The following is a 115343-nucleotide window of genomic DNA, read 5'->3' on the forward strand; positions in this document are numbered from 1 at the left end:
TGGCATTGGCCTGGGGTAACACCAGCACATTACCCGCACGGGCCGCCTGCAGGGCACAGGGCAATACTCCGGGTACCGGCTGTAAATCTCCGCCCAGACTCAGCTCACCGATAAACTCATGGCCATCCAGAGCGGTGGCCGGAATCTGGCCGGAAGCCGCCAGAATGCCCAGCGCAATGGCCAGATCATAGCGACCACCTTCTTTGGGCAAATCAGCAGGAGACAGATTGATGGTGATGCGCTTGGCGGGGAATTCAAACTGCGCGTTCATCAGGGCAGAACGCACGCGGTCTTTGCTTTCTTTAACGGCGGTTTCCGGCAACCCCACCAGACTGAGCGACGGCAGGCCACTGGACAGGTGCACCTCAACAATGACCGGCGGAGCATCAATACCCAGCTGCGCGCGGGTAAATACGCGGGCTAACGACATAAGCAATCCTTTGCTGTACGGCTGAAACCTCAGGGTAATGCAAAGTGCTGCAATTGCCTATGTGCAGACAAAAGACAACCGGGTCACGCACAGAGCTGCGATTAGCCGCTAAAATACCTGCATCGTTATCTGCCGCCTTCCGGAAATCCCATGATCAGCTTCGCACGTCAATCCAGCTTGTTACCCCTGAGTCTGCTGCTGAGTCTTACTCTCAGTGCCTGCGGAGGCAGTAGTGGCAGCAGCAACCCGACAGCCACGTACTCGTTATCGGGCCAGCTGAGCATTGCCACCGGTATTGTTACCGATTCCGATATCAATGATATCTACGCGCCTTATGCCAGTAATGATGATCCCACCAATCCACAACTGTTAAGTAACCTGACGACTGTTCAGGGTTTTGCTTCCGCCAGACCAACAGATGCAGCCGTATCTGAAGACAGTGAATCAGAACGCTATGCCAACAGCGCAGACCGCGACGATTACTTTAAGGCCAGCCTGCAAGCGGGACAGATCATCCGCCTGCAGGTTGTCGACCTCACCTATTTTTACAGCGGCGAAGGCTATCACGGCGACCTTGATTTGTTTCTCGCCGAAGCAACCCCGAATGCTGAGGGCGATTATCTGCTGGCAGACGCATCTCAGCTGGGCCCGGTGGATGGTGCTGCCGGAGCTTTTGAAGAAGTCACCGTTCCGGCCGACGGTGACTACCTGATTAACGTTTATGCTTATTCCGGTATATCCAAATACGTACTGCAGATTCTGCCCGCCAGTGCATCGGCATCCGCAAACAGAATGGATGATTTTGTCGCCGACGAAATCATTGTTAAAGCCAAAGCCGGCAGCAGCATCAGCGCCCAGGCACGTAATGCTGGCTTAAACACCGTGCTCAGTCCTGTGGCTCTGAACCAGCTGAATGCAGCATCGGCAAACGATCCGGACAAACCACAGCTGATCAGCCTTAACCGCAGCAGCGCGCGGTTAAGCGCCGGCAGTGCCGAGCCCAATCTGCTGCGTGCGTTCAGCGAGGCTCTGTATAACAAACGCCAGACCCTGATCGACAGCAAACGTCTGCGCCAGCAGGAAGGAATCGAATACGCCGAACCCAATTACATCCGTAAGGTACAGGCTACGGCCAACGATCCTTACTACCGTTACCAGTGGCATTATCCGGCTATCAATCTGCCGCAGGCCTGGAATCTGAACAAAGGTGATGGCGTCATCGTGGCGGTCATCGATACCGGTGTGTATCTGGCCCATCCGGATCTGAGTAGTCAGCTGATTGCGGGCTATGACTTTATTGCCAATAGAGACAGCGCCCGCGATGGCAATGGCATCGATAACAATCCTGATGATCCCGGCGACAGCGATATTCCCGGCGCCAGTTCCTGGCATGGTACCCATGTTGCCGGCACCATTGCTGCCGCAAGCAATAACGGCATTGGCGGCGCGGGCGTCGCCTGGAACGCGAAAATCATGCCGCTGCGGGCACTGGGTAAAAATGACGGCACGTCCTACGACATCATTCAGGCCGTACGTTATGCCGCCCGGTTAAGCAATGACAGCAACACACTGCCTGCCCAAAAGGCCGATGTGATAAACCTCAGCCTGGGGGGAAGCAGTTCATCGGCGGCGGAGCAGGCGGTGTACGCCGCGGCGCGCAATGCCGGAGTGATTATTGTTGCCGCTGCCGGTAACGAGGCCACTTCTTCACCATCTTATCCGGCGGCCTATCCGGAAGTGATTTCCGTCAGCGCCACCCGTTACACCGGCACACTGGCCTCGTATTCCAATTATGGCAGCACCATCAGCGTTGCTGCCCCCGGTGGAGAGCTGAGCAATGACGATAACAGCGATGGTCAGAAGGATGGTGTGCTCAGTACCGTTGCTGATGACAGCAGCGGCTCACGCCAACCCAGCTATCGCCTGTTTGAAGGTACGTCCATGGCCAGTCCGCATGTCGCCGGGGTGATTGCGTTGATGAAATCGGCCTATCCGGCGCTGTCTGCCAGCGATGTCGATCAGTTATTGCAGAGCTGTGCCATCACCAATAAGGCCACCAGCTGTAACCGTGACAACCAGTTGGGTTATGGTCAGATTGATGCCTATCGCGCAGTCAGCGAAGCGCTGAAACTGGCTGGCGGCGGCACCCTGCCTCCACGTCCGGTGGCGCTGCAGTCTTCTCCGGCGGAGCTGGTATTTGGCAGCGACAACAGCCTCAGTTTTACCCTGAGCAATGCCGGTGATCTGCAACCGGGGCAACTTACGATCAGTGATGATGCTGACTGGCTGAGCATTACAGTGGTCAGCGTCGACGACAAAAACCTCGGCGCATACAGTGCCAACGTTAGCCGCAGCGGCCTGAGTGATGGCTACTACAACGCCACCATCAGCGTCAGCGACGGCAGCAACAGCCTGAGTATTCCGGTGTATATGCAAAATGGCGTTATCAGCAGCAACAACGCCATGACCCAGCAGTATGTATTACTCGAAGATGCCGATTGCATTGCCGCCGGGCGCGACGAGAAAGAATGTACAACCAGCATCTTTGCTCAGGCGAATGGCCGCTACAGCTTCCCGGCCGTTCCTGCTGGCCGCTACTCCCTGCTGGCCGGCTCTGATATTGATGTGGATAACGTGATCTGTCAGGCCGGAGAAACCTGTGGCGCTTATCCCAGCCTGGGGGCACAACAGATTATTGAGATAAGCGCGAGCCGCAGCGGAGTGAACTTTCTGATAAACCTGAACAGCAATCTGGGCAGCAACAGCCAAAGCACAGCCCATACGCTGCAGCGGCAACAACCCGTTGTCTCCGGCGAAGCGGGCAAAAGTTCTGCTCCATGATGCCGGTAAAGGCGATGCCGCATCATTCAGCTGCGGTTTAGCCGCCGTTCAGCATACTGACGGTTCTGTGCCCGATGGATGTCATGGATGAAACTACCGGATAACGGCCTGCAGCTTGCTGCACTGACGCTGGTACTGCTGCTCAGCGGCTGCACCGTTTACCCCAGCAAAGTGCCGCTGGATCAGGGCTATGCCCGCTGCGAACTGGTATCACGCCAGCTGGCGCTGAACTATGAGTGGCTGGAGGCTAACACACATGCCAACCTGCTGCGGGGGCTGGGGGATTGTCAGCAAAGCACCGAAGTCTGCCTCGCAGCCTATGTGGTGATTATCTGTGGCTGGACCGCCGGCAGCGCCATCGTCTCCGGCTCGGTATTTCTCGCCGGTAACACCATTCACTGGCTGGAATATCAGGGGCGCTGCGACGACAGCGGATTGCGGCAACTGATTAAACGGGCCATGCCGCCATTACAAGCGGCGCCCATGCAGATCAGCCGTTACTGACAGCGGGTTATTGAAGGCGGGTACTCAGCGCCTGCAGCAGCGGCACCAGACGTTGTGGATAATGCGGCGGGGCGATATAGCCACGGTAAGCGCCCTGTTTATCCAGAATAACCAGATTGGCACTGTGATCCATCAGATAAGCCACGCCTTCGCCACGCTCCACCTTGCCATACACCGCATTGAGTTCTGCCGCCAGCACGCCCAGACCATTGGCATTACCGGTTAAACCCAGAAAACTCTTATTGAAGTACGCCATATAAGGCTGCAGAGACTGTGGGCTGTCACGCTCAGGATCGACCGAAACCAGCACCACCTGCCATTGCTCGCGGATATCCGCCGGCAACTGTTTCCAGCTGCGGCTGAGGTCGGCCAGTGTGGTCGGGCAGATATCCGGGCAAAAGGTGTAACCAAAAAACAGCAGCACATTGCGCCCCTGCAGTTCTCGCAATGCCATCCGCTGCCCATGCTGATTAATAAAGGTCTGATCGCTCACGGCCAGCGCACGCGGAAACAGCATCAGACCATCCTGTTGCAGCAGCTGTGCCTGCTGCCATTGCGGTGCATAAGCAACACCTGCACCGGTCAGCCATGCCGCAAGTAACAGTAAAAACAGTACAATCGCTTTTTTCATCGTGACCAACACCTGCTCAAAGCCTTAACCCCAAATATGTAATCGCAAAACTGAGACGCGGAGTATATCAGCCATGACGGCCAGCCACGCAGTAACAGCCCCTTCTCTGGCTGCGACACAACGCCGCATCTGGATGCTGGCCTGGCCAATTATGCTCAGCAACATCACGGTGCCGTTGCTGGGGCTGGCCGACAGCGCGGTACTGGCACACCTGCCCGACCCGCAACACCTTGGTGCGGTAGCGATAGGCGCGCAGTTATTTACCCTGCTGCTGTGGAGCTTTGGTTTTCTGCGCATGGGTACCACCGCCGTTACCGCCCGCGCCGCCGGAGCACAGCAGCAGGCGCAGGTCATTGAAAGCCTGCAACATTCGTTATGGCTGGTGCTGCCAATCTGCCTGCTGGTGATGGCTGCAGCTTTTATCGCGCTGCCGTGGCTGCTGCCGTTAATGGGGGGCAGCGATAATGTGCAGAGCGGAGCGGCAGAATATCTCAGCATCCGCCTGTTATCGGCACCGGCGGTGTTGGCGCAGTATGTACTCACCGGCTGGTTTATCGGTTTGGGGAAAACCCGCATTCCGCTGCTGATTCTGACCCTGGTGAACAGCCTCAATGCCGTGCTGGATTATCTGCTGGTCTTTCACGCCGGGATGACCAGTGACGGCGTGGCGCTGGGCAGCGTGCTGGCGGACTACAGCGGCTTAATCGCAGCGCTGTATTTTGCCCGCCGCCATGGTTTGCAATCACTGGGAGTCCGCCCGCCGCTGATAACACTGCGGCCGCTGTTACGCATCAACCGGCACTTATTTGTGCGCACCCTGTGCCTGCTGCTGGTATTTGCCTTTTTTACCGCTCAGGGAGCCCGTATGGGTGAGCTGACACTGGCCACTAATGCATTACTGATTACTGCGCTGTTGCTGATATCCAATGCGCTGGATGGCTTTGCCCATGCCGCCGAAAGCCTGACCGGGCACAGTCTGGGCCAGGCCGACAGCGGGCAATTACGCCAGACGCTGCTGCTTACAGGACTGAATATGCTGGGGCTGGCAGCCACCCTGACGCTGGCCTTATGGCTGGCGGGGCCTTATCTGCTCAGCCTGATGACCAGTCAGCCCGAGCTGTTGCCACAGCTGCAGCGCTATCAGCACTACCTGTTCTGGCTGCCTTTAGTGGGGGTGGCCAGCTACTGGCTGGATGGGGTATTTATCGGAGCACAGGCCAGTGCCGCCATGCGCAACGCCATGCTGGCGGCTGCTTTGCTGGTATTTCTACCAGTCTGGTGGCTGAGCAGAGAGTGGGGGAACGACGGGCTGTGGTGGTCTTTTTACGCCTTCCTCACGACCCGGGCCCTGTTCGCAATTAACACTTTTTTGACACTGTGGAGGCGTCCACAAAATTTTATGTAAATCGACTGGTTGCGGCGTCAAACTTTACTATACTTTCCAAAGTCGACAGAAATTAGATTCGTAAACCATTGATTTTAAAAGATTTTTTAACAAATTAATTTTTAGATCAATTCCGTCTAAGTTGTGCCGTGATTTTCCATTGCGTGTGTAAACCTGAGCTTATAGCTTTACCACACCCTAATCACGGCAGATTGGAAACGAGGCAAACGCATGACCATGGAAGTTATCAACCAGCAAATCCGCAACGCCCTCAGTGATGAAGCCATTACCCTGCAACTGCAGAATGCCCTGAGCTCCCGCGCCGATCAGGTTGCCCGCATCGTCGATCTGCCTGAAGGTGAAGCGGCAGAAAAACTGCTGGAGTTTGTTGTCCGCTATATCGAAGACGTGCCACAAATGCTGCTCGATCTGCAGGCCGCCGCGCTGGAAGCGGGCTTAAGCCACTATGTACAGCCGGTTATCCAGATGGCGACCGAGTTTTTCGTGACGCCTCCGGCCGCGCTCAGCCATGAGGCTGGTCTGGCGGCTCTGATGGACAAAGCCTACCTGGCTCACCGTCTGCTGGAAGAGGTGAACGAAACCTATATCCACCGTGTTGGCCAGCCGCTGATTCCGATGGATATGACGTTGTCGAATGTGATTATCCACACCCTGATTGGCGAGCCATTCGCCAATGATCTGGACCAGCTGGTCGATATTGCCGTGAAGCGTCTGTTCGGCCCGCAGATGGCCTACCAGAGCCCGGAATTCAAAGCCTTTATGAACCGTCAGGAAGCCAGCAATCTGGTGCATATCTGGCGCCAGTGGCCATCTATGTCAAATGAGATGGGCTTAACCAGCACCCTGTTGTAACAGCCGCACATCAGGCCAGCCGGCGTTGCATCTCCGGCAGGCGTTGCAGGATAAACTCCTGCAACGCCTGTACGCGCGCACTGCGGCGCATATCTTTGTGATACACAAACCACATTAATGACGGCTCAGCGCTGAGTCCGAACTCTACCTGCTTCAGACCTGACATACTGTCAGCCAGACGCTGCAAAGCCCCCACCGGGCCAATGCCCATGCCTTCTTTTACCGCCGACAAAATGTCGTTAAAGCTGTTGCTCTGAAAGGCGATCTGGTCCGGATCAAGCTTTTCCAGCAATTGCCGGATGCCGGAAATCCGTTGCTTTTCTCCGGTCGGCAACGCCCACCAATGACGGTTAATGTCGGCCATTGAGTGTGGCAGGCCATGGCGTTCGATATAACTGTCCGCTGCACAGTAATGCATTTGTACCGGCAACAGCGCCCGGGCAATCAGATCAGGTTCCCGCGGTTCGGCGCCCATACGGATGGCCACATGCACATCACCACGCGCCAGGGATAACACATCGTCGGTAGCGACAATCTGCACCCGGATCTGTGGAAATTCCTGACGGAAAGCATGCAGCAACGGCGTAAAAAACGGTGAAAAATCGGACACCGTGGAAATACGCAAAGTGCCGGAAGGTGAAGCATCCAGCGTCGATAATGTCCCCTGCAAACGGCGCATATCGGCCACAATCGGATGCATTTTCTCCAGCAGCAGTTGCCCGGCATCGGTCAGCCGGTAGCCGCGCTGATGGCGGATAAAGAGCTTATGCCCCAGCTGTTGCTCCAGCCGGTTAATGTGGCGCAACACCGTGCTGTGATTCATTCCCAGACGCTCTCCGGCGCGACTGAGACTGCCGGATTCGGCGACCTGATAGGCTATGCGGATATCGTCCCAACTGGTTTCCATGATCAGTTCTCTGAAAATTGTGTGTCGCTACACTCAGGTTGTGCATATTTGCACAACAGTTGTCCGATTATGCGTGTTTTTTTGCTGAACTAAAGTCGCTATGGTGAGTTCTTATCGAGATCAATTCTCAAGGGCACTTCAGGGTCAGGTTTTATGATACGCAACACCACCTCTGCTTACGGCTGGGTCAGCATTGCCTTCCACTGGCTGATGGCGCTGGCCGTTTTCGGGTTGTTTGGCCTGGGGCTGTATATGGTAGAGCTGACCTATTACGACGCCTGGTACCGCGGCTCGCTGGATCTGCACAAAAGTGCCGGCGTCATGCTGGCACTGGCGTGGCTGTTACGTCTTATCTGGAAGTTGCGTAACCCGCAACCGCAGCCACTGGGCAATAAAGTCTGGGAACATAAAGTCGCGCATCTGACGCACATTCTGCTGTACCTGCTGATGCTGGCACTGTTCGCCAGCGGCTATCTGATTTCCACCGCCGATGGCCGTGCCATCGAGGTGTTTGGCTTGTTTGAGCTACCCGCCACCCTGACACACGCCAATCAGGAAGATGTCGCCGGTGTCATTCACTGGGCGCTGGCCTGGAGCATAATGATGCTGGCCGGATTGCATGCCGTAGCTGCTATCAAACACCACTGGCTGGATAAAGACAAAACACTGGTGCGGATGCTTAAACCCGGTGCTTAAGCTCCCCCGCAGAACAACTTATTAATGACAAACCGCTTTAAAAACCCAAGGAGCGAACGATGAAAAAACTGATGCTTGCTGCCGGCCTGAGCGCCGCATTGCTGATGCCGTCACTGTCCCAGGCAGCGACCTATAAAATTGATACTCAGGGCGCCCACGCCTTTATCCAGTTCAAGATCCAGCATCTGGGTTACAGCTGGCTGCTGGGTCGTTTCAATACCTTTGATGGCCAGTTTGAATACGATGCCAAGGCACCGGAGAAGTCAGCCATTGAAGTAACAATTGATACCACCAGCCTGGATTCCAATCATGCTGAACGTGACAAGCACCTGAAAGGTTCTGACTTCCTCGACGTCAGCAAATTTCCACAGTCCACATTCAAGAGCACCGGCTTTAAATCCACCGGCGCTGGCGAAGGCGTTCTGACCGGCGATTTCACTCTGCACGGCGTAACCAAGTCGATCAGTTTTCCGGTGAAAATGATTGGTGAAGGTAAAGACCCATGGGGCGGCTACCGCGCTGGTTTTGAAGGTAAAACCACGCTGAAGCTGTCTGACTACGGTATCGATTACAACCTGGGGCCAGCCTCCACAACGGTTGAAATCGGTCTGTTTATCGAAGGTATCCGCCAGTAATCACTGGCACCTGAAATAAAGCAGGCGGAAAAACAACAGGCAGAAAGCGTTATCCGCTTTCTGCCTGTTTTGTTTCAGGCGTCCCCTGTTTTTCAGGCATCTCTGTTTTTCAGGCGTCTGTTGGGCGACGACGCTTAAAGATTCCCGGCAAATTAATGACCTGTACAAAGCGGAATACCAACACGGCGTGGATCAGTGCAACAATGCTGCCTACCGCATACTGCCCCGTTCCCATCATTTCCCACACCATCATCGGCAGTACCAGAATCGGAAACCAGGCCAGATAGCGATAGAACACTTTTTCAAAACGCGAACCGGCATCATTGGCCACCGGAGCATCTGTTTTTACCTTCGCATTGCTGCTCTTGTTGTTATTTTTGGACATACCCTGCACCTGTTTCAGCTGAACCTTCAGGGGAGCATATTTCAGCACTCCGGACTATTAGCCCATGGTCGGAATGTCACCACACCAAAGCCACACATTCAGCAGCAGAAAAACCGTAAACTGCTAGGCTTAACAAAGTGTTAGCGAATAGCCGGAGTTACTGTGCGGGGTTGGATTTTAAGGTTGCTGCTCTGCCTGCCATTGGTAGCTACCAGTGGCTGTGACTCGCCGGGATCGCTGCTGCGTGTAGGCACCAACGTCTGGCCCGGCTATGAACCACTTTATCTGGCGCGGGAGCAGGGTCTCTACAGTCATCACATCAAACTGGTGGAGCTGCCTTCAGCATCGGATGTTATCGATGCCCTGCGCCTCGGTCATCTGGAAGGCGGCGCACTGACACTGGATGAAGTGCTGGCACTGGTACAGGAGGGGCAGGATCTGGTCGTGGTGCTGGTGTTTAATATTTCTGCCGGTGCCGACATGCTGATGGTTCGTCCTGATATTCACACCCTGAGCGATCTGCGTGGCAAAACCATCGCGCTGGAAACCACTGCCGTGGGGGCACTGATGCTGAAAAGTGCCATGGATTTTGCTGAACTGCCGGACAACTCACTGCGTATCCGCCATATGAACCTGAGTGATCAGCTGAAGGCTTATCAGAACGGCAGCATCGATGCCATGATCACCTACGAACCCTTCAGCAGCGAACTGGCCCGCGCCGGAGCCCGGGTATTATTCGACAGCAGCGCAATCAAGGGTCAGATCGTCGATGTGCTGGCAATTCGCCGGGAGGTGATGGAACAGCAAACACAGCATATACAGGAGCTGATTGATGGCTATCTGCAGGCCCGCCAGCTGATACAAACCTCTCCGCAGGCTTCATTTGCCATTATGAACCAGCGTCTGCGTTTACCGGACGAGCAGATCAGTGCCATGTTTGATGGGCTGGAATTACCGGATACAGAAGAAAACCGGCGCCTGCTCAGCGGCGCCCCCTCTCCTTTAAGCCGCAATGCGGACGGCCTTGCTCAGCTGATGGTGAAACAGAAACTGATGCCGGCCCCGCCGCAGCTTAAGCAGTTTACCGACCCCCGTTTTCTGCCGGTGTCACCATGACAGAGAGCCGCAAGCCACATCATAAGCGTCGCCGGAAATACGGCTCTCTGCGCAAAATTCTGCTCAGCTGGTCAGCCCTGGCACTGGGCGTTGCGGCCTTATTGCTCAGCTATTTCCTCTATCAGGCATTAACCCAACAGTTCAGCAGTACCTGGTCAAACAAGCTGGAAGCCGAATTGGGCGGACTGCGTTTAACCCTGCAGCACCAACTGGCGGATGGAGAATGGACGCTCGGCGATCAGACCCTCAGCCGGATGGCAACCCGCCCACACGTCGGCCATCTGTTGCTGCTGGTCGATGGTCAGGTTCTGCTATCAACCCGCAGGGCAGACATTCGCCGGCCTCTGGAAGTTGATCTGGCCAGCAGGCATTTATCTCTGGACCGGCAACAGTTTCAGTTTTTTCAGGATGGCGGACATTTCTATGGCCTGCAGCCTATTCAGTTCCGCACCCTCGAGCTGCGGGGAGAGCAGCAGGGCTGGCTGTTTGCTCATTACGACGCCAGCGACCAGCGCCAGCAGATGCTGCAAAGCACCGGGCTGCGTATTGCTCTGCTGATCCTGCTGCTGGTGCTTTATACACTGGGTCTGCAGCGCATCGTGCAGCGTCAGGTACTGCGCCCACTGTACCGGCTGGTGCAGTTCACCCGTACCCTGCAGGCCGGACAGCTGGGCCAGACCATTCATTCCGGCTCATCATCCGAATTTGCTCATCTGGAAGGCGCGTTCAACAATCTCAGCCTGCACCTGCAACACTCCATGCAGCAGATCCGTGAGCAGCATATGCGTGATCAGGCCTTTACCCGGGCCTTCCCGGATGTGGCTTTTCTGCTCGATAACGACGGCATTATCCGTGGCCGCTATGGCAGCCTCGAAAGTCAGCTGCCAGCCCTGCATGCCGACCTTACCGGAAAGCCTTTCACCTGCTGGTTACAGCCACAGGTAGCAGAGCGCGTTACCGAGAGCCGCGATCAGGCACTGATATCGCAGGATATAGAAATAACCGAGTTCCGCCACGAAGACTTTTATATCGAGTCGCGCATGACGCCACTACTGAGTCAGGGGGAGGAAGGGCAACCACTGGTCAACGGCCTGCTGTGGTTAATCCGTGACATCTCGGAGGTTAAACGCAAGCAGCAGCAGATTGAGTATCAGGCCAATTTCGATTCCCTCACCCGCCTCGCCAACCGCCGCTTTGCCCTGCTGCATATTGAGAAAAAAATGGCCCATGCCCGCCGGGTGGGCAAATTCGGCACGGTGCTTTTTATCGACCTTGATCATTTCAAGAACATCAACGACTCGCTGGGCCACCCGGTTGGCGACAAATTATTGGTGAAAATGGGTGAGCGTCTGAATCAACTGGTACGCGATGAAGACCTGACCGCGCGTCTGGGCGGCGATGAATTCCTGGTGCTGCTTGATGAACTGGCTGACACGCCGGAAGCTGCCGCGCAGTATGGAAGCGACTGTGCCGAACGGCTGCTGGCGGCGATCCGCCAACCGTTCAATATCGATATTCATTGTTTCCATCTGTCGGCCAGTATCGGTATTGCTGTATTTCCTGCGGATCAGGATGAAGCAACCGATCTGGTCCGCCAGTCCGATACCGCGATGTACCATGCCAAGGCGCAGGGGCGCAGCGGCATCAGTATCTACACCCAGAATATGCAGCAGGAAACGCAGGATAAGCTGAATCTGTATAACGACCTGCATCAGGCCATCCAGCAGCAGGCGTTTACCCTGGTATTCCAGCCACAACTCAACGACCACGGTGAAATTACCGGAGCCGAAGTTCTGTGCCGCTGGAATAACCGCGGCACCCCGGTCAGCCCCGATGTGTTTATCCGTGCCGCCGAAGAAACCCGCCTGATTCTGCCGCTGGGGCAGTGGATTCTGACGGAAAGCTGCCGTGTTCTGAAACGCTGGCGACAGGAAAACCGGTTACCCGACAGCTTTCGCCGCCTCGCGGTGAATATCAGCCCGGCGCAGTTTATGGACGAGAACTTCGAGCATTACGTTACTGCTCAGGTCAACAGCCACTCTCTCTGCTCAGCACAACTGGAGCTGGAAATTACCGAGAGTATTTTCCTCGGCGATAAAGAGATTATCCGCAGTAAAATGGAGCGCCTGAGCAGCCTTGGCTTTACCTTTGCGCTGGACGATTTCGGCACCGGTTATTCATCCCTCAGCTACCTGCAGCACCTGCCGCTGCACAAACTGAAAATCGACCGCTCATTTGTGATGGATATCGAGGACAGTCAGCGCCCTGCCCGGATTGTCGACTCCATCATCCAGATGGGACAAAACCTCGGCATGGAGATCATTGCGGAAGGGGTCGAGCATGAAGCCCAGCGCGAATATCTGCAGAACCGGGGCTGCTGTGAATATCAGGGCTATCTGTTCAGCCGGCCACTGGCGGAAGATGAGTTCATTGAGTTTGTGCGGCACAATAGGGCATCTTCCGGTCATTAACTGAACGCTGTGCTGCCACTGGTATACCACCCCAACTACTCCTGCCCCTTTCCCGAACAGCACCGTTTTGTGATGTCGAAGTTTGTGCGCCTGCACGATTATTGCCGGCAACAGGGACTGATCGGCCGCAATAACCTGTTCCGCCCTGAAGCTGCAACACTCAGCGACCTCAGCATCGCCCATACCCCGGAGTATCTGGCCATGCTCTGTGATCAGTCACTGGACCCGAAGGCCTGGCGCCGTATCGGCCTGCCCTGGAGCCAGGGCTTAATCGACCGCACCCTGACCGCGCCCAACGGCACCCTGCTGACCGCCCGGCTGGCGCTGCAGCACGGCATGGCCTGTCATCTGGCTGGCGGGACACACCATGCTCACCGCGATTTTGGCTCCGGTTTCTGTCTGCTCAATGATCTGGCCTACAGTGCTATGACGCTGCTGGCACAGGGTGAAGTCAGCAAAATACTGATCTTCGATCTGGATGTGCATCAGGGCGATGGCAGCGCCGCCATACTGGCCAGTGAACCACGGGCTTTTACCTGCTCGATTCACTGCGAGAAGAACTTCCCGTTCCGCAAATCCGCCAGCGATCTGGACATCGGTCTGGATCAGCATCTGAGCGATCAGCCCTATCTGGAAGTGGTGGAAAACACCCTGCTGCGGTTACTGGACGAGCAGCAGCCTGACCTGGTGCTGTACGATGCCGGCGCCGATGTCTGGCAGGGAGACGAGCTGGGTCATCTGGATATCAGCTGGGCCGGCGTACAACAGCGCGATGAGCTGGTGCTCAGCCACTGCCTGCGCCGCCATATTCCGGTGGCGACCGTGATTGGCGGTGGCTATGACCGCGACCATGAACGCCTCGCCCGCCGCCACGCCATCGTGGCCGAAACGGCCGCTCACCTCTATCCGCAGTATCTGGGCTGAATGGCACCCGCCTTGCTAACTCCCTGCTGACCATCCTCTGCCGGTGTCTGAAGACAGAAAACGCACCCAGGCAGAGCATTTATGCGCTCAGGCGCCTTAATCAGAAGCAGGAGTTATTTATGGATAAAGTCACCATGACGGAAACCATCATCGCCGCCAAACTCAGCAAGGGTCTGAGCTGGGAGCAGATGGGCAAAGATCTGGGCATGTCGCCGGTCTGGCTGACCTCAGCCTGTTTGGGTATGAACAGTGCCCCTGCCGATAAAGCCGCCGCGATCAGCGACTACCTGGGGCTGGGCAGCGAAATCAGCAATGCCCTCGCAGCTTATCCCACCAAAATCTGGGATCAGGCCGTTCCCACCGATCCGCTGATTTACCGGCTGTACGAAATTGTCGGCGTCTACGGCGAAACACTGAAAGAGGTGATTCAGGAGAAATTCGGCGACGGCATCATGAGCGCCATCGATTTTTCTATGGAAGTCGACAAAATCGAAGATCCGAAAGGCGACCGCGTTCTGCTGACCCTGAATGGTAAATTCCTGCCGTATAAAAGCTGGTAAGCCGACCGCCATAGTGCGCGCAGGCTGCTCCGGCGCGTAAACAACAGGCAAAGCATCCTGATCTGCATTTACAGAACCAGCGTACAACATTAGGCTCTGTACAAAATAATGATAAGGACAATGCTTTGCGCCATTTACTCGCCTTCTCCCTGATGCTGTTGCTGGCCGCCTGCGGTGGCGACGGCAACTCCGGCCACAGCTCTGCTCCCGACAACAACAATCCCGGCGGCGACGGCGGTGATCCGGGCGACGGCGGTGATCCGGGCGACGGCGGTGATCCGGGCGACGGCGGTGATCCGGGCGACGGTGGTGATCCCGGTGACGGTGGTGATCCGACCGACCCCGATTGCGGTTATCAGCCGCCAACAGAGGTCAATGCGACTCAGACACTGGGCAACACTGCAGCAGCGGCTACCTATGACCTGTCCGCCTACAGCGAACGTACCGAGCTGAATACCGACCTGACCGGCACCTGGGTGATGGTCAGTGACTATGTACGCACGCAGATACCACGCATCCCTACCGAGCAGGAAACCAGGCATATCCGCCGCAAAAGTGTCTTTGTAATCCGCGACAATGCCGGCACACTGGAAGTTGCCAACTGCGCCGCAGGCAGCAGCACGTTCCAAACCTTGCCAGATACAACGGCCGCCTTCTCTTTACCTCTGTACAGCAACTCTAACAACAATGAGTCGCAATTTTTTACGCTGACCAGTAACAGCAAAATGGCAGGACAGGCTTTAGCGGGTTACACAACCGGTTTTGGCGAGACCCGTTTCAGTGGTCAGAGTACTGCGGCCATTAAAATATCAGACAGCACCGCTCCCCTTGGCCAGCACTCCCTCACCATCCAATACAATGGCGTCAACATTGATGAGCCGAATCAGCCGGTGTACTGCCTGGTACAGACGCTGGAGCTGAGCGGAACACAGGAATGCGGCGAGGCACCGGCAGCCAGCGAGCTGATTCAGCAACTTCAGACCCGAAGCAGCAGCGGCCTTGGCCTGCTTTTTCTGACAGAGCAGAACGGCAACCTGAAAAGTGCACTGGCACGGGATAACGGCAGCGTGAAGTTGATTTCCCAGTCCGAAGCTCTCGGCAACCTGACAACAACCGCCGATAATCTCCAGCTGATTCTGAGTGCAGATCTGGACTCAGCTTCCGCGTATGTCAGTGGCAGCAACAGCTCTCCTGCCGCCACCGGCAGCTACAGCACAACACTGACCCTGCCCTAACCCGATACTGCGCCGGGCATCAGCCCGGCCATCTGCTCCTTCAGCCACATAACCGCCGGATCACGGCTGGCCTTACGGTGCCAGTACAGATGCATCTCTAACGGTGCCAGAGGCAGTGGTAATGGCAACACGGTGAAATCGGGCTGCCGGGTGGCCATGCTTCTGGCAAAACTGCCGGGCAATGTCAGCAGCAGGTCGGTCTGCTGCATCACCTGAATCGCGGCGTAATAATTCTGGCAGCGCAAAGCGACCTGCCGCACCTTACCCAAACGCGTCAGAGCAAAATCTTCCACCCCCGGGCCTTCGGCACGACTGGAAACCAGCACATGACGGGCACTCAGGTAGCTATCCAGATTCCACGTATTTCCCTGTAGCGGATGCCCATTGCGCATTGCCACAACCAGCTGCTCTTCGCCAATCGCCTGATGCTCAATATCATCACCAACGGGCAGCAACACATCGGCGGCAAAATCGATCTGGCCGGATGATAACGCGCTTTCCATATCACGCCGTGCCAGCCGCACACTGCGCAGCTGAATACCCGGCGCCTGCTGTTGCAGCCGGGCCATTAACAGCGGCAGTGCCGTCGCCTCCATCACATCACGCGAGGCCAGGGTAAATACCCGGCTGGCCTGCGCCGGGTCAAAGGCCAGCCCCTCGGTTAACGTGGATTCCAGATCCTGCAGGGCCGCCCGCACGCGACCGATAATGGCTTTCGCCAAAGGCGTCGGGCTCATCCCCTTGCCCGCCCGCTCAAACAACGGATCGTCAAAGCGCTCCCGCAAACGTCCCAGAGCATGACTGACCGCCGGTTGCGACAGATTCAGCTGCTCGCTGGCGCGGGTCAGATTGCCCTCACGGTAAATCACATCCAAGACCACAAAGAGATTCAGGTCGACGCGGGATAAATTCATTTTCTGCATACACAGACCCAGCAGTATTCATAAGAACAATAAGATTACCATGCGAGTCCACACCCGGGTCAGCCGCTTATTTGACCTGCCACACAGCCTCCCCCTATATTGACGGCGTCAACATAATCAATAACAACTGCCATCAGACAACCATAAGGATCTGCCATGAGTGCCCTGCCTGAATTCCAGAGCTTTAACGTCAGTGTCGAAAATCATATTGCCCACGTACAGCTGTGCCGCCCCGACGCCCTGAACTCCATGAACCAGGCTTTCTGGCTGGAGCTGCCGCAATGCATGCGCGCTATTGAAGCCCAGACCGATGCGCGGGTGATTGTGATTTCTTCGACCGGCAAGCACTTCTCGGCCGGCATGGACCTGGGGGTATTCACCAATCCGAAAGCGGTGCCAATGAGTGGCGATGCGGGGCGTATGGCCGAAAATCTGCGCCGTGTCGTGCTGCAGCTGCAGGACACCTTAAGCTCACTGGAGCAGATCCGTTTGCCGGTACTGGCCGCCATTCAGGGTGGTTGTATTGGTGGTGCGCTGGATATGGTCTGCGCCGCCGATTCCCGCTATTGCAGCGCCGATGCCTACTTCACCATCAAAGAAACCGAACTGGGTATGACCGCCGACGTTGGTACCCTGCAGCGTCTGCCAAAACTGATGCCGCAGGGTGTGGTACGCGAACTGGCCTACACCGGGCGTAAATTCAGTGCGCAGGAAGCCAAGGCTCTGGGCTTCGTGAATGAGGTGTATGAATCCCAGCAGGCCATGCTGGATGGCGTAATGACCATTGCCGCCCAGATTGCCCAGAATTCTCCACTGGCCGTCACCGGTTGCAAAGAAATGCTGAATTACAGCCGCGACCACAGTGTCGAAGACAGCCTGCGCTATATGGCAACCTGGCAGGCCGGTATGTTCCGCCCGACCGATATGATGAAAACCTTCCAGGCGAAAGCACAGAAGCAACAGGCAGAATACGATGATCTGTTTGCCGTGAAGGGATTGTTTGAAGAGTAAGAGCGATAAGCGGCGGAGTACATACTCCGCCCCACTCACTAAAACCAATCAGAAAATAATGCGCAATCCGGTATTGAAGTAATTCATACGAGTCGACAAATTTAAGCGCGCATCGTTAGTAACCGAATCCATTTCCTGCCATTCAATGCGTTTTTCCTGATAGCCAATTTCCAGCTCAACATGCTCAGCCAGAGGAGCAAAGATACCAACGCCAATATTGACGGCGGTGCCGCTCAGGTCATCATCTCCTTTCACCAGAGATGCAGTATCGTCGTAATCATAGGAACCCAGACCAATCATCAGGTAAGGCCGCACAGTTTTACTACCGATGCTGAAAAACAGATTCAGATCCATACCGCTCAGATCATTCCGTGATCTGCCGACATCCATATCAACCCGGGTTTTGGCAAGCTCCAGCCGCACTGCCGGGGAGAACAGAACTCCCAACTTAAAATCTTTTATATCCTGATCGTAATGTGTGGTGCTGATTTTCTGGTTACTGTAATCCCAGTCGTGCGAGCCATCACCAGTCCCCCAACCGGCACCAACATAAAGATGTAATGGCCCCGGATTTTCAGAAGCCTGTAATGGCAGAGCGAATACAGCAAACAGCAGCAGGGATCTGCAAAGGTGGGTCAGCATTGCCTTTCCTTAGCGACGAATAAAAGGCGGTGATTATAACGCTGATAAATTTATTTTTTATGACAGATGGATCGGAAAAACGGAAATTCCGGCCACAGGGAAATTAAAAATTAAATGAATATAAAACACAGGGCATTTTTCAGAAAACAGGGAAAGCCTAACATTTGCCCGGTTTTTCGCGGATCTGCTGGACTTGTTATGGCCGCAGCTAAGCTGCGTTCCGGCAGAAATCCAGACATAAAAAAACCCGCACTGTTTGCACAGAGCGGGCTTCTTTTGCAGAAAACTGAGAGCTTAACGCTTGCCCAGTTTTGCGCGGATCTGCTGGCCATAGTTATGCACGCAGAACGCTGCGTATTCCAGCAGACATAAAAAAACCCGCGCTGCTTGCACAGAGCGGGCTTCTTTTGCAGAAAACTGAGAGCTTAACGCTTGCCCGGTTTTGCGCGGATCTGCTGGCCATAGTTATGCACGCAGCACGCTGCGTATTCCAGCAGACATAAAAAAACCCACGCTGCATATCCGCAGAGTGGGCTTCTTTTGCAGAAAACAGGGGAAGCTTAACGCTTGCCCAGTTTTTCGCGGATCTGCTGGATAGTACGCAGCTGAGCCGCAGCTTCTGCCAACTGAGTCAGTGCACGTGAGTAATCAAAGTCTGCACCCTGATTCTCAATCGCCTGCTCAGCGTGTTTCTTAGCTTCCAGAGCAGCTGCTTCGTCGATGTCGCTTGCGCGCACCGCCGTATCAGCCAGTACGGTTACTGTATTGGGCTGAACTTCCAGATAACCGCCAGAGACGTAAACAATCTCTTCTTCGCCGTTTTGCTTAACAATACGGACCGGACCTGGTTTCAGTGGGGTCAGCAGCGCTGCGTGGCCGGGTTCAATACCCAGATCACCCAGTACACCGGACGCCACAACACGCTCTACCAGGCCAGAGAACAGATTCTCTTCGGCGCTGACGATATCGCAGTGGACGGTAATCGCCATAATCTTTCCCTCAGACTGAGGAGGCCGGGGAGCGGACTACACTACTCGCTCCCTGACCCGCCCAAGTTACATTTTCTTGGCTTTCTCGATAGCTTCGTCGATGGTACCAACCATGTAGAACGCTTGTTCTGGCAGGTCATCGAATTCACCATTGAGGATGCCCTGGAAACCACGGATGGTTTCTTTCAGAGACACGTACTTACCAGGCGCACCAGTAAAGATCTCGGCCACGTGGAATGGCTGAGACAGGAAACGCTCGATCTTACGTGCACGGGCTACCAGCTGCTTATCTTCGTCGGACAGTTCGTCCATACCCAGAATCGCGATGATGTCTTTCAGCTCTTTGTAGCGCTGCAGAACACCCTGAACGCCACGAGCTACGTCGTAGTGTTCGTTACCGATTACCAGTGGATCCAGCTGACGGGAGGTGGAATCCAGTGGGTCGATCGCAGGGTAGATACCTTTAGAAGCGATATCACGAGACAGTACTACGGTTGAGTCCAGGTGGGCGAAGGTGGTCGCCGGGCTTGGGTCAGTCAAGTCATCCGCAGGTACGTATACGGCCTGTACCGAAGTAATGGAACCAGTCTTGGTAGAAGTAATACGTTCCTGCAGAACGCCCATCTCTTCTGCCAGAGTTGGCTGGTAACCTACCGCTGAAGGCATACGACCCAGCAGTGCAGATACCTCGGTTCCCGCGAGGGTGTAACGGTAGATGTTGTCTACGAACAACAGTACGTCTTTACCTTCGTCACGGAATTTTTCGGCCATGGTCAGACCAGTCAGAGCTACACGCAGACGGTTACCCGGTGGCTCGTTCATCTGACCGTAAACCATTGCTACTTTGGATTTGACTTTGTCGTCCAGGTTTACAACACCGGATTCAGCCATTTCGTAGTAGAAGTCGTTACCTTCACGGGTACGCTCACCAACACCAGCGAATACAGACAGACCGGAGTGTGCCTTGGCGATGTTGTTGATCAGTTCCATCATGTTAACGGTCTTACCAACACCGGCACCACCGAACAGACCAACTTTACCACCCTTAGCGAATGGACAAACCAGGTCGATTACTTTGATACCAGTTTCCAGCAAGTCGGTGCTTGCTGCTTGTTCGTCGAAGCTTGGTGCTGCACGGTGAATAGAAGCAACTTCTTTCTCACCGATAGGACCACATTCGTCGATTGGACGGCCGAGCACGTCCATGATGCGACCCAGAGTCTCGATACCAACAGGTACAGAGATTGGAGCGCCAGAGTTTGTTACAGGAAGGCCACGTTTCAGACCTTCTGTCGAGCCCATCGCAATAGTACGAACTACGCCGTCGCCCAGCTGTTGCTGAACTTCGAGGGTTGTCTCAGTACCATCTACGGTCAGGGCGTCGTAGACCTTAGGCACCACGTCGCGTGGGAATTCCACGTCGATAACGGCGCCGATGATCTGTACGATACGTCCGCTCATATTCGGTTCCTCTTAACCTTAAAACCTGTGTTCCCGGGCCTTAAACGGCCGCGGCACCGCTAACGATTTCTGAAATTTCCTGGGTGATTGCTGCCTGACGAGCTTTGTTATACAGCAAGTTCAGCTCTTTGATCATGCCGCCAGCGTTATCGGTGGCGTTTTTCATCGCCAGCATACGCGCGGCCTGCTCACAGGCGTTGTTTTCAATCACACCCTGATACACCTGAGATTCTACGTAGCGTACCAGCAGACCTTCGAGGATCTCTTTGGCATCAGGCTCGTAGATGTAGTCCCAATGGTGTTTCAGTGAATCGTCTTGTTGTGCCTTCAGGGGCAATAACTGCACCGCTTCTGGCGATTGGGTCATGGTGTTCACAAAACGGTTATGCATGATGTACAGACGATCGATCTGACCATTGTCAAATGCGTCCAGCATCACTTTTACCGCTCCGATCAGGCTCGCCAACTCAGGAGCATCTCCCAGATGAGACTGGGAGGCTACTACGTTGCCGCCAAAGCTGTTGAAGAACAGACCGGCTTTGGAGCCGATAGCGCAGAAGTCAACTTCCACACCTTTGTTCTTCCACTCTTTGGACTGCTGTGCAACACGCTTGAACAGGTTGTTGTTCAAGCCGCCACACAAGCCACGGTCGGAAGACACCACGATATAACCAACACGCTTGATTTCGCGGTCTTGCAGATAACGGTGACGATATTCAGATGTCGCATTTGCCAGATGACCAATCACATCACGGATTTTATCCGCGTATGGACGGCTCTCCTGCATGCGCAGCTGAGCGCGACGCATCTTACTTACAGCAACTTTTTCCATTGCTGAAGTAATTTTCTGCGTGCTTTTTACACTCGTAATCTGCTCTTTAATCTCTTTTCCGACTGCCATTTAGCTGCCCTACGTTGAGTGAATCCAGCTGGCGGCTACCGTTGCCGGGCCGCCAGCACCGGACTTACCAGGTCTGAGTGCTCTTGAATTTCTCAATACACTCTTTCAGACCGGCGGCGATTTCATCGTTGTAGTCGCCCTTCACATTGATCTTCGCCATCAGTTCAGCGTAAACGCTGTTGGCGTAGCTCAGCAGAGCAGCTTCAAACGCTTGAATCTTGTTCACGTCAACGTCTTTCAGGAAGCCTTCAGTCGCAGCGTAGATCACCAGACCCATCTCAGCGGTGGACATTGGCGCGTACTGCTTCTGCTTCATCAGTTCGGTAACGGCACGGCCGTGTTCCAACTGTTCGCGAGTCGCTTCGTCCAGGTCCGATGCAAACTGAGCGAAAGCCGCCAGTTCACGGTACTGAGCCAGAGCCAGACGGATACCACCGCCCAGTTTCTTGATGATCTTGGTCTGTGCAGCACCACCTACACGGGATACAGAGATACCCGCGTTCATCGCCGGACGGATACCGGAGTTGAACAGGTTGGTTTCCAGGAAGATCTGACCGTCAGTAATAGAGATCACGTTGGTCGGTACGAACGCCGAAACGTCACCGCCCTGAGTCTCAATGATTGGCAGAGCGGTCAAAGAACCGGTTTTGCCTGTCACTTCACCGTTAGTCATGCGCTCAACGTAAGTTGGGTTAACGCGACATGCGCGCTCCAGCAGACGGGAGTGCAGGTAGAATACGTCACCTGGGTAAGCTTCACGGCCTGGTGGGCGCTTCAGCAGCAGGGAGATCTGACGATATGCCCATGCTTGCTTGGTCAGATCGTCATAAACGATCAGAGCGTCTTCACCACGATCCAGGAAGTATTCACCCATCGCACAACCGGCGTAAGGAGCCAGGAACAGCATTGCTGCCGGGTCTGACGCGCCTGCCGCGACGATGATGGTGTGTTCCATCGCGCCGTGTTCTTCCAGTTTGCGTACTACGTTAGCGATAGAAGATTGCTTCTGACCGATAGCAACGTAGATACACTTAATACCAGAGCCTTTCTGGTTGATGATGGCGTCGATAGCCATCGCAGTTTTACCAGTCTGACGGTCACCAATGATCAGCTCACGCTGGCCACGGCCTACCGGCACCATGGAGTCAACCGCTTTGTAACCAGTTTCAACTGGCTGATCAACGGATTGACGTGCAATTACGCCAGGCGCAACACGTTCAATCGGAGCAGTCAGGTTGGTTTCGATCGGACCTTTACCGTCGATCGGGTTACCCAGAGTGTCGACTACGCGACCCAGCAGGGCTTCACCAACTGGTACTTCCAGAATACGGCCAGTACATTTGGCAGTCTGACCTTCAGCCAGACCTTTGTATTCGCCCAGAACAACGGCACCAACGGAGTCACGCTCCAGGTTCATTGCCAGGCCGTATACGCCGCCTTCAAATTCAATCATTTCACCGTACATGGCGTCAGCCAGACCGTGAATACGAACGATACCGTCAGATACAGATACGACGGTGCCCTCGTTCTGGGCTTGTGAAGTCACATCGAGATTTTCGATGCGTTTTTTGATGACTTCACTGATCTCAGATGGATTCAGTTGCTGCATGCATCGTCCCTCAAACTAGGATTTCATCGCTTCGGCTAATTTTGACAGCTTACCGGTTACGGAGCCGTCGATTACCAAGTCCCCGGCACGAATGATGGCGCCACCGATGAGAGACTCATCGACTTCGCTGGTCAAACGTACATCACACTGCAGTTTGGCTTTAAGGGCCTGTGCCAGTTTATCGGCCTGCTCATTGCTCAGCTCGAACGCGGAGGTGACGACTACGTCAACCGTGTTCTGCAACTGGGCTTTCAGCTCTTCATACAGAGCTGCGATTTCAGGCACCAGCATCAGGCGCTTGTTTTCCGCCAGAACGGCTACCAGGTTTTTGGCTGCTTCATTCAGCTTGTCGCCACATACGTCGGTTAAAGCCTGTGCCTGCTGTTGCGCAGTCAGAGACGGATGCACCAGTACTTTTGCCATATCGGCATCGGCAACACAGGCTGCCAGTAATGCCAGGTCCGCAGACCAGGCGTCCAATGCACCTTTCTCACTTGCTTCAGCAAACACCGCTTTGGCGTATGGCCGAGCGAGAGTTGTTAATTCAGCCATGGAAACCTCGCTTACAGCTCGTCAGCTAATTGGTTCAGCAGCTCAGAGTGAGCGGCTGCATCAACTGACTTACCAAGAATTTTGGCTGCACCGGCCACGGCCAGCTCAGACACCTGCTTGCGCAGAACTTCTTTAGCGCGGTTCACCTCTTGCTCAACTTCAGCTTGAGCAGCAGCTACCAGACGCTCACCTTCGGCGCGAGCAGCTTCTTTAGCTTCGTCGACGATTTGGTTAGCGCGTTTGTTAGCCTGTTCGATGATTTCAGCAGCTTTTTCTTTACTTTCACGCAGCTGGGAAGCGGCTTTTTCTTGAGCCAGTTCCAGGTCACGTTCGGCACGGTTAGCTGCGTCCAGACCATCGGCAATTTTCTTTTCGCGTTCTTGCATAGCACCCAGCAGGTGAGGCCATACAAACTTCATGCAGAACCACACGAAGATAGCGAAAGTGATGATCTGGCCGATCAGAGTCGCGTTAATGTTCACGCCAGAGCCCTCATGTTCATTGATTAAGGAAGTTCGTTGTTACATGAACCCTTAGGCAGCGAACATCAGGTACAGACCCAGACCAACACCGATCATTGGCACGGCGTCCAACAGACCAGCGATCAGGAACATTTTACCTTGCAGCATTGGACCCAGTTCAGGCTGACGAGCAGTACCTTCCAGCAGACGACCACCCAGCAGACCAAAACCGATTGCTGTGCCCAGAGCACCCAGACCGATCATCAGAGCCGCAGCCAGGAATACCAGACCTTGTTCCATAGTTATCTCCAAATATAGAAGTTAAGTTAGTGAGTTAAGGGTTAAAAAAATTAATGATCTTCGTGCGCCATGCTCAGATACACGATGGTCAACATCATGAAAATGAACGCTTGCAGTGTGATCACCAAAATGTGGAAAACAGCCCAGGCCCACTGCAGGACACCGCCCAGCAGACCGAGGAAAGCACCAGCAGAGAACATCAGCGCGATCAAGATGAAGATCATCTCACCGGCATACATGTTACCGAACAAACGCAGTGCCAGAGAGATCGGCTTAGCGATCAGTGCGATCGATTCCAGGAAGAAGTTAACCGGAATGAACAGCGCCTGGACAACAGGGTTTTTCGCATTGAATGGGTGCAGCGTCAGCTCGCCCACAAAACCGCCGATACCTTTAACCTTGATGGAGTAGAAAATCATCATGGCAAAAACAGTCAGAGCCATACCCAGGGTGATATTCACGTCAGTAGAAGGAACAACCTTCATGTAGTGAACGCCCAAAGCACCAAAAATGGTTGGCAGCACGTCAACCGGGATCAAATCCATGAAGTTCATCATGAAGACCCAGGTAAAAATAGTCAGGGAAAGAGGCGCAACCAGTGCATTTTTGCCATGGAATGCTTCTTTAACGGTGTTGTCGATAAACTCGACGATCATTTCCACGAAGTTCTGGAAGCCGGTAGGCACCGCAGTGGTGGCCTTTTTGGCAGCACGCCAGAACAAAAACATCAGCATGGCGCCGAGACCGAAAGACCAGCCAAGGGAATCCACGTGTACCGCAGAAAAGCCCATATCTGCTGCTTCCTGGCCGCTGTGAGCCATAGTCCAGGTCGCTTCAGTCAGTTCAGTTTCAGTACCATCCGCATTATGACGAACATAACCAGCAGGCAGTTTGCCGTAGGTCAGATTGGTTAAATGGTGCGAGATATACTCTTGGGAGTTACCAGCCATTGTTCACTCTCAATTCCAAAGGTTTATAAATTAGCTATCTTTGCTGCGGCCAGATGGCCCAGCTGCACTGTTATGAACGCAGCAAACAGTGCCAGAACATTCAGAGGCTCGACGCGCTGAAAAATCACAGCAAAACTCAGCGCCGTCAGCACAAATTTCCAGGATTCCCCCTGGTAAAACGACTGTACGATCTGTACAGAAGACCGGGCTCCGCTATAACGGAACGCACGCCAGACAAAGTACGCATTAGGCAGGGCGCAGGTTAAGCCCCCCAACAATGCCGACTTGGCGGCTACATCGCTATGCAACCAGGCAACCAATGCGGCCAGAACCGTCAGGATCAGTTGTAAAATCACGATCCGGTAGGCCGGAGGACGCGGTATGCCTGTCATCCTTAGCCCCACAATTGGTCAAAAATCTGCAACAGCCTATTTTAAGGCGCGGTGATTATATTGGCTCGACCCTTCAGCTTCAACCGAAACCGGGGGGCAAAACGAGAATAATTCGACCAATAGGTATGATGCAGGTCAGGCAAAGGCTGAATCCCGCGCCAGTTTGAGCTGCGCGAGTCCCAACGTCAGGATTTGTCAGGCTTACGTAAGAAAGTGATGACTTACTTAATGCTGCCTGAGCGCCACTCTCAGACGCCCCGTGGCATCCTGACGTTTATGCCTCCGAAGGGTACACAGAGTTCTATCAATAGCCATTTGCATTCGCCCTTCACACGCATAGGCTGCCCCTTTTGCTTTTGTCCGGAACAACCAATGAAGAAGGGAATCCTCTTACTGCTGCTATCGCTGCTCAGTGCCTGCGGCGGCGACAATAACTCATCCCAGAGCCCTACGCCACAGCCAGAAAACCCCGACACGCCTGTCGCCGGCCTGACCATCCCGGTGGTGGTTCATGTCATGGAGCATCCCGCGTCTGATGACAGCCGTATCAGCGTCGCTAAAGTTCACTCGCAGATAGCCGCACTGAACCGTGCATTCAACCGCCAGAATGATGACCTGAGCCAGGTGCCGGCAGAGTTTCAGCCATTTATCGCCGATATGCAGATCCGCTTTGAACTGGCCACGACCGACCCGCAGGGGCAACCAACCACCGGCATTACCCGCACCACGCAGAATATTGAGCTGGCACCGGAGGAATACCGCTGGGGTTATCGCTATCTGCATTACAGCGCTTTAGGTGGTAAAGACCCCTGGCCACGGGAGCGCTATCTCAATATCTGGGTCAGTGATATGCGCGACCACCATGGCAAAGTTGGGCTGGCCGGACGCGCCAGCCTGCCCGGCGACCCGGCGGAAGAAGATGGTGTGCTTATCGCCACCTTGGCTTTTGGCACAGAACCGCCACTGGAGCAGGGGCTGCATCTGGGCAAAACCACCGCCCACGAAGTCGGCCACTGGCTGGGGCTGAAACACATCGCCGGTGAGCAGGAGAGCTGTAACGTTGATGACGGCATCAGTGATACACCACTGAGCAGCAGTAATTACGGCGGCCTGAACCCCTCCCACCCGAGTTCAACCTGCGGCAGCGCCGATATGTTTATGAACTATATGTCACTGGCCCGTGACGAGAGCCTGCTGATGTTCAGTCAGGGTCAGAAAGCTGCGATCTGGTCGGTATTAGAAGAAGGGGGAGTGAGGCATTCACTGCTGCTGAACAGCCGCAATGCCTCCGCGCAGTAACTTACTTGATATGCGCCAGAATGCCGTCCAGCTCATCCAGATTGGTGTAGTTAATCACCAGCTGGCCTTTGCCTTTGGCACTGTGCTTGATGGCGACTTTGGCGCCCAGACGATCGCCCAGTAAACGCTCCAGACGCTGAATATCCGGGTTGGGTTTGCTGGCGGTTTTATCTGCGCTTTTGCCTTCCTGCAGATGACGCACCAGCGCTTCGGTCTGGCGTACAGTCAGCGTACGGCTGACAACCTGCGCCGCGGCTTCGCTCTGTTGGCCACCACTTAAGCCGAGCAAGGCGCGGGCATGGCCCATTTCGATATCGCCGTGTTCGAGCAGGCGCTTTACGTCTTCGTTCAGGTTCATCAGACGCAGCAGGTTGGCAACGGTGGCGCGGTTTTTACCTACGGCTTCAGCGACTTCCATCTGCGTCAGTTCAAACTCGTGCTGCAGGCGGTGCAGAGCCGCCGCTTCTTCCATCGGATTCAGGTTTTCACGCTGAATATTCTCAATCAGCGCCATGGCAATGGCAGCATCGTCGGCTACGTCACGAATCAAAGCCGGAACGGTATCGAGCTGCGCCAGCTGGCAGGCGCGCCAGCGGCGCTCACCGGCAATGATTTCAAAACGATCGTCGGCACTGGTCAGCGGACGCACCACAATCGGCTGCATCAGACCCTGCGCCTTAATAGAGGCCGCCAGTTCTTCCAGTGCTTCCGGCTGAATGTCTTTGCGCGGCTGATACTGGCCCGGCTGAATCCACTCGACCGGCAGGTGACGCAATTCACCGGCTTCTGCCGGCAGGTTGCTTTCAATGTTCTCTGCGTTGTCCGGCTGAGTGGCGACGGCAGCCGCCCGCGAGCTGGTCAGCAGGGCGTCGAGGCCACGGCCAAGGCCGCGTTTTTTCTTTGTCATGCGTTCAGATAACCTTATTCAGCTTTCAGGCCGTCGCGGCCTGACGGGTGCGGCGGTTCATTTCTCCGGCCAGGGCCAGATAAGCAACCGCACCACGCGAGGATTTGTCATAACTCAGCACCGGCACGCCGTGGCTTGGCGCTTCGGCCAGACGCACATTGCGCGGAATCACAGTGCCATACACCCGGTCGCCGAAATGGCTGATCAACTGGGTCGAAACATCAACGGTGAGGCTGTTACGCGGATCGTACATGGTGCGCAGCAGACCTTCGATTTCCAGTTTCGGATTAGAAGTCGCCTTGATCGACTCAATGGTCTGCATCAGAGCACTCAGACCTTCCAGCGCGTAGTACTCGCACTGCATCGGGATAAGTACTCCCTGAGCCGCCACCAGCGCGTTGACCGTCAGCATATTCAATGACGGCGGGCAGTCGATCAGGATGTAGTCGTAATCCGGGCGTATTTCAGCCAGCGACTCACGCAGGCGGCTTTCGCGCCGTGGCAGATCCATCAGCTCCACTTCGGCAGCGGTTAAATCGCCATTGGCCGGCAGCAGATCAAAGCCGGCCGTCGCTTCGGTTTTCTGAATCGCGGCGGCGGTGCGGCATTTGCCGGTCAGCACATCGTATAAAGAGACATCCAGATCGTGCTTGTCGATACCACTGCCCATGGTGGCGTTACCCTGCGGATCGAGGTCCACCAGCAGCACGCGGCGTTTGGTCGCCACCAGCGAGGCGGCCAGATTCACCGCGGTCGTGGTTTTGCCGACACCACCTTTCTGATTCGCAATTGCCAGAACTTTGCTCACAACTCAGCTTCCTTCAGTGCCTGACGGCGATCCGCCTTCAATCGTTGGTATTAACCGGCAGCAGGCGCAGCAGATGCCGTTCGCCTTCCACACCGGGAACGCTGATGGCATCGGAAGCCACCACGCGGAATTTGTCGGCGATGGCGGCAATTTCATCCTGTGGATATTGCCCTTTCATCGCCAGAAAGCAGCCCTGCTCAGCGCGCAGATGCTGACACCAGTGGGTCATATCGGCGAGCGAGGCAAAAGCGCGGCTGACAATCATATCGAAAGGCCGGGGGGGATGATATGCCTCGACCCGATCGTTCACTATGGTCACGTTATCCAGCCCGAGTGCGGTGCGCGCCTGAAACAGAAAACGGGTTTTCTTGCCGTTACTGTCGAGCAGGGTGAAGGTTTTATGCGGGTTCATAATCGCCAGCACAATGCCCGGCAACCCCGGCCCGGTGCCGACGTCGGCAATATTGTCCGCTTCCTGCACAAAGGGATGCACCGCCAGACTGTCGAGCAGATGCAGTGCAACCATACGCTCCGGTTCGCGGATGGCGGTCAGGTTGTAGGCTTTGTTCCACTTCTGCAGCAGATCCAGATAGGCACGTAACGCACCCAGCTGCTCTGCCGTCAGGGCAATCTGCATCTGTTCAGCGCCGTACGCCAGCTGGCGGGTTAAGGAATCTGTTTCAGCATTCATGGTGCATCAAACCGGCTAGATAGAAGGCCGCGGATATTAGCATATGCCCGCAACAGACGGGAAACGCGCACCCGCAGGCTTAACCTACATTCACCAGACTTGTTCCGGACATAACCTAAGTCGGATTGGGCTTATCAGTGGTTAGCCCTATCATGCACATACTCATTAACGGAGCCAGCGTATGAATTCCACTGCCAGTCATCAGCCATCCTCCCACTGGTGGCCTATTATCGCCGCTGCGGTATCGCTGATTGTTGTGCATGGCTTCGGCCGCTTTGTGTACACGCCGCTGCTGCCACTGTTGGTTGATGACGGCCTGATCACACTGTCTCAGGCCGCATCCCTCGCCACCTGGAACTACGTCGGCTATTTAAGCGGCGCCATGCTGGCGCTGTTTCTCTATCAGCGTGGCCATGGCCGTATTACGCTGGCGCTGATGCTGACCAGCAATGCACTGATTACTTTGCTGCAGGTATTCGTCAGCCAGTACGAAATCCTCGCCACCCTGCGCCTGCTGAACGGCATAGGTAACGGTGTGGTCTTTGTGCTGGCACCAGCACTGGTGCTGGAGTGGCTAGTTACGCAACAGAAGGCGCAACTCAGTGGTCTGATGTATCTGGGGGTGGGCATTGGCCTGCTCAGCTCCAGCGCACTGGTTGAACTCAGTGCCACCTGGCTGGCCGGCCCGCAACGCTGGCTGCCAGCGGCCATCGCCGCCATTCCGCTGGCGTTGTGGAGCAGCTGGTATCTGCATCGTTTACCCGGCCATGCACCGGCCGGGCAGGGTGACGATCATTCCGCACTCTGGGATCGCGCCAGCACGCCATTATTTCTGGCCTATGCTGGTGCCGGGTTAGGCTACATTCTGCCGATGACCTTTTTGCCGGCGGTCGCCTCCGACTGGCAACTGACGCTGGTGCCCAGCGCCTGGCTGTTGGTTGCCATCACCTCGCTGCCATCGACCTGGCTGTGGAACCATCTGGGTGCCGCTATCGGTGATAAAACCGCACTGCTGTGGAACTACGCCATTCAGGCGGCGGGGGTCGGAGCGCTGTTGCTATTACCGCAGCAGTCGGCGGGATTGTGGCTCTGTGCGATTCTGGTCGGTGGTACGTTTTTAGGCGCGGTGCTGCTGACACAGCGTCTGGCGCGCAGCCTGCACCCGCATCAGGGACCAAGGTTAAGCGCTGCGCTTATTGCACTCTATGGCTTCACCCAGTTGCTCGGCCCCTGGCTGGCAAAACTCGGCATTGAAGGTGGGGCCAGTTTGTCATCCACCTTTATCTGGGGATTTGCAGCATTGGTATGGGCGTTTGTATTAATGTTGTGGGTACCCGCACGCCGCGATCACTGAGGGCACTGATATGTCAGCCAACCAACGCCAGCCGAGTCTCTATATTCCCCACGGCGGCGGCCCATGCTTTTTTATGGAATGGCCGGGCAACCCGCAGCTGTGGGATAACATGGCCGCCATGCTGCGTTCAATTCCTGCGCGTCTGCCGCAACCGCCCAGCGCCATTCTGCTGATTTCGGCCCACTGGGAAGCGCCGGTATTTACCTTTTGCGGTGGCTCACACCCGAAACTGGAATACGACTATTACGGTTTCCCGCCGCATACCTATGAGATCCGCTATCAGGCTTCGGGCGCTCCGGCACTGGCGGAGCGGGCAGCGCAATTACTGCAGGATGCCGGTATCGGAGCGGCGGTAGATAACAACGCACTCTGGGATCACGGTGTGTTTATTCCGCTGAAGGTCGCCTATCCGCAGGAAGAGATTCCGGTATTGGCGATGTCACTGAAAAAAGGGCTGAACCCGGCCGAGCATCAGGCTGCCGGAAAAGTACTGGCGCAACTGCGCGATGAAAACGTGCTGATCATCGGCAGTGGTCTGAGCTACCACAACCTGCGTGCATTCTTTGCCGACTCAGCCGCCGATGCTGCTGCCGCCAAAGCCTTTGATGACTGGCTGATTGATGCCGCAGCACAGGACGAAACCCAGCGCACCGCAGCGCTCAATCACTGGAGCGATGCCCCCGGCGCACGTCAGGTGCATCCGCGCGAGGAGCACCTGCTGCCGATGATGATGGTGGCCGGAGCCGCGGGCGCGGATCAGGGCAGCACTTTTTATCGCGAAGAAATCATGGGCAAAGCCGTCTCGGCGATTGGTTTCGGGCTCAAAGCTTAAACCCCGGTGCATGATGCAGCTGTCCCTGAATCTGCGCAGCATCATCCAGCGCCTGTTCTAAGGTCTGGCTGCGGGCGGCATTAAACAGGCGCTTGGTTTCCCGCAGGCAGCGGGCGTCGTTAATGGCCATCTGCCGCGCCAGACCAAGGGCACTGCCCAGCAACTGAGCCTGTGGCACCACACGGCTGACCAGTCCCATGCGCAGTGCTTCGTCGGCCGAAAATGTGCGCCCGGTGAGCGCCATTTCCAGCGCGTGCTGCATACCGATACGGCGCGGTAATAACCAGGCGCCGCCATCGCCGGGAATAATCCCCAGTTTGATAAAGCTTTCGGCAAAGGTCGCCTGCTCGCTGGCAATGGCAACATCGCACATGCACACCATATCGTTACCGGCACCCACCGCCGGGCCATTGACCGCGGCGATAATGGGAATTTCCAGCTGCGCAAACGCCAGCGGAATACGCTGAATAAAGGCTTTGTAATTGGCGGTCAGCTGTTGTGCATCGCCGGCAAACATACCACTGCGCTGCTGCATCGCTTTGATATTGCCACCGCCGCTGAATACTTTACCGGCACCGGTAAATACCGCGACTTTAATATCATGACGGTCATTAACCTGGGCCAGCGTCTGTTCGATGGCGTCGATCACTTCGCCATCGGAAATGGCGTTTTTAATATCCGGCCGGTTCAGCGTCAGCAGGGCGATGCTTTCGGCACCGCTGTCGTCTTTGCATAATTCCAGAGTCAGGTGTGCGCTGTGGTCAGTCATGTTGCAGTTCCTCCAGATCGCGGAAGTGTTGCAGCGCTTCCGGGTTTTTCAGGGCGTCGGTATTTTTAACAGGCAAACCCTGCACCACATTGCGCACCGCCAGCTCCACCAGCTTGCCACTAATGGTACGCGGCAGTTCTGCCACCTGAATAATCTTCGCCGGCACATGGCGCGGCGTGCAGTGACTGCGGATCTGGCTGCGGATTTTATCGCGCAGCGCATCATCCAGTGTCTGGCCATTATTCAGCACCACAAACAGCACCACGCGCACATCACCGGCCCAGGGCTGACCAATGGCCAGACTTTCCAGCACCTCGTCCAGCTGCTCTACCTGACGGTAAATTTCGGCGGTGCCTATGCGCACACCACCGGGGTTGAGTACCGCGTCGGAGCGGCCGTGAATAACCAGCCCGGCGGTTTCACCGCTGTCTTTGCCATGGTGCGCGACACGTTCGGCGTAATCGCCATGAGCCCAGACGCCATCAGGCTTTTGTGCGCTATAGCGGCTGAAATAAGCATCGTGATATTTCTGCCCGTCGGGGTCATTCCAGAAGCCAACCGGCATCGACGGAAAGGCCCTGGTACACACCAGTTCGCCTTTTTCTCCCGGAGCCAGCGCGCGGCCTTCGTCATCCCAGATTTCGACTGCCATACCTAAACCAGCGCACTGTAACTCACCGCGATAAATCGGCAGCAAGGGGTTACCCAGCGCAAAGCAGGAGATGATGTCGGTACCACCGGAGATTGAGCACAGCGCGATATCGGCGCCGATATCGCGGTACACATAATCAAAGCTTTCATGCGCCAGCGGCGAACCGGTGGAGAGCAGGGTGCGCACTTTATGCGGCTTTCCTTGCTGATGTTGCTGCAGATGTTGTTGCTGATGTAGGTGCGCCGGTTTTATGCCGGCTTTCTCCAGCGCCGACAGGTATTTGGCGCTGGTGCCGAAAATGGTGATGCCTTCTTCAGCGGCCATATTCCACAAGACATCGGGCACCGGGTGAAAAGGCGAGCCGTCGAACAGCACCAGCGTGGCACCGGTGGCCAGGCCGGAAACCAGCCAGTTCCACATCATCCAGCCGCAGGTCGTAAAGTAAAACAGCACGTCATCGGCGCGTACGTCGGTATGCAGACGCAGCTCTTTCTGATGCTGCAAAAGCGTACCGCCCGCACCATGCACGATGCACTTGGGTACGCCGGTGGTACCGGAGCTGTAGAGGATATACAGCGGCTGATCGAACGGCAGCTGGGCGAATTCAATATCATCCTCTGACCACTGCTGCTGCGACGAGGTAATAAAATCCTGCCAGCTGACCGAGCCCTGAGGTTTGCTCAGCGCCAGCCCCGGATAAGGTACCGAAATCAGCTGCTGCGGCGGTAATTGCAGCGCATCGCGGATCGCAGCCACGCGCTCACCACAGTCGATGGTTTTACCGGCGTATAAATAACCCTGAGTCGCGATCAGCAGCTTGGGCTGAATCTGGCCAAAACGATCAAGCACGCCCTGCAGGCCAAAGTCCGGCGAACAGGAGGAGAACAACACGCCAATCGACGCTGCCGCCAGCATGGTAATCACGGTTTCCGGCACATTGGGCATAAAGGCCGCCACCCGGTCACCGGCTTCAACACCCGCTGCGCGCATGGCTTGTGCCAGCTGCGCCACCTGAGCATAGAGTTCGGCGTAGGTAAGGCTGCGGCGCTGGGCCGGATCTTCGTTGCGGAATACCAGTGCGGCTTTATGGCGGAACGCGGGGTTCTGCGCCGGTGCCAGCAGGTTTTCAGCGAAGTTCAGCCGCGCGCCCTCAAACCAGCGCGCGCCAGGCATTTTGTCGCCATCGCTCAGCACAGCCGTGGCCTCATGGCTGGCAATCACATCGCAGTAATCCCAGATCGCCTGCCAGAAATCTTCGCGTTCGTGGGTACTCCATAAATGCAGGTCATCGTAGTCGCTGAACCCGTGACCACTGGTGCGCTCCAGCCAGTTAATAAAGCCCTGCATCTGCGAGGCAGTACGGCGTCCGGCGCAGGGCGTCCAGAGGGGTTGTTGGCTATCAGTCACTGACTACTCCTTGTTGTTCTGACGGGCATCATTATTATTTTTCCCGGCTTTTGCCACCAGCGCGCGGCCGCTTTTACTGCCATTCGGGCGCTGCAGCTGGTCGCTGATCCACTGCCCGGTTTCTGCCAGCAGCTGCGCGTCGATACCGGTATGCAGGCCGAGGCCTTCGACCAGACGCAGCACATCTTCGCTGGCAACATTGCCCGACGCCCCGGCGGCATAAGGGCAGCCACCCAGTCCGGCAAGCGAGCTGTCGACGGTGCGGATACCCAGCTCCAGCGCGGCGTAAATATTGGCCAGCGCCTGACCATAGGTATCGTGAAAATGCACCGCCAGCTGCGACACCGGCATATGCAGTGCCAGCGCGCGGATCAGATTCTGCGTCTGCGGCACACTGCCGGTGCCGATGGTGTCGCCCAGAGAGATTTCGTAGCAGCCCATATCCAGCAGCGCCTGCGCCACATCGACCACCGCCTGCACCGGCACCTCGCCCTGATAAGGACAACCCATCACGGTGGAGACATAACCGCGCACCGGCAGACCAACCGTGCGCGCATGCTCCAGCACCGGGCGGATACGTTCCAGGCTCTGCGCCACGCTGCAGTTAATGTTCTTCCGGGTGAAGGCATCGGAGGCGGCGGTAAACACCGCAACCTCCGAGGCGTTGGCCGCCAGCGCCGCTTCCAGCCCCTGCAGATTGGGGGTGAGGGCGGCATAGCGCACGCCGGGCTGACGTTTAAGCTGCAGCAGTACGCGGTCGCTGTGCTGCATCTGCGGCACCCATTTGGGCGAGACAAAACTACCAGCCTCGATATGACGCAGGCCGGCGGCGGCCAGCCGTTCAATCAGCTCGCAGCGCAGCTCAACACTGAGCGCCTGCGCTTCATTCTGTAAACCATCGCGCGCGCCGACTTCGACAATGCGCACGCTGTCCGGATGTGCCCGCTGCATCATGCGTCGGCCTCCGCTGCTGCCTCTTCAGTTATCTCCAGCTGCAACAGCTCAGTGCCTTCGGCTACCTGATCACCGGCCTGATACAGCACCGCCTGCACCAGCGCGGCCTGCGGCGCGCGGATGCTGTGCTCCATTTTCATTGCTTCCATAATCATCAGCACCTGACCGGCTTCAACCTGTTCGCCCGGCTGCACTTTAACCTCCAGCACCTGACCGGCCATGGGTGCGGTCAGACCGCCATGATCATCCTGTGCCTGCTCGCCCAGCCAGCGGTTACGCACAAAGCGCTGACTGCCCTGCGGCAGAAACAGCAGCAGTTCATGCTCGCTCAGTGCCAGCGGCAGCGATTGCTGCTGACCGTTTACCCGGGCCTCCAGCTGCAGCAGGCGGATATCACCGGCCTGACCCTTAAGCTCCAGGCGCCCCTGAATCTGCACACTGTGATCGGCCAGCTGCAGGTTCCAGCTCTGATTTCTGTCCAGACCGTGCGCCTGCTCATTCGCCCGCGCCCGTGCCCGCAACACATCACCGACGGCACTTTCCAGCCGCAGCACGCGCTGCGCAGGCAGTGCCGACAGAAAACCATCGGCGTGCCACGGGTCATGCGCTTGCGGCTGAGATTGAGAGGCAAGCGTCGGCAACAGCAGCTCGGTTAACGCCGCCAGTTCCCAGTGGGTCGGCAAGGGCTGCGTCAGTTCGTGCTGGTTACGCTCAATAAAATCGGTGCTCAGTTCGGCATTGGCAAAAGCCTCCAGACTGAGCAGGCGCAGCAGAAAATCGCGGTTGGTTTTTACCCCGTCGACCTGCAGTGCGGCCAGTGCAGTACGCAGGTTATGCAGCGCTTCGGTACGATCACGACCGTGGGCAATCAGCTTGGCCAGCATCGGGTCGTAGTAAGGGCTGACTTCATCACCCTGCTGCACACCACTGTCGAGGCGAACAGACGAGTTCAGCTCTGGCGCCTGCCACAGTTTCAGACGGCCAATAGCCGGCAAGAAATGGTTATCCGGATCTTCGGCGTACAGCCGCACCTCTATGGCGTGACCATTAATCGGCAGGTTCTGCTGGCTGACCTCCTGCGGCAGGCCTTTACCCGCCGCCACGCGTAACTGCCAGTACACCAGATCGACGCCGGTAATCATCTCGGTGACCGGGTGCTCGACCTGCAGGCGGGTGTTCATCTCCATAAAAAAGAATTCATGGTTGGCATCCAGCAGAAACTCCACCGTGCCCGCACCGCGATACTGAATACGCTGCGCCACCGCCAGCGCGGCTTCGCCCATACGCTGGCGCAACGCGGCCGTCATACCCGGCGCCGGCGCTTCCTCGATCACTTTCTGATGGCGGCGCTGCACCGAGCAATCGCGCTCGAACAGGTAAACGCCGTTGCCGAAACTGTCCATAAACACCTGCACTTCCACATGGCGCGGGCGGATCAGGTATTTCTCTATCAGCAGGCGGTCATCACCAAAGGCCGAGCGTGCTTCGCGCCGGGCAGCGGCGATATCGTCGTGCAGTGTGGCGGCGGAGAGCACGATACGCATGCCCTTACCGCCACCGCCGGCACTGGCTTTCAGCAGCAGCGGATAACCGATGCGTTCGGCCTCGGCGCTCAGGCGTTGGTCGCTCTGCTCATCGCCATGATAGCCGGGCACCAGCGGCACACCGCTGTCGGCCAGCAGGGCTTTGGCGCTGGCCTTATCGCCCATGGCTTCAATCGCTGCAGCCGACGGGCCGATAAAGGCGATGCCGGCCTCTTCGCAGGCGCGGGCAAAGGCGGCGTTTTCGCTTAAAAAGCCGTAGCCCGGGTGAATGGCTTCGGCGCCGGTGGCGCGCGCGGCGTCCAGCACTTTGTGCATATCCAGATAGCTTTCGGCAGCAGTCACACCACCGAGAGCGATGGCTTCGTCGGCCTGCTGTACATGCAGCGCGCTGGCGTCGGCGTCGGAATAAATGGCGACGGTGCGGATGCCCAGCGCTTGTGCGGTACGCATCACACGCACGGCAATTTCGCCACGGTTGGCGATCAGAATCTTGTTAAACAGGTGCTCAGTCATGGGCTGCTTCCTGTGCATAAGTGGGGGCGCGTTTCTGCAGAAACGCACTTAATCCTTCCTGGCCTTCGGCGCTGACGCGCAGGCGAGCAATCAGTGCCGATGTTTCTTCTTTCAGCTGATCATTGACCGGGCTGCTCTGGCCGGCGATCAGGGCTTTGGTCGCCGCCAGCGCCTGCGGGCCGTTGGCCAGCAACGCCTGACACCAGCGCTGCACCTGCTCATCCAGCTGTTCGACCGGCACCACTTCATGCACCAGCTGCAGTGCCTGCGCCGTTGGCGCGTCGATCAGTTCCGCGCTTAAAAAGTAACGCCGCGCCTGACGTGCGCCCATCGCCGCCAGCACATAAGGGCTGATGGTGGCCGGGCTTAAACCGAGTTTCACTTCGCTCAGGCAGAAGCGCGCGTTGTCCGCCGCCACCGCCATATCGCAACAGCAGATCAGCCCCAGCGCACCGCCAAAGGCTGCGCCCTGCACACGGGCGATGGTCGGTTTGGGAAAGTCGTTCAGATCCTGCAGCAGACCGGCCAGCTGCAGGGCATCGGCGTGATTCTCTGCCTCGGAGGCGTCTTTCTGGGCTTTCATCCAGTTGAGGTCAGCGCCGGTGCAGAAGTGTTTGCCCTGACCGGCGAGCACCAGCACCCGCACCGCAGGTTCGGTGGCCAGTACCGACAACTGCGCCCGCAGCTCGGCAATCAGTTCGGCATTAAAGGCATTACCCAGTTCAGGACGGTCGAGGCTCAGCGTGGCTACGCCCTGATGAATTGCGAGTTCTAACATGGTCGATTCCTTACCTGATTCGAACAGGCTCTACATGCGGAACACGCCAAAGCGTGTGTCTTCGATGGGTTTATTCAGGCAGGCCGACAACGCCAGCCCCAGCACGCGCCGGCTATCGGCCGGGTCGATAATGCCGTCGTCCCACAGCCGCGCCGAGCTGTAGTACGGATGGCCCTGCTGCTCGTATAACTCGCGGATTGGCTGTTTAAAGGCGTTCTCGTCGGCGTCGCTCCAGGGCTCGCCTTTCTTCGCCAGCTGCTTGCGCTTCACCTGCGCCAGCACGCCGGCCGCCTGTTCGCCGCCCATCACCGAGATGCGCGCGTTGGGCCACATAAAGAGGAAGTTCGGATCGTAGGCGCGGCCACACATGCCGTAGTTACCGGCGCCAAAGCTGCCGCCGATTACCAGTGTCAGCTTCGGCACTTTGGCACAGGCCACTGCCATCACCATCTTGGCGCCGTGGCGGGCGATGCCTTCGGCTTCGTATTTGGGGCCGACCATAAAGCCGGTGATATTCTGCAGAAACAGCAGCGGAATTTTGCGTTGCGCGCACAGCTCAATGAAGTGCGTGCCTTTCTGTGCCGACTCAGAAAACAGGATGCCGTTATTGGCAACGATGCCGACCGGCATGCCGTACAGCCGGGCAAAACCGCACACCAGCGTGGTGCCGAAGCGCGCTTTGAATTCATCAAACTCCGAGCCGTCCACCAGCCGCGCAATCACCTCGCGCACATCGTAGGGCTGGCGGGTATCGGTCGGAATCAGGCCGTACAGTTCATGGCCCGGATAGGCCGGTTCTTTCACCTCTGCCGCCGTGTTTTGCGGCTTGTGGCGGTTCAGATTGGCGACGGCGTTACGCGCCAGTTGCAGCGCATGCTCATCGTTCTCGGCCAGATGATCGGCCACCCCGGACTGACCGGTATGCAGCTCGCCACCGCCCAGTTCTTCGGCACCGATTTCTTCGCCGGTGGCCATCTTCACCAGCGGCGGGCCGGCAAGAAAAATGGTGGCCTGATTACGCACGATGATGGATTCATCGGCCATCGCCGGCACATAGGCGCCACCGGCGGTGCAGGAACCCATCACCACCGCAATCTGGGCGATACCGGCAGCCGACATATTGGCCTGATTAAAGAAAATACGGCCGAAGTGTTCGCGGTCGGGGAAGACTTCATCCTGGCGCGGCAGGTTAGCGCCGCCGGAATCCACCAGATAAACACAGGGCAGGTTGCACTGCTGGGCGATGGTCTGCGCGCGCAGGTGTTTTTTCACCGTCAGCGGGTAGTAACTGCCGCCTTTTACCGTGGCATCGTTGCCCACCACCATGCATTCCTGGCCGTTGATACGGCCGATACCGGCAACCACACCGGCGGCGGGTACGTCTTCGCCGTACACCTCATGGGCCGCCAACTGACCGATTTCGAGAAAGGGGCTGCCGGCATCAAGCAGCAGCTGAATGCGCTCGCGCACCGGTAATTTGCCACGTGCGGTATGGCGCTGCATCGCCACCTCGCCACCGCCTTCGGCAATGCGGGCGACTTTGGCTTTCAGGTCGGCCACCAGCGCCTGCATCTGTGCGCGGTTGGCAGCAAACTGCGGGCTGCGGCTGTCGAGCCGGGACTGGATAAGCGGCATCAGCTCAGCTCCTGAAACAGTTCGCGACCAATCAGCATGCGGCGGATTTCCGAGGTGCCGGCGCCAATTTCATACAGCTTGGCGTCGCGCAGCAGACGGCCGGTGGGGAAGTCGTTGATATAGCCGTTGCCGCCCAGCAGCTGGATCGCATCCAGCGCCATCTGTGTGGCTTTTTCGGCACAGTAGAGAATCACACCAGCGGCATCTTTACGCGTGGTTTCGCCACGGTCACAAGCGGCCGCCACGGCGTACAGATAGGCGCGGCTGGCGTTCATGCTGGTGTACATATCGGCCAGCTTGCCCTGCACCAGCTGGAACTCACCGATACTCTGGCCAAACTGTTTACGGTCGACGATATAGGGCTGCACCACATCCATACAGGCCAGCATGATGCCGGTCGGGCCGCCGGACAGCACCACGCGCTCGTAGTCGAGGCCGCTCATCAGCACTTTCACGCCCATGTTCTCGCCGCCGAGAATGTTTTCTGCCGGTACTTCGACGTTATCGAACACCAGCTCACAGGTGTTGGAGCCACGCATGCCGAGCTTGTCGAGTTTCGGGCTGCGTGAGAAACCGGCCCAGTCGCGTTCGACGATAAAGGCGGTCATGCCGTGCGGGCCTTTGCTCAGATCGGTTTTGGCGTAGATCACATAAACGTTGGCATCCGGGCCGTTGGTGATCCACATCTTGGTGCCGTTGAGCACATAGTGATCGCCTTTTTTATCGGCGCGCAGCTTCATCGACACCACATCGGAACCGGCATTGGGCTCGCTCATCGCCAGCGCGCCGATATGCTCGCCGGAGATCAGCTTCGGCAGGTATTTCGCCTTCTGCTCCGCCGTGCCGTTGCGGTAAATCTGGTTTACACAGAGGTTGGAGTGGGCGCCGTAAGACAACCCGACCGAGGCCGAGGCGCGGCTGATTTCTTCCATGGCGATCACATGCGCCAGATAGCCCATATCGGCACCGCCGTATTCTTCGCTGACGGTAATGCCGAGCAATCCCTGCTCACCGAACTTGCGCCACATGGGCATGGGGAACTGGTTGTCGCGGTCAACGTCCGCGGCCAGCGGCGCCAGCTCGCGCTGGGCAAAACCGCGCACCTGATCGCGCAGCATATCGAGCGTTTCGCCCAGGCCAAAATTGAATCCGGTCATCGTATGGCTCCTTCCTGTTGTATTTTTATTCTTGGTAGCAGGGCCGGAAATAACGGGCGGTGGCTAAGCGCCTGTCAGTGCCGCCAGTGCCTCGCTGGCTTTCAGCTCGGCGTTGTCCAGGTCCTGCATCATGCGTTCAATATCGTGCAGTTGCTGGCGCAGGTGACTGCGCCGCTGTTCTATCACCGCCAGCAGTTTTTCCAGCTGCGGACGATTAGCCTCCGGCTCCAGTCCGGGGCGGTACATATCAATCAGCTCGCGGCTTTCGGCCAGCGATAAGCCCAGGCGCTTACCGCGCAGAATCAGCTTCAGTGTGACCCTATCCTGTGGCGTATAGATACGGGTCTGACCTTCACGCTGCGGGTTGAGCATGCCCTCCGCCTCATAAAAGCGGATGGTGCGGGTGGTGATATCAAACTCGTCGGCGAGGTCACGGATGCTGTAAGTACGGCTCATGCGGGTTGGGCTGTCGGGCTGCTAAGTTACCTTTACGTTAACGTAAACCAATATCGCAAAACAAAGGGCAATTCGGGCCAGAAGAAGATGGATAATAAAAAGCCCGCATCGAGCGGGCGGCGTGCATTTGAACAACCGGCGTGTCAGTGCAGGTACTTATCCACAATAGTCTGATATTCCCCACTGGCCTTCAGTTCTGCCAGCGCCTGATCAAAGGCTGCAACAAACTCCGGAGAGGTGGAGGCTTTGCTGATAAGGAAATAGATGTCGTCCGAATAGACGGTCATATGGCTGATAAAGCGGCCGCCGAGACCTTCCTTTTTAAGCCCTGCCGCGGCGGAGAACGGGTCGGCCAAAAAGCCATCCAGCCGTTTTGCCGCCAGTTTTTTGTAGTTGGTAGCGTCATCACCGGCATCGGCCAGGCGGGCTTTGAAACCCGCATCATTTTCCAGTGCCGCATAGTCTTCGCCGTAGTAATAACCGCGGGTAACGCCAAGCGTAAAGTTTTTACCGATCAGATCCTTCAGCGAACTGATGCCGCCATAGCCTGACGCATCTTCTTTGCGCACCATCATCACCGCCGATTCCGTACGGTATGGCGTGCTGAAATAGCCAAATTCTTCACGCTCAGCGGTACGTGAGGCACCCCCGGTAAGGTGCAGATTACCGGAAGAAATTTCCGCCAGCAGGCGCTTCCAGGGCCGGTTTACAAAGGTAAAAGGGCAGCCCATGCGGGTCAGGATGGCGGTAGCCATATCCAGATCCAGGCCGGTAAATTTTCCCTGCTCTTCGTAGGCGTAGGGCAGCCAGGGCTCCCAGCCTACCTTTACACCACCAGCCGGACAGGCCGGTGCGGAATGGGCCGGAAACGTCAGCAAAACGCTGATCAGTAAGGCCAGTATCATCGGAAATTTCAGTGTCATGGTGCCGTCCCTCTGCCTGTGCGGATATTGACCAGTGTAGGTAGTTTTCAACGCAGGGCCGTGCCAATTCAGGCCGCAGGCAGGTATGTCAGCTTTGCCGCATTCCGGCCCGCCGCTGAATAACTTTAAGGTTGGTTTAAGCATGGCCGCTCTACGCTGGGTGCAAATCCTGAGGAGAGGTCGTTATGACACACACAATCAAAGTCTGGGACCCGCTGGTGCGTATCTTCCACTGGTCGCTGGTGCTGTTTTTCTTTATCGCTTATCTGAGTGAAGACGAGTTTGAAACCCTGCATGTCTGGGCTGGTTACAGCGTGGCTGCGCTGGTTGCCTTTCGCCTGCTGTGGGGGCTGATCGGCACACGCCATGCGCGCTTCAGCGACTTTGTGCAATCGCCACGGGGAGTCTGGAATTATCTGGTCGCTATTCCGGCCGGTAAGGCGCGCCGCTATATCGGCCACAATCCGGCCGGTGGTGCCATGGTTATCGCCCTGCTGCTGGCGCTGACCGGCACTGTGGTATTCGGTATGGCAACGCTGGGGGCGGATGAAAACGCCGGACCATTAGCAGGCACCTGGCTGGCCTCTTTTAACGAACACACGCTGAAAGAAATCCACGAATTCTTCGCCAACAGCACACTGGCGCTGGTCTTCCTGCACGTTGCCGGGGTGCTGTTCAGCAGCCTGCATCATCGCGAAAACCTGGTGCGCTCGATGATTCACGGTCGCAAAGAAGCACGTGCTGACGACACCGACGGCCGGGGAGATCAGCATGAATAACCTGACCCGCCGCGCACTGAGTGCGGCTCTTTTTACCTTAAGCCTGCTCGCCACCAGCCTCAGCTATGCCGGTGCCAGCGCCCAGCTGCAGGTCCTGCAGGCTGGCGGAGCCGGGCCATTCTCAGCCGCCGCCGGCGAGGCCCTGTGGCTGCAGGACAACAACGGACGCAGTTGCGCCAGCTGCCACGGACGCGATCCGTCTCAGCCCGGCAAACATCAGAAAACCGGCAAGCCCATTGAGCCTATGACAGTGCACGCCAACCCGGAGCGCTTTACCGATGCCGCCAAAACAGAGAAGTGGTTCCTGCGCAACTGCCGCTGGACGCTGGGACGCGAATGCAGCACTCAGGAAAAAGGCGATGTCATTACCTGGCTCAGCCAGCCATAAAGAAGGAGAAAGATGATGAGTAACCTTAACGCCCTGCGTACTTCTCTCAACGCCCTGCGTTTTGCCACCGGCACACTGCTGCTGGGCAGCGCCCTGACCCTTGGTATTTACGGCCTGAGCACTCTGAATAATCAATCCCTCGCGGATGACGACGATGATGAGCACAGTGAATACCGGCCGCGCCCTGAACAACCCGGCACAGATACCGCCGCAACACAGCAATACAAACAAGAATGTGGCAGCTGCCATCTGCCTTATCCGGCCAAGCTGCTGCCGGCACGCAGCTGGCAGGCGATGATGGCCAGCCTTGATAATCACTTCGGTGACGATGCCTCGCTGAGTGCCGCCACTCAGGCAGAGATTCTGGCTTACCTGAGTGCTCATAGCGCCGGCAATCACACACGCTACCTGAAAGGCATCAGCGACAGCGATACTCCTCAGCGTATCACCGAACTGCCATACTTCAGACGTAAGCACCGGGAAGTACCGGAACGCATGGTCAGCGGCAATCCGCAGGTCGGTTCATTCAGTCAATGCGACAGCTGCCATAAAGATGCCGCACAGGGGAAATTCAATGAACATTCGGTGGTTATTCCTGGCTTTGGCCGTTGGGATGATTAATCCGGTCTTTGCCGGAAAACACCCCGACCAGACCCAGATCAGGGCCTGGGTAGAGCAGGGTGAGATACTGTCCCTTGAAGCCATTCTGCAACGGCATCCGCTTGGCGGTGAACTGCTGGATGCCGAAGTGGAATGGGAAGACAGTGTGCTGGTGTACGAACTCAAATGGCTCGATAGCCACGGACAGCGACATGAAACCTATATCGACGCCCGCAGCGGTGTCTGGCTGGAGGATGAACGCGATGACGACTGAGGCCCGGCCGCTGTGAAGCTGCTGTTGATCGAAGATGACCAGCAACTGACCGATGCCCTGCAGCCGTTGCTGCGCGAAGCCGGTTACGCGGTAGAGGTCAGCCACGATGGCATTGATGGTGAGTTTCTCGGCAATGAGTTGCAGCCGGATCTGATCGTGCTCGATCTCGGTCTGCCGGGTAAAAACGGTCTGGACGTGCTGCGCAGCTGGCGCAGTGCCGGTAACCGCACGCCGGTACTGGTACTGACCGCACGTGACGCCTGGCATGAACGGGTCGACGGTCTCAAAGCCGGCGCCGACGATTACCTCGGCAAACCGTTCCACAGCCAGGAATTACTCGCCCGGCTGGAAGCCATCGCCCGCCGGCATGGCGGCCAGGCCAGTAACGCCCTGAGCTGGCGCGGTGTGACACTGGATACCGAACGCCAGCAGGCCAGCGCGGCTGATGGCCGCACCATCGAGCTGACCGCGATTGAATTCCGCCTGCTGCGCTACCTGATGCAGCACCCAAAGGATGTGCACTCCAAAACCCGCCTCAGCGAACACGTTTACGAAGAAGAGCAGCAGAAAGACAGTAATGTGATTGAGGTCTACATCAACCGCCTGCGTCAGTACTTCGGTAAAGACTTTATCGAAACCCGCCGCGGGCAGGGCTACCAGCTGGCGGCGGACAGACAAGCATGATTTCACTGCAGCACCAGCTGCGCCGCCAGTGGCTGCTGACCCTGTTACTGCTGATGCTGCCGCTGCTGTGGCTGGCCGACTATGGCGTGCGCCAGCTAACCACCCATACCGTGCTCAGCCGTCTGCAACACGATGCCGACGGCCTGATTGCCGCCCTGACACAGGACGCTCAGGGTAACTGGCAGGTGGATGACAGCCGTCTGGGCACACTCTATCAGCGTGTCTACTCCGGCCATTATTTTGCCATCCGCGACCAGCGGGGCACCGACCTGCGCAGCCGCTCGCTGTGGGATAAAGAGCCGCCTGCCATTCAGCTGGCCAGCGGCGTTGTCCGGCACTGGCAGCAACCCGGCATTCAGGGTGACAGGCTGGATGAGCAATGGCTCAGTCAGGCGCAGGGCATCCGCGTACAGAATCACGACTTTACCCTGTGGGTGGCGGAAGACATTGCCCCCTTGCAGAGCGAACTGAACCGCTACCGTCTGGCGGCACTGGCCTTGCTGGTCTTCGCCCTGCTGACCCTGATGCTGATCCAGCGCCGCCAGCTGAGCCGCGCCTTTGCCCGTCTGGAGCCATTACAGCAGCAGCTGCGCGAACTGCGTTTTGGTGAGCGCGACGGCCTGAATGCCGCCGCCGGTCATTACCCGCAGGAAGTGCAGCCGCTGGCTGAAGAAATCGACCGCCTGCTCAGTCTGTTGCAGCAGCGGGTCAGCCGTTCGCGCAATGCGCTGGGTAATCTTGCCCACGAAATGAAACGCCCGCTGCAACAGCTGCAGCTGCTGGCAGAACAGCTCGATCCACAACATCAGCAACAACAGCGCGAAGCTCTGCAGCGCCTGCGGCAGCTGGTCGAGCGCGAACTGAAACGCGCCAGAATCGTTGGCATGTCATCCCCCGGCCGGCAAACCCGGCTGAGCGAAGACCTGCCGCCATTGCTGCAGGTGCTGCAGCAGCTGTACCCGCAGGCCAGCATCCGCGCACAGTTCGACCACAGCGCGGTGTTGCCGCAGGATCGTGACGATATGCTGGAGCTGCTCGGCAATCTGCTCGATAACGCCTGCAAATACGCTGCCGGTGAGATTCTGCTGAGCGTTCGCCATGAAGATAAAGAGTGGCTGATCAGCGTCTGTGATCAGGGACCGGGCATTGCCGCAGAAGCGCGCCAGCAACTGCTGCTGCGCGGTACGCGGCTGGATGAAGCCGGGGCCGGAGGCAGCGGCCTCGGGCTGGCGATGGTCAGCGATATTGTCAGCAGCTATGGCGGCAGCCTGCAGCTGCAGGCCAATCAGCCACAGGGGCTGTGCGTTATTGTGACGCTGCCCGCGACAGCCGGTCGTTAACCGCCAGCCAGTCTTCGGTACCCGGCGGTTGCTCCAGCCAGAGCTGGCGATAACCCAGATGGTCGGCTTCGTGCAATGTCTGATACAGCGTCTGCGCAAAGGCGGGCGCATTATCAGGCAGAATCAGCGCCCGCTCACGGCCACAGGCCAGGCCAATCAGACGCGGAGACCACAGCAGCAGGCCGGTGTCATCGCCAACTCCGTCTTTTATCCGCTCGGCCAGTTCGTCACTGCTGTACAGCTTCAGCGGAGTACGCGGCTGATAATGCGCCTGCACGTTACCCGGCACGGCTTCGTTGTGTTGCTGCGGTACCTCAACCGGCTGCCCCAGCACCTGTTCTATGGCAATGCGGCTGATCGGCCCGGCGCGCAGGATACGGATGCCCTGCTCTGGCTGAGTCAGATCGACAATGGTCGATTCCAGTCCGAATTCACAGGCACCACCATCCAATACCGCGGCAATGCGGCCATCCAGTCCGGCCATCACCTGCGCCGCCGAGGTCGGGCTTAATGCCTTGTAAGGGTTCGCCGAAGGGGCAGCCACACCGCTGCCGAGCTGGCGCAGTAACGCCTGCAACAGCGGATGCGCCGGGACACGCAGGCCAATGCTGGGCAGACCACCGGTTACTTCTTCAGGTACATCCGCCGCTTTGGGCAGCAGTAAGGTCAGCGGGCCGGGCCAGAATGCCTGCGCCAGCTGCCAGGCTTGCGGCGGCACACTGGCCGCCCACTGCGGCAGTTGTTCTGCACTGGCCAGATGGACAATCAGCGGATGATTGGCCGGGCGGCCCTTGGCGGCAAAAATAGCGCGCACCGCCGCCGCATTGCGGGCATCGGCGGCCAGGCCGTAAACGGTTTCGGTCGGTACGGCCACGCATTCGCCATCCTGTAATAACTGCACGGCGCGTTGCAGGCCGCTGTCGCTGAGGCCATCAAGCCATTCTGTTTTCATAATCGGTCATCGTCTTCAGGGGTTACAGCACGGGCAATCGAACGGATCGGCCAGTGCGCTAACCGGATATGTCTGGGTAAAGCCGCAGGCACAATGTGCCGTGCGGCGCTGAATTTTATGTGCCGTGCGGCGCTGAATTTTATGAGTCGGTGCACCGCAGCAATGAGACTTCGCAGAGCCCGAGGGTATCAGCCACAAGCAGGCTCCTGCCATGCACCCTGATACAGACGTGCGGCCACGCCGTTATCATCCAGCCGGAACAGGTACAGCCAGTCGTTATCCACCAGCTGGCGAACACTTTCATGGCGGGCAACGATGGCGGCGATGGCCTCTTCCGGCGCCTGTATGTAGACACTCAGCCGCAGTGGCTCATGCATCCACTGCTTACCATCGTGCACTGACTGCAGCGGCAGGCCGATGCGCAGATCACCGCCGTTGCCTTCAAATACGCCGAGATTCCCCCCCACCACGTTGTGCAGCACTTTGTTGCCACTGCCGTACTTCAGCGGATCGGTGACCGAGGCGTTGTACTGCATATTGATCCAGTGGGTCACCACCATCGGCGCGGTCATAATCAGTTCCAGCACGCTGAAGGCGCTGTCGTCCTGCCAGACATAATCGTGCAGGAAGGTACGGCCGCTGAAGTTCAGGCCACGGCTGCGGCGGCGCGGCGCGACAATAAAGGCGCTGTTGCCCGCCAGACCCCATTCGGGCCGTACTTCTGACCAGTCGAGGGCGCGCTGACGCAGGGCCGCATCCAGCTGCTGCGGCTGGTTAAGCAGTGCGCTGTCGGCCAGACCCAGCACCACAGCACGCTCCCGCTGAGCCAGAATGCCGGCATCAGCGAGCCACTGCGCAGCCATATCCGTCACCTTGCCGAAGCAATGGATATGGTCGGTGGTGGTGTTATGCAGCGCCGCCACAAAACGGGTGCTGTGCGGAATGATGCGGCCACGGTCAGCCAGCACCTTGCGCACCGCTTCGTCGTTCAGCAGTTGTGCCAGCACCTGCACGTTCACCGCACCGGTCTGACCGCCACAGGCCCCGCAATCCAGCCCGGCGGCATGGGGGTTGTTGGTGGTATGACTGCCATGACCGACCAGCAGCACTTCGCCCGCCAGCCGTTTAAGGCTCATGGCCTGCATAATATTGCCGGCCAGATCGGCTTTTTCGCTCAGGGTCAGCGGCCGCTCGCCATTCCACAAGGTCCACTGGCCGCTGACAGCCAGATCATTGACCGGGTGTTCCTCAGCCTGCAGGCCGAAGGTTTTACGCAGCAGCTTGGCGGCGTAGCTCAGGCCCGCCGCTTCAACCATGCTGAACGCGGAGGCCGCACCACGGCTGAAGTCATGCCAGGCGGCGTCTTTCTGCTGCTGCGCCCTTCTGGCAAAACCCAGCGCCTGGGCTTCATGTCCGCCTTCGCTGACGCGCAGACCAGCGGCCAGTAATCCCGGCAACTGTGGCCGCTTAAGATCGGTGCCCACCGGGGTATAAGCCAGCGGCAGACCAAAGAAACCGGCAAATCCCAATGTCTGGATATCTGCGCTCTGGGCCTCCAGCGCGCGCCGCATCACTTCAGAACGCACATCAATACAGAATACGGCTTGCAGTTTTGGCTGCGGCGAGGTGGCCAGCGGCTTCTGCGCCAGTATCTGCATCTCCTGCTGCTGGCGGGCAATTTCGGCAGCGCGCTGCCATACCCACAGCGGTTTCTGGGCCAGCCGTTGCTGCTCAATCAGCATGCTCAGTTGCGGTAACTGGCTGTACCACTGCTGCTGCAGTTGCTGTGCAGCCTGCTTGTGGCGCAGCTGCCAGTGACGCCACAGCGCCAGCTCCCAACCGAGACGGATGGCGATCAGCTGCGGCAGGGCATCGTCGCTTGCGCCCTCCAGCCGCGACTGCCAGCGCTCATAGGCAAACCAGGAAGCCCAGCCATTAATATCAAGCAGCAGGGCATGGCAGTAAGCTTCAATCTGCGCGACATGAGTGAGCCCAAGCTCATCCAGCGCGATCAGGGTCAGCGCCTGCGGGTCATCCGGCAGCTCACGGAAGGTTTTGGTCAGCCCGGGTTCGCCCATCAGAATGGCAATACCGCGGTCGGCGCGGATCTGCTTTACCCAGCTCAGGTACAGGTTGTGTGCCGACTGATGGTCCGGCTGCTGACAAAAAGCAGCGCAGAACTGGCTGATCTGATGGCTGATTTCATCGCGCCAGGCCATCTGGTGCTGACGGTCACGGGTACTGTCGAGCAGGTCTGACACATTGTGCCAGTGGGCTTCTGCTCCCGGCTGTTTCAGCGCCTGCAGCAGGCTGGCGCTGTCTTGTTCCACACCAAGCTCAGCAGCGGCCAGTTGCAGATGAGCATCGGTGATACGGCTGCGCTGCCACTGCCGGACGTAATACTCTTCCGGCATCAGACAGTGCATCCGGCCCAGCGCTTCCAGACGGGCGGCGGCAGCGGTAAATGGCTGATCGCGCAGCTCCCACAAAGGGTTTACCGCGATTAACTGATCCAGCGGCCAGGTCGGCGCCACGCGGTTTCCGGCGGCCTCAACCGCTGCCAGACGTGCAGAACATTGTGCTGATACAGTCAATGTGCTCATAACAGTTGCTCCTTCCGGCCGCTGGCCAGTACGTGTTTTGCCCCCTGATGTGGCGCTAACTGCTTGGGGTTGGCCCGTACCGGCAGGCGTGCAGGCCACAGACGCAGGGTGATACGGGTAAACCATTCATCCAGATACAGGCCGGCAAACAGGGCCAGCGATAAGCGCTGCACCAGCGGCCAGTGGGCGCGGTAACGCAGCAGCCACCAGACAGAGAACAGCAGCAGAAACAGGGCGCTTACCCACAGATCTGCGGCACTGAACCACTGCACTCGCAGCACCTCCGGCAGATTGCCGGTCAGCGGCTGCAGCAGGATTTTCAGCAGGCTATAAGCCAGTACCAGTCCTGTCGCCAGCAACAGTGACCAGCCTCCCGGAACACGCTGGGCCAGCAGCACAGTCAGCGCCAGAGTCAGCAACAACCAGCCACTGACGGGTTGAATGCCGGTATGCAACTGAGCACTCAACTGAACACTGAACCACCAGGCGGCTGCCACCAGACCAGCCGCCGTCAGCATGGCCAGCAACCAGCGACGCGCCGCCGCTGGCGGAGCAATCAGCAGTGACTGCTGCACATGCTGCTGTACCGCCGAGCCGGAGCTTAAGAACGCCCAGGCTTTATAAGCCGAGTGTGCCAGCAGATGCAGTAATGCCAGCTCCACCATGCCCAGTGCACACTCGATCAGCATCAGACCCATCTGCGCACTGGTCGACCAGGCCAGCCGTACCTTGATGCTGATGCGGGTGGTCATAATCAGCGCCGCCAGTACCGTCGTCAGACCGGCCACCACCAGCACCAGCCACTGCGCTGCGGCCACCTGTAAAAACAGCGGGGCAAACAGAATCAGCAGAAAGCCGCCAAGATTAATCACCCCGGCATGCAGCAGTGCGGATACCGGCGTCGGCGCTTCCACCACCTGAATCAGCCAGCCATGTACCGGCAGCTGCGCACATTTGATCAGCGCGGTCAGGGCAATGAGTACGGCGGCAACCTGCTCATTCAGGCTGAGGGCTGCTGGCGCCTGATAAGCACTGATAATGGCGTCGATATTGGCCGTGCCGTGCTGTTGCCAGAGCAGGTAAAAGGCAACCAGCAGAGAAATTTCCGCCAGCCGTGCCAGCAGGAATTTTTTATGCGCCGCCAGCGCCGCGCGCGGACGTTCAGGGTAGAACATCAGCAACTGATGCAGCGCCAGACTGATGGCAATCCAGCCCAGGGCAAACAACAGCAAATGATTGCTGATAAACACCAGCGCCACCGCCGCCAGGGTCAGCAACAGCCAGCGCAGATAACGGCCAAAACCCGGATCGGCGGCCAGATAACGGCGTGAGAATTTCACCACCACCAGTGCCATCACGCTGAGCAGCAGTAACAGCGTCAGGCGCAACGGCTGATCACTCAGCCAGTGCAGACCGGCATCCGGCAACAGCAGTGCCAGTGCGATTGCGCTCAGGGTTAACAGGGTAATGGCCTGCGCCGCACGCCAGGCAAAACGCCAGCGCTGGTCGTCACTGAAGCTAAAGCGCCGGGTCTGCAGACCGGCAGGAACAGCGGCCAGAATCAGTGTCAGCGGGATCGCCGCCAGCACGATGGCCATCAGCAGAGAGGAAATACTCATGGTACGCAACCTCTGTTATGGGTTCAGGTGCGCGCAGTATCTGCGCACTGGTTGCTATAGGTAAAATAGATATAAACTCACATTTCATTCACTTTTAGAGAACAATCAGATGAGCCGCCTCAATTATCATCATCTGCATTATTTCTGGCGCGTCGCCACACTGGGCAACCTGACCGAAGCGGCGCGTCAGCTGCATGTGTCGCAATCGGCGCTGTCGGCGCAGATCCGTGCACTGGAAGAAAGCATGGATACCCAGCTGTTTGAGCGCAGCGGCCGCCGCCTGCGGCTGACCGCCACCGGCCAGCGGGTGCTGGGTTATGCCAATGATATTTTCAGTCGCGGTGAAGAGCTGGAGTCACTGTTGCGCCATGGGATTGAGCCGGAATATCAGCAGCTGCGGATCGGCGTGTTATCGACCATGTCGCGTAACTTTATCGAGGGCTTTATCGCGCCGCTGATCAGCCAGCCGAAAGTGCGTTTCAGCCTGCATGCGCGCGGTATGGACAACCTGCTGAACGGTCTCGCCACCCATCAGTTCGACCTGATTCTGACCAACAGCAACGTCGCCGCAGAGGGGCCGGAAACCCTGTGGCAAAGCCAGTTACTGGCGCGCCAGCCACTGGCTGTGGTCGGGCCGCCAGAGCAAAAACCAGCGGCTGAATTCCCGCAGGGGTATGAAGGCCGGCGCTGGGTTTTACCGGCCAGCGGTACCGAGCTGCGCAGCGCCTTTGATGGCTTCTGCAGCCGCTGGAATTACGAACCGGACGTCCAGGCCGAGGCCGACGATATGGCGATGCTGCGTCTGCTGGCACGTGACACCGGCGCGCTGACCGTACTGCCAACCGTGGTAGTAAAAGATGAGATTGCGCAGGGCACACTGCAGGAGTTTATGACCCTGCCCAACGTGTTCGAGAGCTTTTATGCGGTAACGGTGAAACGCCAGTTTGTCTCACCGGTGCTCACCGGGTTGCTGGGGCAGCAAAATCTGCGCAGCTGATCTGTCCAGTTTGATCTGTGCAGGCTGGCTGCCGCAGAACATCAGCAGCCGCGGGTAACGACAAACTCATCCTTACTGAGATTGCGCTGCTCAAAATTCAGGTGGTACTGCACCTGATGCAGAATGTCTTTTTCGGTGCGCCGTGCCGCCAGGCGGGTCAGCAGCTGAGTGAACAGAATATCTTCCAGATACGGGCCATTGATTTCATGATTCTGTACCGCTGCGTCATCCAGCAACTGCAGTAAAAAATCGATCACCTGTTGTTCGCCACTCATAACACGACTCCATTTATGTGTTTTAAGAAACCTCGGAATGGCCCAGTGTGGCAGCAGAAACAAAAACGGGCTTGATTCGTATCAAGCCCGTGCGGGTTAAAAGTGACGTTATGGGTACAAACGCGCTAACCCCAGTTTTAAACCAAATAATTTCAGTACCTGATTTACAGTCTGCAGAGTTGGATTACCTTCATCGGATTCCAGCGCTGCCAGAGTGCGGCGGGAAACACCGCAAAGCTCGGCAAAATCGGCCTGATTCAGACCCGCTACATACTTGCGCAGTATTTTAAGGGCGGCCCCCAAAGAGAGTTCACCTGCAAAAACGCCGCGTTCAACAAACGACAGCAGTTCTGTTCTGCTCATCGCTTTAAGCTGCTGTGCCGCTGGTATCATCATGGCAGCAGCCCCCAGTATTTCAGACGTTGTTCTGTTCCCTTAAGGTTAAGTTTTCCTGTTCGTTGCTGCAGAACCGGTAATGGCACCCGGTACTCTTCAGCCAGACGAGGCAAAGCCACTAACTGTTTCGCTAAGGCTGTTAATGTGCGCCAGAGGTCGTCGGCCGTAACGCCATAACCAACCTGGGACGCCTCTTCACAGATATCACGCCAGTTAAATTCGCCCCCCAGTTCGTTGGCCTGCGACCAGCGGCTGGTACGGGTAATGCCAGACTCATCCAGTACCATAGGTGCAAGGTCATAGACCGGGGCAAGCTGAAGACGATTATTCAGCCGGAGCACAGAAGTGTTGCGGCCATGATTGTCGCTATTACCCAGAACCACGTTTAACAGATCACGGCGCACATATTCCGCCACCAGTTCAGGAACTTCAGCCTGCTGACCATGACCAGCCCAGGCAGATACCAGACAGCGCAGATACTCCGTATGCGCAATGCTGGCTCCCGGTTCAACCGAGCCGACCAGTGAATACAATGACTCAACCCCGATGCGGTCAACCGCAGATGGTGTGATCCTCCGGTCAAAACGCGGCAGCCACAGGCTTGGCCGGGAGACGGCATTTTCAGTAGAAACAGGGAAAAAAAAATGTTCTCCTTTACTACCTGTTAAAGGCCAGGGGGAGCGGCAAATAGTGTCAAACCCCAGGCGGCTGGCGATCTGGTAATACGCAGCCTCGGTTTCCAGAATCAGTAAATCACTGTCCAGCGGACGATGATTGTGGGAGCTTTGCCGGGGAAACTTAACCAGAAAGAACTCATCGGCCAGATCATCCGGCAGCGTGGCATCCGGATAGTACAAACCGTCTTTGCCCCTCGTCAGCAGAAACTTAGGCGCTTCTCCGCCGGCACCACTGGCCCCCCCCACTGTCGCACCGCACTCCCGGGCGTAATCAAGAAACCCGGTATCACGGCTGAGCACGTCAGCGATGGGGAAACCACGCGCAGGAGGTATATCAACCGGGCAGGATTCTTTTATACGCATATTGCCGACCGGCGCTCTGGCACCCTGTTGCAGCAGCATAAAATCATGGCTGGGGTGTTCCGGATTGACCAGATTCAGCCGTTGCCCCCAATAACGGCGCGCGGCCCCCATGGGCAGAATATCCAGCAAGAATGCTGGCCAGTGTTCGCACTCATGGGGAAAGAAATCCAGCGGATAGCGCAGGCTGACCAGCGCAGCCGGATTATTCTGGTAGCGGGCGACATAGGCCGCGTCATACTCCAGAGTAACCGGCCCGGAGCGACCGGCGGCCGGTTCGTGGAACCAGAGCGAGCAGGCTTTCTGCCACTGACCGGCGATACAGGTTTCCAGCGTTAATGTGTCTGCCATAAGAGCCGACCTGATATGTGCAATTTAGTGCACCATTTTTACGCCGAAAGGCAATAAAATGCAATATTCTGCACAAAAACTGAGGTCCGACTATTTTTTGTGCAATTTATTGCACAAAAGTATCGCAAACGATCAATCAACTCCGGGTCAGGAGGGCTAAGCGCCCTATGCGGGTAAGGATGGTTACTTATCCTGCGGCTGTGAATTATCAGTGTTCTTGGCATCCGGCAAGACCCGCAGCAGTTCCTGCCAGGCGTTTAGTTTGGTGCCAGTAAGAACTTTAACCTCTAACCAATGCGCGATGATGTACGTAATCCTCTCTAGATTTATAGAGTCTCGCTGCGTAAACTCAGTGAGAATTAGAGGTTCGTTCTCAAGCCTTTCACCTATTACCATAAGAAAGGAGCGGCATACCTCGAGTAGGGTTTCTTTACCGATGATATGTTCGGCTTTTTCTAAAGCTGGCAGCAGCAAAATGTACTCATACTGCAACTCATAGGTTCCAGCATCATTCTCTTTAAATGCCTTTGCCATGCTGTTAGAAAACTCGCGGGTAAACACACTTTTTGCCACCGTATTGATAACCCGCAAAGCAAAATCACGTTCTTTTCCCCAGGAAATAAAGGTAAGAATCCGCAACAGATAGCTATATTGCTCCTGTTTAGCTAGATTTTTTAACGCATTGGTTAGTGTGCTCTGAAGCTTATCGGCATGACTTTCACCGCCACTGGCGTCAAAATTCATCACCCTAAAGCAAAGCCGGATCAGTAGATTAAGAACACCATTCATAGTACTGGCATAACGCTGATCGGCCAGAACGATGGCGCGATGGGAAAACCGATATAATTCAGTAACTGAAGAAAAATACTTCTCCGTCATCGATATCAGCAGATTTTCAAAGATCACCAGATGATGGGATGACGATAAGGCGAAGTTCAGACAAGCTGCCAGTGCTTGTGGATCACCACTCTTAGATGAGGCTTTTATATAATTTCCCAGGAACTCCTGATCGCTACTGGCGTAGCCTTTAACAACGCCTATATCCACTACCTTACGGTATTTTTCAAATACGTCTTCCGACACTCCTTCCTTGTCGATAACAGGCTGACAAATAGACGATCTGCATGGATGGCCTGGAGCTAAATCCCCATTAAGGAGATAAAACGCTATCAAATCCGAATCGCCGTAGGAGGCATCCGCAGTGGTTTCAGCGTCTGAATCCACAGGCGTTTTCGGTTTCTTGCTGGTTCCTGCCAGAAAAGGATTATCACCTGAACCGTTTAAGTCCTTCTCGGTGAATTTATCCATCCCATCTCTTATCGATCCCTCGTCATTCGCTGTACAGTACAACAACAGATCAAACAGATTGACTTCACCTTTCAGTTCATCCAGCCAGCGTTGATACATATCACGCAATACATGCTTAAGCCGGCGTGGATTGGAAAGAATGTTTGTGAGTGCCATCAGCACTTTATTTTCGTTAGATTCCTTACTAAAGATTGCCGACTTACCATTACCTGACTGTATTCCGAATGCACTTTTAACCGCTTCAATTTTTCCTTGCGCATCACCTGGCAATAAAAAATCTTTACTCAGATAGGGAATAATCAATGACTCACCATTCCTTCGTCCGCTTAACGCACTGTCCAGACACAGGGCCATAAACCGGATGAGAAGCTCGGGAGAAATAAAAGTCGCCACTCGTTCTCTGTAATCAGCAATTCGGTACAGCAATTCTTTATCCAGACGTGCTTCATCGGCGCTGAAGATAAAATCAATATGGTTAAGGTTTTTGCTTTGCTGAAGTTTGTCCAATATCGCTGCAATAATATTAATGAAATGTTCACGCTCTTCATTGCGGTCCACATTCTCTATCACCAACAACAGTCTGCGGTTATGCACCTTAAGCAGACTATCCAGCTTACCTATGACCTGTTCCGGCGTATCCGGGCGCAGCCAGATATCCAGCAATTGCCACCAGTGACTGCTGCCATACAAGGCACTGGCGAAAGACTCTGGCAGGCTCGCCAGACTGGTCACTTCAATCTGCTGACCGACATCATGAAGAATCTGCTCAATAAGTTGAGCGGCAAGTTCTTGCGGCTTGCCCGACCGTTGCCAGCAGTCAAAGCGCGATACAATCCACTCCGGGCCTAATTTCTTTTCCAGTAAATTAACAATGGTTGTTTTACCTGAACCAAACTCCCCCAGCAGAATCTGGCCTTTGCTCCGCTGTGACTTCTTGCCTGTGGTCTGTTCGGTGCGTACCAGCATACGTTCGACATAAGGTTCTCGGTCAAAGAAATCCAGCGTCTTTTCGCCCTCTTCCTTTCGTAGCCATTGCTCAAACTGGCTATCACTGCATGTCAGTAAATTGAGTGCTTCTGTTGATCTGGATTTTTCTGTTTCAGCAGCCAAAGTTCTGACGTGGTATGCCGTCCGCACAGCAAGGATAAAAGCATAAATCAGGAAGAAAATGCTCAGCCCATCACCGCCCAAAACAGGCAAATGACGCGTCTCTTTTTCTTCGATCAATACCGGAAGTTGCAGTGCATCACTGGAAATAACCAGCAGACTGCTACCGCCTGGAGCGGATGTCCCATCAAAGGTCGACAGCAATAGCAGAATGCCTGTAACCACGCTGACATGCAGCGTTGGGTAGCGCACAAAGGTTTGGATATCGATGCAATAAACGGATTGGCGTTTGCGCGGAAAACGGATAAAAAATTTGTCCTGCAATGCCAGCACCAGCAATACCGCCACCAGGCTCCAGGTACCCTGCAACAGCACATAGAGGGTTGGCTTATCAGTCAATAAACGCTCCGGGCGCAGGTACGACAGCCACGGCCACAGCAGATACACCACCACAGCGCCCAGCCAGCCGTAGAAAACGAGCGTTGTCCAACGCAGTACGCTGATATGCCATTCAGGCTCACTATTAAACGTAAATACCCGGGATTCTGTAAGGCGTGATACAGCGCGCTGCAGGCAGCTGAGGAGATGGCGTAGCATCGGCTATTCCTTTAGTCACGATATTGGCCAAGGCACTGATGCTTAGCCGGATAAAATTGAGTCTTTGCACAATATACAGCAGCGACAGCCTGAGCAATGGCATCAGGTGCGGCATTGGGCGGATGAAGCCCTTAACAGGGCAAACCATATGCGGTCCGTATTTTCCTGTTCGGGCAGCATATGGTTCAGGGGTCAGCAGTAACTAAGCATCACGCACTCAGCTTGTTTACCGCATTTTTCTTTTTCAGATGAATCAGAATCTGGCTGATAGCCGCCGGGGTAATACCGGAAATACGTGAAGCCACGCCAAGGGTTTCCGGGCGCAGGGTATTCAGCTTCTGCTTCACTTCGTTCGACAGGCCGCCCATGGCGTCGTAGTCGAGGTCGGCCGGCAGTTTGGTGTTTTCATAGCGGCGCAGCTGTTCAATTTCATCAAGCTGGCGGGCGATGTAGCCGTCGTACTTGGCCTGAATCTCAACCTGCTCGGCGACCTGCGGATCAGCCACCGGCTCACCTTTCAGACCAGCCACATCGTTGTATTCCAGACCCGGACGTTTGAGCAGATCGTGCAGGCTGTATTCGCGCACAAACTTGCTTTCGCCTTTGGCTTCCAGCGCGGCGGCTTCGGCGCTGCCCGGCTGCACCCAGGTGGTTTTCAGGCGCTGCGCTTCCTGCTCGATGCTTTCGCGCTTGGTGCTGAACGCGGCCCAGCGCTCGTCATCGACCAGACCCAGCTCACGGCCCACTTCGGTCAGGCGCAGATCGGCGTTGTCTTCACGCAGCACTAAACGGTATTCGGCGCGGCTGGTGAACATACGGTACGGCTCTTTGGTACCCATGGTGATCAGGTCATCGACCAGTACGCCGATATACGAATGATCACGGCGCGGTACCCAGGCGTCTTTTTCCAGCGCGCGCAGGGCGGCGTTGGTACCGGCCAGCAGGCCCTGGGCACCGGCTTCTTCGTAACCTGTGGTGCCGTTGATCTGGCCGGCGAAGAACAGGTTGTTAACGAATTTGGTTTCGAGGCTGTGCTTCAGATCCTGTGGATTGAAGTAGTCGTACTCGATGGCGTAACCCGGGCGGGTGACGTGGGCATTTTCAAAACCACGGATGCTGTGGATAAGATCCAGCTGTACGTCGAACGGCAGACTGGTGGAGATACCGTTCGGGTAGAGTTCGTTGCTGTTCAGACCTTCCGGCTCAACAAACACCTGATGGCTGGTTTTATCAGCGAAGCGGGTGATCTTGTCTTCGATCGACGGGCAGTAACGTGGGCCGATCCCTTCGATCACACCGGCATACATCGGCGAGCGGTCAAGGTTATTACGGATAATCTCGTGGGTGCGCTCATTGGTGTGGGTGATGTAGCAGTTTACCTGCTCAGGGTGTTCGTCCACCGAACCCATAAAGGACATCACCGGCAGCGGCGCATCGCCGGGCTGCACCTGCATCACGGAGAAGTCGACACTGCGCGCATCGATACGCGCCGGCGTACCGGTTTTCAGGCGGCCAACGTTAAACGGCATTTCGCGCAGACGCTTGGACAGCGCAATCGACGGCGGGTCACCGGCACGGCCACCGCTGTGGTTTTCCATACCGATGTGGATAAGTCCGCCAAGGAAAGTACCGGCGGTCAGCACCACACTGGTGGCGTGAATGCGCATATTGGTGTTGGTGACTACGCCACAGACGGTGGAGCCAACGCCGTCGCCCTGTACGATCAGGTCGTCACAGGCGGCCTGGAAGATATCCAGATTGGGCTGGTTTTCCACAATATGACGAATCGCCGAGCGGTACAGCGCGCGGTCGGCCTGAGCGCGGGTTGCACGCACCGCCGGGCCTTTACGGCTGTTAAGAATGCGGAACTGGATACCGGCTTTGTCGGTGGCGCGCGCCATGGCGCCGCCCAGTGCGTCGATTTCTTTAACCAGGTGGCTTTTGCCAATCCCGCCGATGGCCGGGTTACATGACATCACACCGACGGTGTCGGTGTTGTGGGTCAGCAGCAGGGTTTTGCAGCCGGTACGCGCCGCGGCCAGCGCCGCCTCGGTACCGGCATGGCCACCGCCAACCACAATGACGTCATAACGCACGGGATAATCCACAAGCCACCTCAGAATTGTTCGTTTAACAGGAATCGGGAAAAAAGGGCGCGCAGTATACCAGCCTTGTGCGGCCAGCGGCAGTAGGCTGAGTAAAATTTAACCAATGGTTTTATACACTTTATCCACATCGGAAAAAAGACTGTTAGCCATTTTTAGTCACTGCTGTGATTTTTTAATTTAATTCCTTAAAAAACAAAGTATTAGTGAGTGTATAAAGCTGTTGATAATTGTGGGTAACTTTATCCTCAGAATAAATAAGGAAAACTGTTCATGCTGAGATCCCAGCTTATGCGGATCTTTATTACGCGTTATCCAGAAGGTTATACACAGGAAGGGGGAAGGAATAACGGCCACTGCAGGCAGCAGCAGCCGTTAACCGCTCAGAGCGTGGTTGTATCCGTCGTTGTGTCTGTTGTATCGGTAGGGGTTTCCACAGGTGTGCTGCTGACCGGCGCGGTAAAGGTCATAAACAACAGGTCGGTATCTTTGCGCAGGTACAACTCCAGCGAGCCATCGCTGTTGATCACGGCATAGCCACTGGCGTTGGTTTCGTTAAATGCCGGGCAGTTTTTGCGCTCGCGCAGGGTAACGGCGTAGAGGGCATCGTTTTTATCCAGCAAGGTGATATCGCCTTCGAAGGTGCAGCCACTGCTGTCGGTGCTGATGCCTTTAAACGAAGCCTTGCTGCTTAATGGCTCAACATAGAATTCATAACCGGTGGCCGTCCACTTGCCCGCCAGCAAACTCAGGGCAGAGTTATTCGGCCAGGTGCCATCATCGGTCAGCACAAAACTGCCGGTGCCGATGGCGTTTTCAAAGTCACCGACCAGCTGTGGTGAAGCTTCCACGGTGTACAGCAGGCCATTGAGGCTGTAATCCTGATTCAGGCCATCGGCCACATACTGTTTGGCGGCGGTATCATTCTGCGACAGGGTATAACCCGTCAGCGCCAGTGTGGCGGTGCGGTTATCGTTATTCAGCAATGCTGTGCCGTAGTAACCACGGCTTTCATCCAGACCGTAAACGTTGCCGTTATAAATAAGCACCCGCAGGCTGCCTGCCTGATCAAACTGGCCGTCCCATAAACCATTCAGGGCCAGAGTCGGATCACTGACGGTCACTCCCTGTTCGTTGGTGATCTTGTCTTTGTCTTCTTCTGCAATACATCCCACCAGTAAGGTGGCGGCTATCGCCAGAGTTGCTGCGCGCACGGAGTTCTCCTGCCTGAAAGTGATACCTGTAAAGATAGCAATCGGCGGGAAATCCGCTCTCTTTAACCCGCGATCCGATAAAAATACGCATTGTCTGCCGCTTTACCGGATAGTCAGCCGGATTTGCGGCTTGGGCCACCACGGCGGAGAGGAATACAATCGTCGGCTATCAACCTGCAGCCCTGCTTTTTCATCAACGAAATACTGTCCGGAGATCCCATGAGCGCCCAACCAACTTTTGAGCCCATCAATATGGATCGCAGCAAAGTGGTGGTTATCCGCCAGGGCGATCAGCCCTGGCTCAGCGCACCGCAGGCACCGATAGAACGTTTCCCGCTGGAACGTGAAGCTCCGGAGCATGGTCAGGTAACCAGTCTGGTACGCTACCTGCCCGGCGCACGTTTTCCGCAGCATACTCACCCGCTGGGCGAAGAAATTTATGTGCTCGAAGGCGTGTTCAGCGATGAATCCGGCGATTACCCGGCCGGCAGTTATCTGCGCAATCCACCGGGTTCTGCCCATGCACCGTTTTCCGAGCAGGGTTGTCTGATTTTTGTAAAACTTAATCAGTTTGCTGAAACCGACACTGAAACCGTGCGCATCCGCCCCGAAGATCAGCAATGGCGGCCGGGTATTGGCGGCCTGACCGTATGCCCGCTGCATGAACATCTGGGAGCCAGTACGGCATTGGTGCGCTGGCCTGCTGGAGAGGTATTCCAACCGCACCGCCACTGGGGTGGGGAGGAAATTCTGGTAATTTCCGGCTGCTTTAAAGACGAGCACGGTGAATATCCGCAGCATACCTGGCTGCGCAGTCCGCACTTAAGCCAGCACCATCCTTTTGTTGATGAAGAGACGCTGATATTGGTGAAAGTCGGTCATCTCTGAGTAATTACAACAATCCGCCTGCTCTGCCTGCAGGCGGTGATCGAAAGCCACCTGCAGTCACCACCGCACCCGATAATTGTCGTCCGATCACCTGTCAGCGCTGGCCTGATGCGCCTATCCTGTTACGCATAATGAGAATAACGTACCGGTTAATAGTTTGCGGTCTGCTTACCGCACTTAACATTGGGCTAGGGCCTGTTAACACTAATTGAATCAGGCCTGCTGAGAGCCAGTTTTTCTCAGAACAAGGAGTGAGGAGTGATATTAGCGGGCTAAATGAATGACGAACGACGACGTTAATGGGGAAAAATGGCCTCAGCCCGAAGGGTTATGGCTAAAAATTCCTCATCCAGCGTTGCTGTTCGTTCGCTTAACCCGTTAGGCCACACTCTCAGCGCCTTGTCTGAGAAATTTTTAGCCGATAACAGGCTCGTTTAATTAGTGTTAACAGGCCCTAGGTACATCATCTGCGAGGCGTTTATGAACAGCAAACTGCAAAAAGCTCAGGCCATCAGTTCTTCTATGGAAATTCCCGGCCGTAAAATGGAATTTGAATTCGACCTCGATGACATTCCCAAATACTGGTATGGCGACGATGTTTTTAAATCGACGTTCATGAACGCGCTTTCCTGCCTGTTCCCGGAAGGTGAGCGCATGTTTATGGATGCCGTGCGTGATAATCAGCACAAAATCAGCGACCCGCAATTACTGCAGCAGATTAAAGGCTTTATTAAACAGGAAGCCATTCACGGCCATGAACATGCGCAGTACAACGACTACCTGAAAAAATGGCATTACCCAATCGACAAAATCATGGCCTTTGAAAAGAAAGAAAAGGTCTGGATGAAAAAATGGCTGCCGCGTAAACACCGCCTGGCAGTTACCTGTGCGCTGGAACATTTTACCGCCATTATGGCGCACCAGGTTCTGACCAACCCGGAATCAACCGAAGGCATGCACCCGCAATTTAAAGAAATGTGGCGCTGGCATGCGATTGAGGAAACCGAACATAAAGCCGTGGCTTACGATGTGTACCAACAGGCAGTTGGCAGTTACTGGCTGCGGGTTCTGACCATGATTAATGTCACCATTCTTTTCTGTCTGCGCACGTCGATTATTCAGGCGATTTTCCTGTGGAAAGACGGCCAGTTATTTAACCCGAAAGTCTGGTGGAAAGGGTTCCGGTTCTACTTCCTGAAGCCAGGGTTAGTACCAACCATCTGGCGTGATTATCTGGATTATTTCCGCCGCGATTTTCACCCATGGATGCACGATAACCGTGAGCTGCTGGGCGAATGGGAAGCGGAACAGCAGAAATATAAAACCGTTTGATCCGCTCATTTCAGGCTGTTTAACGGGCATAAAAAAACCGCGAATATCGCGGTTTTTTTATGCCTGAAAACGATTACCAGAGTGCTCAGAAACCTTGCTCACCCGGCTTGTCACTCATGGCTGATTATTTCCCAATACAGAAGCTGCCGAAAATCTCGCCCAGCAGATCATCGGCGGTGAAAGCACCGGTAATTTCGTTCAGCGCATGCTGCGCCATACGCAGATCTTCGGCCAGCAGCTCACCGGCGGCCATGCCTTCCAGTTGCTGGCGACCAAAATCGAGAGCCTGCTGCGCGCGGTTAAGAGCATCGATATGACGGCGGCGGGCAAGGAAACCTCCTTCGGCAGCGGCATCAAACCCCATAATCTGTTTCAGGTGTTCGCGCAGCACATCGACACCGGCATTCTGTTTCGCTGATAAGGTAATTACCGGGAAACGGCCGTCGTTATTCAGACCAATGGTCTCTGTGGATAAATCTGCTTTGTTGCGGATAACGGTTAAGCGGCCGTTATTTAACAGATCGGTCGCGGCGTCCTGCAACCCGCGCTCGTCGTACAGGGCGTGCAGTAATTTCTCTGCATCGGTTTCGTTGGTGGTGCTGTCGACCATTAGTAATACGCGGTCGGCTTTGCTGATTTCGTCCCAGGCGCGCTGAATACCAATGCGCTCAACTTCGTCCGGCGCATCACGCAGACCGGCGGTGTCAATGATGTGCAGCGGCATACCGTCGATGTGGATATGTTCTTTTAATACGTCGCGCGTGGTGCCGGCAATATCGGTAACGATGGCACGCTCCTGACCGGCGAGTGCATTCAGCAGCGACGATTTACCGGCATTCGGCCGTCCGGCAATCACCACGTTCATACCTTCACGCAGCAGCGCGCCTTGTCCGGCTTCGCGCAGAACCGCTTTCAGCTCCGCATCCACGGCGTCGAGCATGGCGGCTACTTTGCCGTCGGAGAGAAAATCGATTTCTTCTTCGGGAAAATCGATGGCGGCTTCGACATAAATACGCAGCTGAATTAACTGGTCGAGCAGGCTGTGTACTTTGTTGGAAAACTCGCCCTGTAATGAACGCAGTGCACAGCGTGCGGCCTGCTCAGAGGCGGAGTCGATTAAATCGGCAATGGCTTCGGCCTGGGCCAGATCCATTTTGTCGTTTAAGAAAGCGCGCTCGGAAAATTCACCCGGGCGCGCCAGACGACAACCCAGCGCCACCACTTCTTTCAGCAACAGATCAAGCACCACCGGGCCACCATGACCCTGCAGTTCGAGTACGTCTTCACCGGTAAAAGAATTCGGGTTGGGGAAGAACAGGGCGATGCCTTCATCCAGCACCGTACCGTCAGCCGCTTTAAACGGCCCGTAGTGGGCATAACGGGGTTTGGGCTCTATGCTGAGTACGGCCTGGGCCACGGTTAACGCCAGCGCGCCGGATACGCGGATAATGCCAACCCCGCCACGCCCCGGTGCAGTGGCTACGGCAGCAATGGTGTCGTTGTGGATAAGGTTGCTCATCGCGGATTCCTGAAATCTGGGCGCCGTTTTAAATACAGCGGTTTGGCTTGCGCGAATTGTACCTGAGTTAACCCGGAGGATGCAGACAATCAAAAGCCGCCGCAGCTGTTTTGAATTTTGTACGTTTGGACGGCAGGCAATAAAAAAGGCGCCGAAGCGCCTTTTTAAGATTCCTGCAGATCAGCTGTTTTCGATCTGTTTGGTAATCACATACTGCTGACTGATCGACAGGATGTTGTTCACTACCCAGTACAGTACCAGACCGGCCGGGAACCACAGGAAGAACACGGTAAAGATCACCGGCATAAACTGCATAACACGCGCTTGCATCGGGTCCGGCGGTGTTGGGTTCAGCTTCATCTGAATAAACATAGAAGCACCCATGATTAATGGCAGGATGAAGTAAGGGTCCATCACCGACATATCTTTAATCCACAGGAAGAACGGTGCCTGACGCAGTTCCACAGATTCCATCAGTACCCAGTACAACGCGATAAATACCGGCATCTGCACCAGAATCGGCAGACAGCCGCCCAGCGGATTGATCTTCTCTTCTTTGTAGAGCTTCATCATTTCCTGGCCGAGCTTTTCACGGTTATCACCGTATTTTTCTTTAATTTCCTGCATCTTCGGCGCTACTTTGCGCATGTTCGCCATCGAGCGGTAAGAAGTGGCAGACAGCTTAAAGAATGCGGCTTTAATCAGTACAGTCAGCAGAATAATGGCCACACCCCAGTTGCCCACCAGACCGTGGAAGAAACTCAGCAACCAGAACAGCGGCTGGGCAATCCACCATAACCAGCCGTAATCGACAGTCAGATCCAGATGGTCTGCAATTTCGGCCAGACGATCCTGCACTTTAGGACCGACATACAGGCTGGCACCCACTTCAGCGGTTTCACCGGCGGCAACAACCGTAGGCGCATCGTAGAAACCAAAAATGTAGTTTCCTTTAACCGCACGGCCGTTGTAGGTGTGCTGCACATCTTTTGCTGGTACCCAGGCAGCGAGGAAGTAGTGCTGCAGGATTGCGGCCCAGCCACCTTGCTCGACTTTTTTGTACTGGCCGTCTTCCAGATCGGAGAAGGTTACTTTTTCGTAGCGGTTTTCTTTAGTGGTCAGAGCTGCGCCTAAGTAAGCCGCCATGCCCATCTGCGAACCGGCCGACGGGTCAACCGAGTTATCACGCTTCAGCTGCGCGTAGAAAACACCCTGCCAGGCTTCGGCCGAGGTATTTTTGATGCGGAAGTTAACATCCATCAGGTAATCACCACGACGGAAGGTGAATACTTTTTCTACCGTTGCTTTCTCAGTCTGAGTGGTCAGCACCACGCTCAGCTCATCCTGGCCATCCGCCAGCTTATACTGAGTGGCATCCGCGCTGTACAGCGCAGGACCCTGAGCATCCACACCGTCTTTACCCAGCAGACCACTCTGAGCCACATAGGTACGGCGCTGGTTGCGCTCCATTAATACAAAAGGAACGTCTTTCTGATCAACCGCTGCCGGATATTCAGGCAACAGTACTTCAACGATTTCACCACCACGTGGGTCAATCACCAGACGCAGTACGTCGGTATCTACGCGAATCAGTTCAGCCGATGGCTGCGCCTTGGCTTCTGTGCTGACAACCGGAGCATCAACCGCTGGTTGCTCAGCCAGCTCGTCGGCACTGGCGGTGGTTACCGGAGCGTCCTGGTTTTCAGCAACCGGGGTTGCTTCAATCGGCGCTGTTACCTGATTTTTCTGACCGTAGTCATCATTCCAGGCGAGGATAAGAAAATAGCTACTGACAATCAGGCCAAGAAATATGACCGTACGGCGGATATCCATGATTAGGGTTTCCGTTGACAACAATTGGAGGAATGGTTGGGTAAATCGGGTACCGGATCCACACCGTGGGAACCCCATGGGTGACACCGGAGCAACCGTTTGAGCGCAAGATAACCGCCGCGCACAGCACCATATCGACGAACAGCTTCATCGGCATAGGCAGAGCAGGTGGGGTAATAGCGACAACGACTGGGAATAAGGGGACTGAGAGCGTAACGATAGAAAGCAATCAGGGACAGCAACACCTTAGCGCCGGGATGCGCGGCGGTTTTTTCGGCTGCCGTTTGCTTGTCTGTCATTGGAAGGACGCTTTAATCTGAACCAAAGGCCGTCAATCATCTCACGAATTTGCTGGTTGTCCAGTTCGGCAAGACCAGAGCGGGCAAGTAAAACAAAATCCAGCGACGCCATCTCATGCTGATGATGCCGGAACGATTCGCGAACCAGACGTTTAATCCGGTTGCGGTCTACAGCCCGTTTGATCTGCTTTTTGGCCAGAACGAATCCGATCCTGGCCTGGTCCTGCTCATTCGGAGTTGCCAGCACCAACAGGTGAGGCGAACTACCGCGTAATTCTGTCTTGTCGAAAACCCGTTTGAACTCCACCGGCTTGAGTAAGCGGGCACGGCGGGGAAATCCGAATTCCGGCATCGACGGCAAACTACGCAGCGTCAGACGGTCGATTAAGCAGTCAGTACGTGACGGCCTTTAGCACGACGACGAGCCAGAACAGCACGGCCGTTTTTAGTAGCCATACGGGCACGGAAACCGTGAGTACGCTTACGTTTCAATACGCTTGGTTGGAAAGTACGTTTCATAACACTGTCACCCAGTTAAGTGAAAAGGGTCTAATTTTTAAGGGCGGCAATTGTATGAGAAAGAATCAGCAATAGCAATGGTGATTTTATGTGCAGTTTCAGAACTTACTCAAACCGGTTTTTCCTGTTCACACGAAAAGATTTTTATACCTGTTATGTTATGTGAAAGAAGAGAAGGAGTAGTTCGTTATTTTTATTCTTAGTCACGCCAATATCTGTGGATAATCATAAAAAATCCTTTAAAAACAAGTATTTACGTAAAGCATAAGTGGTGTGTTTAACTGCGCTTAAGTTATGCACTAGCTGCCGGTAAGTGAGGTATGGAATGTGTGTGGAATCGACAGAAAAATTCCGGACAAGGTTATCCAGAAAACTATCCGCATGCTTTAGTCCTGTTTATCCACAGGGTTTAAGGAAGCGTGGAAAATTATCATAACTTCTGTGGATAACCACCGCCCCCTCAGTTAGAATGTGCGGCTCGCTAGAATTCAGATAACGGATATAAAGAAGTGGCACTGACAGCTCTGTGGCAAGATTGCCTGGGACACTTGCAGCACGAACTCCCCGCGCAGCAATACAACACATGGATCCGGCCTTTGGTGGCAAACGCCGACAGTGGACAGCTGGTTCTGAGTGCGCCTAACCGTTTTGTAAAAGACTGGGTGAAGGATAAGTACCTGCAACGCATTCAGGAAATCCTCTCCGATCTGAATGGCGGTCTGATAACCCGCGTGGAACTGGCCGTGGGCGAAGCCCAGCCGATGTTCCGTCCGCTGGCTGTCAGTCGTCCTGAACCTGCTCCGGCTCCTGCCCAGAATGAAAACTTTGGTTTTGCCGCCCCACGGGCGCAGGCTGAGTTTGATTACGGCAGCCAGCAGGAAGTCCCTTCTTTTAATAATACGCCTTCTTATGGTGAGGCTCCGGTTGCTGCACAGGCACCTGTTGTCAGCCGCCCTAAGCGTGAAGTTCAGGTTGAAGGGGGCATCCAGCACCAGAGTTTCCTTAACCCGACCTTTACCTTTAAAACCTTTGTTGAAGGTAAATCGAACCAGCTGGCCCATGCCGCAGCCCGCCAGGTTGCCGAAAATGCCGGCGGTTCCTACAACCCCCTCTTTATATATGGTGGCGTTGGTCTGGGTAAAACTCACCTGATGCATGCTGTGGGTAACTATCTGCAGAGCAAAAATCCGAATGCCAAAGTGTTGTATGTGCATTCTGAACGTTTTGTGCAGGATATGGTGAAAGCGCTGCAGCTGAATGCCATTAACGAATTCAAACGCTTTTACCGCGGCCTGGATGCGTTGCTGATTGACGATATTCAGTTCTTTGCCGGTAAAGAGCGCTCACAGGAAGAGTTCTTCCACACCTTTAACGCCCTGCTTGAGGGCGGCCAGCAGATGATTCTGACCTGTGACCGTTATCCGAAAGAGATCAATGGTCTGGAAGAGCGCCTGAAAAGCCGCTTTGGCTGGGGCTTAACTGTAGCGGTTGAGCCGCCGGAGCTTGAGACCCGTGTGGCTATCTTAATGAAGAAGGCCGAGCAGACCGGTGTACACCTGCCCGATGATGCCGCTTTCTTTATTGCCCAGAAGATCCGCTCCAACGTGCGCGAGCTTGAAGGTGCACTGAAGCGCGTGGTGGCCAACGCTCACTTTACCGGCAGCGAAATCACCCTGCCGTTTATCAAAGAATCCCTGAAAGACCTGCTTGCGCTGCAGGATAAACAGGTCAGTGTCGATAATATTCAGCGAATCGTGTCTGAGTATTACAAAATCAAGATGTCTGATTTATTATCTAAGCGCCGCACCCGCTCCATCGCCCGCCCGCGCCAGGTGGCCATGGCGCTGAGCAAAGAACTGACCAACCACAGCCTGCCGGAAATCGGCGATGCCTTTGGTGGCCGTGATCACACAACAGTTCTGCATGCGTGCCGCAAAATTAAAGAATTACAGGAAACCAGCGCAGATATTCGCGAAGACTATAAGAATCTGCTGCGCTCGCTGACAACGTAAATCAGCCGTCATTATGTGCTGATTTACTGTAAGACAGACTGTTTTCAAGCAATCACAGGCGCTGTTCAATCCGATGAACATGCCCAGGACCTGAGTGGAGAACCATGAAATTCGTTATCTCTAGGGAAGCCTTGCTTCGTCCTCTGCAATTGGTGGCCGGCGTAGTAGAAAAACGCCAGACTCTGCCAGTACTGTCAAACGTACTGCTGGAGGTTCAGGGTCAGCAGTTGTCACTGACAGGCACCGATCTGGAAGTCGAACTGGTTGGCCGCGTCACCCTTGATGAGGTTGGTCAGGAAGGTGAGATCACGGTTCCGGCGAAAAAGCTGATGGATATCTGCCGTTCGTTACCGGACGGTGCACAGATTGAAATCGAACAGGACGAGCAGCGCGTTAATGTCCGCTCCGGCCGTTCCCGCTTTACTCTGTCGACGCTGCCTGCCACCGAATTCCCCAATGTGGATAACATTGCCGGCGAAAAGACGTTCACCCTGGAGCAGGGCAGCCTGCGTCGTGTGATCGACCGTACCAGCTTCGCCATGGCCCAGCAGGACGTCCGCTACTACCTCAACGGTATGCTGTTTGAAGTGAGCGCCACCGGTCTGCGTACCGTTTCTACCGATGGTCACCGCCTGGCGACCTGCCATGTGGCGATGAACGGCCCGGATACTGCCCAGCAGATCATTCTGCCGCGCAAAGGTGTGCTGGAGATGGCCAAGCTGCTGACCGACCCTGAGTCGTCCGTTACGCTGTCGCTGAGCACCAACCACCTGCGTGCGCGTACTGAAAACTTCACCTTCACTTCCAAACTGGTGGACGGTAAATTCCCGGATTACAGCCGTGTAATCCCGAAAAATGGCAGCAATGTAATGCTGGCCGACCGTACTGAACTGCGTCAGGTATTTAACCGTACCGCGATTCTGTCCAACGAGAAGTACCGTGGTGTACGTCTGGTGCTGGACACTGATCTGCTCAAAGTGTTTGCCAATAACCCTGAGCAGGAAGAAGCAGAAGAATCTGTGGCTGTGGAATACAAAGGTGATGCTCTGGAAATGGGCTTCAACGTTTCTTATCTGCAGGATGTTATGAGCGTGCTCGACACCCAGCAGGTAAAAATGACCTTGTCTGATGCCAACAGCAGTGCCTTGCTGGAAGAACCGGAAGGCGGCGACGCGATGTATGTTGTTATGCCGATGCGCCTCTAGAAAAGGGAAAGCTATCTGCGTTGCCATCACCGTGTTAAAAACAGGTTCAGAGGCTCACTGGCCGTGCCAGAACAAACGTTAGTTTGGCCCAAAGGGTGAGCGAAGCGAATATTTATGACTTATAAACTGCGCTTCTTCGCCTGTTTTTGCCTTGTGTTGGCTGCCTCGACAACGCTTCCCTGCAGCTATCTCTTAATGAGAAGTTCTTATGCCAATCCGGCAGCTTAAAATCAGCGGCGTGCGAAATCTGCAGCCGCTGGATCTTACACTCCAGTCCGGAGTGAATTTCATCTACGGCGATAACGGCTCGGGCAAAACGAGCATTCTCGAAGCCATCGTGCTGATGGCGGCGGGTAAGTCTTTCCGTACCTCACAGCTTAAACACGTACTGGCACACAATGCGGATCGTATTGAAATCCAGATGGATATCGACGACGAGAGCCTTGGTCAGTGTCAGCTCGACAGCCTGCGTCTGAAAGGCGGTGATCATCTACTGAAGCTGAATGACTCGGTGCTGACGTCTCAGGCAGAAGCCGCCCATTGGTTGCCGGTTCAGGTGATTGATCCAACCACATTCAAACTTCTATCTGGTTCGCCGGAAGAACGACGCCAGTTTATCGACTGGGGTGTGTTCCACGTGGAACACAGTTTTATGGAGCAGTGGAAAACCTTCCGCAAGCAACTTAAGCAACGCAACTCGGTGCTTAAGCAAAAAGAAGCGGAATGGTTGCCGGTGTGGAACAAAGGCTTTGTCGAAAGTGCGCTGGTGATTGATCAGCACCGTCGCGCCTATCTGAAACGGTTTAAACCCGAGTTTATGCGCATCCTCAAAGCGCTGGACGACAGCGTGGATGTCAGCCTGGCCTACTATCCGGGCTGGGATAAAGATTCCGAGCTGCAGGACGTGCTGGATAAGCAGCAGGAGCGTGATATGGTGCTGGGCTATACCCAGTCAGGCCCTCACCGTGCAGAGCTGCGCATAAAGGTCGACAAGCAGCCAGCCGCCGAAATATTAAGCCGTGGCCAGCAGAAAACCGTAGTCGCCGCATTGAAGATTGCCCAGGGCGCACTGTTCCAGCAAGAGAGTGGAAGACGCACCATTTATCTGGTCGATGATCTCGCATCAGAGCTGGATGAAAAGCACCGTTTCGCTTTATGTAAGCTGCTGGAAGACTTAAAATGTCAGGTCTTTATTACCAGTATCGATAAGGACAAGCTGACCGATATCTGGCAGCCCGTAGCCAGCAAGTTGTTCCACGTGGAACAGGGTGCTGTTCAGGATGTTGCAGCAGAAGTTGAAAATGCAGCATCACAGCAAGACAGGCCTGCGGACTGATACAAAACAGCTTATTTCGCATTGCCCGACAACGCATAACAGCGGCAGTGCACCGAATTCATCAAGAGGAACCACCGAATGAGTGAGCAGACTTACGACTCGTCGAGTATTAAAGTCCTGAAAGGGCTGGATGCCGTGCGCAAACGGCCGGGCATGTACATTGGCGATACCGATGACGGTACCGGTTTGCATCACATGGTGTTCGAGGTGGTGGATAACTCCATTGACGAAGCCCTGGCCGGCCATTGCGACCAGGTCGATGTGATTATCCATACCGACAACTCCGTATCCGTATCGGATAACGGTCGTGGTATTCCAACCGAACTGCACCCGGAAGAAGGCGTATCAGCGGCGGAGGTTATCCTCACCGTACTGCACGCTGGCGGTAAGTTCGATGACAACTCCTATAAGGTTTCCGGTGGTCTGCACGGTGTGGGTGTTTCCGTTGTAAACGCGCTGTCAGAAAAACTGAAGCTGATCATCCGTCGTGGCGGCAAAGTCTACGAACAGGAATACAGCCACGGTGTGCCGGATTACCCACTGAAAGAAGTCGGCACCACCGAAGGCAAGGGCACCACCGTACGCTTCCTGCCATCGCTGAAGACCTTTACCAACAAGACTGAATTCAGCTACGACTACCTGGCCAAGCGTCTGCGTGAACTGTCGTTCCTGAACTCCGGTGTGCGTATTCATCTGAAAGACGAGCGCAGCGACCGTGAAGATACCTTCGCTTTTGAAGGCGGTCTGGGCTCATTCGTAACCTTCCTGAATGAAGGCAAAACCGCACTGAATGACGTTTTTCACTTCAATATCCAGCGCGATGACGGCATTGCCGTTGAAGTAGCGATGCAGTGGAACGACAGCTTCCAGGAAAACATCTACTGCTACACCAACAATATTCCACAGCGCGATGGTGGTACTCACCTTGCCGGTTTCCGTGCTGCGCTGACCCGGACCCTGAATAACTACATCGAAAAAGAAGGCCTGGCGAAAAAAGCCAAGGTTTCCACCACCGGTGATGACGCCCGTGAAGGCTTAACCGCCATTATTTCGGTTAAAGTGCCGGACCCTAAGTTCAGCTCCCAGACCAAAGATAAGCTGGTATCGAGCGAAGTGAAGCCTGCGGTAGAACAGGAAATGGGCCGTCTGTTTGCCGATTACCTGCTTGAATACCCACAGCAGGCCAAAGACCTGGTCGGCAAGATGATCGATGCAGCCCGTGCCCGTGAAGCGGCGCGTAAAGCGCGTGAAATGACCCGTCGCAAAGGCGCTCTGGATATCGCCGGTTTGCCTGGCAAACTGGCTGACTGTCAGGAAAAAGACCCGGCACTGTCCGAAGTGTACCTGGTGGAAGGGGACTCGGCGGGTGGTTCTGCGAAGCAGGGCCGTGACCGCCGCACCCAGGCTATTCTGCCGCTGAAAGGTAAGATTCTGAACGTCGAGAAAGCCCGCTTTGACAAGATGCTGTCTTCTGCCGAAGTCGGCACCCTGATCACCGCACTGGGCTGTGGTATCGGCCGTGAAGAGTTCAACCCGGACAAACTGCGTTATCACAGCATCATCATCATGACCGATGCCGACGTCGACGGTGCGCACATCCGTACGCTGCTGTTGACCTTCTTCTTCCGTCAGATGCCGGAAATCATCGAGCGCGGCCACGTCTTTATTGCCCAGCCACCACTGTACAAAATCAAGCGTGGTAAGCAGGAGCAGTACATCAAAGACGAAGAAGCGATGGAAAGCTACCTGACCCATATCGCGCTGGAAAAAGCCGCTCTGCACCCGTCTGCTGAGGCTCCGGCTATTTCCGATGAAGCCTTTGCCCAGCTGGTTGCCGATTACCGTGCGGCGCAGGAAACCATCACCCGTATGTCCAACCTGGTACCGCACGAAGTGCTGCACCAGATGGTAACCCTGCCGCGTATGAACAGCGCCGATCTGGCCGATAAAGCCAGTGCCGAAGCCTGGGCTCAGCAGCTCAGCGACCGTCTGCCGGACGCCGGCCGCAGTGGCAGCCACTTTATTGTTGAAGTGGCCGCCGACAGCGAGCGCAACAGCCATAAGATCGTGATCAAAGTAATCACCCACGGTATTCCGAAAGAATTCCGTCTCGATCACGACTTCTTCGCCGGTTCCGGTTACAACAAACTGGCCACTATGAGCCAGAAGCTGAGCGACACCCTGGAAGAAGGCGCTTACATCCAGCGTGGCGAACGCGTGCATCTGATCGAAGACTTCTGGGATTCTGTGCAATGGCTGCTGGCCGAAGCGAAAAAAGGCTTCAATATCCAGCGCTATAAAGGTCTGGGCGAGATGAACCCGGAACAGCTGTGGGAAACCACCATGGACCCGAACACCCGCCGCATGCTGCGCGTGACCATCGAAGACGCCATTGGCGCCGACAAGATGTTCACCACCCTGATGGGCGACGACGTAGAACCGCGCCGCGCCTTTATCGAAGCCAACGCGCTGAACGTAGCGAACCTGGATTTCTGATCCGGGTTTGCCATAAAGCGCGTTAGCATCAGCGTTAAATAAAAAGCCCCGGCTGTGCAGACAGCCGGGGCTTTTTCATTCTGGCATCTTGATCAGTATTATCCCGCGATCCTATACCTCGTACTCCGCCCGCCGCCCGGCAGCTTTTCAATACAGCCTTTTTCCAGTAAATCGGCCAGATGGCGGGTAGCGGTGGCCTTACTGACTTTGGCTACCTTCTGATACTGGCTTGCGCTTATTCCGTCTTCAAAGCCTTTCTCTCCGCCATCGAGCAGGCGGTTCAGTACCCTGATTTGTTCTTTACTCAGTGGGGTATCGCGGTGCTGCTGCCAGAAGCGGGTTTTCTCTATGGTACGGTCGATCGTCCGGGTGGCGCTGTCGATGGCGGCCTCGAGTGTCTGCAGGAACCAGCGCAGCCAGGGGGTGATATCCAGCGTCTGCGCCGTGTCGTTTTCCTTTTCTCCGTTATCTGCTGCGCTTTCTGAAGAAGCAAGCTGCTGCGTTTGGTTAAGCGCGGCGTAGTAGCCTTTGCGGTCGGCCAGAATGGCAACCGACATGGCATACAGGCGCACACTCTGGCTGTCGGCCTGAGCCAGCGCCATATCGGTGAGGGCGCGGGTCAGGCGGCCGTTGCCATCATCAAAGGGGTGCAGGGTCACAAACCACAGATGGGTAACCGCTGCGCGCAGCAGAGGGTCGCTGCCAGGGTTGGCTGCGGTGCGGTTAAACCAATCGATAAACTGCTGTACAGCCTGTTCCAGTCCGGTTCTTGGCGGTGCTTCGTAATGTACGGTCGGGCGGTCCAGGCGGCCGGATACCACCTGCATAGGCTCCGGCCCTCGCAGCTGGCCAACCCGGATTTTATTCAGAAAGCCCGTCTCACTCTGTGGAAACAACCAACGATGCCATTGATACAAACGCTCCACCGTCAGCACTTGCTGATGGTTTTGCAGGGCATCCATCATGATCTCGGCCAGTCCTTCCGAGCGTTCAGAGACCGGGTAGGGTTGTTCTTCGCTGATGCCCAGATGGCGGGCGAGGGAGGATCGGACTGACTGGGCGTTCAGCTTCTCGTCTTCAATTGCGGAGGAGGCAACGATATTGGCGAGCAAAGCCTGCAGGGATTGCTCGGCCGGTGAGCTCAGACTGGCCTTGCCCTGCAGTATGCCGCTTTTCTGTTGTACGGCCCGCAGCAGAGGTTGCAGCGGCTCGTCTTTCCAGCTGAACTCTGGCCAGGCAGAGGATTGCCAGATCCATTGCATGCTTGTCTCCGGGAAGAAGCTTGTTGATGGCAGGAACTCAGTTACAGCATCTGAGCCGATTAATAATCATATTCGGCTCATAATAGTCAGAAATATGAGCCGAATACCAGACCTTATTCGGCTCACTTCAGATTCCACTGTTGAAAGAAACCTGAAAAAGACGCAGCGCCAGCCTGCCATTCCTGCGCTCGGTCATCCTCAACCGGCCACTTTGTGGTACTTTGCGCGGCTTCTTTGTGTATCTGACTGCCCGGTCAGTTTTATACCGGGCCTGAATGAGGAAAAACCATGAATGCGGTGGTGATTGCGGTGGTACTGATGCTGGTGCTCAGTCTGGCGCGTATGCACGTAATGCTGGCGATGATTGTTGCGGCCTTTGTTGGTGGCTGGGTTGGCGGCCTGGATCTGAAGACTACGCTGGAGGCCTTTAATGCCGGTATCGGCGGTGGCGCGGGTATTGCGCTCAGCTACGCCTTGCTGGGCGGTTTTGCGGTGGCGATTTCGCTGTCGGGTCTGCCGCATTTACTGGCCGATGCCATACTGCGTAAGCTGGGTGCCGAAACCGGTGGTCGCGAGTCACGCTGGCTGAAGAACGGCTTGCTCGGTCTGCTGCTGCTGGTCGCGGTGTCGTCGCAGAACCTGATTCCGATCCATATCGCCTTTATCCCGATTCTGATCCCGCCGCTGCTGTTAGTAATTGCCCGCTTACGTCTCGACCGCCGTCTGGTGGCCTGTGTGCTGACCTTTGGTCTGGTAACGCCTTATATGTTCCTGCCGGTGGGCTTCGGCAATATCTATCTGAATGAGATTCTGCTCGGACGTGTGGCTGAGGCCGGCCTGAATGTGGAAGGGGTGTCGGTGGTACAGGCGATGGTGATTCCGGCGCTGGGCATGCTGACCGGCCTGATCATTGCGGCGCTGTTTACCTACCGCAAGCCGCGTGAATATAACCTCACCCGCATTGCGATTGCCGAGCATACCGAACGCCGTTACGAGCCGAAGGCGCTGATGGTTGCAGCAGTGGCCATTGTGCTGGCCTTTGTGGTGCAGCTGTATACCGATTCGATGGTACTGGGGGCGATGGCGGGTTTTATGCTGTTTTCCGTTACCGGGGTGGTGCGCTGGAATGAGTCCGAAGGCGTGCTGGTTGATGGCATCAAGATGATGGCCTCTATCGGCTTTATTATGATCGCCGCTTCGGGCTTCTCGGAGGTGCTGGAGCGTACCGGCCATATTGCTGAACTGGTGAATGGTTCGGCGGCCTGGTTGGATCATAATAAGGCGCTGGCGGCACTGTTGCTGCTGGTTGTCGGGCTGTTGCTGACGATGGGTATCGGCTCGTCGTTCTCGACTATTCCGATTATTGCCGCGATCTATGTGCCGTTATGTCTGCAGATGGGCTTCAGCCCGCTGGCGATTGTGGCGCTGGTCGGTACCGCCGGTGCGTTGGGCGATGCGGGTTCACCGGCGTCGGATTCTACTTTAGGGCCGACCGCGGGTCTGAATGCCGATGGCCAGCACCATCATATGCGTGACACCGTGGTGCCGACCTTTCTGCATTTTAATCTGCCATTACTGGCCGCTGGATGGATTGCCGCGATGGTGCTGTAAGCTGCTGATGAGAAGGTAAATGGCAGGCTGATTGTGAGTGTTTACTACGGCGGGCACTTACAGCCAGTCTGCCTTTTATTGCTCAGAAACGTTTACCACTGCTGTCGGCATCGACCATTTCACCGTCAAACGGCCGGGCTGAAATTTCATCCACCCGGTTGTTAATCCAGCTTTCACTCAGTTCGCTCAGTTGCGCAGTGCTGAGATCGGTCGTTTCCATCACCGGGCTGATCACTACGTTAATGGTGCCCGGGCGTTTTACCCAGTTGTCATTTGGCCAGTGTTCGCCGGAGTTGTGGGCAATGGCAATAACGGGTGCCTGGCTCTTGGTGGCGAGCATGGCACCGCCTTTGGAAAAGGCTTTGCGCTTACCTGGCGACACCCTTGTGCCTTCGGGGAAAACCAATACATGAATGCCGCTGTTCAGACGGTCGGCCCCCTGGTTCAGTACCTGCTTCAGCGCATTGGTTTTATGAGTACGGTCGATAAATATCGGATGAATCATCTTCAGCGCCCAGCCAAAAAACGGCAGATAGAGCAGCTCGCGTTTGACCACCTGTACATGAGGAGCGATCAGGGTTGGGATAAAAAACGTTTCCCAGGTGCTTTGGTGTTTGCTCAGCAGCACATAGCCGCGACCATCGGTGGGAATATTTTCCCGTCCTTCCACCTGCCATTTAACCCCGCAGATCAGCCGTGCCGACCAGACCACAATGTGGCAGTAAAACACCATGATGAAATAGTTACGCGCCTTCAGCGGCAGGAAGATGCCAATGACAAAACTGGGAATAAACCAGGCCAGGGTCAGCAGTGCCAGCCAGCCGTAAAAAATGATGCTGCGCAGCTGTGCCAACCACAGGCGATAGGGCGTTACGCTGGCATCCGTGCCAGTTACGTCGGGATGTGCTGCCATAGAGATACCGTGCTCTGCGCTTATTATAGTGGGCGTTATTTATACCACTTTAGCCGGGGATCTCTTGTTACCTGAATTCCTCGGACTTTTTCCCGGCTGTAATTTAGCTCTGCTCTGTTGCGCGGACTCAGACTTTCTCATTAACGGGGTCAGATTACTGTTTGGTACGACCGTGTTGTATTGTTAATCTGCCGGAACCTGTTTACTAACAGTGCTCGTAATAACAATAAAAACACGGCAACAAAGGACGTCGTATGCATTCTTCCCCGTTTAAGTCTCTGGTGCTTGCCTGCGCCATTGCCACACTGACCGCCTGTGGTGGTGCAGAAAATACTTCTCAGCAAACCTCTGACTCCACCAACCCCGCACCGGAAAATCCGCAGCTGGCCACGAAAGATGTGTCTTTCCGTCTGGATGTGAGCAAAGCCCTGAATGCCGGGGTCAGTGCTACCCGTGCAGAGGTACGGGTGTTTAATGATTTGCTGGAGCGCTCATCATCGGCTGATATCGCAGATCAGGCCGCGAGTATCAGTTTTACGGCTTTGCCATTGGGCAGCTACAGCATTGAGGTTAAGGTTTTTGATGGTACGACCCTGATAGCCACTGGCACAGGCTCAGCTCAGGTGAACGCCAATGACACCACAGCCGTTAACCTGCTCGTAAATCCGGTAACGGGTAATCTGGATGTTGCCATCTGCATGCCCGATATTGCCACGCAGTATTTTACCGGTGCCGGTGATACTGCGATAACAGAGCTGAGCAGCGCAAACCGGCATGATACAGAACAGCCTGCATATTTGGCCTACCAGGCCGCGATGGCAGGGGTTACAGATTTCAGTTTTGAGTATCGTGTAGGGGATACGAATCTGGTTATTCCTGAGGAAGGCAGTCTGAGTCCGGTATTTGTAACGGATCATGGCGCTTCTCTGACAATCAATGTTGATGGCCAGCAACGTCTGAATATTTCTGGCTGTAATACTCAAATTGCTGCTTATCGTTCAGGTAATACGCTTGCTCTTTGGTACAGCATGGCAGAGGCCTATAGCGGAATTCATGAAATCGCCACTGGTGCTGTGGCTCTGGGCACTGTTGAATCACAGGCTTTAGCTCTGGTTATGGTCTTTTCGGATAGTGACGGTGATGCATTCCCTGTTGGCACTACGTCTTTATCTGATATCAATTTCGGTAATTTTGAGCAGAGGACATTTATATTGGGTGTACCCGTGGTCACCAATGTAACAGGACTTGTTGAATTACTGCTCTCCGACCCGGACAGTGTACTGGCGAATTATTGGCTGGCACGTTGAGACAGGTGTAAGTAAAAAGCCGGCATTTGCCGGCTTTTTATTACGGGTTTGCCAATACAAAATCGGCAAAAGCGGCGAGGTTATCAAATACCTGCGCCTGGCTTAGTCCGGAGTCGGCGAGTCTGGCGATGCTTTTCTCACCTTTACCGGTACGTACCAATGCCGGACGACAACCGGCGGCAACACCGGCTTCTAAATCGCGGATAGAGTCGCCAACCATCCAGCAACCTTCGGCCGATGTGTCTAACGCTTTTTCAATCTGATGAATCAGGCCGGGCAAGGGTTTGCGGCAATCACAATGGTCATCCGGGCCATGCGGACAGAAGGCAATATGGGCAAACCGGCCATTATGTTCTGCGGCCAGCGCGTTCATTTTGGCGTGCATCGCTTCCAGGTCGGCAAGGCTGAAATGCCCCCGTGCCAGGCCACTTTGATTGGTCGCAACGGCGATGGTGTAACCGGCGTTGCACAAACGGCCAACCGCTTCAGCACTGCCAGTAATTGGTAGCCATTCGTCGACGGACTTTACAAAGTCGTCGGAGTCTTCGTTCAGTACGCCGTCGCGATCAAGAATGATGAGTTTCATTGGGCAGTCTCTTCTGTAAAGCCGGTTTGTGCCGGAGGGGTGCGGGCGGGATAACCGTCCACGGGCTTAACCAGGTGCAGCGATGAATTAAAAAATATGTCAGTCAGTGCCAAGTCATGCATCTGGGCTGATACCTCTGCCTGAGTCTGGCGGGCAATGATGCCTGCCGTTAATCACAAATGATACGCTCGGTTGGCCTGATCCCTCAGCAAAAACTGACTTCTCAGCAAAAGGAATATCACTATGGAAAGTTCTCTTTGCCGGCGCATCGCCGGAACCTCACTGCTTAGTTTCGGATTGTTGCTCAGCGCCTGCGGTGAAAAAGCACAAAATGATATGGTTGCGGCACAAGCTCCTGAGACCACATCCAGCAGCGTCACCAGCGGCACCTGCAGCGGCACTTATCCCAGCTACTGGCAGGACCCGGCAGCTAAATTCAGCAATATGTGGAAAGGTCAGGAAATCAGCAACGTGCCGCCTGCTGACTGGCAGGGCCCGGTGTTCCGCATATCCGACAAGTATCCGCGTCAGCCGGTTGATGACCGTGCGGCACAGCCGTGGCGTGATGCACGTTTTGATGCCCTGTTCAGAACAGACACTCCGGCAGCGCAGAAAAAACAGCTGGCATATGACTACAGCTGGCTGGTGATGAAGTACATTCAGGACGGCAACGTTAACCGTCCCGGAGTCGAAGACTGGGATGTGTGTAACAACAACGTGCGTCCGTGGTACAGCATTCCTTTCCAGACTTACGATGCCATGAGCGGGCGTGAGTTTACCCACGGTCTGACCCGCGAAGCACCGGTCACATTCTCTACACCTCAGGGTGCGATCAACACTACCATGTGGGCGGTAGGCTTCTTTAATGCAACGGCCGCTTACACTCTGGGAACGGTTTGGCAGGCAGACGGCACGGCGAAAATTCCGGCTAAAGATGTGAGCTTTGATGAGGGCGCCGTTGTTGGTAAGCCGCTGTTTAATACCTCCACTCCGGAACAGCTGCCGGTGCTGGCGAATCAGCCCGCCTGGAATGCCAATATCTCCGATCCGTCATTCTGTAAATGCACACCTGCGAAGGGCAATGAGTGCACGCTGATTGAAGAAAGCCAGCAGTGTCCGCGCAGCACGACAGAGTGGAACGACGTGCGCCTGCTGCAGTTTGATTTTGCGGTAAAAGACAGCCGTGCGCCGGGTACGCAGTGGGTATTCGGTACCTTTGTTGCCGATGGTCAGCGCAAAGCCAAAGAAGCCGATCCGTGGCTGCGTATCAGTCTGCTGGGTGTGATGTGGGGCAACGACACACCACCGGATGGCAAGCTTGCGCACAACTATCCGCTGGATGTGAAAAAGAACGGTTTTATGGAAGAAGTTATTTTCTGGGATACCGTGAACGAACTGAATAAATACGGCGGCGCCAACCCGATGCAGCATATGGGACATTTAGGTTGTAATTATCGCCTGAATGGCCCGGCCGATAATGCCAACAGCTCGTGCATGTCCTGCCATGGCACGGCTTCGGTACCGGACAGCAATTTTGATACGCCGCCGCTGCTGTCACAGTTTTCAGGTATCACCAAAGAATGCGTAACCCCTGACTCTGAAAATCCGTTAGTCGGTGTCGATCGCAGTGGCAGCAAAGCAACGGTGAATAATGGTGTCAGCTTTGCCAATATCGACAGTATTTATTTTGCCAATGTCCCGGCAGCGGCGCCCTTTAATATGACCGTTGAAACCGATAATGGGCCGGTTAACGTGATGGGCAATGGTGTACCGGATTATGCCAGCGGCCGTAAGAGCTGGATTTCGCTCGATTATTCTTTGCAGCTGTCTATTTCATTAACCCAATGGATGCAGTGGCAGGAAAACAGTGATGATCCAGCGCTGGAGCGTATTAACTTTAAAGAACTGCGCCGTGGAGTGAAGGAAAATTAAGCTGAATTAATTTCAGTGAATGAAAATAAAAAGCCCGGCTGATTGAGCCGGGCTTTTGTTATTGGGCTACTTCGGTTACAGCGCTGTTCAGCACCAGAAGCCGCTCGCTCTCGCTGTTATAAAAAAATCCCGACCAGCCGGAGAGGTCCTCTTTTTTTACCGGTGGAATATCCAGCGTCATTCCCGGCAGTGCATTCAGATCAAGTAATTCAAAACGGATAGTCCGGGTGTTCGTTAGGGCCGGGTCTAATGTGTAATAGACATTGGTCTGCTTCGTTGTATCACTCTTGCTGATGCTAAATGTTACGCCCAGAGTACTAAGTGGCAGCGGGATATCGGACCAGTCCGGATAAGTTAGTGTTGCCGAAATTCCGTCTTGGGCAAAACTCACGGCATTTAACGCAGGTTCTTCTGGCACGGAAGATAATTCATTAATGCCATTGGCTTCATCATTACGCTGAACATAGAGTGAGCTACTGCCAAACTGCCATGTCTCCTGATAATAGTCTCCAGGGGTGCGTAGGGCTGCAGGAATTTCGGTGACATGATCGTCATCAATTGCCATCTCTAACGGCCAACCCATATCGGATAATAAATACATGCGATAATAATGAAATCCGGCCTTTTCAGGCTTCGCAGAATAGCTGCTTTCAACGCTATGACTTGGGTCGGTAAAGTCGATAATCAGTTCATCACCATTCGTCAGGTTCAGTTGATCCTGCTTGAACATAAAAACTTTCTGGTCGTCACCGCGATAGCCCACCGCCAGCAATGTACGTGGATCAGTACTGTTATTCAGGGTGGCTCCTTGAAGTGGCTCTGGCAGATCTGGCCGGTAAGTAAGGGAGGCGATATCTGTTAAAAGCACGCTTTTTATGTTTATCGCAGGAGATACATTCGCGATAGAAACATAACCGTTTTCACCATCTGCCGAGCAGGCGAGGAATTCTATCCGATCCGTGAGCTTTGAAGCCGCTACTTCAGTAACATAAATGGTGTTGCTATCGCTTGTCTGGCAAATAGTAACCAGAGTAACTGCCTGGCTGATATCGCCGACGTTAATCTCTTGTTTGCCCGTCAGCTGCTGCCAGTTACCATTATTTAAGCGTAAAGCAGCATAACTCTGCTGGCTTACATCCAGTGTCAGCGTTGCTGATTTATTTTCATTATCTGAGCTATCACTGCTACAGGCCGTGAGTACAACAGCTGCCAGAAACACTCCTGTGTGCTTTAACATATTTCATCCTTTGAAATAGAAGGGTAGTAAATGAGGAAAGGCAGCCTAACTCAGGCTGCCTTTTTATGTGCTTACGCAGGTCAATTAATAATTAATTATCCCTGCAGCAATGAAATATCGGCGATACCGATAAACAATCCCTGCAGTTGCTTCAGCAGTGCGAGGCGGTTGTTTTTCACAGCTTCGTCGTCGGCCATTACCATCACGTTGTCGAAGAAGGCATCAACCGCTACGCGCAGACCGGCAAGTTCGGTCAGTGCGGCACTGTAATCGCCCTGTGCCATTAATGGTTCAACGGCCTGCTGTTTGGCAGCAACCTGTTCGGTCAGTGTTTTTTCTTCGGCCTGGGCGAGCAGGGCAGAGTCCACTCTGGCTTCCACTTTGTCGCCACCATTTTTCGCCAGAATATTCGACACACGCTTGTTGGCAGCAGCCAGTGCTTCGGCAGCGTCCAGTTTATTGAACGCGTGAACGGCCTGTACGCGGCGGTTAATATCCAGCGCGTTGGTGATACCCAGCGCACGGACTGACTGGAATACGCCGGCCGGAATACCTTCGTCGGCATACCAGGCGCTGAAGCGATCAAGCAGGTATTCGGTCAGAGTGGCTTTGGTTTCGGCTTTAGGTGCGGTTGCCCAATCCGAGCCAATGGCCCAGTCGATCAGGTCGCTCAGATCGATATTGATTTCTTTTTCAACCAGCAGACGCAACACACCCAGCGAGGCACGACGCAGGGCGAACGGATCTTTGGAACCGGTCGGAATCTGGCCGATACCAAACAGACCCACCAGGCTGTCGAGACGATCAGCCAGCGCAATCAGCGTACCGGTTTGGCTGGCCGGCAGTGCGTCACCGGCGAAGGCCGGCATATATTGCTCAACCATGGCGGCGGCAACATCGGCGTGTTCGCCATCGTGCTCGGCGTAGTATTTACCGGCCAGACCCTGCAGGTCGGTGAATTCGTACACCATGCTGGAAACCAGATCGTTTTTGCACAGCTGCGCGGCACGCTCCACCAGAGCACTGTCGGCACCGGTTACTGCGGCGATACGGCTGGCCAGCTTACCGATACGGCGGGCTTTATCGGCGATGGAACCCAGGCCATTCACCCACACCACGTTCTCCAGTTTGGCGAAACGGCTTTCCAGTTTCTGCTTACGGTCGGTGTCCCAGAAGAAGGCCGCATCCGACAGACGCGGACGGATCACTTTTTCGTTACCGGAAATCACCTGCGCCGGATCTTTCGATTCGATGTTGGCGATGGTGATGAAGTTTGGCATCAGCTTGCCGTCTTTCATCACGTGGAAATATTTCTGGTGTTCTTTCATCGAGGACACCAGCGCTTCCGGCGGTACGCGCAGGAAGTCTTCGTCAAACGAACCGGCCAGTGCCACCGGCCATTCGTTCAGCGCGGTCACTTCGTCGAGCAGGTCGGCGTCGATAACTGCTTCGCCACCCAGCTCTTTGCCTTTGGCGGCAACCTGTTCGTTGATCAGCGCAGCGCGCTCAGCAAAGTCGGCCATCACATAAGCGGCACGCAGTTTGTCCTGATATTCCGCCGGATTAGCGATGGTGATTTCACCCGGCGCGTGGAAGCGGTGACCACGGGACGTGTTGCCAGCCTTCAGGCCCAGCACTTCGCCGTCAACCACGTCAGAGCCGAACAGCATCACCAGCCACTGCACCGGACGTACGAATTCAACGCGCGAAGCGCCCCAGCGCATACGCTTGGGAATCGGCAGCTTGTCGAGGCTGTTCTGCACGATGGCCGGCAGCAGCTCAACGGTGTTTTTGCCCTTAATCGTGCGCTGAATCATCAGCTTGCCATTCTCACCGGTCTGCAGATCGGCTGCGGTTGCACCGGCACGGGCAGCAAAGCCTTCGGCGGCTTTGGTTGGCTTACCCTCGGCGTCAAAGGCGATATTGGCTGGCGGGCCGTAGAGGATTTCTTCCTGGTCTGCCTGCTGGGCTTCGAGTGCTTCGATGCGCACCGCCAGACGGCGTGGTGCGGCGAAAGAGACAACGGCACCAAAATTCAGAGCGGCGTCTTTCAGGCCTTGTTCGATGCCGGAGGTGAATGCGGCAGACAGGTTTTTCAGCGCCTTCGGTGGCAGCTCTTCGGTACCCAGTTCAACCAGAAAATCTTGCTTACTCATTACTTCTTCTCCTGGGCAGCGGCTTTTTCTTTATCGGCCAGATAGCGTGCGAGCACGTCGGCGCGGTTGGCTTCGTCCGCCAGCGGGAAGCCTTTTTCGGCGCGGCTGTTGAAGTACGCCTGAGCCACGGAACGGGCCAGGGTACGTACGCGCAGGATGTAACCCTGACGCTCGGTGACCGAGATAGCGCCACGGGCATCCAGCAGGTTAAAGGTGTGGGAGGCTTTCAGTACCTGCTCGTAAGCAGGCAGTGGCAGACCGGCTTCGATCAGGCGCGCACAGGTTTTTTCGTACTGGTCAAAGGCGATGAACAGGAAATCGACATCGGCGTGTTCAAAGTTGTAAGCCGACTGTTCCACTTCATTCTGGTGGAATACGTCGCCATAGGTCACGGCTTTGCCATCCGGACCGTAGGTCCACACCAGGTCGTAAACGGAGTCTACTTCCTGCAGGTACATGGCAATACGCTCCAGACCGTAGGTGATTTCACCGGTCACCGGGAAACACTCAAGGCCGCCGACCTGCTGGAAGTAGGTGAACTGAGTCACTTCCATACCGTTCAGCCACACTTCCCAGCCCAGACCCCAGGCGCCCAGGGTTGGCGATTCCCAGTTGTCTTCGACGAAGCGGATATCGTGCACCAGGGTGTCTATGCCCATGGCTTTCAGGGATTCGAGGTATTTTTCCTGAATATCCACCGGGTTTGGCTTCATCACTACCTGAAACTGGTAGTAGTGCTGCAGGCGGTTAGGGTTTTCGCCGTAACGGCCGTCGGTCGGACGGCGGCTTGGCTGCACGTAAGCAGAGCTCCAGTTTTCCGGGCCGATGGCGCGCAGGAAGGTCGCGGTGTGAAAGGTACCGGCGCCCACTTCCATATCCAGAGGTTGGTTAATCACACAGCCCTGTTCGGACCAGTATTCCTGCAGGGCGGCAATCAGGCCCTGAAAGGTTTTGACGTTGTGGCGACTCTGACTCACGGTGGAATTCCTGTGTTGGCAAGGCCAGAGCTTGTTCAGACTAAGTGAATCAGGCCCTGAATGCTGTTCGCAAAATAAAAAGACGCCGGATTATAGCAGCGATGCGCCCTGAGAACAGGGGCAGCGTGCCGGCCGAACCCTGCAGGGGTTGTAATCAGTTGAGGGGTTTGTCAGGGTTAAAAAGCATTGTCCTGCCACCGGCAGGGTGGATTTCCGGAGTTGCCCGGCGCGAATTACGTGCGCTGGCGGGCAAAGAGCCTGAGCGCTCTGGCATAACACGGAGGCTTTATGACCACTTCAACGGACTCTGTCCGCAAGCAATCAACATCGCCGCTGGCCGAACATAAGGCCGTTCAGTCGACTGTGCTGCTGCCGGTATTTATTCCTACGGTACTTATCGCAGCGCTGCTGATCATCGGGACTATCGCCAATCCGGCGCTTGCCGGTGAGGTATTCAGCAGTGCACTGAGCTGGATCACCAGCACCTTTGGCTGGTTTTATATGCTGGCGGTGGCCATTTTTCTGCTGTTTATCGTCGGGGTGGCGATGTCGGGCTGGGGCAATATCCGCCTCGGGCCTGACCATGCCGAACCCGAATACAGCTTTCCGGCCTGGTTTGCGATGCTGTTTTCGGCAGGCTACGGCATTGCCCTGTTGTTTTTCGGTGTGGCTGAACCTGTACTGCATTATTCACAACCGCCGGCGGGTGCGGCGGAAACCATTCCGGCGGCGCGCCAGGCGATGCAGATTGCGTATTTCCACTGGGGCGTTCATATCTGGGGGATCTACGGTCTGGTCGGGCTGGTGCTGGCCTATTTTGCTTACCGTCATGGGCTGCCGTTGTCGATCCGCTCGGCGCTGTATCCGTTAATTGGCGAGCGCATTTACGGGCCGCTGGGGCATGCGGTGGATGTGTTTGCCATTCTCGGTACTTTGTTTGGTCTGGCAACCACGCTTGGCTTGTCGGTGGCGCAGATTAATGCCGGTATACATTACCTCTGGCCGGCGATACCGGTCAGTACCACGGTGCAGGTGATTGCGATCTTCACTATCACGCTGGCGGCGACAGCCTCGGTGGTGGCGGGGATGGATAAAGGCATTAAAAACCTGTCGATGCTGAATATGGCGCTGGCCATCTTCCTGCTGGTGGTGGTGTTTTTTATTGGCCCGAGTATCCACATTCTGGAAACCTTCCTGCAGAACACCGGCGATTATCTCAGCGGTCTGGTGGCGCGTACCTTTAATCTGCAGGCTTATTCGCGCAGTGACTGGATCGGTAACTGGACGCTGTTTATTTTCGGCTGGACCATCGCCTGGGCGCCGTTCGTTGGTTTGTTTATTGCCAAAATCAGCCGTGGCCGCACCATCCGTCAGTTTGTTTTTGGCGTACTGGCGGTGCCGACCCTGTTTACCTTCCTGTGGTTTTCGGTGTTCGGCGATACCGCGCTCTATCTGATTATGAATGAAGGCCTCAATACCCTGATTGCCGATGTGCAGGCCGATCATGCGGTGGCGCTGTTTCAGCTCTACGATCAGCTGCCCTGGTCGTCGTTTTTATCGCTGCTTACGGTGTGCCTGATCATTACCTTCTTTGTTACCTCATCGGACTCCGGCTCACTGGTGGTTGATTCTCTTGCCTCCGGTGGGGCGCTGGAAACTCCTCTGTGGCAGCGCATCTTCTGGGCTTTTCTGGAAGGCACCATCGCGGCTGTTCTGTTGCTGGCCGGTGGCCTGAGTGCGTTGCAAACCATGACCATCGCCAGTGCTCTGCCGTTTGCGGCCATTATGTTGGTGGCGGTTGCCGGATTGTGGCGGGCGCTGGTGATTGAAGGGCACCGGGCTTCGAGTCTGAACTCAGCCGCGTCGACCCGCCCGCATCAGCAGCAGGGACAGTGGCGCCGGCGTCTGGCAGGTCTGGTGGATTTTCCGGATGCCACACGCGTTGATGGCTTTATTGCCACCACCGCAGTACCTGCGCTGGAGCAGGTTTGCAAAGAGCTGGTTCAGCACGGCTGGCGGGCGCAGGTTGGGCACGATGCCGCGCAGGCCAGAGTCTGGTTGCAGGTGCAAGGTGGTGACGAAGTGGACTTTATCTACGATATCCGCCGCACATTACAGCCTTTACCGGCGTACAAAGCGCCGGCAGATGGTGAGCAGTTTGCCCGTGCTGAGGTGTATCTGCGCCGCGGCAGTCAGGGCTATGACCTGTATGGCTGTGATCAGCAGGAGGTTATCCGTGATCTGCTTGATCAGTTTGAGAATTATCTCAATTTCCTGCACATCACCCCTGGCCATCTGCCCTGGGAAACCGCCGGCTACGATGAACTCAGTACCCCGGCAGAAGGCCGCTCAGGGTAAGTGAACGCTGACTGATGCACCGCCTTCCTTACGGTTGGCGATGTGCACACTGCCGCGCTCCTCGCCCTGTTTGTGATGGCCGGCAATCAGCTCAACAAAGAACAGGCCCAGACCAGAACCTTCGTTTTTGGTGGTGTCTTTTTCACCGGCGAGCACGGCTTCGTCGAAACCGTGGCCGTTATCTTCAACGCAGACAGAGAGGCCATTGCTGTCATCGGCGGTCAGGCGGATTTGCGTAGCACCGGCCTGAGCGCTGTTGGTGATTAAGGTGATAAGCGCCAGATGAATCAGGGTTTCGTTGTAGAAGCCCTGACAGTCTTCACTGATGTCGTTGGAGAAACGGATACCCGGATATTGCAGGCTGGTGGCTTCAATCGCATCGGCGGCGGTGTCGCGTGGCCAGGCATCGTCCATCGGAAAGTGTGATTTCTGTTCGAGGCGGAACAGAGTCACCATTTGCATAGTGTCGTTTTTCAGCCGGTTGGTGCGCTGCAAAATGGGTTCAAGGTGTGTGTGATAACGTTTGGGAATGCGTGCCAGTGCTTCCTGTTCGTAGTCGAGCAGTGCCTGCAGCTGATTTTTCAGGTCGTGCACTACGGCGCCGACCAGATGTTCAAATTTCATGGAAACTTCCCGTGTCCTAAAGACCTGCGGCCCGCTTCAGGCGCATAAATGTGCCCTTCAGACGCTCGTATCGTTCATAACGTTCATCGTTATTGCCAATTTTGCCAATACGTTGAAAGTAGCGGTAGCAATCTTTTAACTGGCCGATGTCGATCTGGGTATTTTCGATCAGGCTGATTTTCGCCTGAATAGCATTCAGCAGTACGCTGACACCGGCCTCATCATAAGAGGCGGCCTCGTCAAAGGCGGTGATGGCGTCGGCAAATTCACCTTTTTCGTAGTGGCCCACACCACGGGCATTCAGGGCGGCGGTATGGTCACGGATGACCATCTGATTCAGGTTTTCTTCCAGCGATTGCAGCTGGGCCAGTTCGGCGGCGGCCAGTCCCTGTTTTTCCAGTGTGCGCATTAATTTTTTGGCTTTTACATGTTGTCCTGTGTCGATATAGGCTTCCGTCATCTGCAGCTGCTGCTCGTGGCTGGGGTCTTTCATGCGCTGCAGAATTTCTTCAGCACGCTGGGCCGATGCACGGGCTTTATCTTCATCATTAAGGGACGTATGAGTCTTGCCTTCAACGATGCTGGTTTCAAACATTATGCTGTCCTGACCGGCGTAGTCCTGACGCAGCTCATCAATGGCTTTAAAAGCTTTTTCGACGCGGGTGCGTTGCTCGCGGCTCTGCTCGCCGGCTTTTAATTCGTGGTGCACGGTGCGGGCAAATTTCAGATAGTTGCCGGAATTTTTGTAGCAGGAATGGCGGCCAAGTTTGATGGCCTGTTCGAAGGCGGCTTCGGCGACCGGGAAATCGCCATTATTGTATGCCAGTTGTCCCAGCTCCATCTGCCGCAGTACGGCTTTGGGGGATATTTCCACCGCTTTTTCCAGCTGCTTCTGCGCGCCTTTGGCATCGCCCAGACTGCGCAGAATGGTGGCAGTCCAGTCGTAACACTGCACATACATCGGATGAACAATTAATGTCTGCTTGAGCAGGGCCAGTGCACTGCGTGAGTCGCCGAGAAAGTGCATACAGATAGCCTGACCAAGACGGGCCCAGGATACCGAGCGCTTGTTCAGCAGTTCTGAATAAATTTTGATGGCGTCGTTGTAACGCTTCTGGCGGATATAAAGTTTGCCGAGGATACGGGTAACCGGAATCATCAGTTTCGGATTGTTTTCCAGTACGGCTGCCGCCAGTTCTATCGCTCGGTCGGTATCGCCCTGATCAATGGCGCTATCAACTTCCGCTAATTCCAGTTTGGTGGTCAGGATGCGGGTCAGGCGTTCTCGCAGCATGTTCAGGGTAAAGGGCTTGGTGATGTAGTTATCGGGTTCGTATTCGAGTGCCCCCATCACCATTTCGACGGCGTTCTCACCGGTAACCAGAATAAACAGGGCGGTGGCGCGCAGGCGGTTGCAGTAACGCGCCTCTTCCAGAATCTGCTGACCGTCTTTGCCTTTGCCGAGGTTGTAATCGGACAGCACGATGTCGTATTCACGCTCCATGATAAAGTCCATGGCTTCGCGGCCATCGGTAGCCGTATCTATCTGCGTGGCACCAAGGATGGTGATCATCTTTTTCAGTGCGCTGCGGGCTTCTACCAGATCATCAACGACAAGGATGCGTTTTTCTTTGAGGGCGAGTTCAAGATTAATCATATTCGCGGTCATCTACGTGGTGTTCTGAGTCTAGCAGAGCAACTGATGGATGCTGTTGCCGGGCTTATGTTTGTTGTCTCTGCGTCGTCTCAGTTGTGCCTGTTGCATGAGACAGGCTGCAGGTACACTTCAGGCTCTGCAGAGGAGTTGCATGTTGAAATCTCTTTTAGGCTACATACTGATCGGACTGATTAAGTTAGTAGGACTGACACCGTTAAAGACGGCGCAAAAATTGGGGCGGGGCATAGGCTGGCTTCTCTGGTCTTTCCGCAGTCGTGCCAGAGAGGTGGCGCGGGTAAACCTCGGACTTTGTTATCCGGATATGGCACCTGAGCAGTGTGATCGGCTGTTGCGTGACGCTTTGCTGCACAGCGGTATGACAGCGGCAGAGATGGGGCCTTTCTGGGGTTACAGTCAGCAGGAGGGCCTGAAGCTGCTGAACAAGGTTCACGGTGGTGAGCTGCTGGACAGGGCGCTTGCGGATGAACGGGGTGTGTTGCTGCTGATTCCGCACCAGGGAAATTGGGAGCTGACGAACAACTTCATCTCGGGCCAGAGCCCGGTAACCTTTATGTACCGGCCGCTGAAGAATCAGGTATTTAATGACTGGATGGTGAAGCGGCGGGAGATGCTGGGTTGCAATCTGGTTCCGACTACCGGTGCCGGAGTTAGAAGACTTTTTGAGGTATTGCAGTCTGGTGGGGTCGTGGGCTTTTTACCCGATCAGGAACCCAAACGCCGCAGCGGCGTGTTTGTGCCTTTTATGTCAGTGCCGGCACTGACGCCCAAATTACCCGGGGAGTTACTGAGAAAAACCGGCGCAATTGCCCTGATGGTATGCGTCGTCCGGCTGCCCGATGCCCAGGGTTTTGATATTCATATTTCTGAGCCCCCTTCAGGTATTTACGCGGATGATCCCGAAGTCTCGGCAGCGGCCATGAACCTTGCAATTGAGCGCTGTATCGCGCTGTGCCCTGAGCAGTATCAGTGGGAATACAAGCGCTTTAAACATCGGCCCGAACATGCGCTGAGCCCTTACGCCAAAGCCGGGGTGCCCTGATTCCACGGTGGCGGCCGGGCCTCAGCAAGCCATATTATTAATCTTTAAGAACAGTTCTGATCCTGTGCCGGTCTGTTGCATGATATGTGGTAACCGGTACACTGCGACTCCCGCACAGGAGTCGTATTGTGAAATCGATCATTGGTTATCTGGCGATAGGGCTGATTAAGCTGCTGTCCCTTACTTCTCTCTCTCTGGCACAAAAAGTTGGTCGTGGTCTGGGCTGGCTGTTATTGCAACGCCGCACCCGCGCCCGTGAAGTGGCCCGTCTCAATCTGTCCCTCTGTTATCCACACCTGAGCGAAGCAGAGCGCGAAGATCTGCTGGCTGAAACACTGGCAGAAAACGGCATGATTCTCGCTGAAATGGGGCCGATGTGGGGCTACGCTCCCGAGCGGGCGGCGGGTCTGATCCGCAATGTTATCGGCGAAGATGTGCTTGATGAAGCGATCGCTGATCCCCGTGGCCTGATTCTGCTGGCGCCGCATCTGGGCAACTGGGAAATCATCAACAACTACATCTCCACTAAATGCCCGATCACCATCATGTATCGTCCGGCCAAAATACCGGTATTCAATAACTGGATGGTTGCCCGCCGTGAAGCGGTGGGTTGTAAGCTGGTGCCGACCACCCGGGCCGGTGTAAAAGGGTTATTTGATGTGCTCAATGACGGTGGAATGATCGGCTTTCTGCCGGATCAGGAGCCACAAAAGAAAAGCGGCGTGTTTGCGCCTTTTATGGGCATAGAAACCCTGACGCCGAAATTACCGCATGACATGCTGAAAAAAACCGGTGCCATAGCCATTTACGGTTTTGCCAAGCGCCTGCCCAATGCCGAAGGTTTTGATATTTATTTTATCCGTGCCGATGACGATCTGTACGCTGACGATGTGCGTGTGTCGGCTACGTCAATGAACCGCAGTATCGAAGAGTGTGTTTCGCACTGTCCGGCACAATACCAGTGGACCTATAAGCGTTTTAACCGCTTCCCTGAAGGCGGGCCGACGCGCTACCGGATTGCGAATATCCCATAAGGTGTCTGAATTAGGTGGCGGGCTCTGGTCTGAAGCGTACAGGCGCTATTGATTGCTGTCGTCTTTATCCTGTGGATGGGATGCTTTGGTGAATCGTCGCAGCAGATGCATCTGTTCACCAAAACGGCGGCAGCCAGAGCAGATAAGGGTGTGAACTTTCAGTTCGGCCTGCTCTTTAAGACTGAGCGGGCGCTCCTGAGCTTCAGACATCAGGCGTGTGGCCTGCTGACAATTCATCATGTGTTTTCTCCCGCCCCGAACCAGTGATCTTCCAGACATTCGCGCAGCCGCAGCCGCGCGCGGTACAGCAGTACATGCAGGTTACTGGTCGTCAGTTCCAGAGCCGCACAGATTTCCTGGCTGTCCAGTTCGATAAATTCCCGCATCATAAATACCCGTGCCTGTTCTGCCGGTAAGGCATCCAGGCAACGGTCAAACACGCGCCAGAAATGTTCGTCGTGTACCAGTTGCTCCGGGGCGTCCCAGCGTTGCGGGCGATCGTCTTTGTGCCAGTGACCACGCTCATTAAACAATTGGTCGTCGGCCAGACTGCAATCCTTACAGTCATCGATATCTGTCATCTGCGGTTGGCGGTAACGGCCGCGCAGGGCGTCTGCAATTTTGTTCTTCAGAATGGCAAACATCCAGGTCTTAAGGCTGGCAGCGCGGTTAAAGGCCGCGGCATTTTTCAGTGCTCCGGCCAGTGCTTCCTGTACCACATCTTCGGCTTGTTGTTCGTCACTGAGTTGCAGCCGGGCGAAGCTGAGCATCTGCTGACGCAGTTCGTTCAGTTGTCCGTTATCAGTAAAAGGCCGGGAATCATTCATGTTCAGCTGCGCCAGAAGTTAGGGCTTAACAGCACCAGCAGAGTGAAAATTTCCAGACGGCCAAGCAGCATGGTCAGTGCCAGCAGCCATTTGGCGGTGTCGGAAATATTACCGTAATGGGCGGCAACATCACCCAGACCCGGACCGAGGTTATTGAGGCAGGAACCAACAGCAGAAAACGCGGTAACCTGATCCAGCCCGGTGGCCATCAGCGCCAGCATCATCACCATAAAGGTAACGATGTAGACGGCGAAAAATCCCCATACGGCATCCAGAATGCGATCAGGTACGGCGCGGCGGCCGAGCTTGACCGGCATGACGGCATTGGGATGAATCAGGCGGCGGATCTCACGCACACCCTGCTTGTAGATCAGCAACACACGGATGACCTTCATACCACCACCGGTAGAGCCGGTGCAGCCACCGATAAAGGCCATCATAAACAGCAGCACCGGCAGGAAGACCGGCCAGCCGGCAAAGTCGGCGGTGCCGAAGCCTGCGGTGGTGGCGATGGACACCAGTTCAAAGACACCGAAACGGATGGCTTCCGGCAGAGGGTAAGTATCGGTCAGCCACAGTGCGGAAATGGTCAGCAGAATACCGCCGGCCATGACCAGCAGAAAGAAGCGTATTTCTGAATCCTGCAGATAGTGGCTCAGTGTACGGTTACGCCAGGCGAAGAAATGCAGCGAATAATTCATCGCCGCAATCAGCATAAAAAAGACGCAGATGCCTTCGATCAGAGCACTGTTAAAGTGGCCGATGGAGGCGTCATAGGTTGAGAAACCACCAATACCCACGGTCGCGAAGCTGTGGGTGACCGCATCAAAGCCGCTCATGCCGGCAAACCAGTAAGCCAGGGCGCAGCTGATGGTTAAGAAGGCGTACACATACCACAGGGCTTTGGCGGTTTCCGCGATGCGTGGCGTGAGTTTGGAGTCTTTCAGCGGGCCCGGCATTTCCGCGCGGTAGAGCTGCATACCACCAATCCCCAGCATCGGCAGAATGGCGACCGCCAGAACGATAATCCCCATGCCGCCCAGCCATTGCAGCTGCTGGCGATACCAGAGGATTGATTTCGGCAGGTACTCCAGGCCGGTCATTACCGTTGCGCCGGTGGTGGTCCAGCCGGACAACGACTCAAAGAAAGCATCGGCAAAACTCAGGCCGGGATGCTCGGCAATCATAAAGGGCAGTGTGCCGGCGAGACCGAGGGTCAGCCAGAACAGTGCGGCAATCAGGAAGCCGTCGCGGGTACGCAGCTCGTTATGGGCATTTTTTACCGGTAACCAGGACACAAAACCCAGGCCAAAGGTCAGTACCAGAGCAATAACAAAGGCTTCGGTGGCGCCATCGTTAAACCACATCGACACCAGAATCGGTGGCAGCATGGTCATGCTGAACAGCATGAGAAAGATACCAAGAATGCGCGCAATAACCGCAAAGTGCATGGACAGCTCCGCTCAGAAGAAACCGAGACCGACCTGGAACAGGCGCTCGACGTCCGGAATATGGCGTTTTTTCATCACGAACAGAATGACGTGATCGTTGGATTCCACCACCACATCAGAACTGGCCATAATCACATCTTCGCCACGCACAATGGCACCGATGGTGGTGCCTGGTGGCAGTTTGATTTCGCGGATTTTGCGCCCCACCACTTTTGATGAGTTGCTGTCGCCATGGGCAATGGCTTCGATGGCCTCTGCTGCGCCACGGCGCAGAGAGTGAACATTCACTACGTCGCCACGACGCACGTGGGTCAGCAGGCTGCCGATGGTGGCCTGTTGCGGAGACAGCGCCACGTCGATCATACCGCCCTGCACCAGATCGACATACGCCGCTTTGTTAATCAGCGTCATCACCTTACGTGCACCAAGACGCTTGGCCAGCAGCGACGACATGATGTTCACCTCGTCATCGTTGGTCAGGGCGCAGAATACATCGGTGTTTTCGATGTTTTCTTCTTCCAGCAGTGCTTTGTCGGTGGCACTGCCCAGCAGCACCACGGTTTTGCTCAGATTTTCACTGAGGAACTGAGCACGTTGTTCGCCGTGTTCAATCAGTTTGATGCGGTAATCACGCTCCAGCGCTTTCGCCAGACGGTAACCGATGTTACCGCCGCCGACGATCATCACCCGCTTGTAAGAATCTTCTTCGCGGCGCAGTTCGCTCATTACCTTGCGGATATGCTCTTTGGCAGCAACGAAGAACACTTCGTCGTCGGCTTCAATAATGGTATCACCGGTGGGTTCGATGGCTTTGTTACGGCGGAATACCGCCGCCACGCGGGCATCAATATTGGGCAGGTGATCTTTCAGATGGTGAATCGCCTGACCGACCAGAGGGCCGCCGTAATAGGCGCGTACCGCAACCAGCTGTACGCGCTGATCGGCAAAATCCAGCACCTGTAACGCGCCGGGATACTGCAGCAGGCGGCTGATGTAGTTGGTCACCACCTGCTCAGGGGAAATCAGAACGTCGATCGGGAAAGCATCGTTGCGGAACAGCTCAGCCTGCTTCAGATACTGACCGGAGCGGATACGGCTGATCTTGGTTGGCGTACGGAACAGGGTGTAAGCCACCTGACAGGCCACCATATTGGTTTCGTCAGAGTTGGTTACCGCAACCAGCATATCGGCATCATCGGCCCCGGCATCACGCAGGATGCTGGGGTATGAACCGCGGCCAAGAACCGTTTTGATATCGATACGGTCCTGCAGCTCGCGCAGGCGGTCGGCATCGGTGTCGACCACGGTAATGTCATTCTGCTCATTGGCCAGGTTTTCAGCCAGTGTGCCGCCGACCTGACCGGCGCCCAGGATAATAATCTTCATAGGCTCTCAATATTGGTTCTCAGTAGCCTGCGGACACACGGTTGGCGTGTCCCCCGTCGCGCTTACTGCGTTTTGTGCAGCAGGGCGTAGTAAAAACCGTCGTGGCCGTCGCGTTGTGGCAGCAGCTGACGCCCGGCATTACAGGCGCTTCCCCAGCAAAAGTCCAGTGTCTGCAGTTGTGCATCACTGTTGGCATCAACAAAGCGGCGGATTTGTTCGCTGTTTTCCTGCGGTAAGACCGAACAGGTGGCGTACAGCAAACGGCCGCCCGGCTTCAGCAGAGACCAGGCGGTATCCAGCAATTGCGCCTGAACCTGTACCAGTTGCTCGATGTCTTCGCGGCGGCGCAGCAGCTTGATATCCGGGTGGCGACGAATCACACCGGTGGCCGAGCAGGGTGCGTCGAGCAGAATCGCATCGAACAGCTCGCCATCCCACCAGGCGTCCGGGGTGGCCATATCGGCGCACACAACCTCGGCGCTGAGCTGCAGGCGGGCGAGGTTTTCATGCACCCGTGGCAGGCGGTTTTCTTCAATATCCAGCGCTACGACACGGGCGTCTGCGCTTTCCAGCAGATGGCAGGTTTTACCACCGGGAGCGGCACAGGCATCGAGAATGCGTTCGCCGTCCTGCGGCGCCAGCAGCATTGCCGCCAGTTGCGCGGCTTCGTCCTGCACGCTGAAATCACCATCGGCAAAACCGGGCAGTGCGGTGATATCGCAGGATTCGGCCAGATAAATACCAACGGCACTGTGTTCGGCAGGGCGGGCTTCGATACCGGCCTGCTGCAGGCGTTCGAGGTATTGCTCGCGGCTGCCATGGCGCTGGTTCACGCGCAGGCACAGCGGTGGGCGCTGGTTATTCTGTTCGAGAATGTCCTGAAACTGTTCCGGCCAGGCTTTGCTCAGCATTTTGACCAGCCATTTCGGGTGGCTGCTGGCGGTTACCGGGTTTTCGTCCAGTGGTGGGGTCAGGCTTTCGTATTCGCGCGCGTAACGGCGCAGGCAGGCATTAATAACGGATTTGGCGTAACCCTTGCCCAGCTCTTCGCAGACTTCGACGGTGGCGTGCACGGCGGCATGCGGCGCTTTCTTCTGAATCTCAAGCTGGTACAGACCGATGATCAGCAGGGCAAATAAGTCCTGATCTTCTTCGCCAAAAGGCCGGCTGAGCAGCATCTTGGCCAGTGCGTTCAGGCGCTGAAAATGACGGCAGCTGCCCAGTGCCAGATCGCGCAGAAAGCCGCGGTCAGCCAGATCGACGCGCAGTTCCAGCGGTGCCAGGCATTGGTTAAGGGATTGTCCGGCGAGGACGGCGCTGAGTGCCATGGCCGCCGCACGGCGGGCACTCAGGGTGGTGTCTTTGGCTTTACCCCAGGGCGAGGTCGCGGCGCTCAAGGTTGCGACGCCAGCATGTGGTGCGGCTGAAATAACTGTGGCTGACCATTAATCACATCGGCCACGTTCATGGCTTTTTTGCCGGCTAACTGTACCTGAGTGATACGTAATACTCCTTCGCCACAGGCGATTTCCAGACCGTCGGCGCTGACTCTGGCGATAGTGCCTGGCAGCAGCTGGCTCGGTTGTTCAAGGGCTTCGGCCATAAGTACGCGGATGCGCTCATCGCCAAGCAGGGTGTAAGCCATCGGGAACGGGTTAAAGGCGCGCACGCGCAGCGCAATCTCTTCTGCCGGTTGTTGCCAGTTGATGAGAGCTTCTTCTTTCAGCAGCTTATGGGCGTAGTTGGCCTGTGCATCGTTTTGCTTTTCCGGCTGCAGGGTTCCGGCTTCAAGCTGTGCCAGAGTATTCAGCAGAGCGCCCGGGCCCATCTCTGCCAGACGGTCATGCAGGGTGCCGCCGGTATCGTCAGCCAGAATACCGGTGGTGACTTTGCTCAGCATGTTGCCGGTATCCAGACCCTTATCCATCTGCATGATGGTGATGCCGGTCATTTTGTCACCGGCTTCAATGCAGCGCTGAATCGGCGCTGCGCCACGCCAGCGTGGCAGCAGCGAGGCGTGTACGTTCAGACAGCCGTGTTTTGGCGCGTCTAGTACGCTTTGCGGCAGAATCAGGCCATAGGCGACCACGATCATGACGTCGGCATTCAGGCTTTTCAGCTGTTCAACATCGGCCGGATCTTTGAAATTCAGTGGCTGAAAAACCGCCAGATTATGTTCGAGTGCAACCTGCTTTACCGGGCTTGGCTGCAGCTTCTTACCGCGTCCGGCGGGACGGTCGGGTTGGGTATAAACACCGATCACCTCATGCCCGCTGTTGATCAGCGCCTGCAGATGAATGGCTGCAAACTCCGGCGTACCGGCAAAAACGACGCGTAAGGCCATTACTTCTTACCCTGATTGCGGGCTTCGAGTTTGTGCTTCTTCTCGAGTTTGTCTTTGATGCGGTTACGCTTCAGCGGCGAGATATAGTCGACCATCAGTTTGCCTTCGAGGTGGTCAGCTTCGTGCTGAATACAGACCGCCAGCAGGCCGCGGCATTCCATTTCAAAGGGTTTGCCATCGCGGTCGAGGGCTTTGACCAGACAGTGCTCAATGCGGGTAACGTCTTCGTAGAAGCCGGGAACCGACAAGCAACCTTCCTGCATGGTTTCCATTTCGCCGTCGAGCACGGTGATTTCCGGATTGATAAATACCAGGGGCTCGTTTTTATCTTCCGACACGTCGATGGTCACGATGCGCTCGTGTACATTGACCTGAGTGGCCGCCAGACCAATGCCCGGTGCCTGATACATGGTTTCGAACATGTCATCGACGATGGCACGCACCCGGTCGTCCACCTCAGCCACAGGTGCGGCTTTGGTACGTAAACGGGGATCCGGGTATTCTAAAATTTCGAGTATGGACATAGAGTTGCTGTGCTTTTATAGAACTAAGTGGTCGTGACTTGCTAAGATGGCTGCCGAACAGTGATTTTCAATGCGCGATCGCAGATCCGCTAATAATAAAGGGAATACAGGATGAGCAAAACCATCAAGCGCATTCTCGTTGCTGGTTTGATGTGTCTTTCAACCGGTGCCATGGCGCTGGATCTGAAATCCGATGCGCCACAACGCTATGTGGTTAAAAAGGGCGATACCCTCTGGGATATCTCCGAACGCTTTACCAATGACCCCTGGCAGTGGCCGGAAATCTGGTATCAGAACGGTCAGATTAAAGATCCTCACCTGATTTTTCCGGGTGACGAGATCGGCCTGATCAGCATTGATGGTGAAACTCGCGTGACCGTCACCAAGCGTGGCGAAGGCAGCCGTACCGTGAAGTTATCTCCGGGTACGGTAAAAATGCAGCCAACCGCCCGTGTTGAACCGATTGAGTCTGCAATTCCTGCGATTCCACAGGATGCCATTCGTGGTTTCCTGCGTGAACACCGTGTAGTGGCTCCGGAAGTGCTGGAAAAAGCACCACGTGTTTTATCAGGTGCCGATGCCCGCATTCTGATGGGCGCTGGCGGTAAAGTGTATGCCCGTGGTGATTTTGGCCCTCAGGTTTCCAGTGCCTACGGCGTGTTCCGCAAAGGTCAGGTTTACCGTGATCCGGAAAGCGGCGAAGTGCTGGGGCTGGAAGCGCTGGATATCGGTATGGGCCGTGTACTGGCTCATGATGATGATATTGTGACGCTGGAACTGGAGCGTACCAATCAGCAGGTATCCGTTGGTGACATGCTGCTGCCGACCGAAGACCGCGATCTTATTGCCAACTTCTACCCGAAATCTCCGGAGCGTGCGGTTCAAGGCCAGATTCTGGCGGTATCCGGTGGCGTGACTCAGGTGGGTCAGTATGACGTGGTGGTACTTAACCGTGGCGAGCGTGATGGCCTGGTGCCCGGCTCTGTACTGCTGATCAAAAAAGCCGGTGCTGTGGTGTATGACCGCGTTGCCGCTGAACGGGTACGCTTACCGGAAGAACGTGCCGGCAGCCTGATGGTGTTCCGTACGTTCGAAAAACTGTCCTATGCACTGATTATGCGGGCGACTAAGCCGCTGCGTGTCGGCGACAAGGTGGAATCCCCGAACCAATAAGGACTGTTTATGCTCAGGGACGAGCTGTTACTCGCCTGGTGGCGTCTGGCAAAACTGCCGGGCGTCGGCAGCGTTACTCTAGGTGATATCCGCCAGAACCTTTCCCGTCCGCACGACCTATTATCCTGCACCGTCGCGCAGCTGGAGTCTTTTGGCCTGAAGGCCGATGCCGCTGCGCGCTGGCTGGATGATCCTTCCTTGAGTGATGGTTTTGATGTGTTGCAACGCTGGCGCAATCAAAGCCGTTGCGGTGTGTTGCTGGCGGGTGTGGCTCCGTATCCTGAAACGCTTGCCAGCCTGCGCGATGCCCCCACTTTTCTTTATTACCATGGTGATCTGGCCTGTTTCAGTCAGCCAATGATCGCCATGGTCGGCAGTCGTAACCCAACCCCTTATGGTGCAGAATGGGCGCAGCAAACAGCCAGTCAGCTGGCGGCGGCTGGTCTGACGGTCGTCAGTGGCATGGCGATTGGCATTGATGGCGCCGTGCATCAGGGAGCGCTTAGTTGTGGACGCACCATTGCGGTACTCGGCAGCGGCCCGGATGTGATTTATCCGCAGCGCCATCTGGGACTGGCGCAGATGGTGATGCAAAAAGGACTGTTGTTGTCGGAATTTGCCCCGGGAACAGAGCCCCAGGCCAAACACTTTCCTTCTCGTAACCGCATTATCAGCGGCCTTAGTCTTGGTACTGTGGTGGTGGAAGCAGCGATTAAAAGTGGCTCGCTGATTACCGCGCGGCAGGCAGCAGAACAGGGCCGCGAAGTCTTTGCCTTACCCGGTGCAGTGACCAATCCGCTCAGCCATGGTTGCCATCAGCTGATCCGCGAAGGTGCCTGCCTGGTACAGAATGCGCAGGATATTCTGCAGGAGCTGAACCTGTTGCCGGAAAAGGCTCAGACTCAACTGGAATTAACCGAACCGGTATCTGCCGCGGTGCCGGTATTGGTTACTCAGGTGGATTACAGTGCTACCAGCACCGATGTAATTGCCCTGCGCAGCGCCTTACCCATCTCGCAATTATTACCGCAACTCCTCGACCTTGAATTGCAGGGCTGGCTGGCACAGGTGCCAGGCGGTTATATGCGGCTGAAGTAACAGCCGCAATAACGCTACTAACTCTGTTACAACAGCCGCAACAAAAGCTGTAACAACAGAAAAAGAAACAGCGCGATCAGCAGCAGATAGCCGATTACGACCTGTACATACTGCGACTTGTTTTCCCCGGCTTTATACCAACGGCCAAAAGCAAAAATACGCTTATTCTTCAGGCCACTGATCAGCACGCCGATCACAGTAACTAATGCGATGCTGATGAAATAAGGCAGCCATGCAATATCGGCAGATGTTGGCATTGGTGTCTCCGTTTATAAAAGATAAAGCTGTTGGTTATTGGCCTCTGTTCAATGGTCAGGAATTTTGACTGGCAATAACAATCAACAGACCAATAAACAGCCAGAGCAGAATTTCAAATACCAGAATTTTCTTCTTTTGCATAACCCCTCGCTGGACTGTTTCTCATCGCATTCTGCTCAGCGTTGCCACATCAGTGAGACGACAAAATACAAAGGTAACGGCATAAATATCCAGCCCAGTACCAGATTGCGGATCCGGCTGAGCTGACTCCGGCTTACCTGGCCTGAATCCGGAAAGCTTTTCAGATCGCCGAAGCGCTGCTTCCAGAACCAGCGCAGCTGGCCGGATGGCAGAAAAACAGCGCTTGTTGCCAATGACAGCAGCACAATCTCTGGACGGATATATTCAGCGCCACCGATAAAAATAAGCGGCGTGATAATGGCAATAACCGGTGCCAGCAGATGATTAATCAATGGCCACCTGCGGCCATTGGTTTGCTCTTCCAAATAGCACCACCACTTAACCGACATCAGCGGCAGGATAGCAAGCAGAGCACTGCCTGCCACCATCCCTGTTTTCTGAATGACCGAGTTACTGGTGATGCTGCTGATATTCAGCCAGTAAATCAGAGTGGTCAGTATAAGCCAGAGGAGAAATCTGATTCTGATCAAAACGACGTTTCTTTTTTATAGAGAGTAACAAATAAGTGAATAAAACCATACTGATCACTGAAAGTGAAATGCTACAAACGATGTTATCAAAAATGATAGGTAGGCAAATACCAAGAAAGATCCAGAGGAAAAAATAATCTCCAAATTTATCGTTATCTGCCATGTCTGAACCGCACTGTTTATATGGAAGCCCATTCTGCGAATCAAGGTCCATAGAAAATCTGAATCTGTAAAGAATTCCATGATGACAACCACAATTAAAGCAGATTATTCAGGTGCTTTTAACATTATCGACTGGCCAAGGACGTCTGCTACACAACTCCATCAGTGTGAAAAACACGAAGGACTGAACAGCCAGCCAAGCACTAATATCAGGGCAAACACCATACTTCCCTGGATTAGATTGTATATAGCGCCCCCCTCATCACCTTTCGAAGGCTTAAATGAAAGGAACGCTATGTATATAAACCCGGGGACAATGGCCATTAAAATAACCTCTTCCGAGGTTAACGTTGGCCAATACTGGGTTTTATATGGGAATACGAATAATTGGTAAAAAAAGCTTAAAACTACCCCATACCCATAAAACCATAACAAGTGGAGATTCTTCTTTCGTTGAATGAACCACCAATATATAAGAATAAACAGCACACCCAGGGCCGCCAAAGACCATGTATTTTCGAATGAAACACTCTGACACAATGAATTTAGCCACATATCCAATGATCCTGTTCTGACTGTGTCAGGTTACTTAATAAAAAATACAGGTTGGCCTGTGTAATAAGCCAGGTTTTCTGACCTTCTGCAACTGAAAGCAATAAATCTTTAACCATATTGATGCCGTTCGATAGACTGCCTTTGGTGCTTAACATTTCATTCGATATATCCATATATACCACCCTTCGGGCGACATTGCTGTGCAAAGCTGCTCCTGCTGTTTTGTGTTCAGAAACAAGATGCACCATCGTACTCATGGCTGTACCAGAAGTACAGTTGTAAGCCATTGCTGGGTATTTTCTAAATTTTCAGGGCTCGCGCCACAGGTTAAGCGCTCATGCTATTCGCCGTTAATCGATTTATTCTGCAACCTTATAGTCGATAGTGAACTGGTGATTCAGTTTACTATACAAAGGATTAATCCAATTTGTTTGTCGTGGATAATTCGGTAATTTTTCAGATTTTATAAAGTCTGGGTTAAAGTGATGAGAATCAGATGTGCCTTAAATTTTCTTTTTAATGAAAATATAAATCAAAATGCTGAGTAGTATTACGAGTATGCTGGCAATAACCCAAAGAAACGTCTCACATCTTTGATGTAATTACATACCCTGAAGCTGAGCGTGTATAAACTGAACCGTCGCACAGTTGGTAAATAAAATAACCAAGTAGTGTGACGGCCGCAAGAGCAATGCCAAAGCTATCATTAAGATCTTCAGGTTTTTTAGTCAATGCTCTTGTCATCCATGGTGGGTGCAAGCTTCCAGTAAAAGTAGCCTGCAAAAAATTAATACTATTTTAAACAAAAATCCACACAGCTAATGTCTTGTCTGCTTGAGTTTCTGCAGACAAGACAGATACCACTTGAGTGTACAGTGAACGTGATTGCCAGGTTGGAATTACACCTACTATGTTGGATGCTTTCCCAGCACCTATAGAATCAGATCAATTATTCAAAGAGAGCCTAGAATATTTTTCCACTGCTTCGTATCCATACTAAGGATGAGATCCATAGCATCAGTAAAATAAAAAAACTCTTCCAGCCCAGAGTGTGAATTATCCAATTTTGTGTCGCTAAAGTTATTAATAAAATACCATAAAAAAAAATGGTCATAATAATTTTAATTCTCATAGAAACCCAGAAAGCCCGATTAAGTATGACAGTATTGCTCTTACTGCTGTTCCAATGCTATTTGGAATACCACCGACTACTGCTGATAAAATATACGTTACCTGGCCTTTAACATCATCCCACCGAAGGTTGTCATTAAAAATTAATTCTAATACGATAATATGAACGGCTATAGATAGTGCAATAGCTATCAGTACGGGGCTTATAGCAGCACCAAGCAGTAGGCCCTGAAAAGCAATTGCTGCTATTCCAAATATTGCGACACCCGCAACAAATAATTCTCCACCATTCTCCCCGCCACCAATCAGATAAGCACCGGCCCCGGTTTCCGGATCCAGCACAATATAACCAACCTGACTGCTGCCAAAGAAGCTGATTGGCTTTTCATGGGCAGTCACTTCTTTGCCGGCGTATACCGAATTGCGGATATCCGTTTCAACAGATGCTGGCAACTGCAGACCATTTAATGCGATGTCGAGGTTAGTTCGTGTGATGGTCCAGATTTTCTGGCCTTCGGCCGCTGCCAGCTGTAAGGCTTTGACTGCACTGATACCGTTTGCCGGACTGTCTTCAGTGCTGAACATCTGCTCGGGAACCAGATGCTCCATCGCACTCAGACGTGCACCGGAAGCGCGGTTGTAATTAATCCATTGCTGAGTGTCGTTATTTTTATGCGCCAGCAGATGTGTGATGTGATCAACGTCCATTACCAGACCGTCCATCTTCACGTTACGCGGAATACCAAACCAGTACAGCGGCGTCACATTGGTTTTGAATAAACCGTAGCTGGGTGCCTTATAGCTCACCATATTGGCCTGACGGGCCGCGATATCATCCTGCACATTATTCAGGGCAAAGTAGCTGAGGATGGTGGCGTAGAGTAAATCACCAACCAGCTGTTGTTTGCCAAGGTCGGTGTAATCTTCGGCAGTGATTTTCTGTTGGGTGTTTTCCAGATCATTTTTCAGTGCATCGGCCTGTGCCGGGCTGACGCCATGCAGGTCGAGCGCCAGTGCCCGGTATTCGCCGGCAATCGGTTTGTTCTGCGATGTACGCCAGCCACGGCCGGGCTGCCAATAACCCATTTCTGATAACAGCTCAGTACCCATGGTCACGCTGCTGCTTGTCGCCGCTGCAATCTCACTGCCAATGGTAAATTCGCCGTTCAGATGAATCAGGTAACCGGGCAGGGTGTCGGGCACAGCCGCCGGGTCGATGTCGCCATTGGCATCCGGCTCAGGCAGATAGCTGGTGAGGGTTTGCTCATCGGCTTCTGAAGCCGGGGCAAATGACAGAGCCAGCTTTTTACCGGCCAGCAAGGCGGTTGGCTGATTAATGCTGAGCAGAATATTGCCCATCTGCCCGTACTGACTGCTGCCCAGCGTGTATTTGAATTTCCAGCGCTGGTTGTCGGTCAGGGCCGAAGCCACCAGTTTGCGGGTACGCAGTTCGTACGGCAGTGAAGCCGCCAGTGATTCACGCACAACGGTCTTGATGGCAGCCGTACCCAGTACATCGCCGACGGTGGCGTCGGGAGCCTGGCTGTTGATGTAGTCTTCCAGCTGAGCCTGATAGTTGGTCAGTGCCTGCTCGACATCCTGCTGTGGAATACCCTGTACCCAGCCTTCGTCTTCATTAACGGTGCTGTTTTGTTCAAGGCTGTCGGCCAGCGCCTGGGCATCAAAAGGTACGGCCTGATCAAGGCCCATACCGTCCTGATATTCATATTGCTTGTAGCTGGCATCCATCGGAATCCAGCTGTCACCGACGCTGTGCTTTGCCCCACGGCTGGGTAAATAATCGATCCAGGCTTCAACCCAGACATGCTCCAGTTCGAAGTGCGTCACCTGACCACCGCTGACCAGCATCTTGCTGGGCACGCCGCCCTGGCCGAGCAGATTGCCGGCGGCTTCCGGTACCTGCACATTACCAACCCAGTTCATCACGCTGGCGGCGGGCATACGCACGGTACCAAAGGCGTAACGGGCTGGAACATTGGCGGCACGCAGCAGGGCAACCAGCAGGCTGGCGGTATCGAAGGCGTTACCTTTCTGATAAGTCAGGGTGTATTCAGCGCCCTGCACCGAACCGTAGCTGGGAATATATTCAACGTTATTACGAACCCACTGATAGATCGCGACCGGATCGTTATTCAGCTCACCGGCTTTGGCAATAATGGCCGGACTGAGCGGTGCGTCGAGGGTGGCATCCAGATCGGCCTGAACCGGGCCGCCGGGATTGCCCAGCATGTCCGGGGTGATGACGTTACTGGCCAGTTGTACGCCCTGCTCAAATAACGGCAGGTCGTAACGCTGACTCAGCAGTTTGGCATCCTGTGCCGGTTCCGGTGTCAGTTTCGGATCTGGTGTGCCCCACGGCAGTTGTTCCGGATCAAACGGATCACGCGGGTTACCGATACTGAAACTGTTCAGCAGGTTGTTCAGGGCGTTGAGCTGTTGCTCCTGATCATCCAGCGATTGCTCTTGTGTGGCTGCCGTCAGTTGTTCCTGCAGTTGTTGGTAGCGGGCCAGAATCTGCGTCTGCAGTTGCTGCTGTCGCTCCAGCACAACGGCCGGCAGGCGATGCTCCTGCAGACGGGCGGCTTCCTGTGCGAGGGAATTTTCGGTGTCCTGGCGCAGCTCATTCAGACGCTGCTGAAACCGCTGGCTGGGATTATCCGGCAAGGCATCCTCGCCAAAGCCAACAAAGCTCAGCGCACGGCTGACAAAGCCCTGCTCAGCATTCTGTTTGTTCAGCACCTGTTGCCGCTGCTGGCTGATATGGTCGCGCAGATTGGCCAGCACCTGATCAAGCTGCTGATTGTCCTGCAGCCAGCGTTGCTGTTCTTCCAGCTGCTGTTGCTGGTCAATTTCCACTGCAACCGCCCAGGACGGCCAGATCACCGCATTCAGAAAAACAACCAGCACCGCGCGTGCAATAAGACGCAGCGGGCGGGATGAGCGTGGAGCGCTGTCCAGCAGCAGCTCCTGTTGCAGCAGAGGCATAGAAGGGGTTCCTGAAGTCATAACTGAATTCCGTTTCATGATTATTGCGCCAGCTTCTCGCCGACAAACTGAATATGACGCTGTAGCTGCTGACGGGCACTGGCGACATCGTCTTCATGGCCAACCAGCAACAGGTCGGCGGCCAGCAGCAACAGCGTCTGCGCCTGATACCAGTGCTCTTTGTTGATGGCTTCGTGGGCCAGCTTGAACTTCAGCCAGGCATGGCGGTAGTTCAGGCGATACCAGTAGTCCCAGGCCAGGCTGTCGAGCAGTGCCTGGGTTGCCGCGAGTTCCGGGGTGGCGCTGGCGCCGAATGCAAAGCTGGCCTGCGCCTGTTGCAGCTGCTGATTGCCGTCGACGGTGGTGGTCAGCAGGCCGATGCTCTGCTCACCGTCGCGGTCGGCCAGTTTGATGTACAGACGTGATGCCAGAGTCTGCTGCTCTGCCAGCGTCAGGGTTGCCAGCCAGTGTTCATCCTGCTGAGCAAATATGCCGGGAACCAGCAGCTCAGCACCTTCCGGCAGCAGCAGTTCGCTGACTAAGCTGACGGCACCGCGGTTGTTCTGCCACTGTACGTTCAGTGGCAGTACGGCAGAGCCCAGGGCCGGCAGTTCCTCCGGCTGGATCTGTTGCAGTGCCTGCAGAATCAGTTCGGCATAGCTGCTGTCAGCCCCGGCCTGAGTGGCCTGCAGTAACAGGTCGAAACCAAAGAACAGGCTGCGTCCTTTGCCATAGTCGTAGCCGGTGATGGCGCGGCGCTTAACATCGAAAATGTCGTGCGCTTTATGCTCGCCTTTATCCAGCCAGTGCCAGTTATGCTGCTGGTCGTCTCCGGCCAGCGCGTATTCGGCAAGGGTTTCGGCGCCGGTCAGCCAGATACCCTGAACCTTATCGGCCAGCGGCAGCTGGGCATTCCAGGCGCTGCTCAGGTCAGAGTTGTGCACCTGTAATTCCCGCGCCCATGGATGACGGCCAATCACCGCCACACCCAGTGCCGATTCCAGCCACAGGTTACGTTTATCGAAACCACCGGCGACGATCAGGCCTTTACCGGCGAAGACCGCTTCGCGCAGCTCTTTCTGTACCTGCCAGTGCAGCTGCGGACGTTCGGCCAGCAACAGGTAGCTGCTGTAACCACCGAGACGGTGCTCGCGGGCAAAGTCATCGGCGCTGTGTACCAGCGTGTATTCCCAGCCAGCGTCCTGCAGCAGTTGTTCGATAAAGTCGTTCTGCTCATTCACATCCGGGCCGTTGAGCGGGCCGAACGGGTCGGCATTACGCAGATCGTCATCGCTGTGCCACGGATGCCAGGCCAGCAGGCTGACGTCTTCGTACAGTTCATTAAGTGTTAATGGGCGGTCGCAGCTGCAGTCGAAGGTCCAGGACTTCTCAACCTTACTCAGCCAGTTACGTTTAACCGACACTTCAACCCGGTACTCTTTGCCCAGTCCGGATGATGACTGCACCAGCACTTCGAACTGACCGCTGGCCTGAGCTTTCACACTGAGATCGGTGTTGGCCTTGCCGTGGCGATGGTTGATTTCGGTATCCAGCGCGCTGACGATCTCGGTATCCAACAGCTTGCCATCCGGGCCGTAGAGGCGGATTTCAATCTGCTGAGAGGTGTTCAGTTCGGCGCCGAAGTCGAAGCCAACGCGGATGTCCTCAAGAGCAGAACACTGACGCGGAGCATCGGTCAGCACCAGCACGCGGCCAGGGCCTTCACTGCTGATGGCCGTGGATACTTCAGGCGCCTGCACTTCAAAGCTGTCACTGGCCAGAACCTGCCAGGTGCCGTTGATGTTGGCTTCCAGTACACAGGCATAACCACCGTAAGCCTGTCCTGCGGCGCTGAAGTCGGTGTGCCAGGTAAATTCATCATTGCGGCCGATATCGGCGCTGATTTCGGTGCGCTGCAGCAGGGTTTCGCTGTCCGCCTGAATCAGGCTGTAAGCCAGCTGAGTCCCCAAAGCCGCTTCCGGCGCCCGGTTGCGTACCGTGAAATCACAGCGGGTGCTGCCGGTATGATAGATACGGCTGTCTGCGGCCTGAACGCTGCCCAGCAATTCCTGCAGTGCCAGAGACTGCACGCGGAATCCGGCCTGCGAACGGCTGAGTTCCTGACCGCTGGCAGCATCCAGTATTTTCCACACAGCCTGATACTGTCCCTGACTGGCGTCGTTCAGGGCCAGCAGGAAGCTGAAGTCTTCCATTGACGACGGTGCGAGGCTGCCCAGATCACGGCTCTGGCGGAAAACTTCTGTGCCATCCGGCGCATACACCAGCAGTTCGTTGCGGGTGGTCGTCAGCGGCGCATTGCTGGAAGTATTCTGCAGACGGGCGCTGAGGTTAACGCTGTCCCAGCGGCCGTAAACCGGTTTGTCGGTATACAGGCTGGTGGCCAGACTCAGCGCGCCGCCACTGTTAGTCACAACGCTGAAGGGGGCTTCGGCCACTGCGGTTACGCGGCCATCGGCGCGCAGCAGTTCGGCCCGCACGCGGTAGTTACCGGCAATCAGATTGCCGATGCTGAAGTCATAACCATTGATGGTTTTATCTTCCAGGCTGGTGAAACTCAGGGTCTGTTCGTTCAGCTGGCTGACCAGTACGCCCTGTTCATCGACGATCTGCAGGCGGAAACCGCTGCTGGTATCGCCTTCGTCCTGATTGCGGACCTGACTGCTGATAATGACCTGTTCTTGCGGCCGGTACTGAATACGGTCGGTACTGGTCGACAGCGCCAGAACGGTTTCAGAAACCTGCACCGCGCGTGAGCCAAGGCCATCACGGATCAGGTTGCCGTTCACATCGCGGTAGGTCATTTCCAGTTCATGGATAACCAGACGTGTTTCGCCGGGTTGCAGGTTGTGCAGCTTCAGGTCGAAACGGATATCGGCAATCTGACCGACATCAAAGGTCGGGTAGCGCCACTCCACTTCCGACACCGGAGTACCGAGGCGAACGTCGGCTGGGGTTTCACTGAAGGTGCTCTGTTCGATATCAATATCGGTGGCGGCAATGCGGTCGATAACCCGCACATCACTGATCATTGGCTGAATAACCCGGATCACCAGCGACAGCGGAAGCGCACTGGCAGCCTTCTGGTCGGTGGCGGTAAAGGTCAGCAGTTTGTCACCGAGGTCGGCCATGGACGGCGTCCAGCTGAAACGCACCGCGCTCGGGTTGCCCTGAGTCAGGCTGCTGACGGTGGCACCGGCAGGCAGGCCGAGGTTGTTGACGAACACTTCGTCGTTGAGGTCGCTGTCGCTCGCCTGAATATCCAGGGTCAGCGTCTGGCCAACTATGGCATTGATAATATCGCCGGTTGCCGGTGATGGTGGCTGATCAAATACCGGTGGCTGGTTATCGACGAAGTCGCGCAGGTTGATAATAAAATCGACCACCACGGCGCTGCGCGGCTGATCAAACTCATCCAGATCTTCGATGGTGACCGACAGGGCATAGAGTCCGAGAGGTTCGTTCTGGCTGCCGGCACTCCAGTCGACATAACCGGTGCTGGTATCCAGCGTTAAGCCGGTGGGATTGCGTGAGATACCTGACTGGCCAAGTGGCGTCAGGCTCCAGCGCAGATGGTCATTGTCTTTATCAACGGCAGGGACAGAGAAACTGCAGTCACCACGGGCGCAGCTGACAATCGGTGGCAGGCTGCTGACCGGAGAGCGGTTGCCGCTGCTCAGATCAACATTGGTATGCACCCGGTAATTACTGTTGGCAGAGTTACGCAGCGAGCCGATGCGGCAACAGACCGATAATGATGCCACCCAGGGCTCACCATTACTGCGCACCTGTGACGGATATTCGTGGCGCACGGTGCCGGACTCCAGCCCGGCCTGACGGGCCTGACCGATAACCCAGTCTTCCTTAGTGTTAAGGGCGATGACCTCAAACTCATAGTTAGCGGATTTACCATCGCCGAAGCTGATACCTGCCGGACGGAAGACACTGCCCAGCTGCAGGTTGCCGAAATTGCTGCGGCGGAAGGCCACCACAATACGGAAGTCGACGGTCGTTTCACTGATCTCGGGACGAGGCTCCCAGCTGATATGACCATAGCGGGCATGGGAAGCCTGACTGGCAGGACTCAGCAGCACGGCGCACAGGCTCAGCAGAGCCAGGCACCAGATTTTAAAATGGGCCGGAAAAATCATTCGCCATCAACTCCTTTGATCAGAATGCGTACCTGTGAGCGGCGCTCGGCGCCCGGAATCAGTTGTTGCGGGGTGAGGTCCTGCTCCACCTGCAGGCGTACCGTTGGCGGCACGAACAGCTGTGCGGCCTCAGGGGTTCCCTGAGTGGCAGCCGTGTCGAGGGTCAGGGTCAGCGGGTAATTACCACTGCGGCTGATCTGTTGCTGCAGGTTTTCCAGCGTCAGCTGCAGATTGGTCTGCTCCGGCGTGATTTGCAGATCCTGACGACCACTGCTCAGGATCTGGTTGTCCGGGTCGGCCAGAGTCCAGCTGAGACTGGCGTCGACCGGCACGTTGGAAGCATTACGCAGTAATGCCCCCAGCGTCAGATCGGCGTTGCTGTCGAGCAGGGCAAAGGCCGGAGTAATTTCTGCGGTCAGAGATGGCAGCGCCTGTGTCGGCTCGATCAGCAGAGGTGCTGCCGCTTCAGCCAGTACCTGGCTGGTGTCGGCGTCCAGGGCCTGAATGGTCACCCGGTATTGCCCGGGAACCTGACGGCCGCTGTTCCAGCCCATGGCCAGCTCAACATGGCGGCTTTCATTCGGTGCCAGCACTTCAGTAGCGTCACTCTGATGCTGTTTGTAGTGTCCCCAGGCTTCGGCGTTATCGGTATCCGGTAACGTCGGCAGATCGGCCCCCGGGAAACGGTCAAGAATCTGGTTGTTGTTGTCGGTGATCAGCACATACAGCAGCAGGCGGCGCTCACGTACCGTGAGGTTGGTCAGCGTGGTGCTCAGTGCAACCCGCTGATAGGCGCCGTAGGCTGGCTGGCTGGTGGTGACCTGGCTGACCTGAATGCCACCGGCGTTGGCTGGCATCAGGGCGATATCCATGGTCAGGGCGCGTGGCTGGCTGAGGCTGACCGGTGCGGAACCAAAGACGTAACCGGTGGCGTTGGCTCCGATCACAAACTCCAGGCTGGTAATGCCATCGAGCTGATAGAAGCCGTTACTGTCGGAGGTCGTGCTGCTGCCAAATACGCTGACCTGAGCACCCTCAATCGCGGCTCCGCTGTCGGCATCGGTAATACGGCCGGTAATACGGGTTGTGCTCACCGGCTCGCTGGCGGTCAGCAGAATATCTCCCAGTGCAGCGCGGCCGGTGGCCGGTACGACGACACTGAGCAGCACGCTGTCATAACCCGGGCGCGACAGCATAATCTGCTGCTCGCCTGCCAGCGGTGACGGGATGGTAAAGCGGCCATCGCTGCCGGACAGCACCGCTGAGGCATTACTCAGCTGCTCGGCCTGCACATCGGCCAGCGGTTGTCCGGTCGTGGCATCCAGCACCCGGCCAGACAGTTGCAGCGGCACGGTGGGTTCTGAATCCGGCTGCAGCTGCACAGAAAACTCTGCTGCGCTGCCGGCCACCAGATTGGCACTGGCGCTGACGCCATGGTAACCGCTGGCGCTGATCATCAGGCTGGCACTGCCAGCACCTGAGCTGAGCTGATAGGAACCATCGACCGCGGTCAGGGTATCGGTTGTGGTACCAGCCAGAGTGACCTGCACCAGAGCCTGAGCGACCGGCAGGCCGGTATTGGCATCGCTGACCACACCACGCACCAGACTGGTGGTCGGCGCCAGATTCAGGCGGATATCGCCCAGATCAATCAGCTGCCCGGCTTTAACGTTCAGCGTCTGTGAGGCGGTCAGATAACCATCGGCTTCGTAGGTCAGGCGGTAGCTGCCTTCTTCCAGACCGTTAAGTACAAAGCTGCCTTGCGCATCGGATAACAGATCGGTAGCACTGAGCGGCGAGGTGGTAATACGTACATTAGCCAGCGGCTGTGCGCTGCCGGCATCGACCGTACGACCGCGAACCGTGGCCTTATCCGGTGCGGTTGGCAGGCTGATATTGGCACTCAGATACAGCGCCTGTACAGCCAATGCGGTGGTAAAGGCATCATCCTGCCAGGAGCCATTGCCCTGCTGCTGCAGTTTCAGCCAGCTAAGGGTGTTGGCGTAGCGGGTAACATCGGTGGTCAAAGGGACAACCACGAGCAGGAACAGCGCCGCCTGCCAGTCACTCTGCCAGCTGCCGTTGGCGGCGCTCAGGCTGTACAGATATTCCTGACCTTTATTCAGAGATTCACCGACGTTGTACACATAGAGATAAGGGGTAACAGCGCGCAGAGTCAGGGCGGTGATATAAGCGGAGGAGGCGGTGTCGCTATCGAGGGCAAAGCTGCCGTCACTGCGCTGCTGGGAGAGCAGGAAACCGATGGCTGCCGAGGTTGCCGGTGAGGCCCGGTTACCGGCATTGGCCAGTACCTGCAGAGCAAACAGGGTGTCGTAGACTGAGCTGTCGAAGCCGTTTTCGTCACCAAAGCCGCCATCACTGTTCTGCCGCAGTGCCAGTGTGGCCAGGTCGTCGGCGAATGGCTGGCCGAGGCGCAGGTTGGCGCTGATGCGTCGGCTCAGCAGCTCGGTCTCATGTGCATTGAGACCAGCCAGATAGGTTGCGAGCGTCTGGGTATTGAGATGATCCAGCTGCCCGGCACTGGCAAATGCCTGCAGAGCCTCGGTACTGGCCTGCCAGTCGGTGGCTGCCATGGCATTGCTGCGGAAGGATCCGTCCGCCTGCTGCTGGCTGCTGAGCCAGGCCAGTCCGCGGGTTATATCGTCAGACGTTGCGGAAGTGTGTGCGTGAAGCATGGCTGGCAGCAGTGCCAGCACAATATAGAAAACTCTGAACCAGACGTTCATCGGTTGCCCCTGAGTTGTTGAAGCAGGCCTGAAAACAGGCATGCATCGTCCCTGAAAAGTCGGCGAGGCTACTGACCTGAAATGACAGGTTCAATCTTGTCTTACGATAATCATTCTTAAGTCTTAGGCCTGAATTGTCCTAATACAGCAATGATGACGAAACAGCGTCAGCCGGGCCTCTACTTGCCGCTCCCGGCACCTTGTTGTAGGGTGCCGCCTTTCCCTTCATCTGCGGGTTTTCGTCCGTGAATAAATGGCATCTTGAACTGGCTGCTCACAGCATCCGCTCCGGCGGTGTGCTGGCCTATCCGACCGAGGCGGTTTGGGGCCTGGGTTGCGATCCGCGCAACGAGGCGGCCATCAGCCGTATTCTTGAACTTAAGAGTCGTCCGGCGCACAAAGGATTAGTGTTGGTGGCATCCTCATTGCAACAGCTGGATGAGTTGTTGTTGCCGCTGAGTGACAGCGATCTGGCAACCGTTAATGCCACCTGGCCGGGCCCGGTGACCTGGGTGTTACCCTGCCGCCGTGAGGTATCACCATTATTACGTGGTCGCCATGAATCGCTGGCGGTACGTGTTACCGATCATCCGCTGGTGC

Annotated in this window: 100 protein-coding genes (2 of these 100 only partly in view); 38 read left to right on the forward strand and 62 right to left on the reverse strand. The window is 55.5% G+C overall.

Annotation, left to right across the window (positions count from 1 at the left end; genetic code table 11):
* On the reverse strand, positions 1–430 hold the start of the coding sequence (locus HUF18_RS04150; protein WP_225691238.1) for a YifB family Mg chelatase-like AAA ATPase. The gene continues 1085 nt to the left of window position 1, outside the view; 430 of the gene's 1515 nt are visible here — the first part of the coding sequence; its start codon is at positions 428–430; its stop codon lies beyond the left edge, outside the window.
* Between the two features lie 150 nt (positions 431–580).
* Here HUF18_RS04150 and HUF18_RS04155 point away from each other — a divergent pair, with 150 nt between their 5' ends.
* Positions 581–3271: a S8 family serine peptidase gene (locus tag HUF18_RS04155; protein ID WP_225691239.1), complete on the forward strand. Its 2691-nt coding sequence runs from the start codon at positions 581–583 to the stop codon at positions 3269–3271.
* A gap of 87 nt (positions 3272–3358) precedes the next feature.
* Positions 3359–3775 carry a hypothetical protein gene (locus HUF18_RS04160; RefSeq protein WP_225691240.1) on the forward strand — a complete coding sequence of 139 codons (417 nt, stop codon included), beginning with the start codon at positions 3359–3361 and terminating at the stop codon, positions 3773–3775.
* Positions 3776–3782: 7 nt separating this feature from the next.
* On the opposite strand, the gene HUF18_RS04165 is transcribed toward HUF18_RS04160, so the two are convergent.
* Positions 3783–4406, reverse strand: a complete 624-nt coding sequence (locus HUF18_RS04165) for an SCO family protein (RefSeq protein ID WP_225691241.1) — start codon at positions 4404–4406, stop codon at positions 3783–3785.
* Between the two features lie 73 nt (positions 4407–4479).
* On the opposite strand from HUF18_RS04165, the gene HUF18_RS04170 reads away from it, so the two are divergent.
* Positions 4480–5811 (forward strand): MATE family efflux transporter, encoded by a 1332-nt coding sequence (locus tag HUF18_RS04170; RefSeq protein WP_145467442.1) that lies wholly within the window; start codon positions 4480–4482, stop codon positions 5809–5811.
* Between the two features lie 210 nt (positions 5812–6021).
* Positions 6022–6663: a hypothetical protein gene (locus HUF18_RS04175; RefSeq protein WP_145467440.1), complete on the forward strand. Its 642-nt coding sequence runs from the start codon at positions 6022–6024 to the stop codon at positions 6661–6663.
* Between the two features lie 10 nt (positions 6664–6673).
* Here HUF18_RS04175 and HUF18_RS04180 read toward each other — a convergent pair whose 3' ends face one another.
* Positions 6674–7570 carry a LysR family transcriptional regulator gene (locus HUF18_RS04180; protein WP_145467438.1) on the reverse strand — a complete coding sequence of 299 codons (897 nt, stop codon included), beginning with the start codon at positions 7568–7570 and terminating at the stop codon, positions 6674–6676.
* A 153-nt stretch (positions 7571–7723) separates the two neighbouring features.
* Between HUF18_RS04180 and HUF18_RS04185 the strand changes: the two genes are divergently transcribed.
* On the forward strand, positions 7724–8266 hold the full coding sequence (locus tag HUF18_RS04185) for a cytochrome b (RefSeq protein ID WP_145467436.1): 543 nt from the start codon (positions 7724–7726) through the stop codon (positions 8264–8266).
* A 59-nt stretch (positions 8267–8325) separates the two neighbouring features.
* Entirely contained in the window at positions 8326–8901 is a 576-nt protein-coding gene (locus tag HUF18_RS04190) for a YceI family protein (protein ID WP_145467434.1), read from the forward strand.
* Positions 8902–9010: 109 nt separating this feature from the next.
* Here the strand turns inward: HUF18_RS04190 and HUF18_RS04195 are convergent, their stop codons facing one another.
* Entirely contained in the window at positions 9011–9286 is a 276-nt protein-coding gene (locus tag HUF18_RS04195) for a hypothetical protein (RefSeq protein WP_145467432.1), read from the reverse strand.
* A 162-nt stretch (positions 9287–9448) separates the two neighbouring features.
* On the opposite strand from HUF18_RS04195, the gene HUF18_RS04200 reads away from it, so the two are divergent.
* From HUF18_RS04200 to HUF18_RS04220, 5 genes are all read left to right on the forward strand, one after another.
* Positions 9449–10402 carry an ABC transporter substrate-binding protein gene (locus tag HUF18_RS04200; RefSeq protein WP_225691242.1) on the forward strand — a complete coding sequence of 318 codons (954 nt, stop codon included), beginning with the start codon at positions 9449–9451 and terminating at the stop codon, positions 10400–10402.
* A complete protein-coding gene (locus HUF18_RS04205; RefSeq protein WP_225691243.1) occupies positions 10399–12873 on the forward strand; it encodes an EAL domain-containing protein in 2475 nt (824 codons plus the stop codon). The genes HUF18_RS04200 and HUF18_RS04205 overlap by 4 nt, the downstream gene beginning before the upstream one ends.
* Positions 12874–12882: 9 nt before the next feature.
* Positions 12883–13797 carry a histone deacetylase family protein gene (locus tag HUF18_RS04210; RefSeq protein WP_225691244.1) on the forward strand — a complete coding sequence of 305 codons (915 nt, stop codon included), beginning with the start codon at positions 12883–12885 and terminating at the stop codon, positions 13795–13797.
* Between the two features lie 119 nt (positions 13798–13916).
* Entirely contained in the window at positions 13917–14357 is a 441-nt protein-coding gene (gene cynS / locus HUF18_RS04215) for a cyanase (protein WP_145467426.1), read from the forward strand.
* A 125-nt stretch (positions 14358–14482) separates the two neighbouring features.
* Complete coding sequence (locus HUF18_RS04220) at positions 14483–15592, forward strand: hypothetical protein (protein ID WP_225691245.1); 1110 nt, start codon at positions 14483–14485, stop codon at positions 15590–15592.
* On the opposite strand, the gene HUF18_RS04225 is transcribed toward HUF18_RS04220, so the two are convergent.
* Entirely contained in the window at positions 15589–16515 is a 927-nt protein-coding gene (locus tag HUF18_RS04225; protein WP_225691246.1) for a LysR family transcriptional regulator, read from the reverse strand. The genes HUF18_RS04220 and HUF18_RS04225 overlap by 4 nt on opposite strands.
* 156 nt (positions 16516–16671) lie before the next feature.
* On the opposite strand from HUF18_RS04225, the gene HUF18_RS04230 reads away from it, so the two are divergent.
* Positions 16672–17526: a crotonase/enoyl-CoA hydratase family protein gene (locus tag HUF18_RS04230; protein ID WP_225691247.1), complete on the forward strand. Its 855-nt coding sequence runs from the start codon at positions 16672–16674 to the stop codon at positions 17524–17526.
* 48 nt (positions 17527–17574) lie between these two features.
* Here the strand turns inward: HUF18_RS04230 and HUF18_RS04235 are convergent, their stop codons facing one another.
* Positions 17575–18168 carry an outer membrane beta-barrel protein gene (locus HUF18_RS04235; RefSeq protein ID WP_225691248.1) on the reverse strand — a complete coding sequence of 198 codons (594 nt, stop codon included), beginning with the start codon at positions 18166–18168 and terminating at the stop codon, positions 17575–17577.
* Positions 18169–18366: 198 nt separating this feature from the next.
* Here HUF18_RS04235 and HUF18_RS04240 point away from each other — a divergent pair, with 198 nt between their 5' ends.
* The gene (locus HUF18_RS04240; RefSeq protein WP_225691249.1) at positions 18367–18540 is read left to right on the forward strand and encodes a hypothetical protein; all 174 of its coding nucleotides are present in this window, start codon (positions 18367–18369) and stop codon (positions 18538–18540) included.
* A 188-nt stretch (positions 18541–18728) separates the two neighbouring features.
* On the opposite strand, the gene HUF18_RS04245 is transcribed toward HUF18_RS04240, so the two are convergent.
* The 9 genes from HUF18_RS04245 to HUF18_RS04285 all read right to left on the reverse strand — a co-directional run bounded on the left by HUF18_RS04245 (position 18729) and on the right by HUF18_RS04285 (position 25783).
* Positions 18729–19157, reverse strand: coding sequence for a F0F1 ATP synthase subunit epsilon (locus HUF18_RS04245; RefSeq protein WP_145467419.1), 429 nt, complete (start codon positions 19155–19157; stop codon positions 18729–18731).
* Between the two features lie 66 nt (positions 19158–19223).
* Positions 19224–20618 (reverse strand): F0F1 ATP synthase subunit beta, encoded by a 1395-nt coding sequence (atpD, locus tag HUF18_RS04250; RefSeq protein WP_145467417.1) that lies wholly within the window; start codon positions 20616–20618, stop codon positions 19224–19226.
* A 40-nt stretch (positions 20619–20658) separates the two neighbouring features.
* Positions 20659–21519 (reverse strand): F0F1 ATP synthase subunit gamma, encoded by an 861-nt coding sequence (atpG, locus tag HUF18_RS04255; RefSeq protein WP_225691250.1) that lies wholly within the window; start codon positions 21517–21519, stop codon positions 20659–20661.
* A 64-nt stretch (positions 21520–21583) separates the two neighbouring features.
* A complete protein-coding gene (gene atpA / locus HUF18_RS04260; RefSeq protein WP_145467413.1) occupies positions 21584–23128 on the reverse strand; it encodes a F0F1 ATP synthase subunit alpha in 1545 nt (514 codons plus the stop codon).
* Positions 23129–23143: 15 nt separating this feature from the next.
* Positions 23144–23680: a F0F1 ATP synthase subunit delta gene (locus HUF18_RS04265; protein ID WP_145467411.1), complete on the reverse strand. Its 537-nt coding sequence runs from the start codon at positions 23678–23680 to the stop codon at positions 23144–23146.
* Positions 23681–23691: 11 nt separating this feature from the next.
* A complete protein-coding gene (locus HUF18_RS04270; protein WP_145467409.1) occupies positions 23692–24162 on the reverse strand; it encodes a F0F1 ATP synthase subunit B in 471 nt (156 codons plus the stop codon).
* Positions 24163–24213: 51 nt separating this feature from the next.
* Entirely contained in the window at positions 24214–24441 is a 228-nt protein-coding gene (atpE, locus tag HUF18_RS04275) for a F0F1 ATP synthase subunit C (RefSeq protein WP_015488783.1), read from the reverse strand.
* Positions 24442–24491: 50 nt separating this feature from the next.
* The gene (gene atpB, locus HUF18_RS04280) at positions 24492–25391 is read right to left on the reverse strand and encodes a F0F1 ATP synthase subunit A (RefSeq protein WP_145467407.1); all 900 of its coding nucleotides are present in this window, start codon (positions 25389–25391) and stop codon (positions 24492–24494) included.
* Positions 25392–25414: 23 nt separating this feature from the next.
* Positions 25415–25783 carry a F0F1 ATP synthase subunit I gene (locus tag HUF18_RS04285; RefSeq protein WP_145467405.1) on the reverse strand — a complete coding sequence of 123 codons (369 nt, stop codon included), beginning with the start codon at positions 25781–25783 and terminating at the stop codon, positions 25415–25417.
* Positions 25784–26155: 372 nt separating this feature from the next.
* Between HUF18_RS04285 and HUF18_RS04290 the strand changes: the two genes are divergently transcribed.
* Positions 26156–27082: a M43 family zinc metalloprotease gene (locus HUF18_RS04290; RefSeq protein WP_225691252.1), complete on the forward strand. Its 927-nt coding sequence runs from the start codon at positions 26156–26158 to the stop codon at positions 27080–27082.
* A gap of 1 nt (position 27083) precedes the next feature.
* On the opposite strand, the gene HUF18_RS04295 is transcribed toward HUF18_RS04290, so the two are convergent.
* From HUF18_RS04295 to rsmG, 3 genes are read right to left on the reverse strand one after another with little or no spacing between them, the layout of a single operon-like run.
* Positions 27084–27989: a ParB/RepB/Spo0J family partition protein gene (locus tag HUF18_RS04295; protein WP_225691253.1), complete on the reverse strand. Its 906-nt coding sequence runs from the start codon at positions 27987–27989 to the stop codon at positions 27084–27086.
* Between the two features lie 25 nt (positions 27990–28014).
* Positions 28015–28797 (reverse strand): ParA family protein, encoded by a 783-nt coding sequence (locus tag HUF18_RS04300; protein WP_145467395.1) that lies wholly within the window; start codon positions 28795–28797, stop codon positions 28015–28017.
* Positions 28798–28834: 37 nt separating this feature from the next.
* Positions 28835–29488, reverse strand: coding sequence for a 16S rRNA (guanine(527)-N(7))-methyltransferase RsmG (gene rsmG / locus HUF18_RS04305; protein ID WP_225691254.1), 654 nt, complete (start codon positions 29486–29488; stop codon positions 28835–28837).
* Positions 29489–29669: 181 nt separating this feature from the next.
* Here rsmG and HUF18_RS04310 point away from each other — a divergent pair, with 181 nt between their 5' ends.
* Positions 29670–30842, forward strand: a complete 1173-nt coding sequence (locus HUF18_RS04310) for a YbfB/YjiJ family MFS transporter (protein WP_225691255.1) — start codon at positions 29670–29672, stop codon at positions 30840–30842.
* 10 nt (positions 30843–30852) lie between these two features.
* Positions 30853–31674, forward strand: a complete 822-nt coding sequence (locus tag HUF18_RS04315) for a DODA-type extradiol aromatic ring-opening family dioxygenase (protein WP_225691256.1) — start codon at positions 30853–30855, stop codon at positions 31672–31674.
* Here the strand turns inward: HUF18_RS04315 and HUF18_RS04320 are convergent.
* The 9 genes from HUF18_RS04320 to HUF18_RS04360 all read right to left on the reverse strand — a co-directional run bounded on the left by HUF18_RS04320 (position 31664) and on the right by HUF18_RS04360 (position 42462).
* A complete protein-coding gene (locus HUF18_RS04320; protein WP_225691257.1) occupies positions 31664–32443 on the reverse strand; it encodes an enoyl-CoA hydratase-related protein in 780 nt (259 codons plus the stop codon). The two genes, HUF18_RS04315 and HUF18_RS04320, sit on opposite strands and share 11 nt — an antisense overlap.
* Positions 32436–34502 carry an acetoacetate--CoA ligase gene (locus HUF18_RS04325; protein ID WP_225691258.1) on the reverse strand — a complete coding sequence of 689 codons (2067 nt, stop codon included), beginning with the start codon at positions 34500–34502 and terminating at the stop codon, positions 32436–32438. Before HUF18_RS04325 ends, HUF18_RS04320 begins: the two co-directional genes overlap by 8 nt.
* A gap of 3 nt (positions 34503–34505) precedes the next feature.
* Positions 34506–35456, reverse strand: a complete 951-nt coding sequence (locus HUF18_RS04330) for a hydroxymethylglutaryl-CoA lyase (RefSeq protein ID WP_274704256.1) — start codon at positions 35454–35456, stop codon at positions 34506–34508.
* Complete coding sequence (locus HUF18_RS04335) at positions 35453–37513, reverse strand: acetyl-CoA carboxylase biotin carboxylase subunit (RefSeq protein WP_225691259.1); 2061 nt, start codon at positions 37511–37513, stop codon at positions 35453–35455. The genes HUF18_RS04330 and HUF18_RS04335 overlap by 4 nt, the downstream gene beginning before the upstream one ends.
* Positions 37506–38291, reverse strand: a complete 786-nt coding sequence (locus tag HUF18_RS04340; protein ID WP_225691260.1) for an enoyl-CoA hydratase-related protein — start codon at positions 38289–38291, stop codon at positions 37506–37508. The genes HUF18_RS04335 and HUF18_RS04340 overlap by 8 nt, the downstream gene beginning before the upstream one ends.
* Before the next feature lie 30 nt (positions 38292–38321).
* Complete coding sequence (locus tag HUF18_RS04345; protein ID WP_225691261.1) at positions 38322–39926, reverse strand: carboxyl transferase domain-containing protein; 1605 nt, start codon at positions 39924–39926, stop codon at positions 38322–38324.
* Positions 39926–41083: an isovaleryl-CoA dehydrogenase gene (locus tag HUF18_RS04350; protein WP_145467373.1), complete on the reverse strand. Its 1158-nt coding sequence runs from the start codon at positions 41081–41083 to the stop codon at positions 39926–39928. The genes HUF18_RS04345 and HUF18_RS04350 overlap by 1 nt, the downstream gene beginning before the upstream one ends.
* A gap of 63 nt (positions 41084–41146) precedes the next feature.
* Entirely contained in the window at positions 41147–41539 is a 393-nt protein-coding gene (locus HUF18_RS04355) for a MerR family transcriptional regulator (RefSeq protein ID WP_225691262.1), read from the reverse strand.
* Between the two features lie 143 nt (positions 41540–41682).
* Complete coding sequence (locus tag HUF18_RS04360; protein ID WP_225691263.1) at positions 41683–42462, reverse strand: substrate-binding periplasmic protein; 780 nt, start codon at positions 42460–42462, stop codon at positions 41683–41685.
* Positions 42463–42647: 185 nt separating this feature from the next.
* Between HUF18_RS04360 and HUF18_RS04365 the strand changes: the two genes are divergently transcribed.
* From HUF18_RS04365 to HUF18_RS04390, 6 genes are read left to right on the forward strand one after another with little or no spacing between them, the layout of a single operon-like run.
* Entirely contained in the window at positions 42648–43241 is a 594-nt protein-coding gene (locus HUF18_RS04365) for a cytochrome b/b6 domain-containing protein (protein ID WP_145467368.1), read from the forward strand.
* On the forward strand, positions 43234–43629 hold the full coding sequence (locus HUF18_RS04370; RefSeq protein ID WP_225691264.1) for a DUF1924 domain-containing protein: 396 nt from the start codon (positions 43234–43236) through the stop codon (positions 43627–43629). Before HUF18_RS04365 ends, HUF18_RS04370 begins: the two co-directional genes overlap by 8 nt.
* Positions 43630–43644: 15 nt before the next feature.
* The gene (locus tag HUF18_RS04375) at positions 43645–44250 is read left to right on the forward strand and encodes a diheme cytochrome c (RefSeq protein ID WP_225691265.1); all 606 of its coding nucleotides are present in this window, start codon (positions 43645–43647) and stop codon (positions 44248–44250) included.
* Positions 44204–44503 carry a PepSY domain-containing protein gene (locus HUF18_RS04380; protein WP_225691266.1) on the forward strand — a complete coding sequence of 100 codons (300 nt, stop codon included), beginning with the start codon at positions 44204–44206 and terminating at the stop codon, positions 44501–44503. Before HUF18_RS04375 ends, HUF18_RS04380 begins: the two co-directional genes overlap by 47 nt.
* Positions 44504–44515: 12 nt before the next feature.
* On the forward strand, positions 44516–45187 hold the full coding sequence (locus tag HUF18_RS04385; protein ID WP_225691267.1) for a response regulator transcription factor: 672 nt from the start codon (positions 44516–44518) through the stop codon (positions 45185–45187).
* Entirely contained in the window at positions 45184–46527 is a 1344-nt protein-coding gene (locus tag HUF18_RS04390; RefSeq protein WP_225691268.1) for a sensor histidine kinase, read from the forward strand. The genes HUF18_RS04385 and HUF18_RS04390 overlap by 4 nt, the downstream gene beginning before the upstream one ends.
* Here the strand turns inward: HUF18_RS04390 and HUF18_RS04395 are convergent.
* The 3 genes from HUF18_RS04395 to HUF18_RS04405 form a co-directional block, all read right to left on the reverse strand.
* The gene (locus tag HUF18_RS04395) at positions 46493–47479 is read right to left on the reverse strand and encodes an L-threonylcarbamoyladenylate synthase (RefSeq protein ID WP_225691269.1); all 987 of its coding nucleotides are present in this window, start codon (positions 47477–47479) and stop codon (positions 46493–46495) included. The genes HUF18_RS04390 and HUF18_RS04395 overlap by 35 nt on opposite strands.
* 188 nt (positions 47480–47667) lie before the next feature.
* Entirely contained in the window at positions 47668–50082 is a 2415-nt protein-coding gene (locus HUF18_RS04400; RefSeq protein WP_225691270.1) for a YbcC family protein, read from the reverse strand.
* On the reverse strand, positions 50079–51701 hold the full coding sequence (locus HUF18_RS04405) for an NADH-quinone oxidoreductase subunit L (RefSeq protein ID WP_225691271.1): 1623 nt from the start codon (positions 51699–51701) through the stop codon (positions 50079–50081). The genes HUF18_RS04400 and HUF18_RS04405 overlap by 4 nt, the downstream gene beginning before the upstream one ends.
* A gap of 109 nt (positions 51702–51810) precedes the next feature.
* Between HUF18_RS04405 and HUF18_RS04410 the strand changes: the two genes are divergently transcribed.
* Positions 51811–52698, forward strand: coding sequence for a LysR family transcriptional regulator (locus HUF18_RS04410; RefSeq protein WP_145467352.1), 888 nt, complete (start codon positions 51811–51813; stop codon positions 52696–52698).
* Positions 52699–52739: 41 nt separating this feature from the next.
* On the opposite strand, the gene HUF18_RS04415 is transcribed toward HUF18_RS04410, so the two are convergent.
* The 6 genes from HUF18_RS04415 to HUF18_RS04440 all read right to left on the reverse strand — a co-directional run bounded on the left by HUF18_RS04415 (position 52740) and on the right by HUF18_RS04440 (position 61088).
* On the reverse strand, positions 52740–52973 hold the full coding sequence (locus HUF18_RS04415; protein WP_145467350.1) for a hypothetical protein: 234 nt from the start codon (positions 52971–52973) through the stop codon (positions 52740–52742).
* A 108-nt stretch (positions 52974–53081) separates the two neighbouring features.
* Positions 53082–53369, reverse strand: coding sequence for a helix-turn-helix domain-containing protein (locus HUF18_RS04420; protein WP_225691272.1), 288 nt, complete (start codon positions 53367–53369; stop codon positions 53082–53084).
* On the reverse strand, positions 53366–54757 hold the full coding sequence (locus HUF18_RS04425; RefSeq protein WP_225691273.1) for a type II toxin-antitoxin system HipA family toxin: 1392 nt from the start codon (positions 54755–54757) through the stop codon (positions 53366–53368). Before HUF18_RS04425 ends, HUF18_RS04420 begins: the two co-directional genes overlap by 4 nt.
* A gap of 183 nt (positions 54758–54940) precedes the next feature.
* Positions 54941–57769, reverse strand: coding sequence for a KAP family NTPase (locus tag HUF18_RS04430; RefSeq protein ID WP_225691274.1), 2829 nt, complete (start codon positions 57767–57769; stop codon positions 54941–54943).
* Positions 57770–57978: 209 nt separating this feature from the next.
* Positions 57979–59877 carry a tRNA uridine-5-carboxymethylaminomethyl(34) synthesis enzyme MnmG gene (mnmG, locus tag HUF18_RS04435; protein WP_225691275.1) on the reverse strand — a complete coding sequence of 633 codons (1899 nt, stop codon included), beginning with the start codon at positions 59875–59877 and terminating at the stop codon, positions 57979–57981.
* 380 nt (positions 59878–60257) lie between these two features.
* Positions 60258–61088: a hypothetical protein gene (locus tag HUF18_RS04440; RefSeq protein WP_225691276.1), complete on the reverse strand. Its 831-nt coding sequence runs from the start codon at positions 61086–61088 to the stop codon at positions 60258–60260.
* 219 nt (positions 61089–61307) lie between these two features.
* On the opposite strand from HUF18_RS04440, the gene HUF18_RS04445 reads away from it, so the two are divergent.
* Both HUF18_RS04445 and HUF18_RS04450 read left to right on the forward strand, forming a co-directional pair.
* On the forward strand, positions 61308–61976 hold the full coding sequence (locus HUF18_RS04445) for a cupin domain-containing protein (RefSeq protein WP_225691277.1): 669 nt from the start codon (positions 61308–61310) through the stop codon (positions 61974–61976).
* A gap of 480 nt (positions 61977–62456) precedes the next feature.
* On the forward strand, positions 62457–63308 hold the full coding sequence (locus HUF18_RS04450; protein ID WP_225691278.1) for a metal-dependent hydrolase: 852 nt from the start codon (positions 62457–62459) through the stop codon (positions 63306–63308).
* 124 nt (positions 63309–63432) lie between these two features.
* Here the strand turns inward: HUF18_RS04450 and mnmE are convergent, their stop codons facing one another.
* The 5 genes from mnmE to rpmH form a co-directional block, all read right to left on the reverse strand.
* Positions 63433–64827, reverse strand: coding sequence for a tRNA uridine-5-carboxymethylaminomethyl(34) synthesis GTPase MnmE (gene mnmE / locus HUF18_RS04455; protein ID WP_225691279.1), 1395 nt, complete (start codon positions 64825–64827; stop codon positions 63433–63435).
* 180 nt (positions 64828–65007) lie between these two features.
* Complete coding sequence (gene yidC, locus HUF18_RS04460; protein WP_225691280.1) at positions 65008–66660, reverse strand: membrane protein insertase YidC; 1653 nt, start codon at positions 66658–66660, stop codon at positions 65008–65010.
* A gap of 2 nt (positions 66661–66662) precedes the next feature.
* Positions 66663–66959, reverse strand: coding sequence for a membrane protein insertion efficiency factor YidD (gene yidD, locus HUF18_RS04465; RefSeq protein WP_145467335.1), 297 nt, complete (start codon positions 66957–66959; stop codon positions 66663–66665).
* A complete protein-coding gene (gene rnpA / locus HUF18_RS04470; RefSeq protein WP_145468098.1) occupies positions 66907–67311 on the reverse strand; it encodes a ribonuclease P protein component in 405 nt (134 codons plus the stop codon). Before rnpA ends, yidD begins: the two co-directional genes overlap by 53 nt.
* 32 nt (positions 67312–67343) lie before the next feature.
* Complete coding sequence (rpmH, locus tag HUF18_RS04475; protein ID WP_145467333.1) at positions 67344–67478, reverse strand: 50S ribosomal protein L34; 135 nt, start codon at positions 67476–67478, stop codon at positions 67344–67346.
* Positions 67479–67987: 509 nt separating this feature from the next.
* On the opposite strand from rpmH, the gene dnaA reads away from it, so the two are divergent.
* The 4 genes from dnaA (at position 67988) to gyrB (ending at position 74527) form a co-directional block, all read left to right on the forward strand.
* Entirely contained in the window at positions 67988–69490 is a 1503-nt protein-coding gene (dnaA, locus tag HUF18_RS04480) for a chromosomal replication initiator protein DnaA (RefSeq protein WP_225691281.1), read from the forward strand.
* A gap of 104 nt (positions 69491–69594) precedes the next feature.
* Positions 69595–70695, forward strand: coding sequence for a DNA polymerase III subunit beta (gene dnaN, locus HUF18_RS04485; RefSeq protein ID WP_145467331.1), 1101 nt, complete (start codon positions 69595–69597; stop codon positions 70693–70695).
* A gap of 208 nt (positions 70696–70903) precedes the next feature.
* Positions 70904–72031, forward strand: coding sequence for a DNA replication/repair protein RecF (gene recF / locus HUF18_RS04490; RefSeq protein WP_225691282.1), 1128 nt, complete (start codon positions 70904–70906; stop codon positions 72029–72031).
* Between the two features lie 78 nt (positions 72032–72109).
* Positions 72110–74527: a DNA topoisomerase (ATP-hydrolyzing) subunit B gene (gyrB, locus tag HUF18_RS04495; RefSeq protein WP_145467327.1), complete on the forward strand. Its 2418-nt coding sequence runs from the start codon at positions 72110–72112 to the stop codon at positions 74525–74527.
* Between the two features lie 98 nt (positions 74528–74625).
* On the opposite strand, the gene HUF18_RS04500 is transcribed toward gyrB, so the two are convergent.
* Positions 74626–75789, reverse strand: coding sequence for a Fic family protein (locus tag HUF18_RS04500; protein WP_225691283.1), 1164 nt, complete (start codon positions 75787–75789; stop codon positions 74626–74628).
* 288 nt (positions 75790–76077) lie between these two features.
* Between HUF18_RS04500 and HUF18_RS04505 the strand changes: the two genes are divergently transcribed.
* Entirely contained in the window at positions 76078–77400 is a 1323-nt protein-coding gene (locus HUF18_RS04505; RefSeq protein ID WP_225691284.1) for a Na+/H+ antiporter family protein, read from the forward strand.
* 82 nt (positions 77401–77482) lie between these two features.
* Here HUF18_RS04505 and HUF18_RS04510 read toward each other — a convergent pair whose 3' ends face one another.
* The gene (locus HUF18_RS04510) at positions 77483–78313 is read right to left on the reverse strand and encodes a lysophospholipid acyltransferase family protein (RefSeq protein WP_145467319.1); all 831 of its coding nucleotides are present in this window, start codon (positions 78311–78313) and stop codon (positions 77483–77485) included.
* 254 nt (positions 78314–78567) lie between these two features.
* Between HUF18_RS04510 and HUF18_RS04515 the strand changes: the two genes are divergently transcribed.
* Positions 78568–79620 carry a hypothetical protein gene (locus HUF18_RS04515; RefSeq protein ID WP_145467317.1) on the forward strand — a complete coding sequence of 351 codons (1053 nt, stop codon included), beginning with the start codon at positions 78568–78570 and terminating at the stop codon, positions 79618–79620.
* 40 nt (positions 79621–79660) lie between these two features.
* Here the strand turns inward: HUF18_RS04515 and gmhB are convergent, their stop codons facing one another.
* Positions 79661–80206, reverse strand: a complete 546-nt coding sequence (gene gmhB, locus HUF18_RS04520; protein WP_225691285.1) for a D-glycero-beta-D-manno-heptose 1,7-bisphosphate 7-phosphatase — start codon at positions 80204–80206, stop codon at positions 79661–79663.
* A 243-nt stretch (positions 80207–80449) separates the two neighbouring features.
* On the opposite strand from gmhB, the gene HUF18_RS04525 reads away from it, so the two are divergent.
* Complete coding sequence (locus HUF18_RS04525) at positions 80450–82138, forward strand: hypothetical protein (protein ID WP_225691286.1); 1689 nt, start codon at positions 80450–80452, stop codon at positions 82136–82138.
* 58 nt (positions 82139–82196) lie between these two features.
* On the opposite strand, the gene HUF18_RS04530 is transcribed toward HUF18_RS04525, so the two are convergent.
* From HUF18_RS04530 to glyQ, 3 genes are all read right to left on the reverse strand, one after another.
* The gene (locus HUF18_RS04530; RefSeq protein WP_225691287.1) at positions 82197–83375 is read right to left on the reverse strand and encodes a hypothetical protein; all 1179 of its coding nucleotides are present in this window, start codon (positions 83373–83375) and stop codon (positions 82197–82199) included.
* A gap of 95 nt (positions 83376–83470) precedes the next feature.
* A complete protein-coding gene (gene glyS / locus HUF18_RS04535) occupies positions 83471–85531 on the reverse strand; it encodes a glycine--tRNA ligase subunit beta (RefSeq protein WP_225691288.1) in 2061 nt (686 codons plus the stop codon).
* Entirely contained in the window at positions 85531–86508 is a 978-nt protein-coding gene (glyQ, locus tag HUF18_RS04540; RefSeq protein WP_225691289.1) for a glycine--tRNA ligase subunit alpha, read from the reverse strand. Before glyQ ends, glyS begins: the two co-directional genes overlap by 1 nt.
* Before the next feature lie 288 nt (positions 86509–86796).
* On the opposite strand from glyQ, the gene HUF18_RS04545 reads away from it, so the two are divergent.
* Complete coding sequence (locus tag HUF18_RS04545) at positions 86797–88866, forward strand: BCCT family transporter (RefSeq protein ID WP_225691290.1); 2070 nt, start codon at positions 86797–86799, stop codon at positions 88864–88866.
* On the opposite strand, the gene HUF18_RS04550 is transcribed toward HUF18_RS04545, so the two are convergent.
* The gene (locus HUF18_RS04550) at positions 88858–89490 is read right to left on the reverse strand and encodes a sensor histidine kinase (RefSeq protein ID WP_145467303.1); all 633 of its coding nucleotides are present in this window, start codon (positions 89488–89490) and stop codon (positions 88858–88860) included. The genes HUF18_RS04545 and HUF18_RS04550 overlap by 9 nt on opposite strands.
* A 16-nt stretch (positions 89491–89506) precedes the next feature.
* The gene (locus tag HUF18_RS04555; RefSeq protein WP_225691291.1) at positions 89507–91147 is read right to left on the reverse strand and encodes a tetratricopeptide repeat-containing response regulator; all 1641 of its coding nucleotides are present in this window, start codon (positions 91145–91147) and stop codon (positions 89507–89509) included.
* A gap of 151 nt (positions 91148–91298) precedes the next feature.
* On the opposite strand from HUF18_RS04555, the gene HUF18_RS04560 reads away from it, so the two are divergent.
* Both HUF18_RS04560 and HUF18_RS04565 read left to right on the forward strand, forming a co-directional pair.
* Entirely contained in the window at positions 91299–92207 is a 909-nt protein-coding gene (locus tag HUF18_RS04560; RefSeq protein WP_225691292.1) for a lysophospholipid acyltransferase family protein, read from the forward strand.
* 128 nt (positions 92208–92335) lie between these two features.
* The gene (locus tag HUF18_RS04565; RefSeq protein ID WP_186435815.1) at positions 92336–93241 is read left to right on the forward strand and encodes a lysophospholipid acyltransferase family protein; all 906 of its coding nucleotides are present in this window, start codon (positions 92336–92338) and stop codon (positions 93239–93241) included.
* A gap of 45 nt (positions 93242–93286) precedes the next feature.
* Here the strand turns inward: HUF18_RS04565 and HUF18_RS04570 are convergent, their stop codons facing one another.
* From HUF18_RS04570 to def, 7 genes are all read right to left on the reverse strand, one after another.
* Positions 93287–93481: a zf-HC2 domain-containing protein gene (locus HUF18_RS04570; protein WP_225691293.1), complete on the reverse strand. Its 195-nt coding sequence runs from the start codon at positions 93479–93481 to the stop codon at positions 93287–93289.
* Entirely contained in the window at positions 93478–94068 is a 591-nt protein-coding gene (locus HUF18_RS04575) for a sigma-70 family RNA polymerase sigma factor (RefSeq protein ID WP_225691294.1), read from the reverse strand. The genes HUF18_RS04570 and HUF18_RS04575 overlap by 4 nt, the downstream gene beginning before the upstream one ends.
* Positions 94069–94070: 2 nt before the next feature.
* Positions 94071–95519: a TrkH family potassium uptake protein gene (locus HUF18_RS04580; protein WP_145467293.1), complete on the reverse strand. Its 1449-nt coding sequence runs from the start codon at positions 95517–95519 to the stop codon at positions 94071–94073.
* Between the two features lie 12 nt (positions 95520–95531).
* Positions 95532–96905, reverse strand: a complete 1374-nt coding sequence (trkA, locus tag HUF18_RS04585) for a Trk system potassium transporter TrkA (protein ID WP_145467291.1) — start codon at positions 96903–96905, stop codon at positions 95532–95534.
* Positions 96906–96967: 62 nt separating this feature from the next.
* Positions 96968–98302, reverse strand: a complete 1335-nt coding sequence (rsmB, locus tag HUF18_RS04590; RefSeq protein ID WP_225691295.1) for a 16S rRNA (cytosine(967)-C(5))-methyltransferase RsmB — start codon at positions 98300–98302, stop codon at positions 96968–96970.
* A complete protein-coding gene (gene fmt, locus HUF18_RS04595; RefSeq protein WP_225691296.1) occupies positions 98299–99249 on the reverse strand; it encodes a methionyl-tRNA formyltransferase in 951 nt (316 codons plus the stop codon). The genes rsmB and fmt overlap by 4 nt, the downstream gene beginning before the upstream one ends.
* On the reverse strand, positions 99249–99773 hold the full coding sequence (def, locus tag HUF18_RS04600) for a peptide deformylase (protein WP_225691297.1): 525 nt from the start codon (positions 99771–99773) through the stop codon (positions 99249–99251). Before def ends, fmt begins: the two co-directional genes overlap by 1 nt.
* 111 nt (positions 99774–99884) lie before the next feature.
* Between def and HUF18_RS04605 the strand changes: the two genes are divergently transcribed.
* Together HUF18_RS04605 and dprA are read left to right on the forward strand one after the other, a co-directional pair.
* Entirely contained in the window at positions 99885–100946 is a 1062-nt protein-coding gene (locus tag HUF18_RS04605; RefSeq protein ID WP_225691298.1) for a LysM peptidoglycan-binding domain-containing protein, read from the forward strand.
* Between the two features lie 9 nt (positions 100947–100955).
* Positions 100956–102044 (forward strand): DNA-processing protein DprA, encoded by a 1089-nt coding sequence (gene dprA, locus HUF18_RS04610; RefSeq protein ID WP_225691299.1) that lies wholly within the window; start codon positions 100956–100958, stop codon positions 102042–102044.
* 26 nt (positions 102045–102070) lie between these two features.
* Here dprA and HUF18_RS04615 read toward each other — a convergent pair whose 3' ends face one another.
* The 6 genes from HUF18_RS04615 to HUF18_RS04640 form a co-directional block, all read right to left on the reverse strand.
* Positions 102071–102301: a hypothetical protein gene (locus HUF18_RS04615; protein ID WP_225691300.1), complete on the reverse strand. Its 231-nt coding sequence runs from the start codon at positions 102299–102301 to the stop codon at positions 102071–102073.
* A gap of 177 nt (positions 102302–102478) precedes the next feature.
* Entirely contained in the window at positions 102479–102973 is a 495-nt protein-coding gene (locus HUF18_RS04620) for a hypothetical protein (protein ID WP_225691301.1), read from the reverse strand.
* 707 nt (positions 102974–103680) lie between these two features.
* Positions 103681–103947, reverse strand: a complete 267-nt coding sequence (locus tag HUF18_RS04625; RefSeq protein WP_225691302.1) for a hypothetical protein — start codon at positions 103945–103947, stop codon at positions 103681–103683.
* Positions 103948–104818: 871 nt separating this feature from the next.
* Complete coding sequence (locus tag HUF18_RS04630; protein ID WP_225691303.1) at positions 104819–107848, reverse strand: transglutaminase-like domain-containing protein; 3030 nt, start codon at positions 107846–107848, stop codon at positions 104819–104821.
* 20 nt (positions 107849–107868) lie between these two features.
* Complete coding sequence (locus tag HUF18_RS04635; protein ID WP_225691304.1) at positions 107869–111996, reverse strand: hypothetical protein; 4128 nt, start codon at positions 111994–111996, stop codon at positions 107869–107871.
* Positions 111993–114743, reverse strand: a complete 2751-nt coding sequence (locus tag HUF18_RS04640) for a carboxypeptidase regulatory-like domain-containing protein (RefSeq protein ID WP_225691305.1) — start codon at positions 114741–114743, stop codon at positions 111993–111995. Before HUF18_RS04640 ends, HUF18_RS04635 begins: the two co-directional genes overlap by 4 nt.
* Before the next feature lie 245 nt (positions 114744–114988).
* On the opposite strand from HUF18_RS04640, the gene HUF18_RS04645 reads away from it, so the two are divergent.
* Positions 114989–115343 carry the 5' portion of an L-threonylcarbamoyladenylate synthase gene (locus HUF18_RS04645; RefSeq protein WP_145467267.1) on the forward strand. It continues 191 nt past the right edge of the window, so 355 of the gene's 546 nt are visible here — the first part of the coding sequence; its start codon is at positions 114989–114991; the stop codon falls past the right edge of the window.

The sequence above is a fragment of the Thalassolituus sp. ST750PaO-4 genome (assembly GCF_020320405.1).
In the GTDB taxonomy this organism is placed as follows: domain Bacteria; phylum Pseudomonadota; class Gammaproteobacteria; order Pseudomonadales; family Oceanobacteraceae; genus Venatoribacter; species Venatoribacter alkanivorans.

Bases quoted from the DNA above. Each gene is read 5' to 3' on its own strand.
- dnaN (WP_145467331.1), top strand. From the start codon at position 69,595: ATGAAATTCGTTATCTCTAGGGAAGCCTTGCTTCGTCCTCTGCAATTG.
- HUF18_RS04170 (WP_145467442.1), top strand. From the start codon at position 4,480: ATGACGGCCAGCCACGCAGTAACAGCCCCTTCTCTGGCTGCGACACAA.
- HUF18_RS04285 (WP_145467405.1), bottom strand. From the start codon at position 25,783: ATGACAGGCATACCGCGTCCTCCGGCCTACCGGATCGTGATTTTACAA.
- HUF18_RS04225 (WP_225691246.1), bottom strand. From the start codon at position 16,515: ATGCAGAAAATGAATTTATCCCGCGTCGACCTGAATCTCTTTGTGGTC.
- HUF18_RS04390 (WP_225691268.1), top strand. From the start codon at position 45,184: ATGATTTCACTGCAGCACCAGCTGCGCCGCCAGTGGCTGCTGACCCTG.
- HUF18_RS04310 (WP_225691255.1), top strand. From the start codon at position 29,670: ATGAATTCCACTGCCAGTCATCAGCCATCCTCCCACTGGTGGCCTATT.
- atpG (WP_225691250.1), bottom strand. From the start codon at position 21,519: ATGGCAGTCGGAAAAGAGATTAAAGAGCAGATTACGAGTGTAAAAAGC.
- HUF18_RS04345 (WP_225691261.1), bottom strand. From the start codon at position 39,926: ATGCCGCTTATCCAGTCCCGGCTCGACAGCCGCAGCCCGCAGTTTGCT.
- HUF18_RS04365 (WP_145467368.1), top strand. From the start codon at position 42,648: ATGACACACACAATCAAAGTCTGGGACCCGCTGGTGCGTATCTTCCAC.
- HUF18_RS04445 (WP_225691277.1), top strand. From the start codon at position 61,308: ATGAGCGCCCAACCAACTTTTGAGCCCATCAATATGGATCGCAGCAAA.
- atpD (WP_145467417.1), bottom strand. From the start codon at position 20,618: ATGAGCGGACGTATCGTACAGATCATCGGCGCCGTTATCGACGTGGAA.
- HUF18_RS04295 (WP_225691253.1), bottom strand. From the start codon at position 27,989: ATGACAAAGAAAAAACGCGGCCTTGGCCGTGGCCTCGACGCCCTGCTG.
- yidC (WP_225691280.1), bottom strand. From the start codon at position 66,660: ATGGATATCCGCCGTACGGTCATATTTCTTGGCCTGATTGTCAGTAGC.
- glyS (WP_225691288.1), bottom strand. From the start codon at position 85,531: ATGAGTAAGCAAGATTTTCTGGTTGAACTGGGTACCGAAGAGCTGCCA.
- HUF18_RS04315 (WP_225691256.1), top strand. From the start codon at position 30,853: ATGTCAGCCAACCAACGCCAGCCGAGTCTCTATATTCCCCACGGCGGC.
- HUF18_RS04420 (WP_225691272.1), bottom strand. From the start codon at position 53,369: ATGATGATACCAGCGGCACAGCAGCTTAAAGCGATGAGCAGAACAGAA.
- HUF18_RS04500 (WP_225691283.1), bottom strand. From the start codon at position 75,789: ATGCAATGGATCTGGCAATCCTCTGCCTGGCCAGAGTTCAGCTGGAAA.
- fmt (WP_225691296.1), bottom strand. From the start codon at position 99,249: ATGGCCTTACGCGTCGTTTTTGCCGGTACGCCGGAGTTTGCAGCCATT.
- yidD (WP_145467335.1), bottom strand. From the start codon at position 66,959: ATGACAGACAAGCAAACGGCAGCCGAAAAAACCGCCGCGCATCCCGGC.
- HUF18_RS04335 (WP_225691259.1), bottom strand. From the start codon at position 37,513: ATGACTGAGCACCTGTTTAACAAGATTCTGATCGCCAACCGTGGCGAA.
- HUF18_RS04160 (WP_225691240.1), top strand. From the start codon at position 3,359: ATGAAACTACCGGATAACGGCCTGCAGCTTGCTGCACTGACGCTGGTA.
- HUF18_RS04355 (WP_225691262.1), bottom strand. From the start codon at position 41,539: ATGAGCCGTACTTACAGCATCCGTGACCTCGCCGACGAGTTTGATATC.
- HUF18_RS04605 (WP_225691298.1), top strand. From the start codon at position 99,885: ATGAGCAAAACCATCAAGCGCATTCTCGTTGCTGGTTTGATGTGTCTT.
- HUF18_RS04525 (WP_225691286.1), top strand. From the start codon at position 80,450: ATGGAAAGTTCTCTTTGCCGGCGCATCGCCGGAACCTCACTGCTTAGT.
- HUF18_RS04190 (WP_145467434.1), top strand. From the start codon at position 8,326: ATGAAAAAACTGATGCTTGCTGCCGGCCTGAGCGCCGCATTGCTGATG.
- HUF18_RS04425 (WP_225691273.1), bottom strand. From the start codon at position 54,757: ATGGCAGACACATTAACGCTGGAAACCTGTATCGCCGGTCAGTGGCAG.
- HUF18_RS04555 (WP_225691291.1), bottom strand. From the start codon at position 91,147: ATGATTAATCTTGAACTCGCCCTCAAAGAAAAACGCATCCTTGTCGTT.
- HUF18_RS04430 (WP_225691274.1), bottom strand. From the start codon at position 57,769: ATGCTACGCCATCTCCTCAGCTGCCTGCAGCGCGCTGTATCACGCCTT.
- HUF18_RS04570 (WP_225691293.1), bottom strand. From the start codon at position 93,481: ATGATGAATTGTCAGCAGGCCACACGCCTGATGTCTGAAGCTCAGGAG.
- HUF18_RS04180 (WP_145467438.1), bottom strand. From the start codon at position 7,570: ATGGAAACCAGTTGGGACGATATCCGCATAGCCTATCAGGTCGCCGAA.
- def (WP_225691297.1), bottom strand. From the start codon at position 99,773: ATGTCCATACTCGAAATTTTAGAATACCCGGATCCCCGTTTACGTACC.
- gyrB (WP_145467327.1), top strand. From the start codon at position 72,110: ATGAGTGAGCAGACTTACGACTCGTCGAGTATTAAAGTCCTGAAAGGG.
- HUF18_RS04360 (WP_225691263.1), bottom strand. From the start codon at position 42,462: ATGACACTGAAATTTCCGATGATACTGGCCTTACTGATCAGCGTTTTG.
- HUF18_RS04405 (WP_225691271.1), bottom strand. From the start codon at position 51,701: ATGAGTATTTCCTCTCTGCTGATGGCCATCGTGCTGGCGGCGATCCCG.
- rpmH (WP_145467333.1), bottom strand. From the start codon at position 67,478: ATGAAACGTACTTTCCAACCAAGCGTATTGAAACGTAAGCGTACTCAC.
- HUF18_RS04625 (WP_225691302.1), bottom strand. From the start codon at position 103,947: ATGAGTACGATGGTGCATCTTGTTTCTGAACACAAAACAGCAGGAGCA.
- HUF18_RS04245 (WP_145467419.1), bottom strand. From the start codon at position 19,157: ATGGCGATTACCGTCCACTGCGATATCGTCAGCGCCGAAGAGAATCTG.
- atpE (WP_015488783.1), bottom strand. From the start codon at position 24,441: ATGGAACAAGGTCTGGTATTCCTGGCTGCGGCTCTGATGATCGGTCTG.
- HUF18_RS04515 (WP_145467317.1), top strand. From the start codon at position 78,568: ATGCATTCTTCCCCGTTTAAGTCTCTGGTGCTTGCCTGCGCCATTGCC.
- HUF18_RS04205 (WP_225691243.1), top strand. From the start codon at position 10,399: ATGACAGAGAGCCGCAAGCCACATCATAAGCGTCGCCGGAAATACGGC.
- HUF18_RS04195 (WP_145467432.1), bottom strand. From the start codon at position 9,286: ATGTCCAAAAATAACAACAAGAGCAGCAATGCGAAGGTAAAAACAGAT.
- HUF18_RS04265 (WP_145467411.1), bottom strand. From the start codon at position 23,680: ATGGCTGAATTAACAACTCTCGCTCGGCCATACGCCAAAGCGGTGTTT.
- HUF18_RS04635 (WP_225691304.1), bottom strand. From the start codon at position 111,996: ATGATTTTTCCGGCCCATTTTAAAATCTGGTGCCTGGCTCTGCTGAGC.
- HUF18_RS04155 (WP_225691239.1), top strand. From the start codon at position 581: ATGATCAGCTTCGCACGTCAATCCAGCTTGTTACCCCTGAGTCTGCTG.
- HUF18_RS04615 (WP_225691300.1), bottom strand. From the start codon at position 102,301: ATGCCAACATCTGCCGATATTGCATGGCTGCCTTATTTCATCAGCATC.
- HUF18_RS04340 (WP_225691260.1), bottom strand. From the start codon at position 38,291: ATGTTAGAACTCGCAATTCATCAGGGCGTAGCCACGCTGAGCCTCGAC.
- HUF18_RS04375 (WP_225691265.1), top strand. From the start codon at position 43,645: ATGAGTAACCTTAACGCCCTGCGTACTTCTCTCAACGCCCTGCGTTTT.
- cynS (WP_145467426.1), top strand. From the start codon at position 13,917: ATGGATAAAGTCACCATGACGGAAACCATCATCGCCGCCAAACTCAGC.
- gmhB (WP_225691285.1), bottom strand. From the start codon at position 80,206: ATGAAACTCATCATTCTTGATCGCGACGGCGTACTGAACGAAGACTCC.
- HUF18_RS04530 (WP_225691287.1), bottom strand. From the start codon at position 83,375: ATGTTAAAGCACACAGGAGTGTTTCTGGCAGCTGTTGTACTCACGGCC.
- rnpA (WP_145468098.1), bottom strand. From the start codon at position 67,311: ATGCCGGAATTCGGATTTCCCCGCCGTGCCCGCTTACTCAAGCCGGTG.
- HUF18_RS04505 (WP_225691284.1), top strand. From the start codon at position 76,078: ATGAATGCGGTGGTGATTGCGGTGGTACTGATGCTGGTGCTCAGTCTG.
- HUF18_RS04550 (WP_145467303.1), bottom strand. From the start codon at position 89,490: ATGAAATTTGAACATCTGGTCGGCGCCGTAGTGCACGACCTGAAAAAT.
- HUF18_RS04545 (WP_225691290.1), top strand. From the start codon at position 86,797: ATGACCACTTCAACGGACTCTGTCCGCAAGCAATCAACATCGCCGCTG.
- atpA (WP_145467413.1), bottom strand. From the start codon at position 23,128: ATGCAGCAACTGAATCCATCTGAGATCAGTGAAGTCATCAAAAAACGC.
- HUF18_RS04290 (WP_225691252.1), top strand. From the start codon at position 26,156: ATGAAGAAGGGAATCCTCTTACTGCTGCTATCGCTGCTCAGTGCCTGC.
- HUF18_RS04580 (WP_145467293.1), bottom strand. From the start codon at position 95,519: ATGCACTTTGCGGTTATTGCGCGCATTCTTGGTATCTTTCTCATGCTG.
- HUF18_RS04230 (WP_225691247.1), top strand. From the start codon at position 16,672: ATGAGTGCCCTGCCTGAATTCCAGAGCTTTAACGTCAGTGTCGAAAAT.
- HUF18_RS04320 (WP_225691257.1), bottom strand. From the start codon at position 32,443: ATGACTGACCACAGCGCACACCTGACTCTGGAATTATGCAAAGACGAC.
- HUF18_RS04235 (WP_225691248.1), bottom strand. From the start codon at position 18,168: ATGCTGACCCACCTTTGCAGATCCCTGCTGCTGTTTGCTGTATTCGCT.
- HUF18_RS04415 (WP_145467350.1), bottom strand. From the start codon at position 52,973: ATGAGTGGCGAACAACAGGTGATCGATTTTTTACTGCAGTTGCTGGAT.
- atpB (WP_145467407.1), bottom strand. From the start codon at position 25,391: ATGGCTGGTAACTCCCAAGAGTATATCTCGCACCATTTAACCAATCTG.
- recF (WP_225691282.1), top strand. From the start codon at position 70,904: ATGCCAATCCGGCAGCTTAAAATCAGCGGCGTGCGAAATCTGCAGCCG.
- HUF18_RS04165 (WP_225691241.1), bottom strand. From the start codon at position 4,406: ATGAAAAAAGCGATTGTACTGTTTTTACTGTTACTTGCGGCATGGCTG.
- HUF18_RS04640 (WP_225691305.1), bottom strand. From the start codon at position 114,743: ATGAACGTCTGGTTCAGAGTTTTCTATATTGTGCTGGCACTGCTGCCA.
- HUF18_RS04560 (WP_225691292.1), top strand. From the start codon at position 91,299: ATGTTGAAATCTCTTTTAGGCTACATACTGATCGGACTGATTAAGTTA.
- HUF18_RS04185 (WP_145467436.1), top strand. From the start codon at position 7,724: ATGATACGCAACACCACCTCTGCTTACGGCTGGGTCAGCATTGCCTTC.
- HUF18_RS04380 (WP_225691266.1), top strand. From the start codon at position 44,204: ATGAACATTCGGTGGTTATTCCTGGCTTTGGCCGTTGGGATGATTAAT.
- HUF18_RS04370 (WP_225691264.1), top strand. From the start codon at position 43,234: ATGAATAACCTGACCCGCCGCGCACTGAGTGCGGCTCTTTTTACCTTA.
- HUF18_RS04575 (WP_225691294.1), bottom strand. From the start codon at position 94,068: ATGAATGATTCCCGGCCTTTTACTGATAACGGACAACTGAACGAACTG.
- HUF18_RS04630 (WP_225691303.1), bottom strand. From the start codon at position 107,848: ATGACTTCAGGAACCCCTTCTATGCCTCTGCTGCAACAGGAGCTGCTG.
- dprA (WP_225691299.1), top strand. From the start codon at position 100,956: ATGCTCAGGGACGAGCTGTTACTCGCCTGGTGGCGTCTGGCAAAACTG.
- HUF18_RS04240 (WP_225691249.1), top strand. From the start codon at position 18,367: ATGGCCGCAGCTAAGCTGCGTTCCGGCAGAAATCCAGACATAAAAAAA.
- HUF18_RS04450 (WP_225691278.1), top strand. From the start codon at position 62,457: ATGAACAGCAAACTGCAAAAAGCTCAGGCCATCAGTTCTTCTATGGAA.
- mnmE (WP_225691279.1), bottom strand. From the start codon at position 64,827: ATGAGCAACCTTATCCACAACGACACCATTGCTGCCGTAGCCACTGCA.
- rsmG (WP_225691254.1), bottom strand. From the start codon at position 29,488: ATGAATGCTGAAACAGATTCCTTAACCCGCCAGCTGGCGTACGGCGCT.
- trkA (WP_145467291.1), bottom strand. From the start codon at position 96,905: ATGAAGATTATTATCCTGGGCGCCGGTCAGGTCGGCGGCACACTGGCT.
- HUF18_RS04410 (WP_145467352.1), top strand. From the start codon at position 51,811: ATGAGCCGCCTCAATTATCATCATCTGCATTATTTCTGGCGCGTCGCC.
- HUF18_RS04395 (WP_225691269.1), bottom strand. From the start codon at position 47,479: ATGAAAACAGAATGGCTTGATGGCCTCAGCGACAGCGGCCTGCAACGC.
- HUF18_RS04350 (WP_145467373.1), bottom strand. From the start codon at position 41,083: ATGACCGGATTCAATTTTGGCCTGGGCGAAACGCTCGATATGCTGCGC.
- HUF18_RS04175 (WP_145467440.1), top strand. From the start codon at position 6,022: ATGACCATGGAAGTTATCAACCAGCAAATCCGCAACGCCCTCAGTGAT.
- HUF18_RS04330 (WP_274704256.1), bottom strand. From the start codon at position 35,456: ATGATGCAGCGGGCACATCCGGACAGCGTGCGCATTGTCGAAGTCGGC.
- HUF18_RS04510 (WP_145467319.1), bottom strand. From the start codon at position 78,313: ATGGCAGCACATCCCGACGTAACTGGCACGGATGCCAGCGTAACGCCC.
- HUF18_RS04400 (WP_225691270.1), bottom strand. From the start codon at position 50,082: ATGAGCACATTGACTGTATCAGCACAATGTTCTGCACGTCTGGCAGCG.